Origin of the sequence: Paraburkholderia sp. CNPSo 3272, assembly GCF_024206495.1 — a bacterium.
Lineage (GTDB): Bacteria > Pseudomonadota > Gammaproteobacteria > Burkholderiales > Burkholderiaceae > Paraburkholderia.
Genome location: NZ_JAMBPQ010000001.1, coordinates 225,857 through 336,322, shown reverse-complemented (window position 1 = coordinate 336,322; position 110,466 = coordinate 225,857). Strand labels below are relative to the sequence as shown.

General features: G+C 63.9%; 116 protein-coding genes, 3 tRNA genes and 2 pseudogenes (2 of these 121 only partly in view). 83 read left to right on the top strand and 38 right to left on the bottom strand.

The features are described from left to right. Positions 1-232: pseudogene (locus tag M3I53_RS01660) on the bottom strand (transposase); its annotated part reaches 164 nt to the left of the window's first position; the annotation flags it as partial. Between the two features lie 424 nt (positions 233-656). Here M3I53_RS01660 and M3I53_RS01655 point away from each other — a divergent pair. The 9 genes from M3I53_RS01655 (at position 657) to truB (ending at position 13,150) form a co-directional block, all read left to right on the top strand. Further along, positions 657-1,559, top strand: coding sequence for a LysR family transcriptional regulator (locus M3I53_RS01655; protein ID WP_254314237.1), 903 nt, complete (start codon positions 657-659; stop codon positions 1,557-1,559). Between the two features lie 97 nt (positions 1,560-1,656). Then, positions 1,657-2,856 (top strand): pyridoxal phosphate-dependent aminotransferase, encoded by a 1,200-nt coding sequence (locus tag M3I53_RS01650; RefSeq protein WP_254314236.1) that lies wholly within the window; start codon positions 1,657-1,659, stop codon positions 2,854-2,856. 337 nt (positions 2,857-3,193) lie between these two features. Continuing rightward, a complete protein-coding gene (scpB, locus tag M3I53_RS01645; protein WP_254314235.1) occupies positions 3,194-4,213 on the top strand; it encodes an SMC-Scp complex subunit ScpB in 1,020 nt (339 codons plus the stop codon). Between the two features lie 62 nt (positions 4,214-4,275). After that, positions 4,276-6,069: a 23S rRNA pseudouridine(2605) synthase RluB gene (gene rluB / locus M3I53_RS01640; protein ID WP_254314234.1), complete on the top strand. Its 1,794-nt coding sequence runs from the start codon at positions 4,276-4,278 to the stop codon at positions 6,067-6,069. A gap of 495 nt (positions 6,070-6,564) precedes the next feature. Continuing rightward, positions 6,565-7,023 carry a ribosome maturation factor RimP gene (gene rimP, locus M3I53_RS01635; protein WP_254314233.1) on the top strand — a complete coding sequence of 153 codons (459 nt, stop codon included), beginning with the start codon at positions 6,565-6,567 and terminating at the stop codon, positions 7,021-7,023. Continuing rightward, the gene (nusA, locus tag M3I53_RS01630; RefSeq protein ID WP_069267875.1) at positions 7,020-8,495 is read left to right on the top strand and encodes a transcription termination factor NusA; all 1,476 of its coding nucleotides are present in this window, start codon (positions 7,020-7,022) and stop codon (positions 8,493-8,495) included. The genes rimP and nusA overlap by 4 nt, the downstream gene beginning before the upstream one ends. Positions 8,496-8,650: 155 nt before the next feature. After that, a complete protein-coding gene (gene infB / locus M3I53_RS01625; protein WP_254314232.1) occupies positions 8,651-11,608 on the top strand; it encodes a translation initiation factor IF-2 in 2,958 nt (985 codons plus the stop codon). A 184-nt stretch (positions 11,609-11,792) separates the two neighbouring features. Next, complete coding sequence (rbfA, locus tag M3I53_RS01620; protein WP_042272510.1) at positions 11,793-12,158, top strand: 30S ribosome-binding factor RbfA; 366 nt, start codon at positions 11,793-11,795, stop codon at positions 12,156-12,158. 8 nt (positions 12,159-12,166) lie between these two features. Further along, the gene (truB, locus tag M3I53_RS01615; RefSeq protein ID WP_254314231.1) at positions 12,167-13,150 is read left to right on the top strand and encodes a tRNA pseudouridine(55) synthase TruB; all 984 of its coding nucleotides are present in this window, start codon (positions 12,167-12,169) and stop codon (positions 13,148-13,150) included. A 105-nt stretch (positions 13,151-13,255) separates the two neighbouring features. On the opposite strand, the gene M3I53_RS01610 is transcribed toward truB, so the two are convergent. From M3I53_RS01610 to M3I53_RS01595, 4 genes are all read right to left on the bottom strand, one after another. Then, on the bottom strand, positions 13,256-14,821 hold the full coding sequence (locus tag M3I53_RS01610) for a DHA2 family efflux MFS transporter permease subunit (RefSeq protein ID WP_254314230.1): 1,566 nt from the start codon (positions 14,819-14,821) through the stop codon (positions 13,256-13,258). Positions 14,822-14,925: 104 nt separating this feature from the next. Beyond that, the gene (locus tag M3I53_RS01605) at positions 14,926-16,206 is read right to left on the bottom strand and encodes an EmrA/EmrK family multidrug efflux transporter periplasmic adaptor subunit (protein WP_254314229.1); all 1,281 of its coding nucleotides are present in this window, start codon (positions 16,204-16,206) and stop codon (positions 14,926-14,928) included. A 77-nt stretch (positions 16,207-16,283) separates the two neighbouring features. Continuing rightward, positions 16,284-17,885, bottom strand: a complete 1,602-nt coding sequence (locus M3I53_RS01600; RefSeq protein WP_254314228.1) for an efflux transporter outer membrane subunit — start codon at positions 17,883-17,885, stop codon at positions 16,284-16,286. An 89-nt stretch (positions 17,886-17,974) separates the two neighbouring features. After that, complete coding sequence (locus M3I53_RS01595) at positions 17,975-18,478, bottom strand: MarR family winged helix-turn-helix transcriptional regulator (protein ID WP_254314227.1); 504 nt, start codon at positions 18,476-18,478, stop codon at positions 17,975-17,977. Between the two features lie 408 nt (positions 18,479-18,886). Here M3I53_RS01595 and typA point away from each other — a divergent pair, with 408 nt between their 5' ends. The 6 genes from typA to M3I53_RS01565 all read left to right on the top strand — a co-directional run bounded on the left by typA (position 18,887) and on the right by M3I53_RS01565 (position 28,643). Continuing rightward, positions 18,887-20,713, top strand: a complete 1,827-nt coding sequence (gene typA, locus M3I53_RS01590) for a translational GTPase TypA (protein WP_254314226.1) — start codon at positions 18,887-18,889, stop codon at positions 20,711-20,713. A 338-nt stretch (positions 20,714-21,051) separates the two neighbouring features. Further along, positions 21,052-23,916: a 2-oxoglutarate dehydrogenase E1 component gene (locus M3I53_RS01585; protein WP_254314225.1), complete on the top strand. Its 2,865-nt coding sequence runs from the start codon at positions 21,052-21,054 to the stop codon at positions 23,914-23,916. A gap of 119 nt (positions 23,917-24,035) precedes the next feature. Continuing rightward, positions 24,036-25,304 (top strand): 2-oxoglutarate dehydrogenase complex dihydrolipoyllysine-residue succinyltransferase, encoded by a 1,269-nt coding sequence (odhB, locus tag M3I53_RS01580; RefSeq protein WP_254314224.1) that lies wholly within the window; start codon positions 24,036-24,038, stop codon positions 25,302-25,304. Positions 25,305-25,405: 101 nt separating this feature from the next. After that, complete coding sequence (lpdA, locus tag M3I53_RS01575; protein WP_254314223.1) at positions 25,406-26,836, top strand: dihydrolipoyl dehydrogenase; 1,431 nt, start codon at positions 25,406-25,408, stop codon at positions 26,834-26,836. Between the two features lie 116 nt (positions 26,837-26,952). Then, a complete protein-coding gene (gene zapE / locus M3I53_RS01570; RefSeq protein ID WP_254314222.1) occupies positions 26,953-28,050 on the top strand; it encodes a cell division protein ZapE in 1,098 nt (365 codons plus the stop codon). A 137-nt stretch (positions 28,051-28,187) separates the two neighbouring features. Continuing rightward, positions 28,188-28,643, top strand: coding sequence for a transposase (locus M3I53_RS01565; RefSeq protein WP_254314221.1), 456 nt, complete (start codon positions 28,188-28,190; stop codon positions 28,641-28,643). Positions 28,644-28,763: 120 nt separating this feature from the next. Here M3I53_RS01565 and M3I53_RS01560 read toward each other — a convergent pair whose 3' ends face one another. Then, complete coding sequence (locus M3I53_RS01560) at positions 28,764-29,228, bottom strand: DUF2147 domain-containing protein (RefSeq protein ID WP_254314220.1); 465 nt, start codon at positions 29,226-29,228, stop codon at positions 28,764-28,766. Between the two features lie 319 nt (positions 29,229-29,547). Here M3I53_RS01560 and M3I53_RS01550 point away from each other — a divergent pair, with 319 nt between their 5' ends. After that, the gene (locus M3I53_RS01550; RefSeq protein WP_254314219.1) at positions 29,548-30,294 is read left to right on the top strand and encodes a DUF2968 domain-containing protein; all 747 of its coding nucleotides are present in this window, start codon (positions 29,548-29,550) and stop codon (positions 30,292-30,294) included. A 177-nt stretch (positions 30,295-30,471) separates the two neighbouring features. On the opposite strand, the gene M3I53_RS01545 is transcribed toward M3I53_RS01550, so the two are convergent. Continuing rightward, a complete protein-coding gene (locus tag M3I53_RS01545) occupies positions 30,472-30,660 on the bottom strand; it encodes a hypothetical protein (protein ID WP_254314218.1) in 189 nt (62 codons plus the stop codon). Between the two features lie 236 nt (positions 30,661-30,896). After that, positions 30,897-31,385: an RNA chaperone Hfq gene (gene hfq, locus M3I53_RS01540; RefSeq protein ID WP_254314217.1), complete on the bottom strand. Its 489-nt coding sequence runs from the start codon at positions 31,383-31,385 to the stop codon at positions 30,897-30,899. A 512-nt stretch (positions 31,386-31,897) separates the two neighbouring features. Between hfq and M3I53_RS01535 the strand changes: the two genes are divergently transcribed. The 5 genes from M3I53_RS01535 to M3I53_RS01515 all read left to right on the top strand — a co-directional run bounded on the left by M3I53_RS01535 (position 31,898) and on the right by M3I53_RS01515 (position 35,636). After that, positions 31,898-32,065 (top strand): hypothetical protein, encoded by a 168-nt coding sequence (locus tag M3I53_RS01535; RefSeq protein ID WP_254314216.1) that lies wholly within the window; start codon positions 31,898-31,900, stop codon positions 32,063-32,065. A 12-nt stretch (positions 32,066-32,077) separates the two neighbouring features. Then, complete coding sequence (locus M3I53_RS01530; protein ID WP_375542444.1) at positions 32,078-32,641, top strand: sigma-70 family RNA polymerase sigma factor; 564 nt, start codon at positions 32,078-32,080, stop codon at positions 32,639-32,641. Next, entirely contained in the window at positions 32,638-33,543 is a 906-nt protein-coding gene (locus tag M3I53_RS01525; RefSeq protein ID WP_375542443.1) for an anti-sigma factor family protein, read from the top strand. Before M3I53_RS01530 ends, M3I53_RS01525 begins: the two co-directional genes overlap by 4 nt. Positions 33,544-33,568: 25 nt before the next feature. Then, positions 33,569-35,170, top strand: coding sequence for an FAD-binding oxidoreductase (locus tag M3I53_RS01520; protein ID WP_254314215.1), 1,602 nt, complete (start codon positions 33,569-33,571; stop codon positions 35,168-35,170). A 79-nt stretch (positions 35,171-35,249) separates the two neighbouring features. Then, positions 35,250-35,636: a hypothetical protein gene (locus M3I53_RS01515; protein WP_254314214.1), complete on the top strand. Its 387-nt coding sequence runs from the start codon at positions 35,250-35,252 to the stop codon at positions 35,634-35,636. A 28-nt stretch (positions 35,637-35,664) separates the two neighbouring features. On the opposite strand, the pseudogene M3I53_RS01510 reads toward M3I53_RS01515, so the two are convergent. From M3I53_RS01510 to M3I53_RS01500, 3 genes and pseudogenes are all read right to left on the bottom strand, one after another. Then, positions 35,665-35,961, bottom strand: a pseudogene (locus M3I53_RS01510) (long-chain fatty acid--CoA ligase); the annotation flags it as partial. An 88-nt stretch (positions 35,962-36,049) separates the two neighbouring features. Further along, the gene (locus M3I53_RS01505; protein WP_254314213.1) at positions 36,050-37,291 is read right to left on the bottom strand and encodes an MFS transporter; all 1,242 of its coding nucleotides are present in this window, start codon (positions 37,289-37,291) and stop codon (positions 36,050-36,052) included. Between the two features lie 453 nt (positions 37,292-37,744). Continuing rightward, positions 37,745-38,854, bottom strand: coding sequence for a porin (locus M3I53_RS01500; RefSeq protein WP_254314378.1), 1,110 nt, complete (start codon positions 38,852-38,854; stop codon positions 37,745-37,747). Between the two features lie 367 nt (positions 38,855-39,221). Here M3I53_RS01500 and M3I53_RS01495 point away from each other — a divergent pair, with 367 nt between their 5' ends. Further along, positions 39,222-39,995 carry an SDR family oxidoreductase gene (locus M3I53_RS01495; protein ID WP_254314212.1) on the top strand — a complete coding sequence of 258 codons (774 nt, stop codon included), beginning with the start codon at positions 39,222-39,224 and terminating at the stop codon, positions 39,993-39,995. Between the two features lie 81 nt (positions 39,996-40,076). Continuing rightward, positions 40,077-41,792 carry a long-chain fatty acid--CoA ligase gene (locus M3I53_RS01490; protein WP_254314211.1) on the top strand — a complete coding sequence of 572 codons (1,716 nt, stop codon included), beginning with the start codon at positions 40,077-40,079 and terminating at the stop codon, positions 41,790-41,792. A 122-nt stretch (positions 41,793-41,914) separates the two neighbouring features. Here M3I53_RS01490 and M3I53_RS01485 read toward each other — a convergent pair whose 3' ends face one another. Further along, positions 41,915-42,277 carry a hypothetical protein gene (locus M3I53_RS01485; protein ID WP_254314210.1) on the bottom strand — a complete coding sequence of 121 codons (363 nt, stop codon included), beginning with the start codon at positions 42,275-42,277 and terminating at the stop codon, positions 41,915-41,917. A 243-nt stretch (positions 42,278-42,520) separates the two neighbouring features. On the opposite strand from M3I53_RS01485, the gene M3I53_RS01480 reads away from it, so the two are divergent. The 8 genes from M3I53_RS01480 to oxlT all read left to right on the top strand — a co-directional run bounded on the left by M3I53_RS01480 (position 42,521) and on the right by oxlT (position 52,121). Continuing rightward, complete coding sequence (locus M3I53_RS01480; protein ID WP_254314209.1) at positions 42,521-43,240, top strand: GntR family transcriptional regulator; 720 nt, start codon at positions 42,521-42,523, stop codon at positions 43,238-43,240. 337 nt (positions 43,241-43,577) lie between these two features. Continuing rightward, the gene (gene oxc, locus M3I53_RS01475; protein WP_254314208.1) at positions 43,578-45,326 is read left to right on the top strand and encodes an oxalyl-CoA decarboxylase; all 1,749 of its coding nucleotides are present in this window, start codon (positions 43,578-43,580) and stop codon (positions 45,324-45,326) included. A gap of 36 nt (positions 45,327-45,362) precedes the next feature. Beyond that, positions 45,363-46,613, top strand: coding sequence for a formyl-CoA transferase (gene frc / locus M3I53_RS01470; protein ID WP_254314207.1), 1,251 nt, complete (start codon positions 45,363-45,365; stop codon positions 46,611-46,613). Between the two features lie 168 nt (positions 46,614-46,781). Beyond that, entirely contained in the window at positions 46,782-47,216 is a 435-nt protein-coding gene (locus M3I53_RS01465; RefSeq protein WP_254314206.1) for a PAS domain-containing protein, read from the top strand. An 18-nt stretch (positions 47,217-47,234) separates the two neighbouring features. Beyond that, positions 47,235-47,492: a hypothetical protein gene (locus M3I53_RS01460; RefSeq protein ID WP_254314205.1), complete on the top strand. Its 258-nt coding sequence runs from the start codon at positions 47,235-47,237 to the stop codon at positions 47,490-47,492. 200 nt (positions 47,493-47,692) lie between these two features. Beyond that, positions 47,693-49,261, top strand: a complete 1,569-nt coding sequence (locus M3I53_RS01455) for a Re/Si-specific NAD(P)(+) transhydrogenase subunit alpha (protein ID WP_254314204.1) — start codon at positions 47,693-47,695, stop codon at positions 49,259-49,261. 9 nt (positions 49,262-49,270) lie between these two features. Continuing rightward, a complete protein-coding gene (locus tag M3I53_RS01450) occupies positions 49,271-50,665 on the top strand; it encodes an NAD(P)(+) transhydrogenase (Re/Si-specific) subunit beta (RefSeq protein ID WP_254314203.1) in 1,395 nt (464 codons plus the stop codon). Positions 50,666-50,795: 130 nt separating this feature from the next. Further along, positions 50,796-52,121, top strand: coding sequence for an oxalate/formate MFS antiporter (oxlT, locus tag M3I53_RS01445; protein ID WP_254314202.1), 1,326 nt, complete (start codon positions 50,796-50,798; stop codon positions 52,119-52,121). On the opposite strand, the gene M3I53_RS01440 is transcribed toward oxlT, so the two are convergent. From M3I53_RS01440 to M3I53_RS01430, 3 genes are all read right to left on the bottom strand, one after another. Then, entirely contained in the window at positions 52,104-52,469 is a 366-nt protein-coding gene (locus M3I53_RS01440) for a hypothetical protein (protein ID WP_254314201.1), read from the bottom strand. The genes oxlT and M3I53_RS01440 overlap by 18 nt on opposite strands. Positions 52,470-52,658: 189 nt before the next feature. Next, positions 52,659-52,745, bottom strand: a tRNA-Leu gene (locus tag M3I53_RS01435). A 176-nt stretch (positions 52,746-52,921) separates the two neighbouring features. After that, positions 52,922-53,008: transfer RNA gene (locus tag M3I53_RS01430), tRNA-Leu, on the bottom strand. A 392-nt stretch (positions 53,009-53,400) separates the two neighbouring features. Between M3I53_RS01430 and rnr the strand changes: the two genes are divergently transcribed. From rnr to M3I53_RS01405, 5 genes are all read left to right on the top strand, one after another. Continuing rightward, entirely contained in the window at positions 53,401-55,863 is a 2,463-nt protein-coding gene (rnr, locus tag M3I53_RS01425) for a ribonuclease R (protein WP_254314200.1), read from the top strand. A 217-nt stretch (positions 55,864-56,080) separates the two neighbouring features. Further along, complete coding sequence (gene rlmB / locus M3I53_RS01420) at positions 56,081-56,824, top strand: 23S rRNA (guanosine(2251)-2'-O)-methyltransferase RlmB (RefSeq protein ID WP_254314199.1); 744 nt, start codon at positions 56,081-56,083, stop codon at positions 56,822-56,824. Between the two features lie 112 nt (positions 56,825-56,936). Next, the gene (rpiA, locus tag M3I53_RS01415) at positions 56,937-57,632 is read left to right on the top strand and encodes a ribose-5-phosphate isomerase RpiA (protein WP_254314198.1); all 696 of its coding nucleotides are present in this window, start codon (positions 56,937-56,939) and stop codon (positions 57,630-57,632) included. A gap of 807 nt (positions 57,633-58,439) precedes the next feature. Continuing rightward, a complete protein-coding gene (locus tag M3I53_RS01410; protein WP_254314197.1) occupies positions 58,440-59,033 on the top strand; it encodes a hypothetical protein in 594 nt (197 codons plus the stop codon). Between the two features lie 72 nt (positions 59,034-59,105). Continuing rightward, on the top strand, positions 59,106-59,717 hold the full coding sequence (locus M3I53_RS01405) for a hypothetical protein (protein WP_254314196.1): 612 nt from the start codon (positions 59,106-59,108) through the stop codon (positions 59,715-59,717). A 238-nt stretch (positions 59,718-59,955) separates the two neighbouring features. Here M3I53_RS01405 and M3I53_RS01400 read toward each other — a convergent pair whose 3' ends face one another. Beyond that, a complete protein-coding gene (locus M3I53_RS01400; protein ID WP_254314195.1) occupies positions 59,956-60,690 on the bottom strand; it encodes a Crp/Fnr family transcriptional regulator in 735 nt (244 codons plus the stop codon). A gap of 782 nt (positions 60,691-61,472) precedes the next feature. Here M3I53_RS01400 and M3I53_RS01395 point away from each other — a divergent pair. From M3I53_RS01395 to M3I53_RS01385, 3 genes are all read left to right on the top strand, one after another. After that, positions 61,473-63,032, top strand: a complete 1,560-nt coding sequence (locus M3I53_RS01395; RefSeq protein WP_254314194.1) for a mannose-1-phosphate guanylyltransferase/mannose-6-phosphate isomerase — start codon at positions 61,473-61,475, stop codon at positions 63,030-63,032. A 369-nt stretch (positions 63,033-63,401) separates the two neighbouring features. Continuing rightward, positions 63,402-64,121, top strand: coding sequence for a FadR/GntR family transcriptional regulator (locus M3I53_RS01390; RefSeq protein WP_254314193.1), 720 nt, complete (start codon positions 63,402-63,404; stop codon positions 64,119-64,121). Between the two features lie 178 nt (positions 64,122-64,299). After that, on the top strand, positions 64,300-65,277 hold the full coding sequence (locus M3I53_RS01385) for a Gfo/Idh/MocA family protein (RefSeq protein ID WP_254314192.1): 978 nt from the start codon (positions 64,300-64,302) through the stop codon (positions 65,275-65,277). An 82-nt stretch (positions 65,278-65,359) separates the two neighbouring features. Here the strand turns inward: M3I53_RS01385 and M3I53_RS01380 are convergent, their stop codons facing one another. From M3I53_RS01380 to M3I53_RS01350, 7 genes are all read right to left on the bottom strand, one after another. Further along, complete coding sequence (locus M3I53_RS01380; RefSeq protein WP_254314191.1) at positions 65,360-66,019, bottom strand: amino acid ABC transporter permease; 660 nt, start codon at positions 66,017-66,019, stop codon at positions 65,360-65,362. Between the two features lie 122 nt (positions 66,020-66,141). Beyond that, positions 66,142-66,939: a cystine ABC transporter substrate-binding protein gene (locus M3I53_RS01375; RefSeq protein WP_254314190.1), complete on the bottom strand. Its 798-nt coding sequence runs from the start codon at positions 66,937-66,939 to the stop codon at positions 66,142-66,144. 82 nt (positions 66,940-67,021) lie between these two features. Then, positions 67,022-68,056 carry a quinone-dependent dihydroorotate dehydrogenase gene (locus M3I53_RS01370; RefSeq protein ID WP_254314189.1) on the bottom strand — a complete coding sequence of 345 codons (1,035 nt, stop codon included), beginning with the start codon at positions 68,054-68,056 and terminating at the stop codon, positions 67,022-67,024. Positions 68,057-68,135: 79 nt separating this feature from the next. Continuing rightward, positions 68,136-68,900 carry an arginyltransferase gene (locus M3I53_RS01365; RefSeq protein WP_254314188.1) on the bottom strand — a complete coding sequence of 255 codons (765 nt, stop codon included), beginning with the start codon at positions 68,898-68,900 and terminating at the stop codon, positions 68,136-68,138. A gap of 253 nt (positions 68,901-69,153) precedes the next feature. Continuing rightward, complete coding sequence (aat, locus tag M3I53_RS01360; protein WP_254314187.1) at positions 69,154-69,918, bottom strand: leucyl/phenylalanyl-tRNA--protein transferase; 765 nt, start codon at positions 69,916-69,918, stop codon at positions 69,154-69,156. Between the two features lie 26 nt (positions 69,919-69,944). After that, the gene (locus tag M3I53_RS01355; protein WP_254314186.1) at positions 69,945-70,490 is read right to left on the bottom strand and encodes an NUDIX hydrolase; all 546 of its coding nucleotides are present in this window, start codon (positions 70,488-70,490) and stop codon (positions 69,945-69,947) included. A gap of 146 nt (positions 70,491-70,636) precedes the next feature. Next, positions 70,637-70,713, bottom strand: a tRNA-Met gene (locus M3I53_RS01350). 219 nt (positions 70,714-70,932) lie between these two features. Here M3I53_RS01350 and M3I53_RS01345 point away from each other — a divergent pair. The 5 genes from M3I53_RS01345 (at position 70,933) to M3I53_RS01325 (ending at position 74,251) form a co-directional block, all read left to right on the top strand. Then, on the top strand, positions 70,933-71,430 hold the full coding sequence (locus M3I53_RS01345) for a heme-degrading domain-containing protein (RefSeq protein WP_254314185.1): 498 nt from the start codon (positions 70,933-70,935) through the stop codon (positions 71,428-71,430). A 4-nt stretch (positions 71,431-71,434) separates the two neighbouring features. Further along, complete coding sequence (locus M3I53_RS01340; protein WP_042268604.1) at positions 71,435-71,782, top strand: multidrug efflux SMR transporter; 348 nt, start codon at positions 71,435-71,437, stop codon at positions 71,780-71,782. A gap of 166 nt (positions 71,783-71,948) precedes the next feature. Further along, positions 71,949-72,233 carry a DUF1488 domain-containing protein gene (locus M3I53_RS01335; protein ID WP_254314184.1) on the top strand — a complete coding sequence of 95 codons (285 nt, stop codon included), beginning with the start codon at positions 71,949-71,951 and terminating at the stop codon, positions 72,231-72,233. 74 nt (positions 72,234-72,307) lie between these two features. Next, a complete protein-coding gene (locus M3I53_RS01330; protein WP_254314183.1) occupies positions 72,308-73,021 on the top strand; it encodes a TetR/AcrR family transcriptional regulator in 714 nt (237 codons plus the stop codon). Between the two features lie 72 nt (positions 73,022-73,093). Next, positions 73,094-74,251: an enoyl-CoA hydratase/isomerase family protein gene (locus M3I53_RS01325; RefSeq protein WP_254314182.1), complete on the top strand. Its 1,158-nt coding sequence runs from the start codon at positions 73,094-73,096 to the stop codon at positions 74,249-74,251. A gap of 94 nt (positions 74,252-74,345) precedes the next feature. Here the strand turns inward: M3I53_RS01325 and M3I53_RS01320 are convergent, their stop codons facing one another. After that, the gene (locus M3I53_RS01320; protein WP_069267614.1) at positions 74,346-74,771 is read right to left on the bottom strand and encodes a hypothetical protein; all 426 of its coding nucleotides are present in this window, start codon (positions 74,769-74,771) and stop codon (positions 74,346-74,348) included. A gap of 412 nt (positions 74,772-75,183) precedes the next feature. Between M3I53_RS01320 and ssuD the strand changes: the two genes are divergently transcribed. The 5 genes from ssuD to M3I53_RS01295 all read left to right on the top strand — a co-directional run bounded on the left by ssuD (position 75,184) and on the right by M3I53_RS01295 (position 78,715). Further along, a complete protein-coding gene (ssuD, locus tag M3I53_RS01315; protein WP_254314181.1) occupies positions 75,184-76,341 on the top strand; it encodes an FMNH2-dependent alkanesulfonate monooxygenase in 1,158 nt (385 codons plus the stop codon). A gap of 35 nt (positions 76,342-76,376) precedes the next feature. After that, entirely contained in the window at positions 76,377-77,234 is an 858-nt protein-coding gene (ssuC, locus tag M3I53_RS01310) for an aliphatic sulfonate ABC transporter permease SsuC (RefSeq protein WP_254314180.1), read from the top strand. After that, complete coding sequence (locus tag M3I53_RS01305) at positions 77,231-78,112, top strand: ATP-binding cassette domain-containing protein (protein ID WP_254314179.1); 882 nt, start codon at positions 77,231-77,233, stop codon at positions 78,110-78,112. The genes ssuC and M3I53_RS01305 overlap by 4 nt, the downstream gene beginning before the upstream one ends. A gap of 52 nt (positions 78,113-78,164) precedes the next feature. Then, positions 78,165-78,380: a molybdopterin-binding protein gene (locus M3I53_RS01300; RefSeq protein ID WP_028204871.1), complete on the top strand. Its 216-nt coding sequence runs from the start codon at positions 78,165-78,167 to the stop codon at positions 78,378-78,380. Positions 78,381-78,466: 86 nt separating this feature from the next. Beyond that, positions 78,467-78,715: a DUF6566 family protein gene (locus M3I53_RS01295; RefSeq protein ID WP_254314377.1), complete on the top strand. Its 249-nt coding sequence runs from the start codon at positions 78,467-78,469 to the stop codon at positions 78,713-78,715. Here the strand turns inward: M3I53_RS01295 and M3I53_RS01290 are convergent. Further along, positions 78,712-79,653, bottom strand: a complete 942-nt coding sequence (locus M3I53_RS01290; protein ID WP_254314178.1) for a DnaJ C-terminal domain-containing protein — start codon at positions 79,651-79,653, stop codon at positions 78,712-78,714. The two genes, M3I53_RS01295 and M3I53_RS01290, sit on opposite strands and share 4 nt — an antisense overlap. Before the next feature lie 733 nt (positions 79,654-80,386). Here M3I53_RS01290 and M3I53_RS01285 point away from each other — a divergent pair. Then, positions 80,387-81,100: a hypothetical protein gene (locus M3I53_RS01285; protein ID WP_254314177.1), complete on the top strand. Its 714-nt coding sequence runs from the start codon at positions 80,387-80,389 to the stop codon at positions 81,098-81,100. A gap of 272 nt (positions 81,101-81,372) precedes the next feature. Here M3I53_RS01285 and M3I53_RS01280 read toward each other — a convergent pair whose 3' ends face one another. From M3I53_RS01280 to M3I53_RS01270, 3 genes are read right to left on the bottom strand one after another with little or no spacing between them, the layout of a single operon-like run. After that, a complete protein-coding gene (locus tag M3I53_RS01280) occupies positions 81,373-82,503 on the bottom strand; it encodes a hypothetical protein (protein ID WP_254314176.1) in 1,131 nt (376 codons plus the stop codon). Between the two features lie 37 nt (positions 82,504-82,540). Then, entirely contained in the window at positions 82,541-82,768 is a 228-nt protein-coding gene (locus M3I53_RS01275) for a DUF4224 domain-containing protein (RefSeq protein ID WP_254314175.1), read from the bottom strand. A gap of 15 nt (positions 82,769-82,783) precedes the next feature. Further along, positions 82,784-83,317: a DUF1643 domain-containing protein gene (locus M3I53_RS01270; protein ID WP_254314174.1), complete on the bottom strand. Its 534-nt coding sequence runs from the start codon at positions 83,315-83,317 to the stop codon at positions 82,784-82,786. Between the two features lie 35 nt (positions 83,318-83,352). Here M3I53_RS01270 and M3I53_RS01265 point away from each other — a divergent pair, with 35 nt between their 5' ends. Together M3I53_RS01265 and M3I53_RS01260 are read left to right on the top strand one after the other, a co-directional pair. Further along, positions 83,353-83,625, top strand: coding sequence for a hypothetical protein (locus M3I53_RS01265; RefSeq protein WP_254314173.1), 273 nt, complete (start codon positions 83,353-83,355; stop codon positions 83,623-83,625). Between the two features lie 159 nt (positions 83,626-83,784). After that, positions 83,785-84,045 (top strand): hypothetical protein, encoded by a 261-nt coding sequence (locus M3I53_RS01260; protein WP_254314172.1) that lies wholly within the window; start codon positions 83,785-83,787, stop codon positions 84,043-84,045. Between the two features lie 14 nt (positions 84,046-84,059). On the opposite strand, the gene M3I53_RS01255 is transcribed toward M3I53_RS01260, so the two are convergent. From M3I53_RS01255 to M3I53_RS01220, 8 genes are all read right to left on the bottom strand, one after another. Then, on the bottom strand, positions 84,060-85,085 hold the full coding sequence (locus M3I53_RS01255; RefSeq protein ID WP_254314171.1) for a hypothetical protein: 1,026 nt from the start codon (positions 85,083-85,085) through the stop codon (positions 84,060-84,062). Continuing rightward, positions 85,082-85,813 (bottom strand): hypothetical protein, encoded by a 732-nt coding sequence (locus M3I53_RS38380; protein WP_309249474.1) that lies wholly within the window; start codon positions 85,811-85,813, stop codon positions 85,082-85,084. The genes M3I53_RS01255 and M3I53_RS38380 overlap by 4 nt, the downstream gene beginning before the upstream one ends. Before the next feature lie 90 nt (positions 85,814-85,903). Continuing rightward, on the bottom strand, positions 85,904-86,137 hold the full coding sequence (locus tag M3I53_RS01240; protein ID WP_254314168.1) for a hypothetical protein: 234 nt from the start codon (positions 86,135-86,137) through the stop codon (positions 85,904-85,906). A 62-nt stretch (positions 86,138-86,199) separates the two neighbouring features. Then, positions 86,200-86,367, bottom strand: a complete 168-nt coding sequence (locus M3I53_RS01235) for a hypothetical protein (protein WP_254314167.1) — start codon at positions 86,365-86,367, stop codon at positions 86,200-86,202. An 18-nt stretch (positions 86,368-86,385) separates the two neighbouring features. Further along, entirely contained in the window at positions 86,386-86,520 is a 135-nt protein-coding gene (locus M3I53_RS38120; RefSeq protein WP_302057513.1) for a hypothetical protein, read from the bottom strand. Then, positions 86,520-86,666, bottom strand: coding sequence for a hypothetical protein (locus M3I53_RS01230; protein WP_254314166.1), 147 nt, complete (start codon positions 86,664-86,666; stop codon positions 86,520-86,522). Before M3I53_RS01230 ends, M3I53_RS38120 begins: the two co-directional genes overlap by 1 nt. After that, positions 86,663-87,142 carry a hypothetical protein gene (locus M3I53_RS01225; RefSeq protein ID WP_254314165.1) on the bottom strand — a complete coding sequence of 160 codons (480 nt, stop codon included), beginning with the start codon at positions 87,140-87,142 and terminating at the stop codon, positions 86,663-86,665. The genes M3I53_RS01230 and M3I53_RS01225 overlap by 4 nt, the downstream gene beginning before the upstream one ends. Positions 87,143-87,627: 485 nt before the next feature. After that, positions 87,628-88,092, bottom strand: coding sequence for a helix-turn-helix domain-containing protein (locus tag M3I53_RS01220; RefSeq protein ID WP_254314164.1), 465 nt, complete (start codon positions 88,090-88,092; stop codon positions 87,628-87,630). Positions 88,093-88,160: 68 nt separating this feature from the next. Between M3I53_RS01220 and M3I53_RS01215 the strand changes: the two genes are divergently transcribed. Then, complete coding sequence (locus tag M3I53_RS01215) at positions 88,161-88,385, top strand: Cro/CI family transcriptional regulator (protein WP_254314163.1); 225 nt, start codon at positions 88,161-88,163, stop codon at positions 88,383-88,385. 107 nt (positions 88,386-88,492) lie between these two features. Here M3I53_RS01215 and M3I53_RS01210 read toward each other — a convergent pair whose 3' ends face one another. After that, complete coding sequence (locus M3I53_RS01210) at positions 88,493-88,699, bottom strand: hypothetical protein (protein WP_254314162.1); 207 nt, start codon at positions 88,697-88,699, stop codon at positions 88,493-88,495. 88 nt (positions 88,700-88,787) lie between these two features. Between M3I53_RS01210 and M3I53_RS01205 the strand changes: the two genes are divergently transcribed. From M3I53_RS01205 to M3I53_RS01150, 12 genes are all read left to right on the top strand, one after another. Continuing rightward, positions 88,788-89,096, top strand: coding sequence for a hypothetical protein (locus tag M3I53_RS01205; RefSeq protein ID WP_254314161.1), 309 nt, complete (start codon positions 88,788-88,790; stop codon positions 89,094-89,096). Between the two features lie 197 nt (positions 89,097-89,293). After that, positions 89,294-89,734, top strand: a complete 441-nt coding sequence (locus M3I53_RS01200) for a phage regulatory CII family protein (RefSeq protein ID WP_254314160.1) — start codon at positions 89,294-89,296, stop codon at positions 89,732-89,734. A gap of 5 nt (positions 89,735-89,739) precedes the next feature. Then, positions 89,740-90,012 (top strand): hypothetical protein, encoded by a 273-nt coding sequence (locus tag M3I53_RS01195; protein ID WP_254314159.1) that lies wholly within the window; start codon positions 89,740-89,742, stop codon positions 90,010-90,012. Between the two features lie 7 nt (positions 90,013-90,019). Continuing rightward, positions 90,020-91,120: a helix-turn-helix domain-containing protein gene (locus M3I53_RS01190; protein ID WP_254314158.1), complete on the top strand. Its 1,101-nt coding sequence runs from the start codon at positions 90,020-90,022 to the stop codon at positions 91,118-91,120. 156 nt (positions 91,121-91,276) lie between these two features. After that, positions 91,277-91,864, top strand: coding sequence for a DUF1064 domain-containing protein (locus tag M3I53_RS01185; RefSeq protein ID WP_254314157.1), 588 nt, complete (start codon positions 91,277-91,279; stop codon positions 91,862-91,864). Next, positions 91,864-92,262: a hypothetical protein gene (locus M3I53_RS01180; protein ID WP_254314156.1), complete on the top strand. Its 399-nt coding sequence runs from the start codon at positions 91,864-91,866 to the stop codon at positions 92,260-92,262. Before M3I53_RS01185 ends, M3I53_RS01180 begins: the two co-directional genes overlap by 1 nt. After that, complete coding sequence (locus tag M3I53_RS01175; RefSeq protein WP_254314155.1) at positions 92,259-92,429, top strand: hypothetical protein; 171 nt, start codon at positions 92,259-92,261, stop codon at positions 92,427-92,429. Before M3I53_RS01180 ends, M3I53_RS01175 begins: the two co-directional genes overlap by 4 nt. 14 nt (positions 92,430-92,443) lie before the next feature. Next, a complete protein-coding gene (locus M3I53_RS01170; RefSeq protein WP_375542451.1) occupies positions 92,444-92,866 on the top strand; it encodes a nuclease domain-containing protein in 423 nt (140 codons plus the stop codon). Then, positions 92,863-93,159, top strand: a complete 297-nt coding sequence (locus M3I53_RS01165; protein WP_254314153.1) for a hypothetical protein — start codon at positions 92,863-92,865, stop codon at positions 93,157-93,159. The genes M3I53_RS01170 and M3I53_RS01165 overlap by 4 nt, the downstream gene beginning before the upstream one ends. Then, entirely contained in the window at positions 93,159-93,503 is a 345-nt protein-coding gene (locus M3I53_RS01160) for a hypothetical protein (RefSeq protein ID WP_254314152.1), read from the top strand. The genes M3I53_RS01165 and M3I53_RS01160 overlap by 1 nt, the downstream gene beginning before the upstream one ends. Continuing rightward, a complete protein-coding gene (locus M3I53_RS01155; protein WP_254314151.1) occupies positions 93,500-93,751 on the top strand; it encodes a phage portal protein in 252 nt (83 codons plus the stop codon). Before M3I53_RS01160 ends, M3I53_RS01155 begins: the two co-directional genes overlap by 4 nt. A 116-nt stretch (positions 93,752-93,867) precedes the next feature. Beyond that, positions 93,868-94,347 (top strand): hypothetical protein, encoded by a 480-nt coding sequence (locus M3I53_RS01150; protein ID WP_254314150.1) that lies wholly within the window; start codon positions 93,868-93,870, stop codon positions 94,345-94,347. 67 nt (positions 94,348-94,414) lie between these two features. Here the strand turns inward: M3I53_RS01150 and M3I53_RS01145 are convergent, their stop codons facing one another. Then, positions 94,415-96,256 (bottom strand): carboxypeptidase-like regulatory domain-containing protein, encoded by a 1,842-nt coding sequence (locus tag M3I53_RS01145; protein WP_254314149.1) that lies wholly within the window; start codon positions 96,254-96,256, stop codon positions 94,415-94,417. Positions 96,257-96,715: 459 nt separating this feature from the next. Here M3I53_RS01145 and M3I53_RS01140 point away from each other — a divergent pair, with 459 nt between their 5' ends. From M3I53_RS01140 to M3I53_RS38375, 18 genes are all read left to right on the top strand, one after another. Further along, positions 96,716-97,105, top strand: a complete 390-nt coding sequence (locus M3I53_RS01140) for a hypothetical protein (RefSeq protein WP_254314148.1) — start codon at positions 96,716-96,718, stop codon at positions 97,103-97,105. A gap of 20 nt (positions 97,106-97,125) precedes the next feature. After that, the gene (locus M3I53_RS01135) at positions 97,126-97,443 is read left to right on the top strand and encodes an HNH endonuclease (protein WP_254314147.1); all 318 of its coding nucleotides are present in this window, start codon (positions 97,126-97,128) and stop codon (positions 97,441-97,443) included. Between the two features lie 118 nt (positions 97,444-97,561). Then, entirely contained in the window at positions 97,562-98,032 is a 471-nt protein-coding gene (locus M3I53_RS01125; RefSeq protein ID WP_302057511.1) for a terminase small subunit, read from the top strand. Positions 98,033-98,035: 3 nt separating this feature from the next. Next, complete coding sequence (locus M3I53_RS01120; RefSeq protein ID WP_254314146.1) at positions 98,036-99,691, top strand: terminase large subunit; 1,656 nt, start codon at positions 98,036-98,038, stop codon at positions 99,689-99,691. Continuing rightward, the gene (locus M3I53_RS01115; RefSeq protein WP_254314145.1) at positions 99,688-101,046 is read left to right on the top strand and encodes a phage portal protein; all 1,359 of its coding nucleotides are present in this window, start codon (positions 99,688-99,690) and stop codon (positions 101,044-101,046) included. The genes M3I53_RS01120 and M3I53_RS01115 overlap by 4 nt, the downstream gene beginning before the upstream one ends. Then, positions 101,043-101,792: a head maturation protease, ClpP-related gene (locus M3I53_RS01110; protein WP_254314144.1), complete on the top strand. Its 750-nt coding sequence runs from the start codon at positions 101,043-101,045 to the stop codon at positions 101,790-101,792. Before M3I53_RS01115 ends, M3I53_RS01110 begins: the two co-directional genes overlap by 4 nt. 94 nt (positions 101,793-101,886) lie before the next feature. Next, complete coding sequence (locus M3I53_RS01105) at positions 101,887-103,143, top strand: phage major capsid protein (protein ID WP_254314143.1); 1,257 nt, start codon at positions 101,887-101,889, stop codon at positions 103,141-103,143. Positions 103,144-103,207: 64 nt separating this feature from the next. Further along, positions 103,208-103,483 (top strand): hypothetical protein, encoded by a 276-nt coding sequence (locus tag M3I53_RS01100; RefSeq protein WP_254314142.1) that lies wholly within the window; start codon positions 103,208-103,210, stop codon positions 103,481-103,483. Positions 103,484-103,485: 2 nt separating this feature from the next. Continuing rightward, positions 103,486-104,160: a head-tail connector protein gene (locus tag M3I53_RS01095; RefSeq protein ID WP_254314141.1), complete on the top strand. Its 675-nt coding sequence runs from the start codon at positions 103,486-103,488 to the stop codon at positions 104,158-104,160. Next, positions 104,160-104,489 carry a phage head closure protein gene (locus tag M3I53_RS01090; RefSeq protein WP_254314140.1) on the top strand — a complete coding sequence of 110 codons (330 nt, stop codon included), beginning with the start codon at positions 104,160-104,162 and terminating at the stop codon, positions 104,487-104,489. The genes M3I53_RS01095 and M3I53_RS01090 overlap by 1 nt, the downstream gene beginning before the upstream one ends. Beyond that, positions 104,482-104,838, top strand: coding sequence for a DUF3168 domain-containing protein (locus tag M3I53_RS01085; RefSeq protein WP_254314139.1), 357 nt, complete (start codon positions 104,482-104,484; stop codon positions 104,836-104,838). Before M3I53_RS01090 ends, M3I53_RS01085 begins: the two co-directional genes overlap by 8 nt. Positions 104,839-104,904: 66 nt before the next feature. Continuing rightward, positions 104,905-105,543 (top strand): phage tail protein, encoded by a 639-nt coding sequence (locus M3I53_RS01080; RefSeq protein WP_254314138.1) that lies wholly within the window; start codon positions 104,905-104,907, stop codon positions 105,541-105,543. 42 nt (positions 105,544-105,585) lie between these two features. After that, positions 105,586-106,008, top strand: a complete 423-nt coding sequence (locus M3I53_RS01075) for a phage tail assembly chaperone (protein ID WP_254314137.1) — start codon at positions 105,586-105,588, stop codon at positions 106,006-106,008. 44 nt (positions 106,009-106,052) lie between these two features. After that, the gene (locus tag M3I53_RS01070; RefSeq protein WP_254314136.1) at positions 106,053-106,304 is read left to right on the top strand and encodes a hypothetical protein; all 252 of its coding nucleotides are present in this window, start codon (positions 106,053-106,055) and stop codon (positions 106,302-106,304) included. Then, positions 106,304-106,747: an HK97-gp10 family putative phage morphogenesis protein gene (locus tag M3I53_RS01065; protein ID WP_254314135.1), complete on the top strand. Its 444-nt coding sequence runs from the start codon at positions 106,304-106,306 to the stop codon at positions 106,745-106,747. Before M3I53_RS01070 ends, M3I53_RS01065 begins: the two co-directional genes overlap by 1 nt. Next, a complete protein-coding gene (locus M3I53_RS01060) occupies positions 106,737-109,499 on the top strand; it encodes a phage tail tape measure protein (protein WP_254314134.1) in 2,763 nt (920 codons plus the stop codon). Before M3I53_RS01065 ends, M3I53_RS01060 begins: the two co-directional genes overlap by 11 nt. A 69-nt stretch (positions 109,500-109,568) precedes the next feature. Beyond that, the gene (locus M3I53_RS01055) at positions 109,569-109,910 is read left to right on the top strand and encodes a phage tail protein (protein WP_254314133.1); all 342 of its coding nucleotides are present in this window, start codon (positions 109,569-109,571) and stop codon (positions 109,908-109,910) included. Positions 109,911-109,916: 6 nt separating this feature from the next. Beyond that, positions 109,917-110,466, top strand: partial view of a tail fiber domain-containing protein gene (locus M3I53_RS38375; protein WP_254314132.1) — the 5' end (the start) only. Its footprint extends 782 nt past the window's final position; the window shows 550 of its 1,332 coding nt (coding positions 1-550); its start codon is at positions 109,917-109,919; its stop codon lies beyond the right edge, outside the window.

Here is a 110,466-nt window from a genome sequence, read left to right as displayed (position 1 = left end):
GCGTGCCGTCCGCCTGCCACTCGTCGAAACGACGGCGGCAAGTCGGCGGCGAGGGGTAGCGGCCCGGCAGCTTGGACCAGCCTTCACCCGTCGAAAGCACCCAGAGCACCGCGTTGACCACAGCACGCGCTTCGACGCGAGGCCGTCCGCGCCGTTCGCTCCGTGCCGGTTCAGCACAGAACAACGCCTCGACCAGCGCCCATTCGTTGTCTCTCAAATCGTCGAACAGCATCATGTTTCACCTCAGCGAAGCTATCTCCGGTGCGCTGCCCCGCGCTGCGCACTCTTCATGGACTCCCGGCCGGATGCCGGAGTACCAGGCGGGCCCGACTGGATCGTCCCGGACTGCGTGCTCGCGGGACGTCCATCGAACCTGTGCGTGCCTTAATGCGAAAACCGTGCCAGCACGTACGATTTCGTCTTGAAGCCGCGTGGCGTCAAGCCCGCGCGGGAGATTGCCAGGGGCGTATAAGACTCGAAAACGCTTATCGAGAAAATCGGGAGAATCACCAATCTTGTGCAACCAAGCCCGTCCGACGTGCGTTTGCGCTGTGTTGCTGCACTGCGGCGAACAAGGGGTAGCAATGCTGCGCTAGCCGCAACGATGGTTGTCTGGCATAAAATGCATGAAAACGGACAATTCATGAGGCGAGCGGATGAACGTGACGCTGCGGCAACTGCGGGTGTTCATCGAGGTCGCCCGGCTGCAGAGTTTCAGCCGGGCCGGGGACGAGATCGGGCTCACGCAGTCGGCGGTGAGCCGGTGTGTACGCGAACTCGAAGCCGAGATAGGCGTGAAGCTCGTCGACCGGACCACGCGCGAGGTGCAGCTCACCGATGTGGGCGCGAACCTGATCGCGAGCATTCCGCGCCTGCTCAACGATCTCGACGACGCCTTGCGAGAGATTCGCGAGATCGGCGAGCAGCGGCGCGGCCGCGTCGTCGTGGCGGCCAGTCCGACGGTTGCGTGCCGTTTGATGCCCCAGGTCGTGGCAGCGTGCGGGCGGCAGTTTCCCTACATCACGCTTGGCTTGCGCGACGACGTGCAGAGCGACGTCGTGCGCAGGATCCGCTCGGGAGAAGTGGACTTCGGCGTCATCATCGGACCCTTTGCCGCTGAGGACCTGGAAACCGAATGCCTCACCACGGACTCGTTCTGCGTGGTCGTGCGCGGCGATCATGCGCTCGCGCTGAGCCAGGAAGTCCCGTGGAAGGAGCTGGACGGCGAGCGACTGGTGATGCTGGATTACGCCTCGGGCAGCCGACCGCTCATCGACGCCGTGATGAGCGAACAGGGCGTACGCGCACGCGTGGTGCAGGAGCTGGGCCACCCGGCCACCGTTTTCGGACTCGTGGAGGCGGGCGTGGGCATCAGCGTGTTGCCCTGGCTCGCGCTGCCCGTGCCGGCGGGCGCGCCGCTGCTTGCGCGCCCGCTCGTGCCGCGCGCGGAGCGCACCGTCGAGCTCGTGCGGCGGCGCGACCGCTCGCTTTCGCCGGCCGCCGAGGCGGTCTGGTCGCTGATCCGTCAACTTGCCGGCCAGCCCGAAGCGCGGCACTGAAGCCGCTGCGCTCAGGCTTGCAGGCGCTGACCTCGTCGCGCGGGGGCCGCGCGCTACACTCCATGTTTTCCCACATTCTGTGCCACCCGGAAGCCCGATGAGCGATTTCGAACCGTCGTCCTCCATCTCCCTGCCGCGCGAAGCGGTGCGTGCGTTGCGCTCGTCGCAGATCCGCGAAGTGGCGAACGCCGGGTTCGGCGTTCCCGACGTACTGCCGTTCTGGTTCGGCGAGTCCGACCGCGTGACACCGCCGTTCATCCGCGAGGCGGCGGCGGACGCGCTGGGGCGCGGCGACACGTTCTATACGCACAATCTCGGCATCGCGCCGCTGCGCGAATCGCTCGCGCGCTACGTGAGCGAACTGCACGGCGCAACGTCGGTGGACAACGTGGCGGTCACGAGCGCCGGCGTCAATGCGCTGATGCTGGCGGCGCAGCTCGTCGTCGGCGCGGGCGACAGGGTGGTGGCGGTGACGCCGTTGTGGCCGAACCTCGTCGAAATCCCGAAGATCCTCGGCGCCACAGTCGAAACGGTCTCGCTCAGTTACGGCGAGCGCGGCTGGACGCTCGATCTCGACCGGCTGCTCACGGCGCTCACGCCCGAGACGCGCCTGCTCATGATCAACTCGCCGAACAATCCGACCGGCTGGGTGATGACGCGCGACCAGCAGCGCGTGGTGCTCGAGCATTGCCGGCGCCTCGGCATCTGGATCGTCGCCGACGAGGTCTACGAGCGCCTTTACTACGGCGATGCGAGCGAGCGCACCGCGCCGTCGTTCCTCGATGTTGCGTCGCGTGAAGAGCGCCTGATCTGCGTCAATTCGTTTTCGAAGGCCTGGCTCATGACCGGCTGGCGGCTCGGCTGGATGGTCGTGCCGCGCGGCTTGACCGACGATCTGGGCAAGCTGGTCGAGTACAACACCTCGTGCGCGCCCTCGTTCGTGCAGCAGGCGGGCATTGCGGCAGTCGAGCACGGCGAGCCCTTCACACGCGCGCTGGTGGCCGATCTGCGCGCCTCGCGCGACCATCTCGCCGCGGCGCTGGCGAAGCTGCCCGGCGTCGATGTGAAGGTGCCGCACGGCGCGATGTACCTGTTTTTCCGGCTGGCGGGCGCGCAAAACAGCCTCGAACTGTGCAAGGCGCTGGTGCGCGACGCGGGCCTCGGCCTCGCGCCGGGTAGCGCGTTCGGACCGCAAGGGGAAGGTTTCGTGCGCTGGTGCTATGCGTGCGACCCCGCGCGGCTCGACGCGGGCGTCGAGCGACTCGCGCGCTACCTGGAAACGGTGGGAGCGCACTGAGGCCGCTCTCGCCGCGCCATGCACCGGCGTGGCGAGCGGGCCTAAAGCGATGGCGGGGCCCGCGTTAAAATGAGGCCGCTCATGCGGAATGGCGTCTTTACGCACCCAGCGTTTTTGCGTAATATGGCGCTCAGTCAAGCGATTCCCTGCGGGAACTTCGCGGCTCCCTCCGGCTGGGTCTGGCTCTTTGCCTGAATTTCGGCCCCCCGGTGCGTGCTCCCATCAATATGACCGATCAGAATCGGGCGAGCGCGTCTCCTAGTTCCATATCGTCTTTCGTCTGTCTGATCCGGTTCCTTGAACCTGATTTACCTTACTTAGGGTCTGACCTGGCTGCATGAATACCCAAGAGGCGAAAATCGTCCTCGAGACTGCATTGATCTGCACGCAGGAGCCGTTGAAGATCGGCGAACTGCGCAAACTGTTTGCCGACGACATTTCGGCCGACACGGTCCGCAACCTGCTCGAAGACCTGCGCCACGAATGGTCCGGGCGCGGCGTCGAGCTGGTGGGGCTCGCGTCGGGCTGGCGCTTTCAGAGCAAGCCTGCCATGCGGACGTACCTTGACCGGTTGCACCCCGAAAAGCCGCCGCGCTACTCGCGCGCGGTCCTCGAAACGCTCGCGATCATCGCCTACCGGCAGCCGGTCACGCGCGGCGACATCGAGGAAATTCGCGGGGTCACGGTCAACACGCAGGTCGTCAAACAGCTCGAGGACCGTAACTGGATCGAAGTCATCGGTCATCGTGATGTGCCGGGCCGCCCGGCACTATATGCAACGACAAGGGAGTTTCTCGACGATCTCGGCCTGAAGTCGCTCGACGAATTGCCGCCGCTCGACGATCCGTCGAGCCAGTTCGGCGAGCAACTGCTTGCCCAGCATGCGATCGAGTTTCCCGATAGCGCCGCGGCGCAGCTCGTCGCGGAAGTCCAGCCCGAGGTTGCCACCGATGCCGCGGGCGCGGAAGATGCGCTGGCGCCGGTAGACCAGGGCGAAGCGTCGGGCGATGAAACAGCGGCACACCCCGAAAGCGCAGCGCCCGAGACGCACGCAACGGAAGAAGCGGAACTAGCGGAACTAGCGGAACTAGCGGAACTAGCGGAACTCGCGGAACTCGCGGAACAAGCGCACGAGGCGGCAGGCGCAAACATTGCGTCCGCAGCCGATGCCGCGGATGAAGCGGTACACGACGAAACGATCCGCGCGCAGCACGGGTCGGCCCCCGACGCTCACGCGCTGGATGCCGCGCACGCAGCAGATGCGGCGGGCGAAGAAGAACACGAAGACCGCCGCGACGCGGCGCAGGACGACCCCGTCTCAACGACGGACGACGAAGCCGCACGACGCGGCATCTGAAGCAACAAGCATTTTTGACGTGCCCCGCAAGCGGGCGCGCAACCTGACATTTTGAGGTTGTTTTGACTGATATCCACGACACCGATTCGACCGACGCGTCCGAATCCGCGCGCCGCGCGTCCTCCGCGCGCGACGATGACACGCGTGCTTCGCAGGTCGAAGGCGAAGCACAGGGCGGCGAGGGCGAAGAGCGTCCGCGCCGCGGCCTGCGCCGCGGGCCGCGCAGCCTGATCGCGCGCCGCCGCGCGGGTGCGAAGGCCAAGACCGCCGAAGGCGCGGAGGGCGCCGACGCGTCCGCAGCGCCTGATGCCGCACCGGAAGCGGCGCCTGAGCGCGCTCCCGCGGGGCGCGCCCCGCGCAAGGACGCAGGCGCGAAGAAGCCGGGCCGCCGCCAGAACGCGGGCGCCGCGGCTCAGGGCGAGCGTCAAGGCGAACGCCAGGGCGAACGTCAGGGCGAACGCCCGCAGGGCGAGCGCCAGCAAGGCGCTGGCAAACGCCAGAAGGGCCAGGGCCGAGGCGAAGGCCAGCCGGCAGCGGCCGCGGGCGAGTCCACGCAGGAAGACCTGTTCCTCTACGTCACGTCCCCGGCGTTCGACGCCGACAATGGCGCCGGTTCGGGCGTGCGCGCACCGATGCTGCGGCGCGGCCGTGCCCAGCAACCCAAGCGCGTGCTGAGCCCGGACGACGACGCACCGAAGCTGCACAAGGTGCTGGCGGATGCGGGCATGGGCTCGCGTCGCGACATGGAAGAGCTGATCGTCGCCGGGCGCGTCTCGGTGAACGGCGAGCCCGCGCACATCGGCCAGCGCATCCTGCCGACCGACCAGGTCCGCATCAATGGCAAGCCGATCAAGCGCAAGCTGCAGAACAAGCCGCCGCGCGTGCTGATCTATCACAAGCCGACCGGCGAAATCGTGAGCCACGCCGACCCGGAAGGCCGTCCCTCGGTGTTCGACCGCCTGCCGCCGATGAAAACGGCGAAGTGGCTGGCCGTCGGCCGTCTCGACTTCAACACCGAAGGTCTGCTGATGCTGACCACCTCGGGCGATCTGGCCAACCGATTCATGCATCCGCGCTACAGCGTGGAGCGTGAATATGCCGTGCGCGTGGTGGGCGAGCTCACCGAGGGCAATCGCCAGAAGCTGCTCAAGGGCGTCGAGCTCGAGGACGGCCCCGCGAGCTTCCTGCGCATCCGCGACGGCGGCGGCGAAGGGACGAACCACTGGTATCACGTCGCGCTGGCCGAAGGCCGTAACCGCGAAGTGCGCCGTATGTTCGAGGCGGCGGGCCTGATGGTGAGCCGGCTGATCCGCACGCGCCACGGCCCGATCGCGCTGCCCAAGGGCCTCAAGCGGGGCCGCTGGGAAGAGCTGGAAGACAACCAGGTGCGCGCGCTGATGGCCGCGGTTGGTCTGAAGGCGCCGAGCGAAGAGAAGGGCGGTCGTGGCGGCAAGGAGCAGGAGCGTCGCCAGCCCGATCCGATGCAGACGTCGATGGGCTTCATCAACCGCGAGCCGGTGCTGAGTTCGCACGGTGCGATGGGGCAGCCGCGTCAGGGCCAGGGACGGCGCGGTGCGGCGGGCGGCTTCGGCGGCGGCGCCGGAGCCGGTCACGGCAATTTCGGCGCGGGCTCCGGTTTCGGCGGCCGTGGCGGCAACCGTGCAGGCGGCCGCGAGGTCGATGGCAACCGTGCACCGGGCGCGCAGGGCAAGCGCGCGGGCGGCAATAATGCCGACGGGAATCGCCGCAGCGGTCCCGGCAACGGCGGCAACGCCAACCCCAATGGCAACCGCGCAGGCGGCAACAGCCGTGGCGGCCAGCGTGGCACGCCGCGCAACCGCACTCGCGGGCACTGACTCGCGAAGCGCGCGACGCCCGGCTGCGGCATGCGGCGGGCGTCGCGGCGATGCAACGGCGGCAATGCGCGCGGTTCGCGCGCAAAACACCGGAAAATCACCTTGCGAGCCCATAAATAACGGCAAAAGGCGCCTTGGGCTTGACCGGTGGTTTGCGTTAATGTGCAAAAAAGGCTAGAATCACAAAGTCGCTGGGCGTGCGGCTGTAATTTGCGCCCCAGGTGCGACCACCTGGCTAAGTGAGAAGATGGGCGTTTCGCCCATTTTTTTTTGGTTCGCCCCAAATTGGTTACCAAAATGCCGACGTTTCACGTTCGGCATTGTCAATTTGGGGCGTCCAAAGTCACCAACGAGCCAGGTCGTTCGTCATCGTGGGGCAGGTAGGTGAGAAGCGCGCGCGCTCACCTGGCGCGCGGCCCGCGAATTCCTGGCGAACCAAGAATTAGAGCGAAGGAAGTTGCTGGCCCGCTGCGCAGAACATCTGGAGTGGGCATTGTGCAACTGACGGAACTGATTGAAACCACGGTCACCGGGCTCGGTTACGAGCTGGTCGACCTCGAGCGCACCGGGCGCGGCATGCTGACCATCTTCATCGATCAGCCCGCGGGGATCGCGATCGAGGACTGCGAGAAGGTCACGCGTCAGCTGCAGCACGTTCTGACGGTCGAGAACATCGACTACGAGCGACTCGAGGTTTCGTCGCCGGGTCTCGACCGTCCGCTGAAAAAACTGGCGGACTTCGAACGCTTCGCAGGCTGCGAAGCGGTAATCACGTTGAAAAAGCCATTGGACGGACGGAAATCGTACCGGGGCATCGTGCATGCTCCCGAAGGCGATTCCATCGGTCTGGAATTCGAAGGGAAGGCGGGTCCCGCGATGCTCGATTTCACGCTCGCGGACATCGACAAAGCACGCCTTGTCCCCAAAGTTGACTTTAGGAGCCGCAAACAATGAGTCGCGAAGTGTTGATGCTGGTGGATGCGCTGGCACGCGAGAAGAATGTCGACAAGGACGTGGTGTTCGCCGCCCTTGAAGCGGCGCTTGCGTCGGCCTCCAAGAAACTCTTCGACGAGGATGCGGATATCCGCGTGCATATCGATCGCGAAAGCGGCGAACACGAAACGTTCCGCCGCTGGCGCGTCGTGCCGGACGAGGCGGGCTTGCAGGAGCCGGACCAGGAAATCCTGCTGTTCGAAGCACGCGAGCAGGACCCGGAAGCGCAGATCGACGGTTTCGTCGAGCAGCCGGTGCCGTCGGTCGAGTTCGGCCGTATCGGGGCGCAGGCCGCCAAGCAGGTCATCCTGCAAAAGGTGCGCGACGCCGAGCGCGAGCAGATCCTGAACGACTTCCTCGAGCGTGGCGAAAGCATCATGACCGGTACGGTCAAGCGCATGGACAAGGGCAACTTCATCGTCGAATCCGGCCGTGTGGAAGCGCTGCTGCGCCGCGACCAGCTGATTCCGAAGGAAAACCTGCGCGTGGGCGACCGCGTGCGCGCCTGGATCGGCAAGGTCGACCGCACCGCGCGCGGCCCGCAGATCGAACTCTCGCGCACGGCGCCCGAGTTCCTGATGAAGCTGTTCGAAATGGAAGTGCCCGAAATCGAACAGGGCCTTCTCGAGATCAAGGCGGCGGCGCGCGATCCGGGCGTACGCGCCAAGATCGGCGTGGTGGCTTACGACAAGCGCATCGATCCGATCGGCACCTGCGTCGGCATCCGCGGTTCGCGCGTGCAGGCCGTGCGCAACGAGCTCGGTGGCGAAAACGTCGACATCGTGCTATGGTCGGAAGATCCCGCCCAGTTCGTGATCGGCGCGCTCGCGCCGGCTGCCGTGCAGTCGATTGTCGTCGACGAGGAAAAGCACTCGATGGACGTCGTGGTCGACGAGAGCGAACTCGCGGTCGCGATCGGCCGTAGCGGCCAGAACGTGCGTCTCGCCAGCGAACTGACCGGCTGGCAAATCAATATCATGACGCCGGACGAATCTGCGCAAAAGCAGAATCAGGAGCGCACGGTGCTGCGCGACCTGTTCATGGCGCGTCTCGACGTCGATGAGGAAGTCGCCGACATCCTGATCGACGAAGGCTTCACGAGCCTCGAAGAGATCGCCTACGTGCCGCTCAACGAAATGCTCGAAATCGAGGCGTTCGACGAGGACACCGTGCACGAGCTGCGCAACCGCGCACGCGACGCGCTGCTCACGCAGGCGATCGCGAACGAGGAGAAGGTGGAAAGCGCCGCGCTGGACCTCAAGAGTCTGGACGGTATCGACCCGGACCTGCTCGCGAAACTGGCGCAGCATGAAGTTCACACCCGCGACGAGCTCGCCGAGCTGGCCGTGGACGAGCTGGTCGAAATGACGGGAATGGAAGAGGACGCCGCCAAGGCGTTGATCATGAAGGCACGTGAGCACTGGTTCCAGTAACCCGCCAACGGGAAGCTGCATCAGGGCGCGACGAGCAGGAAGCGACCATGACCCACTGAACTGAACGCGGCGGAGCCTTGCAGAACGCGAGGCACCGAAGGCCGCATGACCCGATGTCAACCGCAAGGAATCGGTCCTTGCATTAAGAGGAATGAATGGCGAGTAACAACGTAGCCCAATTTGCCGCGGAACTGAAAATGCCTGCCGGCGTGCTGCTCGAGCAGCTGCAGGCGGCGGGCGTCACGAAAGCGAGCGAGAGCGATGCCTTGTCGGAGACCGACAAGGCGCGTCTGCTCGATCACTTGCGCAAGTCTCACGGCTCGACTGATGCAGACAAGCGCAAGATCACGCTGACGAAACGGCATACGTCGGAGATCAAGCAGTCCGATTCGACGGGTAAGGCACGCACCATTCAGGTCGAGGTGCGCAAGAAGCGCACGTTCGTCCGCCGCGACGAGTCCGCCGGTGAGGCGGAGGCATCGAATCATGCAGCCGACGCAGCCGCTGCCGCCGAAGAGGCGGAGCTGCAGCGCCGTGAGGAAGAAGCGCGCCGCGAGGCAGAACTGCTCGAGCGTCAGGCCCAGGAGCTCAAGGAGCGCCAGGAACTGCTCGCGCGTGAGGAGTCGGAGCGCCGTGCGCGCGAAGAGGCCGCCGAGGCCGAGCGCCGCCGTGCCGAAGAAGAAGTTGCCAGGAAGAAGGCAGCGGCCGATGCCGTCGCTCACGAGCTGGCCGCTCAGGCCGTGGCCGCGCAGCGCAATGCCGAAGCGGAAGCGAAAGAAGTGAAGCAGGCGCAGGATCAGCAGGAAGAACAGCGCGCCGCAGCCGAGCGCGCCGCGCAGCGCGAAGCGGCCCAGAAGGCCGAAGCCGCCGCACGCGAAGCCGCCGACAAGGCGCAGAAGGAGCAGGACGAGATCGCCCGCCGCCGCGCGGCTGCCGAAGCCGAAGCGCGCGCGATCCGCGAAATGATGAACACGCCGCGCAAGGCGCAGGTGAAGGCGCCCGAGCCGCCCAAGCCCGTTGAGCCGCCGGCCAAGCCTGCCGAAGCCAAGGGCACCCTGCACAAACCGGCCCGTCCGGAAGGTGCTCCGGCCCGTCCGGCCGGCGCAGGCGCCGCGGCGAAGAAGCCGGCCACGACGGCCGCGCCTTCGACTAGCGCGCCGGGTGCCGGCGCGGGCGACCGCAACAAGAAGCCGGGTGCAGGCAAGGGCGGCTGGCAGGACGACGCGGCCAAGCGCCGTGGCATCAAGACGCGCGGCGACTCGTCGGGCGGCGTGGACCGCGGCTGGCGCGGCGGCCCGAAGGGCCGTGGCCGTCACCAGGACGCTTCGACGTTCCAGGCGCCGACCGAGCCGATCGTGCGTGAAGTGCACGTGCCGGAAACCATCACGGTGGCCGACCTCGCGCACAAGATGTCCGTGAAGGCGTCGGAAGTCATCAAGGCGATGATGAAGATGGGCCAGATGGTTACCATCAACCAGATGCTCGACCAGGAAACGGCGATGATCATCGTCGAGGAACTCGGCCACCGTGCGGTTGCCGCGAAGCTCGACGATCCGGAAGCGCTGCTGGTCGAAGGTCAGGGCACGGCTACGGACGCCGAGCAGCTGCCGCGTCCGCCGGTCGTCACGGTCATGGGTCACGTCGACCACGGCAAGACGTCGCTGCTCGACTACATCCGCCGCGCCAAGGTTGCCGCGGGCGAAGCGGGCGGCATTACGCAGCACATCGGCGCTTACCACGTCGAAACGCCGCGTGGCGTCATTACGTTCCTCGACACGCCGGGTCACGAGGCCTTCACGGCCATGCGTGCTCGCGGTGCGAAGGCAACCGACATCGTCATTCTGGTGGTCGCAGCCGACGACGGCGTGATGCCGCAAACCAAGGAAGCGATCGCGCACGCCAAGGCTGCGGGTGTGCCGCTCGTCGTGGCGATCAACAAGATCGACAAGCCGGACGCGAATCTCGAGCGCGTGAAGCAGGAGCTCGTCGCAGAAGGCGTCGTGCCGGAAGAGTACGGCGGCGACTCGCCGTTCGTGCCGGTGTCGGCGAAAACCGGCGCGGGCATCGACGATCTGCTCGAAAACGTGCTGCTGCAGGCCGAAGTGCTGGAACTGACTGCACCGGTCACAGCGCCGGCCAAGGGTCTCGTGATCGAAGCGAAGCTCGACAAGGGCAAGGGTCCGGTTGCAACGATCCTCGTCCAGTCCGGCACGCTGAACCGTGGCGACGTCGTGCTCGCTGGCAGCGCCTACGGCCGCGTGCGCGCGATGCTCGACGAAACCGGCAAGCCGACGAAGGAAGCGGGCCCGTCGATTCCGGTCGAGATCCAGGGTCTTTCGGAAGTGCCGGGCGCGGGCGAAGAAGTCATCGTGCTGCCGGACGATCGCAAGGCGCGTGAAATCGCCATGTTCCGTCAAGGCAAGTTCCGCGACGTCAAGCTGGCGAAGCAGCAGGCCGCGAAGCTCGAAAACATGCTCGAGCAGATGGGCGAAGGCGAAGTGCAGAACCTGCCGCTCATCGTCAAGGCGGACGTGCAGGGTTCGCAGGAAGCGCTGGTGCAATCGCTGCTCAAACTGTCGACCAGCGAAGTGCGCGTGCAGATCGTGCACAGCGCGGTCGGTGCGATCAGCGAGTCGGACGTCAACCTGGCAACGGCTTCGAAGGCGGTCATCATCGGCTTCAATACGCGTGCAGATGCGCAGGCGCGTAAGGTTGCCGAGGCGAATGGCATCGACATCCGCTACTACAACATCATCTATGACGCAGTGGATGAGGTGAAGGCGGCGATGTCGGGCATGCTGGCGCCGGAGAAGCGCGAGACGGTCACGGGCATGGCCGAGGTGCGCCAGGTAATTCGCGTGCCGAAGGTCGGCCTGATTGCGGGTTGTATGGTCACGGACGGCTTCGTCAAGCGTTCGTCGTCGGTGCGCGTGATCCGCAACAACGTCGTCATCCACACCGGCGAACTCGACTCGCTCAAGCGTTTCAAGGACGACGTCAAGGAAGTCAAGCAAGGCTTCGAATGCGGTATGTCGATCAAGAACTTCAACGACATCGTCGAAGGCGATCAGTTCGAAGTGTTCGAGATCACCGAAGTCGCGCGTACGCTGTAACACAGCGGCGCCCGCGGGCAGACCTTCGGGTCGCCCGCCTGGCCGCGGGTTTGCCGCGGGTTTGCCGATAACGGGCGGGGCAGGCGCTGGCCAGCCCCGCCCGTTTTGTTTTTTGCGCGGCCGTATGCGCCTCGATGGACGCAACGCCGCCTGAATGCCTCGCAGATAAAGAGGTGGAACCATCATGCCGAAAAAACGTACTTCCCCGAATCGCAACGTGCAGATCGCGGATCAGATCCAGCGCGATCTGTCTGAGCTGATGCGCGAAGTGAAGGACCCGCGAATCGGGCTCGTGACGATCCAGAGCGTGGAACTCACGCCCGACTACGCGCACGCCAAGGTCTACTTCACGACTCTCACGGGCGACCCGAAGACCACGCAGGAAGCGCTCAATCACGCCGCCGGCCATCTGCACAACCAGCTCTTCAAGCGCCTGCACATTCACACGGTGCCGACGCTGCATTTCCACTATGACCAGTCGGTCGAGAAGGGTGTCGAGATGTCGCGCCTGATCGACGAGGCGAACGCGACGCGCGCGAAAGACGACTGACGCGGGCAATGACTGCATCATCGAAACAGAATCATGGCGGGCAGCGATCTGACGCGCCTCGACCGAAGGTCCCGCGCCGCCTGCTCGACGGCGTGCTGCTGCTCGACAAGCCCGTTGGGCTTTCGAGCAACGACGCGTTGATTCGTGCGAAGCGTCTGTACCGCGTGAAGAAGGCCGGCCACACTGGCACGCTCGACCCGCTCGCGTCGGGTCTGCTGCCGCTGTGCTTTGGCGAGGCGACCAAGTTTTCGCAGGATCTGCTCGAAGCCGACAAGACCTATGAGGCGACCATGCGCCTCGGCATTCGCACGGCTACCGGCGACGCCGAAGGCGAGCCGATCGAAACGCGCGAGGTCTCCTGCGACGAAGCCGCCGTGCGTGAGGCGATGACGCGCTTTCTCGGCGACATCGTGCAGGTACCGCCGATGTATTCCGCGCTCAAGCGCGACGGCAAACCGCTCTATGAGTATGCGCGTGCGGGCCAGACGGTCGAGCGCGAAGGGCGCGAGGTTACGATCCTCGCGCTGGAGATGATCGCCTGCGCGCTTCCCGAGGTTCCCGAAGTGACATTTCGCGTGACGTGCAGCAAGGGCACGTACGTGCGCACGCTGGCTGAAGATATGGGCGAGGCGCTCGGCTGCGGCGCGCATCTCGTGATGCTGCGGCGTACGGGCGTGGGCGCGCTCACGCTCGAACATGCGGTGACGGTCGACGCGCTCACGGCCGCCGACGAGCCCGAGCGCGACACGTGGCTGCGCCCCGTCGATGCGCTGCTCTCCACGTTCCCGGCCGTTAAGCTCAATGCCGAAGCGGCGCGCCGCTTCACGCATGGCCAACGCTTGCCGCTCAACGAGCTGGTGCTCGATCGTGTGGTTTGCGAAGCGGCTGAACGCGTGCGAGTGTATGCAGAAGACGGACGCCTGCTCGGCGTCGCGAAGGCCGCGAACGGCGTGCTTGCGCCGGAGCGGCTGGTGGTCAGCGGCGCAGCCTGAGTACGCTTGCGTCGCGCCTGGCGCGCACCAACAAAAACGGCACGTCGGTGAATTACCGGACGTGCCGTTTTGCTATGGACAGCCGCAAGCACTAGCGCATCGACGTCAATGCGCTGCCGAAGCCGCTGCACCCGCGTCCGCACCGCCCGCACGCTCGGGGCGCGTGATCCAGATGAGGGCGATCAGCACGATGAAGATCATCGAGGAAATCCAGAACAGGTCGTTCACGCCGAGTTGCGCGGCCTGCTGCGAGAGCATCCGGTCGAAGAGCCCGTGCGCTTGGGAAGGATCGAGACCCGCGCCCTGGAACTGCTGCATCGACTGGTTGAAGACGGGGTTTGTGGGCGTAGCCACTTCGTTCAGGCGCGCGTGGTGGAACGTCGTCCTGTGATCCCACGCCGTTTCGAAGATCGAGGTGCCGATACCGCCGCACATGATCCGCACGAAGTTCGACAGGCCCGAGGCCGCGGGAATGCGATGGCCCGGCAGACCCGACAGCGTGATGGACACGAGTGGAATGAACAGACCCGCCATGCCGATGCCCTGGATGAGCGTAGGCAGTGTAAGCGCCCACGTGTCCACGCCCGTCGTGTATTGCGAGCGCATCCAGAAGCACAGCGCGAACACGATGAAGGCTGTCGTCGCGATATAACGCGGGTCGGTGCGCGGCAAGATCTTGCCCGTGATCGGCGACAGCAGGATGGCGAAGAAGCCCACGGGCGCCATCACGAGGCCAGCGTCCGTTGCGGTGTAGCCGAGCGTGGTTTGCAGCCACAGCGGCAGCAGCACGAGATTGCCGAAATACAGCCCGTAGCCCACCGATAGCGCGATCGTGCCGCCTGTGAAATTGCGCCGCGCGAAGAGCGACAGGTCCACAACCGGATGAGCGGCGGTCAGCTCCCACACCACGAAGAACGCGAATGCGATCACGGCGGTGAGCGCGAGCACGACGACCGTGGTGGATGAGAACCAGTCGAGGTCCTTGCCCTTGTCGAGCATCACCTGCAGCGAGCCTACCCAGATGATGAGGAGCGCGAGGCCCACACCGTCGATCGGCGCCTTCCTCACCTCCGAATCGCGATTGCGGAAGATCGCCCACGTGGCGAGCGCCGCGACGATGCCCACCGGAATGTTCACGTAGAAGATCCAGGGCCACGAGATGTTGTCGGATATCCAGCCGCCGAGAATCGGCCCGGCCACCGGCGCGATCAGGGTGGTCATCGACCACATCGAGAGCGCCATGGGCGCTTTCGCCCGCGGATAGCTCGCGAGCAGCAGCGTTTGCGAAAGCGGGATCATCGGGCCGGCCACGGCGCCCTGCAGCACGCGCGAGGCGAGCAGGAAGGGCAGCGTGGGCGCGAGGCCGCACATCCAGGACGAGATCACGAACAGGATGATCGACGCCATGAACAGGCGCACCTGGCCGAAACGCTGCGTGAGCCAGCCGGTGAGCGGCACGGAGATCGCATTCGCCACCGCAAACGAGGTGATGACCCAGGTGCCCTGGTCCGACGACACGCCGAGGTCGCCCGAGATCGACGGGATCGACACGTTCGCGATCGAGGTGTCGAGCACGTTCATGAACACCGCGAGCGACACCGCGATGGTGCCGATCACGAGTTGCGCGCCCTGTAGCGGCGGATGCGCGACGGGTTGTTGTGCTGCTGCCATTGCGTCCTTTCTTGTTGACCTGCTGGAGGCCGCGCGAAACAAAGCGGCGCGGGCTGAGGATCAGCCCGCGCCGGCGTTTGCGAGTGCTTTTATCAGGGCTTCAATCAGCCTTTTGCGCCCGGCTTCGCCGCGTGAGCGGACGACACCTGCGCCTTCGCGGCCGCGTTGCCGGTTGCGCCGCTGGCGTTGTTGCTGGCGCTAGCCGCCTTGTGCGCACTCGGACCGGCGTTTTCGGCGATGATGCGCGCGATTTCCGCGTCGGCTTCCGCGCCGTACTTGGCGAACACATCGGTCTCGTAGACGGTGTTCTGCGCATTGCCGAGCTGCGTGCCCGAATCGTTGCGGATGCTCACGTCCACCTGCATCGAGAGGCCGATACGCAGCGGGTGCTTCTGCAGGTCTTCCGGATCGAGCGAGATACGCACCGGCAGGCGCTGCACCACCTTGATCCAGTTGCCCGTCGCGTTCTGCGCAGGCAGCAGCGAGAAGGCCGAGCCCGTGCCCGCCGAGAAGCCCACCACCTTGCCGTGATAGACGACCGACGAGCCATACACGTCGGCTGTCATTTCGACCGGCTGGCCGATGCGCATGTGCTTGAGCTGCACTTCCTTGAAGTTGGCGTCGACCCACAGCGAGTTCAGCGGCACCACCGACATGAGCGGATTGCCCGGCGAGACGCGCTGGCCCACCTGCACCGAGCGCTTGGCCACGTAGCCGGTAACCGGCGCGGGCAGCGTGTTGCGCGCATTCGCCAGATAGGCGTCGCGCACCTTGGCGGCGGCGGCCTCCACGTTCGGGTGATTGGCGATGGTCGTGTTCGCGGTCAGCGCGCGGTTCGCGGCGAGCTGCTGCTGCGCGGCTTCGAGCGCGGCTTCGGCGCTGCGCACGGCGTCGCGGGCGTGCGAGATCTCTTCCTGCGAGACGGCGCCCGTCTGCGCGACCTGCATGCGGCGGCGCAGGTCGTCCTGCGCACGCGAGAGGTCGGACTGACGCTGGGCGACTTGTGCTTCGTACTGGCTGTCGTCGGCGAAGAGGCCGCGCACCTGGCGCACCGTCTGCGCGAGTTGCGCTTCGGTTTGCTCGAGCGTGACGCGCGCGTCGGCCGGGTCGAGCAGCACGAGCGGGTCGCCGACGTTCACGGTCTGCGTGTCGTCTGCCTTCAGAGCGATCACCGTGCCGGTGACCTGCGGCGTGATCTGCACCACGTTGCCGTTCACGTAGGCGTCGTCCGTGCTTTCGGTAAAGCGCGCGACGAGGAAGTAGTACAGGCCGTAGGCAACGGCTGCAATCACGATCACGAGGACAAGCAGCGTCATCATGCGCTTGCGCTTGCCGCTGTTCGCGTTCGGCTGCGGATTGGCTGCCGGCTGCTGGGGGGTGCTCATGGAAGGATCTCCGGATGCTTGCGTGCTGTTCGTTCAGTTTTTGATGTTCGTGTGCTGCTCGGCGCTCAGGTCGACGCTCAGTTCGACATGGGCGCGGCGTTTGCGGTGTTCGCCGCTGCCGCCGCGTTCTGCGGCGAGCGCGTACCGCGCCACGGTGCGCCGTTCACGTCGCTCTGGCCGCGCGCTTCGCTGCCGACTTCGGCGGGCGGCGTGAGCCCCGCGCCTTGCGCTTCGAAGCCGCCGCCAAGCGACTTGATGAGCGCCATCTGCTGGTCGCGGCGCTGCGCCTTCAGGTTCGACACCGTCTGCTCCGCGGCGAGGCGGTTCTGGTCGGCGGTGAGCACCTGAAGCTGCTCGGAGAGCCCCGCCTTGTAGCGGATCACCGCGAGCTGCCAGGCCTTGGTCGACGCGTCGAGCGCGCGCTCGGCGTCCACCAGCTGCCGGTCGGCCGAGTGGATCGTCGACACGTTTGTCGCCACGTCCTGGAACGCGCCGATGAGCGTCTGGTTGTAGTTCGCCACATCGAGCTCGAAGTCGGCGTAGCGGCCCTTCAGTTGCGCGCGCAACGCGCCCGCGTCGAAGAGCGGCAAATGCACGGCCGGGCCGATGTTCGCCTGGCGGCTCGTGAAGTTCAGGAATTTGCCCCAGCCGAACGCGTCGAAGCCGAAGCCGGCCGCGAGGTTCACGTCGGGATAGAACTCGGCCTTGGCTTCCTTCACGTCGTGCATCGCGGCTTCCACCTGCCAGCGCGCGGCGACGATGTCGGGACGGCGCGCGAGCAGGTCGGCGGGCAGATTGTCGGGCAGAGCGACGTTGGCGACCGGGTTGAGCACCGGTTGCGCGATTTGCAGGCCGCGGTCGGGGCCCTTGCCGAGCAGCGCGCCGAGCTGATAGCGCACCGATTCGATCTGGCCGTCGATCTGCGAGAGGTTCGCCTGGCTCGTCGCAATGTTGCCGTTCGCGGTCTGCTTCTCGACGTTGGTGTCGAGGCCCGCCACCACGCGGCCGTTCGTGATCGTGCCAATGGTCCTGCGGTTGTCGATCTCGTGCACCGCGATGTCGCGCAGTTCGTAGAGCTGGGCGAGCTGGTTGTACGTGCGGGCAACCGAAGAGGCGAGCGTGATGCGCGCCTGCTGCATGTCGGCCTCAGCGGCCCGCTGCGAGGACACGGCTTGTGCGAGGCGCTGACGGTTCTTGCCCCAGAGGTCAAGATCCCACGAGGCGCTCGCGAGGACGTTGTTCTCGCTGTACCAGGTGCCGCCGTACGGGGGCGGGAACAGGGCGTTGGCCGAGTACAGCTCGCGAGTCCACGAATAGCTCAGGTTGGCCTTCGGGAAGAGCGCCGAGCGCGAGGTCTCGATATACGACGACGCCTTGGCAAGGCGCGCCTGCGCCTGAGCGATGCTCGGGCTGCCTTCGAGTGCCTCATCGATCAGCTTGGGCAGCTGCGGGTCGCCGAACTGGTTCGCCCAGTCGAGCGTGGGCCACTGGCCGCCTTGCGCCGGAATGCTCTGCGAGCTTTCGAACTGCTGCGGCTGATCGATGGCCTTGTCGCTCTTGATGCCGATGTAATTCGCGCAACCCGAAAGGGCGAGCGCCGCGACCGCGGCGGCGACCGCCGCCCGGCAGGACAATGCCCGCACGGCCGGAACTGGCGCAAACTCGGTTTGGGATTTCATTGCTCGTCTCGATGCGTGAGAGTGTGTGGTGATACTGGACGATGCAGCTATTTTCTTGGTCGGCGATTTCAAATTTGCTTGCCCCGTCATCAATTCTCCGGCGCGTTCGGGTTCGAGTTCTGGCTAGCTTCGCAGCTATTCGACAGAATCCGCCGCAACATGCTCTTCAGGAAGCCGACTTCCTCCGGCGTGAATCCGGCCGACAAATGCTCCGTCACGCTGCGGAAAATCGCTGGCATGCGCGCGGCGATGGCAAGGCCCTCGGGTGTGAGCGCGAGGCGTACCGCGCGGCGGTCTTCGGAACTGCGCACGCGCTTGAGCAGGCCGCGCTTCTCCAGTCGGTCGACGAGGCGTGTGACGGCGCTCGCGTCGATGCCGTACTCCCGGGCGAGTTCGGCCGCGAGCGTGCATTTTCCGGTCGCCACCATGAAGAGGATGCTGGCCTGCTGGCTCGTCACGCCCAGTTCGGCAACGGCGCGCTGGGTGACCATGTTCGACATGGTCGATTTCACCCGCGAAATCAGGTAGCCGACGCTTTCGCCGAGGTCGTAGTCGCGGACTTCGGTCGGCGGCGTGGGTGTCGGATCCGTCATGATTCTGCTGCGAGTGCAATGGTTGACCAGGCAGGGATTATAGGGGCGGTTAATTGACGCGGCAAGGTTTATTCTGCCTTTGCCGAGAAACCTTTGCAGAGGCGGGGCTTAATCCGGCCCCATGGGCATGGGAAAATGTGGCGTGAACAGCGCGCCGCGGCGCCGTCGCATGTCTGCCCGCGTTGCGCGGTTGCGACGTCCGGCCGGCCGATCCAGGGCGCTCCCTTATATGCGCAAGATCAATTCATTCGCGCATGCTATAATTTTAGGTTCCCAAAGTGCGTCATCGCAGCGATGCTGAATTGACCCGCCGGCAGTAGTCCGGGGCGGATCGAAGCGGCGGCCGCGCGCCCTTGCCGGGCCTGCCAGCAGGGCATGCGCGGCGCACTCAACTGTACCCAGGTTCCTATGTCCCGCGCTCTTCGCAACATCGCCATCATTGCCCACGTCGACCACGGCAAGACCACGCTCGTCGACCAACTGCTGCGCCAGTCCGGCACCTTCCGCGACAACCAGCAGATCGCCGAACGCGTCATGGACTCGAACGACATCGAAAAAGAGCGCGGGATCACGATTCTCGCGAAGAACTGCGCGGTCGAGTACGAAGGCACCCACATCAACATCGTCGACACCCCGGGCCACGCCGACTTCGGCGGCGAAGTGGAGCGCGTGCTCTCGATGGTCGACTCGGTGCTGCTGCTCGTCGACGCCGTGGAAGGTCCGATGCCGCAGACGCGCTTTGTCACGAAGAAGGCGCTCGCGCTAGGCCTGAAGCCGATCGTCGTCGTCAACAAGATCGACCGTCCGGGCGCCCGTATCGACTGGGTGATCAACCAGACCTTCGACCTGTTCGACAAGCTCGGCGCGACCGAAGAGCAGCTCGACTTCCCGGTGGTGTACGCCTCGGGCCTGAACGGCTATGCGTCGCTGTCCGCGGACGCGCGCGAAGGCGACATGCGTCCCCTGTTCGAGGCGATCCTCGAACACGTGCCGGTGCGCGACGCCGATCCGGAAGGCCCGCTGCAGCTGCAGATCACGTCGCTCGACTACTCGACCTACGTCGGCCGTATCGGCGTGGGCCGCATCAAGCGCGGCCGCATCAAGCCGGGTCAGCCGGTGGCGCTGCGCTTCGGTCCGGACGGCGAGGTGATGAACCGCAAGATCAACCAGGTGCTGTCGTTCAGCGGTCTGGAGCGCGTGCAGGTCGAGTCGGCGGAAGCCGGCGATATCGTGCTGATCAACGGCATTGAAGACATCGGCATCGGCGCGACGATCTGCGCGGTCGACACCCCGGAAGCCCTGCCGATGATCACGGTGGACGAGCCCACGCTGACGATGAACTTCCTCGTGAACTCGTCGCCGCTCGCCGGCCGCGAAGGCAAGTTCGTGACGAGCCGCCAGATCCGCGACCGTCTCACGAAGGAACTCAATCACAACGTCGCGCTGCGCGTGAAGGACACCGGCGACGAAACCACGTTCGAAGTGTCGGGCCGTGGCGAACTGCACCTGACGATCCTGATCGAAAACATGCGCCGCGAAGGCTACGAACTGGCCGTGTCGCGTCCGCGCGTGGTGCTGCACGAAGTCGACGGCGTGAAGCAGGAGCCGTACGAAATGCTGACCGTGGACGTCGAAGACGGCCACCAGGGCGGCGTGATGGAAGAGCTGGGTCGCCGCAAGGGCGAAATGCTCGACATGGCTTCGGACAGCCGCGGCCGCACGCGTCTCGAGTACCGCATTCCGGCCCGTGGCCTGATCGGCTTCCAGGGCGAGTTCATGACGCTCACGCGCGGCACGGGTCTCATGAGCCACGTGTTCGACGCCTACGGCCCGGTCAAGGAAGGCACGCTCGGCGAGCGCCGCAACGGCGTGCTGATCTCGCAGGACGACGGCGCCGCTGTCGCCTACGCACTGTGGAAGCTGCAGGACCGCGGCCGCATGTTCGTAAAGCCGGGCGACGCGCTGTACGAAGGCATGATCATCGGCATTCACAGCCGCGACAACGACCTCGTCGTGAACCCGATCAAGGGCAAGCAGCTCACCAACGTGCGCGCCTCGGGCACCGACGAAGCCGTGCGCCTCGTGCCGCCGATCCAGATGTCGCTCGAATACGCCGTGGAGTTCATCGACGACGACGAGCTCGTCGAAGTCACGCCGCAGTCGATCCGTCTGCGCAAGCGTCACCTCAAAGAGCACGAGCGTCGCCGCGCGAGCCGCGAAGGCGCTGCCGAGTAATTTGCAGTCACCGCTTTTTTTCCGCACTGCAATGCAAACAGAAATACAGGAAAGCCGCCGCTTTACGGGCGGCTTTTTTGCGTCTGGCGGGGATTGCATTGCGGTGCAGGAAGAGAGCATTGCGAACGCCGCAAAAGCCCATATAAAAAGAGTTCCCGCGTGGTGTTCGGTCGCATTGCATCCTGTGGCGAGATGCGCATATGCGCTATACTCCGCGGATGCATGATTTAGGTCCTTCCAAGCAGACTTGATTCGCAATCCGCTAAACGGTCAGGCCGTGGCGCGGAAGGTTGAGTAACCCGCTATTTCTCGAGAAACTCGAAGAAAGGTGAGCGTAAATGTCGGAAACGATGAAGCAATTCCAGTCGAACTCCTATTTGTTCGGCGGCAATGCTCCGTATGTCGAAGAGCTATACGAAGCATATCTTGACAACCCTGCGTCCGTTCCGGACAACTGGCGTGAGTACTTCGACGCACTGCAAAACGTGCCGTCGTCGAGTGGCACGGCAGATAACGACATCGCCCACGGGCCGATCGTCGAATCCTTCGCCCAACGCGCGAAGGCCAACGCATTTGTTCAGCGCGGTGGCGGCGAAGATCTCGCCACGGCACGCAAGCAAGTCTACGTTCAGTCCCTGATTGGCGCCTATCGATTCCTCGGCTCGCAATGGGCCAATCTCGATCCGCTCAAGCGCCGCGAACGTCCGAACATCCCCGAACTCGAGCCTGCGTTCTACGACTTCACCGAAGCCGACATGGACCAGACGTTCAGCGCCACGAACCTGTACTTCGGTTTCGAGCGCGCGACGCTGCGCGAGATCGTCAAGGCGCTGCGCGATACGTACTGCGGTACGCTCGGCGCCGAGTACATGTACATCAGCGATCCTGAACAGAAGCGCTGGTGGAAGGAGCGTCTCGAGTCGATCCGCTCGACGCCGAACTTCTCGAACGACAAGAAGAAGCACATCCTGCAGCGCCTGACGGCCTCCGAAGGCCTCGAGCGCTTCCTGCACACCAAGTACGTCGGCCAGAAGCGCTTCTCGCTCGAAGGCGGCGAGTCCTTCATCGCCGCGATGGACGAAGTCGTTCGTCACGCGGGCGCGAAGGGCGTGCAGGAAATCGTCATCGGCATGGCTCACCGCGGCCGTCTGAACGTGCTGGTCAATACGCTCGGCAAGATGCCGGCTGACCTCTTCGCCGAATTCGAAGGCAAGCACGTCGACGACCTGCCGGCAGGCGACGTGAAGTACCACAAGGGCTTCTCGTCGGACGTCGCGACCGAAGGCGGTCCGGTCCACCTGTCGCTCGCGTTCAACCCGTCGCACCTCGAAATCGTCAACCCGGTGGTCGAGGGCTCGGCGAAGGCCCGTATGGATCGCCGCGGCGATGCAGACGGCCTGCAGGTGCTGCCGGTGCAGATCCACGGCGACGCGGCCTTCGCAGGCCAGGGCGTCGTGATGGAAACGCTGAACCTCGCGCAAACGCGCGGTTACGGCACGCACGGCACGCTGCACATCGTCATCAACAACCAGATCGGCTTCACGACCTCGGACCCGCGCGACGCGCGTTCGACGCTCTACTGTACCGACGTGGTCAAGATGATCGAAGCGCCGGTGCTGCACGTGAACGGCGACGATCCGGAAGCGGTCGTGCTGGCGATCCAGCTCGCGGTCGATTTCCGCACGCAGTTCCACAAGGATGTCGTGGTCGACATCATCTGCTTCCGTAAGCTCGGCCACAACGAGCAGGACACCCCGGCGGTCACGCAGCCGCTGATGTACAAGACGATCGCGAAGCACCCGGGCACCCGTGCGCTTTACGCCGAGAAGCTCGTGCAGCAAGGCGTGATCACGGCCGAAGACGCAGACAACTACGTCAAGGCCTACCGCGCCGCGATGGACGAAGGCCACCACACGGTCGACCCCGTGCTCTCGAACTACAAGAGCAAGTACGCGGTGGACTGGGTGCCGTTCCTGAACCGCAAGTGGACCGACGCTGCCGACACGGCCGTGCCGCTCGCCGAACTCAAGCGTCTGGCTGAGCGCATCACCACGGTCCCCGAGAACTTCAAGGTTCACCCGCTGGTCGAGCGCGTCATCAACGACCGCCGCGCGATGGGCAAGGGCGAAGCGAAGCTCGACTGGGGTATGGGTGAGCACCTCGCGTTCGCGTCGCTGGTCGCCTCGGGCTACGCAGTTCGCCTGACGGGCCAGGACTCGGGCCGCGGCACGTTCACGCACCGCCACGCCGTTCTGCACGACCAGAACCGCGAGCGTTGGGACGACGGCACGTACGTGCCGCTGCAGAACATCGGCGAGAACCAGGCGCAGTTCACGGTGATCGACTCGGTGCTCTCGGAAGAGGCAGTGCTGGGCTTCGAATACGGCTACTCGACCGCCGAACCGAACACGCTCGTCGCGTGGGAAGGCCAGTTCGGCGACTTCGTCAACGGTGCGCAGGTCGTGATCGACCAGTTCATCTCGTCGGGCGAAGTGAAGTGGGGCCGCGTTTCGGGTCTCACGATGTTGCTGCCGCATGGCTACGAAGGCCAGGGTCCGGAGCACTCGTCGGCGCGTATCGAGCGTTTCCTGCAGCTGTGCGCCGAGCACAACATGCAGGTCGTTCAGCCGACCACCCCGGCCCAGATCTTCCACGTGCTGCGCCGCCAGATGATCCGCCTGTTCCGCAAGCCGCTCATCATCTTCACGCCGAAGTCGCTGCTGCGTCACAAGGAAGCCGTGTCGGATCTGTCCGAACTCGCGAAGGGCACGTTCCAGCCGGTCATCGGCGAAGTGGACGAAGCCATCGACGCGAAGAAGGTCAAGCGCGTGGTCGCCTGCTCGGGCCGCGTGTACTTCGACCTCGTGGCACACCGCCGCGAAGCGAAGGCGAACGACGTCGCGATCATCCGTATCGAACAGCTCTATCCGTTCGCACACAAGCAGTTCGAAGCCGAGCTGAAGAAGTACGACAACGCGACCGAAGTGGTCTGGGTGCAGGACGAGCCGCAGAATCAAGGCCCGTGGTTCTACATCGAGCATCACCTGAAGGAAGGCATGAAGGAAGGCATGAAGCTCGCGTACAGCGGCCGTCCTGCTTCCGCCTCGCCTGCTGTTGGCTACTACGCGAAGCACTACGAGCAGCAGAAGGCGCTGATCGAAGGTGCATTCGGCCGCCTGAAGGGCGCGCAGGTCGCGAAGTAAGCACTAGAGCAAATCGAACCGGGAAGGCGTGTGAAATCAACGCGCGCTTTCCCGCGCTCAAGTGCGCGACCCGGTTCGTCATACGGGGATGTCCCCGAAAAAGTATTCAGGAAAATCACATGGCTATCGTAGAAGTGAAAGTCCCGCAGTTTTCGGAGTCGGTGTCGGAAGGCACGATGCTGCAGTGGAAGAAGAAGCCGGGCGAAGCAATCGCCCAGGACGAAGTGGTCATCGAGATCGAAACCGATAAGGTCGTGCTCGAAGTGCCCGCGCCGGCTGCCGGCGTGCTCGCCGAGATCATCGTGGGCGACGGCGCAACCGTCACGAGCGAACAGGTGATCGCCAGGATCGATACGGAAGCCAAGGCTGGCGCCGCTGCGGCCCCCGCAGCCGCAGCCGCTCCGGCTGCAGCCGCGGCTCCCGCCGCTGCACCGGCTGCTGCCGCCGCAACGACGGCAAGCAGCACGGTTGCCTCGCCCGCAGCGACGAAGCTGATGGCGGAGAAGGGTCTCGCCGGCGGCGACGTTGCCGGCACGGGCCGTGACGGCCGCATCACGAAGCAGGACGTCCTCGGCGCAGGCGCACCGAAGGCCGCTCCCGCAGCCGCACCGGCCGCGAAGCCGGCTGCCGCCAAGCCGTCGCTGCCGCAAGTCAACGCACCGGCATCGGCTGCGAACTGGCTCAACGACCGTCCGGAACAGCGCGTGCCGATGTCGCGTCTGCGTGCGCGTATCGCCGAGCGTCTGCTCGAGTCGCAGCAAACCAACGCCATCCTCACGACGTTCAACGAAGTGAACATGGCGCCGGTCATGGATCTGCGCAACAAGTACAAGGACAAGTTCGAGAAGGAACACGGCGTGAAGCTCGGCTTCATGTCGTTCTTCGTGAAGGCTGCGGTGCACGCCCTCAAGAAGTTCCCGCTTGTCAACGCGTCGATCGACGGCAACGACATCGTCTACCACGGCTACTTCGACATCGGTATCGCAGTCGGCTCGCCGCGCGGTCTGGTGGTGCCCATTCTGCGCAACGCAGACCAGATGAGCCTCGCCGACATCGAGAAGAAGATCGCCGAATTCGGCCAGAAGGCCAAGGACGGCAAGCTTTCGATCGAAGAAATGACGGGTGGTACGTTCTCGATCTCGAACGGCGGTGTGTTCGGCTCGATGCTCTCGACCCCGATCATCAACCCGCCGCAGTCGGCGATCCTCGGCGTGCACGCGACGAAGGAACGCGCTGTGGTGGAGAACGGCCAGATCGTGATCCGCCCGATGAACTACCTCGCGATGTCTTACGACCACCGCATCATCGACGGCCGCGAAGCCGTCCTGTCGCTGGTCGCGATGAAGGATGCGCTGGAAGATCCGGCTCGTCTGCTGCTCGACCTGTAAAGATCGACCTCATCAAGCATCAAGTCTCACACTGAGCGCCGTGCGCGCGGACTCCGGAAACCGGGCTCCGCGTGCCGCGCTCACGTCTCGAAAGGATGACCATGTCCAAAGAATTTGACGTCGTCGTGATCGGCGCCGGCCCCGGCGGCTATATCGCGGCGATCCGCGCCGCGCAGCTCGGCAAGTCGGTTGCGTGTATTGAAAAGTGGAAGAACCCGGCCGGCGCGCTGAAGCTCGGCGGCACCTGCCTGAACGTCGGCTGCATTCCGTCGAAGGCGCTGCTCGCCTCGTCGGAAGAGTTCGAGAACGCCCAGCATCACCTCGTTGACCACGGCATCAGCGTGGGCGACGTGAAGATCGACGTCGCGAAGATGATCGCCCGCAAGGAAGGCATCGTCGAGAAGATGACGAAGGGTATCGAATTCCTGTTCCGCAAGAACAAGATCACGTGGCTCAAGGGCCACGGCAAGTTCACCGGCAAGAACGAAGCCGGCGTGCAGATCGAAGTGAGCGGCGAAGGCGAAACCGAAGTCGTCACGGCGAAGAACGTGATCATCGCGACGGGCTCGAAGGCACGCCATCTGCCGGGCATTCCGGTCGACAACAAGATCATCTCCGATAACGAAGGCGCGCTCACGTTCGACAGCGTGCCGAAGAAGCTCGCCGTGATCGGCGCAGGCGTGATCGGTCTGGAGCTCGGCTCGGTGTGGCGCCGTCTCGGTGCCGACGTGACGATCCTCGAAGCGCTGCCGGAATTCCTCGGCGCGACTGACCAGGCGCTCGCGAAGGAAGCCGCCAAGCTCTTCAAGAAGCAAGGCCTCGACATTCACGTTGGCGTGAAGGTCGGCGAAGTGACGACGACCGACAAGAGCGTCACGATCAACTACACGGACAAGGACGGCAACGCGCAGAAGCTCGAAGCCGACCGCCTGATCGTGTCGGTTGGCCGCGTGCCGAACACCGACAACCTCGGTCTCGAAGCGATCGGCCTGAAGGCCAACGAGCGCGGCTTCATCGACGTGGACGACCACTGCGCGACGAGCGTGCCGAACGTCTATGCGATCGGCGACGTGGTGCGTGGCCCGATGCTCGCGCACAAGGCCGAAGACGAAGGCGTGCTGGTGGCCGAGATCATCGACGGTCAGAAGCCGCACATCGACTACAACTGCATTCCGTGGGTCATCTACACCGAGCCGGAGATCGCGTGGGTCGGCAAGACGGAGCAGCAGCTCAAGGCGGAAGGCCGCGACATCAAGACGGGCCAGTTTCCGTTCATGGCGAACGGCCGCGCGCTCGGCATCAACAAGGCCGATGGCTTCGTGAAGATGATCGCCGACGCCAAGACCGACGAGCTGCTCGGCGTGCACATCATCTCGGCCAACGCATCGGACCTGATCGCGGAAGCCGTGGTGGCGATGGAATTCAAGGCTGCCGCCGAAGATATCGGCCGCATCTGCCATCCGCACCCGTCGCTGTCCGAAGTCATGCGCGAAGCTGCACTCGCCACTGACAAGCGCGCGCTCAACATGTAAGCGCCAAGGGCAGGGCGGCCGATTTTTTTGGCCGCGCTGCCCCGCAGTACCCAGCATCACGTACGGAGGCGGGTGGGCGTTTGCTCTCCCGCCTTTCCTCATTTGCGGCCCAGAAAATGAACGTCACCGAATACTACGAAAACGAACTGCAGAAGCGGGGATACAAGCCCGATACGGCGCAACGCGCCGCGATCGACCGGCTGCAGCGGTGCTACGACGAGTGGGTCGCATACAAGTCGCGGCGTTCCAACGCGTTCAAGAAGTTCCTCATTCACCCGGACCTGCCGCGCGGCGTGTACATGTGGGGCGGGGTTGGGCGCGGCAAGAGCTTCCTGATGGACAGCTTCTATGCTGTCGTGCCGCTGCAGCGCAAGACGCGTCTGCACTTTCACGAGTTCATGCGCGAGGTGCACCGTGAGCTCGAAGAGCTCAAGGGCCAGGCCGATCCGCTCGACGAACTCGCGCGCCGCATCGCCAGGCGTTATCGGTTGATCTGCTTCGACGAATTCCACGTCTCGGACATCGCCGACGCGATGATCCTCTACCGTCTGCTCGACCGTCTCTTCGAGAACGGCGTGCAGTTCGTGATGACATCCAACTACGATCCCGATCTGCTGTATCCCGACGGGCTGCATCGCGACCGCATGCTGCCTGCGATCGAGTTGATCAAGAGTAAGCTCGACGTGCTCAACGTCGATGCGGGCGTCGACTATCGCCAGCGCACGCTCGCGCAGGTCGAGGTTTATCACACGCCGCTCGGCGCCGCCGCCGACAAGGCGTTGCGCCACTCGTTCGCGGAGCTTGCCGCCGTCCCCGACGAAAGCCCGCTGCTGCGCATCGAAAAGCGCGAACTGAAGGCGCTGCGCAAGGCCGACGGCGTGGTGTGGTTCGATTTCGCGACGCTTTGCGGCGGTCCGCGCTCGCAGAACGACTATCTGGAGCTGGCGAGCCGCTTTCACGCCGTGATCCTCTCCGGCGTGCCGCAGATGACGCCTCGTATGCAGTCCGAAGCACGCCGCTTCACCTGGCTCATCGACGTGTTCTACGACCACAAGGTCAAGCTGCTGATGTCGGCCGCGGTGCCGCCCGAGGAACTCTACGTGGAAGGCCCGATGGCCAACGAGTTCACGCGCACGGTGTCGCGCATCGTCGAAATGCAGTCGAAGGAATATCTCGAAACGCCGCGCCGCATCGTCGATACGGCCCTGACCTGAGCGCGCGGCGCCTGCGCCGCACGGTGCGAGCCGTGAATCGCGCGGGTCACCCTTTTCAAGATTCGGACTCGTCTGATATGGACGGCGAGGGCGAGTGGATATCGTTTGTCAGCACACCCTCTGACAAAGGACCTTCCATGACCCCGCATCGCGATATTACCGACGAAGAATGGCAGCGCGTGATGCTGCTCCTGCCCGAACTGCGCCCGCGCACCGAGTTGCGCGGCCGGCCGCTCGCCAATACGCGCTCGGTGCTCAACGGCGTGCTGTGGGTCCTGTATAGCGGTGCGAACTGGTCGGCCATGCCTCGCCGCTACCCCGCGTATCAAACCTGCCATCGCCGCTTCAAGACCTGGCACTACAACGGGGCGCTCAAGCGTGTGATGGGCGAATTGTTCGGCGAAGACGGCGTGAGGTTGTGCGACACCATCGAAACGCGCATGCGCAAGCACGCGAGCCGTACGGAAAAAGCGGCGCGCAGGCAGGAAGCGGCGCGCAACGCGCCGCGCAATTCGCCGTTCGTGTCGGTGGCGAGCGCGTCCGCGCAGTCGCAGCCTTTCAACTATCGTTCCGTATATCGCCACACGGCGTAATACGGGCGCTTACGAAGTCCGGCCGAAGCGGCTCGTGTGTGCGCTTCGGCCAGTCTCGTCTCTCAGGTCCCCTTGCCGGTTTGTGCGCCGGTCCTCAGGTCGATCCACTCACTCATCCACTTACTGCTGACGCACCCACGTCTGCGAGCGGCCGAGCAGCGAAATGCCCATGTAGCCGCGCACGACTAGCTTCTGGCCGCCGTCTTCCGTATGCATCTTGCAGCGGTACACCTTGCCGTTCTCAGGGTCGAGAATGTGGCCGCCGTCATACCCTTCAGCGGTTTTCTTCATGCTGTCGATGATCGTCATCCCGAGGATCGGCTGGTCCTTGCGCGAGTCGCTGCAGGCCGTGCAGCGCCGGTCGGGCTGATCATTCGCGCCGAGTCCCTTGATGACCTTGCCGCTCAGATCGCCATTGGCGTCGGCGCTGATCTGGACGAGCGCTTTCGGCTGGCCGGTGTGATCGTCGATGGTCTGCCAGACGCCGACGGGCGTGTCGGTTTGAGCGTGCGCGGCGAGGGCGCCGCACAGCAGTGCGCTCGCAAGCGCGACATGGCGCGCCGCGCGTCCGATGACTCGATTCATGTCTTCCTCCACTGATGTTGTTTGTCGTTTCGATGCCGTCCTTGCGCCGTGCCTGGCACGCCGCAAGGTCAGGGCAGGATACTGGAAAGCACCACGCGCGTTTGAGAGAAGGAACTCTAGTTTGGTCGGCCTCTTTGCCGCGCTGGACCAAAACGGCTGGCGATGCAAGGCCACCGCGCAATTCCCAGGAAATTCTTGCTATGTGTTGTGGGAAAAGACACGTAATCGGCAAATTTTCCAGGAGGGTCCCGAAACGCGTGAAAGTGAGTAATAATTGTGCCGATTTGTAAAAATTAGAACTGTTCAAAGCAGGTACTACATGGACTACAAGTGGAGAGTTCGTCGCACCGCCATGGCGGCGCTGGTATTAATCGGGGGAATCGGTACTGGCTGCGCACAGACGCCGCCTGACAATTCAGCAGCAGCGAATGCAGCAGCGGCGCCCGTAGCACAGACCACCGCCGCACCCGCAGTGCAGGACGAGCAGGCCGCGACCCCTGCGCTGCCTTTGGCAGCGAGCCAGGCGAGCGTGCTCACGCCGGATGAAGCGAAGCAGAACGCCGCAGGCAACGTCGCCGAGTTGCAGCAGATGCTGCGAGGCTCGGAGCTCGCCGAGCTGCGCACGACCTACACCGGTTCGTACGGCGCGAGCTTGCTGTTTTACGGCAAGGAAATGACGTACTACGTCACGCTGTTCCAGAACAAGACGTTTTGGCGCGTGATCAAGACGAGCGACGAGACGCGCGCCGAAGCCATCTATCGCGACTTCGCAGTGAAGTCGGGACAGCTCGCCGAAGTCGAAATCCGCCGCACGCGCCTCGAAGCGCAGAAGGCGTTCACGGACCGCATGATCGCGCTCACGCAGGACCACGCGAACCGTCTCCAGGCGGATCTGGCCATCGCGCGCGAGCAGCAGGCGCTCGTCGCGGACCAGCAGAAGCAGGGCCACGATCAGGCGAACGCGTTGCAGGCGCAGAAGACGGCCGCCCAGGCGCAACTGCGCACGGTTCAGCGTCAGGTGCGTGAACTGCAGCAACAAGTGGAAGGCGGTCTGCCGATCCGCTGATCGCCGGTAGGCGGTGCGGCCAGGGCACTCGCCCTACGCCTCGCCGTGCCACGGGTTGCGCGACAGATTGTGCGACGGGTTGTGCGACGGATTGTGCACACACGCAGATGCGGCACGCAAAGGCGGAGCGTCATGGGCGCTCCGCCTTTGTTCATGGTGCGATCGTCGAGGTCGCGCTCAGTGCTTGCCGTGGCGATGCGTGTCGCGGCCCTTGCGGGTTTCGTCTGCGGAATGGGGCTTCGGTTGAGAGCCGGTAGGCGATGGGTGGACGGCGATCGGATCGCTCGCGGGGAAGGTTTCGTCGAGCGCTTCGTCGAGCGGGTCTTGCTGCGAGGGTTGCGGGGCTTTTGGCTTGGATGCGCTCATGGCGGTCTCCGTGGCGATATGCGTCACGCCCAGAATAACGCAAAGCCAGAATCGTGATCGAGAGCCACGGCTGTCGGAGCGAGTCGGAAGACGGTGGAACGAACCCGAACGCGACTGCACCGCAGCTGTAGAAAACGCGCGCGCAAACAAGCGGGCGCGCCAAGGCGCGCCCGTACCGTTACTCGAGATCGGCGTGGCCGGCGTCCCGTCCAGCGCGCACGGCAGCCAGCAGTGGCTTAGCTGTTGCCCGAGCCTTCGCCGCCGTTGCCGCCGTTGTTCACCGCGCCGTAGAGGCGGCGGCGGCGCGTGACGACGACCGGGCCGTCCTGAGAGCCACGGTCATTGCCGGGGGCGCTCGGTGCGCCGGATGGCGCCGACCAGTTCTCGCGCGGCTCGCGCGATTCACGCGGTTCTCGTTGTTCACGCGGGCCATGACCGCCGTGACTGCCGTGCGGGCCGCGGCTCGTATGCTCGCCGTGCGAGCTGCGAGCGCCGCCCGGGCGCGGACCCGGACGGGTGCCGGTGTCGAGCTGGATGGTCGAAATGGCGCGCTTGTAGATGCCTTGCAGGCCGACGGGCGTGCGCAGCATCACCAGGTACTGATCGAACGACTCGATGCATCCGGTCAGGCGAATGCCGTTGACCAGATAGATTTCGACGCGCTTTCTTTCCTTACGCGCGGCGTTCATGAAGTCGTTTTGCGGGTGCGATTCTGCGGAAGGCATGGACTAGATTTGGCCAGGCGGCGCAATGCCGCAATCAGTTGGAAACGTTTGCTCGCCGCGATTCTACCTTGTGTCGGCGAAGCGCGCGTGCGGGAAAGTAAGCTTACTGCAGAACTATACCGGCTCGCGGCCGCGACCGCAGATTGACGAAAAATGCATCGCTGCGTCCCTTGTCGTCGGCTCCCGGGAAGCGGCGCGTCCGGATGACAGGTTGCGATGGGCAGCGACAGCGGTTTTCGGAAAGAGGCACTGCTGACGATCCGCCCGCGGGCTCTCAGACCCGCGCGACCTTTCGACGCGCACGCGCTCACTCACACAGCGTAGTCCATGACGGCGGCCCATGCTCGACCGATTCGAGGCCGGATCACACGCTTACACCATGGTTTTCGATCCGCTTGCGACGATTCTCGCGGTGCCCGGGGGCTTCGTTCCGTGCGGCGGCACACGCAAGGCGAAATCGCCGATTGCGCGGAATAAGCGCGCCGGCTGCAACGTTTAACGCGATATCGGCGATGAACTCATTGGGGGTGATCATGGAGCGGTTTCGCAAAGTTCTCGCGTGTCTCGTTTGTGTGGCGCTGGCAGGCGTCGCGGGCGCGGGCCTTACGGCCTGCAGCGACATGAATTCAGGCGGGGCGTCGTCGACCAGTTCGGGCGGCTCGTCGGGCGGCGGCTACTGAGCGGCGTGCGGCGTGTTGCGTCATCCGTCGCCGGAGTTCGAAACGCAGGTCGTGGCGCAGCTCGGGCCCATGCGCCGCTATGCGCGCGCGTTGACCGGCGACGCCGCATGGGCTGACGACCTCGTGCAGGACGCCGCGGAGCGTGCGCTCTCGCGCTGGACTTCGTTTCGTCCGCAGAGCAATCTGCGCGCGTGGCTGCTCACGATCCTGCGCCATCTGTACATCGATCAGTTGCGCGGCCGGCGCGAAATCGCCGTCGACGACGAAGCTGCGCCGTGGCGCACGCTCGAGGCGCCGCACGGCGAGGTCGACGGCCTCGTGCTGCGCGATTTGCAGCGCGCACTCTATGCGTTGCCGGCGGCGCAGCGCGAGGTGCTGCTGCTCGTGTGCGTGGAGGAATTGAGCTATAGCGAGGCGTCGACGGTGCTTGGGGTGCCGCCCGGCACCGTGATGTCGCGCCTGTCGCGGGCGCGCGAGCACCTGCGAGCGTTGCTCGATACGGGGCCGATGCAGGATCCGGGGCGCGATGCGGCGCAACGCACCACGCCGCTCAGGGTGGTGGGGACGCTACGATGAACGACGACGATCTCGGCCACGAACGCGATGGCGAAGGCGTGCCGCCTGCTTCGCCTGAGCCGGAAGAGGACCTCACGATGCTGGGCGCTTTCGTCGACGGCGAACTGCCAGCGGGCGAGAGCGAGACGCTGCAGGCGCGCCTCGCCGACGACCCGCGCGCGGCGGCCCGCGTCGCGGCGTATCGCGCGCAGAAGGCCGCGCTGCAGGCGTTGTGCGAAGGCGCGCGCGTGGCGGGCGAGGATGCCGCGCCTGGCGTCGCGCAAACCGCAGGCGGCGCGCCCGCCGTGCTCATCCTGCGTCCGGGCGTGCCGTGGTGGTGGCGCGCCGGCATCGCGGCGGCGTGGGTGGCGGTGGGTGCGGGGCTCGCGGTGGCGGCCACGGCGCTCGTGCCGCGGCTCGCGCCGGGCCTGGCTCCCGAACTGGCGTCCGTCTCGGCGCCGGCGGCCGCGCGCAGCGAAACGCCCGAAGCGTTCGCGCGCCGCGCCGACATTGCCTACGCGGTGTATTCGCCGGAGCAGCGCCATCCGGTGGAAGTGGGCGCGGCAGATGAGGCGCATCTCGTCGCGTGGCTCTCCAAGCGGCTCGGCAAGCCGCTCTCGGTGCCGTCGCTGGCCGAGTACGGCTATACGCTCGTGGGCGGGCGTCTCTTGCCCGGCAACACGGGGCCGGCCGCGCAATTCATGTTCGAGAACGATGCGGGCGAGCGCCTCACGCTCTACGTGGGCAGTTCGGCGAGAGAGCGGGAGCCCGTACGCCTCTTGCGCGACGGCAACCGCCGCACGTTCTACTGGAGTACAGAGCGCACGGGCTATGCGCTCTCCGGGCCGCAGACAGAGCCGAAGCTGCGCGAGATCGCGCTGGACGTATGCGGCGCGCTGGGCGGCAAGCCCGGGCAGTGGTGATGCGCGACGCCGGCGCAGCGCTCCCATGAGCGACGCCGCGCGCCATGCCGCGCCCACCTTGCCTCCCGGCATCGACGAGGCCCGTTTCGCGCGCGCGCTCGCCGCGTTCGAAGGCATCGTGGGCGCGCCGAACGTCTGCCGTGGCGGCGCAGCGCTCGAGCCGTATTTCGATCCGTTCGTGCCGCTCGCCGATGCCCATGCCTTCGCCCCTTCCGCTGCGATCCTCCCCGCGAGTGTCGAAGAGATCCGCGCGATCCTGCGCGTCGCGAACGAAACGCGCGTGCCGCTGTGGACCGTGTCCACGGGGCGCAACTTCGCCTACGGCGGCGCCGCGCCGCGTCTGGCGGGCTCGGTCGTGCTCGACCTGCAGCGGCTGAACCGTATCCTCGAGGTGGACGAGCGCCTGGCATGGGCGCGCGTCGAGCCAGGCGTGAGCTACTTCGATTTGCACGCGCATCTGCGCGAGCAGCATCTGCGCCTGTGGGTCGATCCGCCCGCGGCGGGCTGGGGCAGCGTGGTCGGCAACACGCTCGAGCGCGGCTTCGGCACGACTGCTTATGGCGACCACGCCGCGTCGCAGTGCGGCATGGAGGTCGTGCTCGCCAACGGCGACGTGGTGCGCACCGGCATGGGCGCGATCGAAAACGGCACGGCGTGGCAGCTCTACCGGCCGGGCTACGGGCCTTCGTTCGATGCGCTCTTTACGCAGTCGAACTACGGCGTCGTGACGAAGATGGGGCTCTGGCTCATGCCCGAGCCCCAGGCGTTCGTGATCGGCGAGATCCAGTTCGCGCGCGAGGACGATCTCGGCGTGCTCGTCGATACGCTGCGCGCGCTGCAGCTCGGCGGCACGATACGCCAGCACGCCGGGATCGAAGGTGCGATCCGCCGCGCCGCGAGCCTCGCGCCGCGCGCCCGCTGGTACGAAGGCGAGGGCCCGATGCCCGAGTCCGCCGTCGCCGCGATGCAGCGCGATCTGGGCGTGGGCCGCTGGAATATGCATTACGCGCTCTATGGCGCGCCCGAGGTGATCGACATGGAGCGGCGCATCGTCGAACGTGCGTTTGCCGGCGTGCCAGGGGTGCGTTTCTCGGCGCGGCGCTACGGCGCGGGCGACGAACCGCAGGGCGGCGCTGACCGCAATCTCGCCGGCATTCCGGCGATGAGCGCGTTTCGCATGCTCGACTGGCGCGGCGGCGAGGGCGCGCACGTGGACTTCTCGCCGCTGTGTCCCGCCGACGGCCGCGACGCGCTGCGACAGTACGCGCTCGTCAAGGCGCGGGCGGCCGAGTATGGTTTCGATTACTACGGCGGTTTCACGGCGGCGGGGCGCTATCTGCATCACGTATTCGCGGCGATCTTCGCGCGCGGGCGCCGTGACGACGCCGCGCGCGCGGGCGATTTGCTACGCGCGCTGATGAGCGACGCGGGCGCAGCCGGCTACGGCGTGTACCGCTCGCATCTGCTCTACATGGATTACGCCGCGGCGCAGTACGCCTTCAACGACGGCGCGCTGTTGCGTCTCGCGCAAACCGTGAAAGACGCACTCGATCCGCAGGGGGTGCTCTCGCCGGGCAAGCAGGGCATCTGGCCCGCGGCGTGGCGTGCGGAGCGCGGCTATACGTGATCAATTTAATCAAGACTGCGTAGCGTTTGGTAGCAAGGATTCGCAGAACGGATTGACGGGAAGGCGCACGGAGGACTCGATGAACAGGCGGGCTTTTCTCTGCGATGCAGGTGCCGTGGCGCTGTGCGCGGCATGGCAGGCGCATCCGCTCAGCGTTGCACTTGGCGAAAGCGTGCCTCGTGCGGGGGCAGTGTTGGATGCGCCAGGCGCCGTGGTATTCGACCCGGCGCTCGCGCAGGGCCGCGTGCTGGCGCGCGCCGCTGCGCGCGCGGGATGCGTTGTGTGGACCATCGGCGACGGCTGCGCCGACCCGGCCGATAGCGACATCGGCACGCTGTGGCACGCCAAGATCGCCCAGCGCCTCGCGCCCGGCGCGGCCTTGACTGGCGCGTTGCGTTCCTCGGACCGCTTCGTACTCGCGCGGCTCGCCAGCGCGCGCGGGGTGACGCTGTACGATTTCGCCTAGGTCGCCTTGGTGATAGCACATCGACATCTCATGTCTGCGGCTTGTTCGCCGCTTTCGCGATTTCTTCGTCGCGCAACTGGCGGCGCAGGATCTTGCCGATGGCCGATTGCGGCGGGGACGTACGGAACTCCACGATACGCGGCACCGTGTAGCCCGTGAGATGCTGGCGGCAGAACTGGATCAGCGCGGCTTCCGTGAGCGCGGGATCGCGCTTCACGATGAACAACTTCACGCGCTCGCCCTGTACCGGATCGGGCACGCCGATCGCCGCGACCTCGCGCACGCCGGGATGCATCGCCACCACGTCCTCGATCTCGTTCGGATACCGCGCGCCGTGCGGGCGTTCAAATCAGCAAAAAAGGCCGTGCGGGCGAACCCGGCACGGCCTTTCATCGTGTTGCTGCGGTTCGGCGTTACGGGGCCGCCGCGTGCGGCACGTCAGACGCCGACACCTCTTTCGCGCTCTGCGTCATGTCGATGCCTCGACGTTCGCGGCTGAACGGGATCAGCACCGCGATCACGATGGCGACTGTGCCGGCGACGATCGCCATGGCCATCGAGTAGTCCTGGTTGTGCGTTTCGGCGAGCGACGCCTGCAGCGTGGCGTTCACAGAAGCGAACAGGTTACCGAGCTGATAGACGAGTCCCGGGAAGGTCGCGCGCACTTCGTCAGGCGAAATTTCGTTGAGGTGAACCGGAATCACGCCCCAGGCGCCCTGCACCGAAATCTGCATGAGGAACGCGCCGAGCGCGAGCAGCACCGGCCCTTGCGAGAATGCCCACAGCGGCAGCACCGGCAGCGCGATCAGCGCGGCGATGAAGATTGCCTTGCGGCGGCCGATACTTTCGGAGATCCGACCAAAGAAGAGGCCACCCACGATCGCGCCGATATTGAGCACGATGGTGATGATCGAAACCGTGTGCGGATCGAAATGATGCTGTTCGCGCAGGAAGGTCGGATACAGATCCTGCGTGCCGTGCGAGAAGAAGTTGAACGCCGTCATCAGCACGATGGCGTACACGGAAAGCTTCCAGTTGTGCTTGAGCGTAGCGAGCAGGGTCGGACGCGCGCGCTTTTGCAGCTCCTTGAAGGCCGGCGACTCGGGCACGTGCATACGCACATAGACCACGAGCAGCGCGGGCAGCACGCCGACGAAGAACATGCCACGCCAGCCGATGTACTGATACAGCACGCCGAACACGATCGAGGCGAGCAGATAGCCGCTCGGGTAGCCCGCCTGCAGCAGCCCGGAAATGATGCCGCGCGACTTGGGCGGAATGGTTTCCATCGTGAGCGCCGAGCCTACGCCCCATTCGCCGCCCATCGCGACGCCGAAGAGCGCACGCAGGACGATGAAGGTCGCGAGGTTGGGCGAGAAGCCCGTGAGCAGTTCGAGTATCGAGTAGCACGCGATGTTGATCATCAGCGTGGGACGGCGGCCGTATTTGTCGGCGAGGCGGCCGAATATCAGCGCGCCGAGCGGGCGCATGGCCAGTGTCAGCGTAATGGCAAAAGCCACTGCCGGGATTTTGGTGTTGAATTCAGTGGCGATGTCTTTCAGAACGAAAACCATCAGAAAGAAATCGAATGCATCGAGCGTCCATCCGAGGTACGCCGCGATCGTGACGTTCTTCTGTTCACGCGTCCAGCTCATGTTGATTGTTCTCCTGTGATACTGGGGCAATGCCATGTCTCCTGTCGATCGCCAGGGGCGCTTGCGCACCTCGCGCGATCTCATGCATGTCTCGGCATTGCCTTGTGTGGCTTGGTTGTGTGGCTAGAGGCGGCCCCCCGCAACGGGCTACGCGCCAGCAGTGTACGCCCGGCATTAAACATTTGCATGCATCTTGACGGGAACCCGTAGTAATCCCTGGGGAATTCAACTAAAGGCGATAGCTTTTTGTTTTATTCGTAATTTAAATGTAATTGAATCGAAAGTAATGCAGTCGGCAAGTGAGTTAATCGATGCGCATGAACGAATGCAAATGAGCGGGCATTTGCCCGCTCGTTTGCATTGAGAAGTCGCACGTCGACCGTCGTGTGCGCTATCGAACCGCTGCTGCTCCGCCGTTGTGCCGGTCACTACACCCGGCGATGCAACGCGCCATCAGAAGATATTGCGAAAGCCGACGGCGACGCCGGTCTGGTTGTTGCGACCCGGGAAGTCGGCCGTTGCCGAGCCGGTGCCGCGCATGAAGTCGACCGTGCCATACACTTCGGTGCGCTTGGACAGCGAGTATTCGGCCAGCAGTACTGCCGAGTAGCGCACGCCGGTGCTGAGCGTCACGCCGTCTTCATTCAGGCCGTTCTTTGCGTGGTCGTAGTAATACGCTGCGGTCAACTGCAGCGGCGAGCTGACCTGCCACGTTGCGCCGGCATAGAGACCGTTGTCGATACGGTTGGTTTTCGTCACGGGCGTCATGAAGTTGATCGCCGCAGGGGAATTCGCGGCTGCCATGTACTGGTCGACCACGCCCGTATTGTCCTGGCCCCACAGCCAGCCGCCGTACAGGTGGACCGGACCGAGCGCATAGACTGCGCCGAGGTTGGCCACGCGGTACTTGTTGTTGTGTGCGTCGCTATTCTGCTGATAGCCCGCGAGCAGCGAGACCGGGCCCGCTGCGTAAGTAGCCGTGAAGCCGTACATGTTGCTCGCGCCGACGCTGCCCGCAACGCCGCCGAAACTGTACATGCCTTCGACTTCGAGGCCGCCGAACTTGCCGTCGTACTTGACCGAGTTGTTCTCACGCAGACCGTAGCCGAGTGCGCCCGGCAGCCAGCCGTCCTGGTCAAAGTTGCCAACGGTCAGCGGGTCGAAGGTGTTGCCCAGTTGATCGAACAGGGGCGTGTTCTGACGGCCCATCGTGACCGTGCCGTACTTGTTGCTCGATAGCCCCACGTACGCCATCCGGTTGAACAGCGTGTTCGAACTCGCCAGCTGGCCGTTCCAGAGGTTGAACCCGTTCTCGAGGCGGAACACGGCCGAGAGGCCGCCGCCCAGATCCTCGGAACCCTTCAGGCCCCAACGGCTGCCGGTGATCGGGCCTTGCGTCATCTGCAGCTCGTTGTCGTTGTGCGCGTTGGCGTTCGTGAGGTAGCGGATGCTGGTGTCGACGATGCCGTAGAGCGTGACCGAGCTTTGCGCGAAGCTGTGCTGGCAAGCCAGTGCGAGGGCGAGGCCGCCGACGGCCGATGCGATCTGGGTGTGTCTCACGATGGGATCCTTTTCTTCTGCTGCGTGTTGTAAGTTTCTCGGACCGCCGGGGTGCCGTGGCTCGAATTTTTCGTATGCGGGGCCAGTGGATGCTGGCCGGGGGCCGATGATAGACGCTTGGTGAAGGGGTGAAAACGCTGGCTGTCGCGCGATTGCAACGGTTGTGCGCGCAATTAACTCCCCGCATGTTTGTTTTTCAGCCTACCCAACCCGCATATGGCCGGTGGCAAAAGCACAAATACCGTTTAATGAACGGTCGTGCTTTTCCCTATTTTCCTGACTACAGGGCCTCGCTAGAATCGTTGGCATCTCATCGCGTTCCGCAAACCGGAACGTCGGCCGGTCGACAAGACATCAAGGAGACGAAAGCATGCGGGTCAGGGAAATGTTCGAGCTGGGCGGTCAGGTCGCACTCATCACCGGCGGCTCGCGCGGGCTGGGTTTGCAGATGGCGCAGGCGCTCGGCGAGATGGGCTGCCACGTCGTGATCACGGCGCGCAAGGCCGACGAACTGGGTGAAGCGCTGAGGCATCTGCAGGGGCTCGGCATCAAGGCGACCACGATCGTGAGCGACCTGCAGCGCGCCGAGGCCGTGAAGCCGCTCGTGGACGAGACGTTGGCAGCCGGCGGACAGATCGATATTCTCGTGAACAATGCGGGCGCCACGTGGGGCGCCCCCGCGGAGGACTATCCCGACGAGGCGTGGCACAAGGTCATGAACCTGAACGTGACCGCGCCGTTCTTCCTCGCACGGGAAGTGGGCAAGCGCACCATGATCCCCCGCCAGCGCGGCAAGATCATCAACGTGGCTTCCATTGCTGGCCTGAAGGGATCGCTCGGGCCCATGCAGACCATCGCGTACAACACCTCGAAGGCGGCGGCCATCAATTTCACGCGTGCGCTGGCTGCCGAATGGGGCAAGTACAACATCAACGTGAATGCGATCTGCCCGGGCTTCTTTCCCTCGAAGATGTCGGCTGGTCTGCTCGACAAGCTGGGGCAGGTGGTGATCGACCATACGCCGCTGCACCGTCTCGGCGACGACGACGATCTCAAGGGCGCCGTGGTGTTTCTCGCGAGCCAGGCGTCGCGGCATATGACGGGCCAGTATCTCGCCGTGGATGGCGGCGCGAGCATCGTCTGATTGCGCATGGTAAGTGGCGCCAGCCCTCAGCGAGCGGTTGGTGCCTACGTTCTTCACAAGTCTTGCCCGACGGAGCCCGCCATGTCCACGTCCGCCCCGACGCTTTCCGCACCTTCGCCGTCATCACCGCAGCCGGCCTCGCCACACTGGCCCGCGCATCTTTCGCCGCATCTGAGCATTCCGCAAACGAACCTCTTCTATAACGCAGAGGTCTCGGCCGCGCGCTATCCCGACAAGCCGTTCATCGTCTTCTACGACACGCCCGTTACGTTCGCGCAGTTCAAGGACGAGGCCGAGCGTGTAGCCGGCTATCTGCAGCAGGAATGCGGCGTGAAGGCCGGCGACCGCGTGCTGCTCTACATGCAGAACAGTCCGCAGTGGGTCGTCGCTTACTACGGCATCCTGCGCGCGAACGCCGTGGTGGTGCCGGTCAACCCGATGAACCTCACCGAGGAGCTCACGCATTACGTGGAAGACAGCGGCGCGAGCACGGCTTTCGTCGCGCAGGATCTCTACCCGCGTATTGCGCCGCTCGTGCAGGAAGGCGAGGGCTTGAGGCACCTGCTCGTTGCCACGTATAGCGACTATCTGAGGTGCGAACCGTTTTCGCCGCCTCCCGAATTCGTGGGCGCGCCGCGCTCCGTGAGCGGCCCGGGCGTCGCGCACTGGGCCGACGTGCTCGAGGCGCGCTGCGTGCCTGGAGCGCTGACTGCCGGCCCCGACGACCTCTGCGTGATGCCGTACACCTCGGGCACCACGGGCAAGCCCAAAGGCTGCATGCACACGCATCGCAGCGTGATGGCGACGGCCGTGGGCGGCTGCAACTGGTTCGGAAGCAATCAGGACGCCGTACAACTTTCGGTGCTGCCGCTCTTTCACGTAACCGGCATGCAGGGCGGCATGAACAGTCCGATCTACAACGGCTCGACCGTGGTGTTGCTGCCGCGCTGGGATCGCGACGCCGCGGCGCGTGCCATCGAGCATTACCGCATCAACGGCTGGCAGGCGATCTCGACGATGGTGGTGGACTTCATCTCGAACCCGCGCATTCACGAGTACGACCTGTCGAGCCTCGCCTGGATGCGCGGCGGCGGTGCGACGATGCCCGATGCGGTCGTGAAGAAGCTCAAGGATCTCACCGGGCTCGACTTCGTCGAGGGTTACGGCATGTCGGAGACCATGGCGGGCACCCATATCAATCCGCCGCAACGTCCCAAGCCGCAGTGTCTCGGCATTCCGGTATTCGACGTCGACTCGCGTGTGATCGATCCGATCACGCTGGAGGAGGTGCCGCCAGGCGAGTCGGGCGAGCTGATCATGCATGCGCCGCAGGTGATGCAGGGCTATTGGCGCAACCCCAAGGCGACGAGCGAAGCGTTCATCGAACGCGACGGCAAGCGCTTCCTGCGTACGGGCGACCTCGTGCGGCGCGACGAAGAAGGCTATTACTTCATGACCGACCGCCTCAAACGCATGATCAACGCGTCGGGCTACAAGGTCTGGCCGGCCGAGGTGGAGGCGCTGATGTACCGGCATCCGGCGATCAACGAGGTGTGCATTATCGGTACCCAGGACGCGCGCCGCGGCGAGACCGTGAAGGCCGTCGTCGTGCTCGATCCGAAGCAGGTCGGCAGCGTGAACGAAGACGACATCATCGCCTGGGCGCACGACAACATGGCCGCGTACAAGGCGCCGCGCATCGTGCAGTTCGTGGACACGCTGCCGAAGTCGGGCAGCGGCAAAATCCTGTGGCGCAAGCTGCAGGAAGAAGAGGCTGAGGCGCGCGGCAACGCCTGAGCCCGCAAGCCTGCGCGGCTTCCCTTCGTTGTGCTCGAATTTCGAACCCGTCTGGATAGCGTGCTAGCGCGCTATCCAGACGGGTTTCGTCGTCATGGGGTTCGCACTTTCGTGCGTGCGCCTCAGGCGCCGGCAAGCGCGGGCAACCCGCCTTCGCGCCAATCCTGCTCCATCGCGGCTGCCGTGCCCCATTCCTGTGACCCGCGTTGAGCGGGCGCGGTCAGTGGCCATTCACCGGGCGCCTGCGCATTCTTGCGAGCAAGGATCGCCTCGCACAGAAAATCCATGCTGTACGCCTTCAGCAGATGCGGGTGATTCGTCTCGATATAGGCGGCGACGCGCGCATGTTCACCGGCAATCGATGCGAGCGAGTGGAGCGTGCGCGCATCCCAGCGAAAACGCAGGCCTAGTTCGGCAAATGCCGTATTGAATGCGCATAGCTGCGCTTGCAGTTGACGATCGTGGCGGGGGTCCAGGTGGCTCATGGCTGTCTCCTCATGTCGAGTGGCGTGAAGCAAGAGTAGAAGCGCAAATTAATAAACGATAGTTAAAGTTTTTTTCGAAAAACATAAGCAAAGCTGTATGGATTGCGGATGACCTCGCGGACCGAGTGCCCCCCAGTTCGCGTAAACCCCGCTTAGCCACGAGCGTCGCACTGATATATTGTATTGGAAATATGAAATTTCCAGCAGCCTCCAGCTAAGCAGAACATTGGAGACAAACGACCGATGTCCGCCGAAAGAGAACTCGTCACCGCGCCGCCCCCGGTCACCTTGACGCTGGAGCCGATCAACGCAAGCGCTTCGCTGCGCGATCAGGCTTACGCGAAGCTCAAGCAGGCCATTGCCGCAACCGACATCTACCGCTCGCGAGACGAGATCCGGCTAGACGAAAAGGAATTGACCGAGAAGCTCGGCGTGAGCCGAACACCGGTTCGCGAAGCGATGACGCTGCTGGAGCAGGAGGGCTTCCTACGCACGGTGCCGCGCCGCGGCGTTTACATCCTGCGCAAAACGCGCAAGGAGATTGTGGAGATGATCTATATGTGGGCCGCGCTCGAAAGCATCGCGGCGCGCCTCGCGACGCAGCGCGCCTCGGACGGCGACATTGCGGGTCTGCGGCGCATGTTCGCGACCTTCGGCGACTCGACGCCATCGGACCATATAGAGGAATACTCGGAAGCGAACATCATGTTTCACCAGTCGCTGGTGGAGCTATCGAAGTCGCCCATCATCGTCGACACCATCAAGAACATCTTCATGCATGTACGCGCGATCCGGCGCATGACTATCGCGCAGAGCGATCGCGCGTCGCGATCGATCGTCGAGCACATGCGCATTATCGAAGCGCTCGAAGCGCGCGACACCGAGCGCGTCGAGCAGCTCGTGCGGCAGCACTCGATCGAACTCGCACTGTTCGTGGAAGCCAACTGCGATTTTCTGGACTGAAACGCAGGCGCGCCGCGTCGAGCCGCCGGTTCATATCGGCTCGACGCATGAGGTAGCGGCATCGATACGCAGATCGTCTGAATGAGCGTCGCGATGTTGAAAGAAAGTTATGGAGTCCGTAACAAATTCGTCAGGATGCTTGGGCCGATTGAAAGCGCTTGCCCATGGTGCGCCTCATCAAGTTGCCGCTGCGAGCGATCGTACGAGACCGCGACGATGCAGCGAGGCGCGACGCAGTGCAGCAAACGCGCGATGGGCTAAAAAACGCTTGACTAATATTGTGTGTGGAATATTGTATATCACGAATCACACAACGCCCCGCCAAAGAGGAGACGTCATGGCAGAAGCAGGCATCAACGAGGCACAGCAGAACCCTGTGCCCGAAGCGCAGCAAACGACCGATGGTTTCCATCTCGTCATCGACGCGCTGAAACTGAACGATATCGACACGATCTTCGGCCTCGTGGGTATTCCGATCACCGATCTCGCCCGTCTCGCGCAGGCCGAGGGCATGCGCTTCATCGGCTTCCGGCATGAGCAGAACGCCGGCAACGCCGCGGCCGTGGCGGGCTACATGACGAAGAAGCCGGGCATCTGCCTGACCGTCTCCGCGCCGGGTTTCCTGAACGGCCTCACGGCACTGGCCAACGCGACCACGAACTGCTTCCCGATGATCCTCATCAGCGGTTCGAGCGAGCGCGAGATCGTCGACCTGCAGCAGGGCGACTACGAGGAGATGGATCAGCTCAACGCGGCGAAGCCTTATGCCAAGGCGGCGTATCGCGTGCTGCACGCCGAGGACATCGGAGTCGGCGTGGCGCGCGCGATTCGCGCGGCCGTCTCGGGCCGCCCCGGCGGCGTGTATCTCGACCTGCCGGCCAAGCTGCTTGCGCAGACCATCGACGCGGTGAAGGCTCAGCAGTCGCTCATCAAGGTCGTCGACGCGGCGCCGCGCCAGATACCCGCACCCGATGCAGTGCAACGCGCTGTCGGCGTGCTCAGGAATGCGAAGCGTCCGCTGATCCTGCTCGGCAAGGGCGCCGCCTACGCCCAGGCCGACGCGCAAATCCGCGAACTGGTCGAGAAGAGCGGCATTCCGTATCTGCCGATGTCGATGGCCAAGGGTCTCTTGCCGGACACACACGAGCAGTCGGCATCGGCCGCGCGCTCGTTCGTGCTGGCCGAGTCGGACGCCGTGGTGCTGATCGGCGCGCGCCTGAACTGGCTGCTCTCGCACGGCAAGGGCAAGACCTGGGGTGCGGCCGCCGGACCTAAGCAGTTCGTGCAGATCGATATTGCGCCGACGGAAATCGACAGCAACGTCGCCATCGAAGCGCCGGTGATCGGTGACATCGGCTCATGCGTGGAAGCGCTCGTTGCAGCCCTCGGCAATGATTTCCCAAAGCCGCCGGCAGAGTGGCTCGACGCCGTGGCCGAACGCAAGAACACAAACCTCGAAAAGATGGCCGCGACGCTCGCAAAGAACCCGTCGCCGATGAACTTCCACAGCGCGCTGCGCGCCATCCGGGACGTGCTCAAGACGCGGCCGGACATCAACGTGGTCAACGAAGGCGCGAACACGCTCGACTACGCACGCAGCATCATCGACATGTACCAGCCGCGCAAGCGCTTCGACTCGGGCACGTGGGGGATCATGGGCATCGGCATGGGCTTCGCGATCGGCGCAGCGGTGACGAGCGGCACCCAGGTCGTGGCGATCGAGGGTGACAGCGCGTTCGGCTTCTCGGGCATGGAGCTGGAAACGATCTGCCGCTACAACCTGCCGGTCTGCACCATCGTGTTCAACAACAACGGCGTGTATCGCGGCACCGACGTCAACCCGAGCGGCGGCTGCGACGTCGCGCCGACGGTGTTCGTCAAGAACGCGCGCTACGACAAGATGATTGAGGCCTTCGGCGGCGTCGGCCATCAGGCGACGACGCCCGAAGAGCTCACGAGCGCGCTGCTCGAGGCGATCGCGTCGGGCAAGCCCACGTTGATCAACGCAGTCATCGACGAATCGGCCGGGACCGAAAGCGGCCGTCTCACGAATCTGAATCCGCAAAGCGCGGCCATGAAGAAATAAGCCCTCATAGATCAGGTAGACCAGGAGATACGACAAATGAGCAAACCCCTCGACGGTATCAAGATCATCGACTTCACGCACGTGCAGGCTGGTCCCGCCTGCACGCAGATGCTCGCGTGGTTCGGTGCGGACGTGATCAAGGTGGAGCGCCCGGGCGCCGGCGACGTGACGCGCTCGCAGTTGCGCGACATTCCCGAAGTCGATGCGCTGTACTTCACCATGCTCAACAGCAACAAGCGCTCGCTCACGCTCGACACGAAGAAGCCCGAAGGCAAGGAAGTGCTGGAAAAGCTGATTCGCGAATCGGACGTGATGGTCGAAAACTTCGGCCCCGGCGCGCTGGATCGCATGGGCTTCACGTGGGAGCGCATCAAGGAACTCAACCCGAAGATGATCGTCGCTTCGGTGAAGGGGTTCAGCGAAGGCCACCACTACGACGACCTCAAGGTCTATGAGAACGTCGCACAGTGCGCGGGCGGCGCGGCTTCGACCACCGGCTTCTGGGACGGTCCGCCCACGGTGAGCGCCGCTGCGCTCGGCGACAGCAACACGGGCATGCACCTCGCCATCGGCATTCTCACGGCGCTGATCGGCCGCGACAAAACCGGTAAGGGCCAGAAGGTGGCCGTGTCGATGCAGGACAGCGTGGTCAACCTGTGCCGCGTGAAGCTGCGCGACCAGCAGCGTCTGGAGCGCGTGGGCTTCCTCGAGGAATACCCGCAGTACCCGCACGGCACGTTCAGCGACGTCGTGCCGCGCGGCGGCAACGCAGGCGGCGGCGGGCAGCCGGGCTGGGTGCTCAAGTGCAAGGGCTGGGAGACGGACCCGAACGCGTACATCTACTTCACGGTGCAGGGCCACGCGTGGGAGCCGATCTGCCGCGCTCTGGGCAAACCCGAATGGATCGACGACCCGAACTACGCTACGGCGCAGGCGCGTCAGCCGCATATCTTCGACATCTTCGCGACGATCGAAGCGTGGCTCGCCGACAAGACCAAGTTCGAGGCGGTCGACATCCTGCGCAAGTTCGACATTCCGTGCGCGCCGGTGCTCAGCATGAAGGAAATTGCTAATGACCCGTCGCTGCGCGCGAGCGGTACTATCGTCGAAGTGCCGCACAAGGAGCGCGGCTCGTACCTCACGGTGGGCAGCCCGATCAAGTTCTCGGACCTGAAGCCGGAAATCACGGGTTCGCCGCTGCTCGGCGAGCACACCGACCAGGTGCTGGCCGACCTCGGCTACACGGCGCAGCAGATCGCGGCGCTGCATGAGGTGCGTGCGGTTTGAGTTCCGCATCGAGCTCCAGCAGCTGAACGCAGCACGCACGAAGCGGGCGCGGCCGACGCTGCGCCCGCGCAGCACCGCAATACCTGACCGGCAGGCAGGACGCCGCGCGGCATGTGCAATGCGTGCCGCGCGACGACGATAAACGACCCATCCCACATAGTCATCGCCATGCAATCCGCCATCGATTTCGAGCAGCTCGCAAACGCCATCGGGGACGCCATCGTCATCTCGGACGCAGCCGGCGACATCACGTTCTGGAATCCGGCGGCCACGCGCATGTTCGGTTATACGCAGGCAGAAGCGCTCGGCAAGACGCTCGACCTGATCATTCCCGAGCGGCTGCGCGGGCGCCACTGGGAGGGCTATCACAAGACGATGGCGACCGGCCAGACGCGCTATGGCAACGACGTGCTGCGCGTGCCGGCCGTGGACAAGGCGGGCAAGGCGCTTTCCATTGCCTTCACCGTGGCGCTTCTGCACTCGCCGCAGGGCGAACTCGACGGCATCGTCGCCGTGATCCGCGATGAGACGGTGCGCTTCCAGGAGGAGCGCGCGCTCAAGAAACGCATCACCGAACTCGAAGCACAGGCCCAGCAATCCTGAAACCTCGGGAACTCTTCGATGCACACCGAAAGACTCGGACATTTCGAGGTCGAACTCTCGGCCCGGCAAATGATTCATAACGGCGGCTGGGCCGCGTTCGCCGCGATCCACGCGGTCGAGCCCGCCGCCGACTCACCGGCGGCCGCAGTATTGCCCCGTCAATGGGTGGTCGACGAAACCGTATTCGAAAGCGAGGCCGCCGCGATTGCCGGTGCCCGGCAAGCGGCGCTCGCTTTCCTCAAGAGCGGCAATTCGCCCAGCCTGGGCACGTCATAGGGCAAAGCCCTCGTCGAGCCGCGGCACACAGAATTCCAACATGCAGCCGGACTAAGGCGCTCAAGCGCCAACTCCGGCCGACACAGGAGACGTTTCATGAAGTCGTGGCTACGCTTTGGGCGCGCCAGATGCATTGGCGCGCCGCCGATTGCGTTTGTTCCCGCCGCAGTGCGCTCTGTTGTGATGCAAGGAGGCGGATCATGGCATTGACGATCGCGGTCCCCCGTGAGACACACGAAGGCGAACGACGCGTCGCCGCGACGCCGGAAAGCGTGGCACAACTAATTAAACTCGGGTATGCCGTCGAAGTGGAAACGACGGCGGGCGCGAGCGCTTCCTACCCGGACGACGCCTACCGCGCGGCAGGCGCGCGCGTCGTGGACGACGCGCAAGCGCTCTTGAGCGGCGCGGATATCGTCGTCAAGGTGCGTCCGCCTTCGAGTGAAGAAGTGCAGCGCCTGAAACGCGGCGCGACGCTGATCGGTTTCATCTGGCCCGCGCAAAACGCCGCGCTGCTCGAACAACTCGCGGCGCGCGAGGTCACGGTGCTCGCGATGGACTGCGTGCCGCGCATCTCGCGCGCGCAGAAGCTCGACGCACTCAGCTCGATGGCGAACATGGCCGGCTATCGCGCAGTCGTCGAAGCGGCCCAGCATTTTGGGCGCGTTTTCACGGGGCAGATCACGGCGGCCGGCAAGATGCCGCCCGCCAAGGTGCTCGTGATCGGCGCGGGCGTGGCGGGGCTCGCGGCGATAGGCGCCGCGCGCGGTCTTGGCGCCATCGTGCGCGCGTTCGATACGCGCCCCGAAGTCGGCCAGCAGGTCGAAAGCATGGGCGCGGAGTTCCTGAGCATCGACATCGAGGAGGAGGGCGGCGGCTCGGGCGGGTACGCCAAACAGATGAGCGCGAAGTTCATCGAAGCGGAGATGACGCTGTTCGAGGCCCAGGCGCGCGAGGTCGACATCATCATCACGACGGCGCTGATTCCCGGCAAGCCGGCGCCGCGCCTCATCGACGCGCAGACGCTCGCGTGCATGCGAGCGGGCAGCGTGATCGTCGACATGGCGGCCGAGCAGGGCGGCAATTGCGAGCTCACTCGCCCAGGTGAAGTCGTGAATGCGAACGGCGTGACCGTGATCGGTTACACGGATCTGCCGAGCCGCATGGCGAACCAGTCGAGCCAGCTTTACGCGACCAATATCCGCCATCTGCTGACCGATCTCACACCAGCGAAAGACGGCGAGTTGAAGCTCGACATGGACGACGTCGTGCAGCGCGGCACCACCGTCATGCAGCGCGGCCAGGTGTGCTGGCCGCCGCCGCCGGTGCAGGTCTCGGCTACGCCGCAAGCGGCTGCACAGGCGAAGCCCGTTGCCGTCGCGACCGGCAACGCGAAGGATGCCACCGCGCAGGCCCCGCGCCGCAACGGCGTCTGGTCGCTCGCGGCGCTCGTCGTTGCCGCGTTGCTGCTGCTAGCGCTCGGCGCCGTGGCGCCGAGCGCATTCGTCGCGCACTTCACCGTGTTCGTGCTGGCGGTGTTCGTCGGCTATCAGGTGGTCTGGAACGTCACGCCCTCGTTGCATACGCCGCTCATGAGCGTGACGAATGCCATCAGCGGGATCATCGTGATCGGTGCGTTGCTGCATCCAGGCAACGCGGGCACGATCGTGACCCTGCTGGCGGGCATTGCGCTCGTCGTCGCGACGATCAACATCGCGGGCGGCTTTCTCGTCACCCAGCGCATGCTGAAGATGTTCCAACGGACCTGAGGAGACGTCATGCTCAACGGAATCGGCAACATGGCATGGCTCGGCGCGGCGACGCTCTTCATCCTCAGCCTGCGCGGGCTGAGTCATCCCGCCAGTGCGCGGCGCGGCAACCTGTATGGCGTGACCGGCATGGTGATCGCCGTGCTCGCCACACTGCTCGTCACGGGCGGTGCGGGCCTGCAAATCGCACTCATCGCCGCGCTGATGGGCGGCGGGCTGGGCGCGATTCTCGCGCGCCGGGTGGAGATGACGCAGATGCCGCAGCTCGTCGCGGTGCTGCACAGCTTCGTTGGCCTCGCGGCCACGCTGATCGCCTTTGCGAACTTTCTCTCGCCGAAGATCACGATGAACGGCGTCGAGCGCGCGATTCACGACACCGAGATCTATGTCGGCGCTTTCATCGGCACGGTCACGTTCAGTGGTTCGATTGTCGCATTCCTGAAGCTGCAGGGCACGGTGAGCGGCAAGCCGCTCGTGCTGCCCGCGCGACATCTGCTCAACGCGGTCGTGCTGGGCGCGTGCATCGCGCTCGGCTATCGCTTCGTCAGTGCTCCTGACGGTGGCGACGCACTCTACGCGATCATCGTGATGTGCGTGCTGGCGGCGGCGCTCGGCGTGCACCTCGTAATGGCGATCGGCGGCGCGGACATGCCCGTGGTCGTCTCGATGCTCAACAGCTATTCGGGCTGGGCCGCAGCGGCAACGGGCTTCATGCTCGACAACGATCTGCTCGTCACGACGGGGGCGCTGGTTGGATCGAGTGGCGCGATTCTCAGCTACATCATGTGTCGCGCGATGAATCGCAGCTTCGTTTCGGTGATCCTGGGCGGCTTCGGGGCGGTGAGTTCAACGGCCTGCGAGGCGCCGCAAGGCGAGGTCGTGGCGACCAGCGTAGACGAAGTGGGGTCGCTGTTGCGCGACGCGCAGGAGGTCGTGATCGTGCCGGGCTATGGCATGGCCGTCGCGCAGGCGCAAGGCACCATCAGCGAGATCACGCGGCGGCTGCGCGCGCTCGGCATTCGGGTGCGTTTCGGCATTCACCCCGTTGCGGGGCGCTTGCCTGGCCACATGAACGTGCTGCTCGCGGAAGCGAAGGTGCCCTACGACATCGTGCTCGAAATGGACGAAATCAACGACGACTTCACGAGCACCGACGTCGTGCTCGTGATCGGCGCGAACGATATCGTCAATCCGGGTGCGCAGGAGGATGCGGGCAGCCCGATCGCCGGCATGCCGGTGCTGGAGGTGTGGAAGGCGCGCACCGTGGTCGTCTCAAAGCGCAGCATGGCGACGGGCTATGCGGGCGTGGACAATCCGCTCTTCTATAAGGACAACACACGAATGCTGTTCGGCGATGCGAAGGGCAGCATCGATGCGCTGCTGCGGCAACTCGAGGCGGCTTGACGTTTGAGGGAAGGCGCGGCAGAACTCACCTCCGCCGCGCTGGCGGTAACGCGGGAGATGGCGCACGCACCGGCGTCGACGCGATGCGAAACAAGCCCGCGCGCAATCACAACGGACGGAGACAGACAACGTGGCATATACCGATCGTATCGATGGCGGCTATACGGCCCGGCGGCACAACCGCTGGGTGCAGCTCGTCGCCGGCATTCTCTGCATGGGGCTCGTGGCGAACCTGCAGTACGCGTGGACGCTCTTCGTCGTGCCGATGGACGCACGGCATCACTGGGGGCAGGCTGCGATCCAGCTTGCCTTCTCGATTTTCATCGTGACGGAAACCTGGCTCGTTCCCGTGGAGGGCTGGCTGGTCGACCGCTTCGGCCCGCGCCCCGTGGTCATGGGCGGCGCGTGCTGCGTGGCGCTCGGCTGGGTGCTCGATGCGTGGGCGCCCGCGCTGCCGGTGCTCTACGCGGCGGCGGTGATTTCGGGCATCGGCGCGGGGTGCGTGTACGGCACGTGCGTCGGCACCGCGCTCAAATGGTTTCCCGACCGGCGCGGTCTCGCCGCCGGCATGACGGCTGCCGGCTTCGGTGCGGGCGCGGCGCTCACGGTCATCCCCATCTCGAACATGATCCAGCAGTCGGGCTATGAGCGTGCGTTCGTGTTCTTCGGACTCCTGCAGGGTGCCTGCATCATGTTGCTCGCACTCGTGATGGTGCGGCCGAAGCCTCCCGCACACGCGACGGGCATGAAGCGCATCGTGGCGACGAAGACCGACTATACGACGAAGCAAATGGTTCGCGCGCCCGTATTCTGGGTGATGTACGCGATGTTCGTCTGCGTGGCGGCGGGCGGCATCATCGCGACGGCGCAGATCGGCCCGATCGCGAAGAGCTACGGGTTCGCCTCGATGCCGGTCACGCTCGTCGCGGCGACGCTGCCGCTGCTCACCATGACGCTCTCGATCAACAATCTCTGCAACGGCTTTACGCGGCCGCTGTGTGGGCTCATTTCGGATCGCATCGGCCGCGAGAATACGATGTTCATCACGTTTCTCGGCGAGGGACTCGCGCTGCTGGGCTTGCGCGCGTTCGGCCACGACCCGTATCTCTTCATGTTGTTCTCGGGGCTCGTGTTCCTGTTCTACGGCGATATCTTTTCGAACTTTCCGGCGACCTGCGCCGATACGTTCGGAGCGAAGTACGCGGCCGGCAACGCGGGCACCCTCTATACCGCGAAGGGGACCGCGGCGATGCTCGTGCCTGTCGCGACGCTGCTGGCGATTCACGGCGGCTGGAACATGGTGTTCGACATGGTCGCCTGCGTGGCGATGATGGCGGGGGTGAGCGCAAAGGTGATCTTGCAACCGATGCGCCGGCGCTGGATCTTTCAGTCGGGTGAAGAGGCGAGGATTGCCGATTCGGCGTTCGTCCCTTCGCCGCTAGGTTCGCACGAGTGAGCGCGTTCGACGGGTGCCCCCAGGCGCTATGGGCGGGCGGTGCGGTCGTGATCGCGGCGAGCGGTTGCGGGGCGCAACGCTCGCATCATTTGCGCGGCGCCCTGTATTCTTGCGCTCACGCGTGAGCGCCGTACGCGTCGGGCGCCGTACGCGTCGGGTATCGATGCGGGCCTGATCGAGACGCGGGTCCGCGTCGGCGGACCGCTCGTTTTGCAGCCCGAGATGGGCATAACGGCCCTCGCTGGCGCTCTTGTCGAGCCAGCGCTCGGGCAGCCGGGTGGCGAGCAGCCAGGTCGCGGCGGCGCCAAAGCTGACGGCGACGATCGCTGCGACGACAACGAATTCCATTCGGTCTTCCCGATCGACTTGCCATGGGTTTGCACGCCCGCACGCGCCGTGCCTCGCCGTTTGGCAATGTATACCATGAAACATAACGGAGGGACGCGAGCGGATATCGGCCGCAAAACAAAAAAGCCCGCAGATTTGCGGGCTTTTTCGATGAATCCTGTGTGCTGCTAAGTTCTGCTTGATGAGACGTGGTGCCCAAGAGAGGACTCGAACCTCCACAGTGTTGCCACCGCCAGGACCTGAACCTGGTGCGTCTACCAATTCCGCCACCTGGGCACGTCTTCAAGCTAGACGAAAATTATGACGCGATTTCGCATCCCTGTCAATAGAACTTTTCAAAAAATCTTCATCCCGGGAACGCGGCTCCTGCGTTCTACGCGATTGGAGGGCAGTTGTACCCGCTGCTGCCGCCGGAAATGAAAAAGGCCGGCATGAAGCCGGCCTTCTGAATCTGGTGCCCAAGAGAGGACTCGAACCTCCACAGTGTTGCCACCGCCAGGACCTGAACCTGGTGCGTCTACCAATTCCGCCACCTGGGCAAGGTGTCGATTGCTGCTCAACGTGAGCCGCCGCAAAGACCGAAATTATAGCGGCGCCACAAGGGCTGTCAAGCGTTTTGTGGAGGGAGAGAAAACGCGGTTGCCGAAGCGTCGCACGGCGCGTGGAGTGGCCCTCTCGTCGCGCCGCGAGGCCGCTCCCACGGCTCGTAGGGTGCGATGCGGGTGTTAGAATGCCTCGCAGAAGTTCCGCCGGCAAAGTCCGTGATTCAGGTGCTGCGTGCAGCGTGGCGCACGCGGTGCGAGCGGTCAGGATCCACGTTACGGGCCGGCAGATTGCAGCACTCGAAGACCGGGCGCCGCCCGCATGTATCGCACATTCAGGCCGCGCAAAATCCGACGTCCACGCAACGAGAACAACCATCGATAAGCCCTTGAGCAAATATCCGTATCCGATTCCCAGCCGCGAAGAGATTCTCGGCGTGCTGCGGACCAGCGACTCGCCGTGCACCGCGAACGATATCGCCGAGGCGCTCTCTATCAAGCGCCAGGAGCGTGAAGGGTTCTTCAGGCGGCTCGCCGCCATGGAGCGCGACGGGCAGATCCGGCTCGACTCGCGCGGCCACTACCAGCTCGCCCATCCTTCGAATTTCGTCGCCGGCCGCGTGCAGGGGCATCGCGACGGCTATGGCTTCCTGGTGCGCGACGACGGGCAGGACGATCTATTCCTGCCGCAAGGCGAAATGCAGAAGGTCATGCACAACGACCGCGTGCTCGCGCGCATCGTCGGCTATGACCGGCGTGGGCGGCCGGAAGGACATATCGTCGAAGTCACCGACCGGGCGAACCGCAGTGTCATCGGGCGCCTCCTCAACGAGAACGGCGCGCTGATCGTCGCGCCGGAAGACAAGCGCATCGGCCACGATATCCTCGTCACGCAGAATCCCAAGAAGGCCAAGGTCGGCCAGGTCGTGGTCGTCGAGCTCACCGATTTCCCCAGCCGCCACTCGCAGCCGCTCGGCCGCGTGATGGAAGTGCTCGGCGACATCGACGATCCGGGCATGGAGATCGAGATCGCCGTGCGCAAGTACGGCGTGCCGCACGAGTTCAGCAAGAGCGCGCTCGACGAAGCCGCGAAGCTGCCCGACGCCGTGCGTCCCACCGACATTCGTTATCGCGTGGACTTGCGCGACGTGCCGCTCGTCACCATCGACGGCGAAGATGCGCGCGACTTCGACGACGCCGTGTATTGCGAGCCGATGCAGGTCGGCCGCGGCGAGGGCTTTCGCCTGATCGTCGCCATCGCCGACGTTTCGCACTACGTGCTGCCGGGCAGCGGACTCGATGTGGATGCGATCGAGCGCAGCACCTCGGTGTACTTTCCCCGCCGCGTGATTCCGATGTTGCCCGAGAAGCTCTCGAACGGGCTCTGTTCGCTCAATCCGCACGTCGACCGCTGTGTGCTGGTTTGCGACATGGTGATCACCGCGCGCGGCGAGATCAAGGGTTACCAGTTCTATCCGGGCGTCATGCACTCGGCGGCGCGGCTCACCTATACCGAAGTCGCCGCGGTCCTGACTAACACCAAGGGCCCCGAGGCGACGCGCCGTGCGGCGCTGCTGCCGCAACTGCAGAATCTCTATGGCGTGTACAAGTCGCTGTTCGCCGCGCGCCAGAAGCGCGGCGCCATCGATTTCGACACGACAGAGACGTATATCGTCTGCAATGCGCAAGGCAAGATCGAGCAGATCGTGCCGCGCCAGCGCAACGATGCGCACAAGCTGATCGAAGAGTGCATGCTCGCGGCCAACGTGTGTGCGGCGGACTTCATGAAGCGCCACAAGCACCCGGGCCTCTACCGCGTACACGCGGGACCGACTGCCGAAAAGCTCGAAAACCTGCGCACCTTCCTGCGCGGCATGGGCCTGTCGCTCGGCGGCGGCGACACGCCGCACGCGAGCGACTACGCCGCGCTGATGGCGCACATCCGTGACCGGCCCGACGCGCAGATGCTGCAGACCATGCTGCTGCGCTCGATGCAGCAGGCCGTGTACAGCCCGGACAATATCGGTCACTTCGGTCTTGCCTACGAGGCTTACGCGCACTTCACGAGCCCGATTCGCCGCTATCCCGACCTGCTCACGCACCGCGCGATCTACGCGATCCTGCAAGGCAAGAAGTACCAGCCGCAGGCGCCCGAGGGCGTCGAGCTCAATACCGCGCTCTCGCCGCGCGCCCGCGCGCTGCAGGCCGAGGACGAGGAGAAGCGCGGCAAGCGCGCCCGGGGCGCCAACACGGCGATCTGGGAAGAACTGGGCCTGCACTGCTCGGCGAACGAGCGTCGCGCCGACGAAGCCTCGCGCGACGTCGAAGCCTGGCTCAAGTGCTACTTCATGCGCGACAAGCTCGGCGAAGAGTACGGCGGGATGGTGAGCGGCGTGACGTCGTTCGGCATTTTCGTACAACTCGACGCGCTCTTCATCGAAGGTCTCGTGCACGTGACGGAGCTGGGCTCGGATTACTTCCAGTACGACGAGATCAAGAACGAACTGCGTGGCGAGCGCACTGGGATTCGCTATCGCCTCTCGGACCGCGTGCGCGTGCAGGTGAGTCGCGTGGATCTCGACGCGCGCAAGATCGACTTTCGCCTCGTGCGCGATACGCCCGTGAAGCCGGGCGGCAACCGGCCGATGCCGCTCGACAAGGGCGGCATGGAAGGTGGACCGCGTGTGCGCGCGCTGCCGGGCGGCGACATGGCGCGCCAGAAGAAGGCCGCGCCGGTGCCGAGCGTCGCGGTGAAGGAGGCGCGCGCGGCGCGCGGCGCCGCCAAGACCGCGAAGAAGCGCTCGGCCGTGAAGCCGACGCCCAAAAAGCAGGCGCCGCGCAAGAAACGCTGAGCGCCATGCATGCGGAGCGCCAAACGCGCTCCGCAGCCGTTTCCTATCCGGGCCGCGCCACTGTGCGCGTGCCCGGTTTTTTCACTTGCGTGCCGCGTCGGGTTTTGCCACATGGGCGCGGCTTGCATACGCCGGACCGCACGACGCGGCCGGCGACCATCGTTGTTGGCGGCGCTGTGTCTGCGCCGCAAAACGTTCATCAGGGGTTGTCTCAGTCATGTCACGTCTCAAGGTTCTTTACGGGTTTCATGCGGTGATCGCACGCTTGCGGCACGACGCGTCCACGGTCGAGGATGTCTACTACGATCCGACGCGCCGCGACCGCCGCATGCAGGACTTCCTGCACACCGCGAAGGAAGCCGGTGCGCGCGTGATCGCAGCCGACGAAACGCGCCTCTGGGGTCTCGCGCACACGGAGCGCCACCAGGGCGTGGTGGCCCGCGTGCACGATCTGGCGCTCGCGCAGAATCTCGCGGAGCTGCTCGACGGCATCCAGGGCTCGCCGCTCCTGCTTGTGCTCGACGGCGTGACCGATCCGCACAATCTCGGCGCGTGCCTGCGCGTGGCCGACGCGGCCGGCGCACACGCGGTGATCGCCCCGCGCGACCGCGCCGTGGGTCTGAACGCGACGGCCGCAAAGGTGGCGAGCGGCGCGGCGGACACCGTGCCCTACATCACCGTAACGAATCTCGCGCGTGCGCTGCGCGAGCTCAAGGAGGCGGGCGTGTGGGTGGTCGGCACCGCCGGCGACGCGAGCGCGAGCCTGTACGAGACGAAGCTCGACGGTCCGGTCGCGCTCGTGCTGGGCGCCGAAGGCGAGGGCATGCGCCGCCTCACGCGCGAAACCTGCGACGAAGTCATGCAGATTCCGATGGCGGGCACGGTCGAGAGCCTGAATGTATCCGTCGCTTCGGGCGTCTGCCTGTTCGAAGCGGTGCGCCAACGCTCGGCTGCTCGCTGATCGTCCGCAGGATCCCCCGTTTCGCGATCCTGCGAGATGCGGGCAGCCCGTGCCCGCATCTCCGGTAAACTATGCGGATTCCGCGTTTTTCTCCTCCTCGGGCTGTACTCCCATGACTCAAGACGAACTCAAGCAACTGGTCGGCCAGGCAGCCGCCGACTATGTCAATGCGAACGTGCCGGAAGGCGCCGTAATTGGCGTCGGCACGGGCTCCACCGCGAACTGCTTCATCGACGCGCTGGCGGCGAGCAAGGGCCGCTACCGCGGCGCCGTGTCGAGCTCGGTCGCGACCACCGCGCGCCTCGAAGCGCACGGCTTCAAGATTTTCGACCTCAACGAGATCGAATCGCTGCCCGTGTACGTGGACGGCGCCGATGAAATCGACGGCGCCGGCGCCATGATCAAGGGCGGCGGCGGCGCGCTCACGCGCGAGAAGATCGTCGCGTCGGTGTCGGACGTGTTCGTCTGCATCGCCGATGCGAGCAAGCGCGTCGACGTGCTCGGCCAGTTCCCGCTGCCCATCGAAGTCGTGCCGATGGCGCGCACGGCTATTGGCCGCCGCGTGACGGCGCTCGGCGGCGTGCCGGTGCTGCGCGTGCAAAAGGACGGCTCGCCCTTTATTACCGACAACGGCAACGAGATCCTCGACGTGAAGGGCCTGCGCATCAACGATCCGCGCACGCTCGAGGCGCATGTCAACGCATGGCCGGGCGTGGTGACGGTGGGTCTGTTCGCCGCCCGCGGCGCGGACTTCTGCCTGCTCGGCGGCGAAACCGGCGTCGAGCGCATCGAATACGGCAAGGCCTGAGCGGCCTCGCGCGAGCGGCGCGTGCAACAGGCTCCTCCCTGATTTTGCCTGTGCGCTGCCGCTCTTTATTTTGGCAGGCCTGCGTGGCCTGCCGAACCGAACATCGCGATTAATCATTAAAAGAATGCGATTTTCCGATCTGGTTGTCTGCGCATCCATCTAAAACATCAATTCGCCTTTCGATTATTATTGAAAGGAAATCCCCTAATTCAAGGTGTGCGCAATTCACTACGTTGAGAACCGCACACAAAAATGCGAATGACGTAGCAATGGTCTGACTGTCTGAGTTATAAATTCACCGTCCGGCAACGTTATGCAAACGGTTCGCTAAAAGAGACGTCGAAACGACCGGACAGGGGAAGAGCGGCGCGCAAAATGCGCAGCGGCTCGAGGGTTTCTGTCAGGCTGTGCGTGAGCGTTCGTGGCGTACGCCGTGCGGTACACGGGGAAAAAAATGACAACAGCGGGTATGCGAAGAACTGCATCGGACTACTATTCAATGTGGTCCGCCAAACCCAAAGAGTTTTGCGGGCCATTCCTTTGTTCTCCGGGATTTTCAATTCTGCATGATCGCCTGATTTACGCGAATGCGTAAAGCTTAATGGCGTTCTGCACGCGAATCTAATCTGGTAACTCCATTAAACGGTCTTCCTATATCGGGCGGGTCCGCGGGGATATTCGCGCGTTTTAAATGCAGTGATTTTATCGGCATTGCAATTGAAGTCGTGTTAAATGCGCCCGCGCTATCAGGGGGAGTGCGCGCGCATTCATCCAACGTTCCCCTGCTTTATCAGGAAGACCACAATCATGAAGAAGATTCAGGCCATTTCGCTCGCCGCCATGCTCTCTTTCGGTTCGGCTGCCGCATTCGCAGGCGGTGCCGGCGGTATGGGCGCGCCGTCGTCCTCCACCACGTCGGCGGTGGGCGCAGCGGGCGTCGGCTTTGGCGCAACGGCACTCACGTCGAACTCGACCTCCTCGGTCAATGGCAGCTTCACGTCGGCACTGACGGTGCCGGGCCATATCGACGCTACGGTGTCGCAAGGCAACCAGTCGTTCTCGAACGCGAGCCTCACGTTCGGTTCGAGCTACACGACGCAAAACGGCAACTCGCAGACCTACGGCCAGACGGCTAACGGCTACGTCGGGCAGACCGGCACGACGAGCACGAACCAGAATTCGTCGACGCTCGGCTTCACGAGCGCCACGCAGTCGGGTTCGCAGAACTTCAACTCGTCGGTGATCAACACGTCGTTCAACGGTTCGAGCGGCAGCTACGGCGGCTCGGGCTTCACGTCGAACGCAACCGCGAACGGCGCAGGCACCGCCAATGCGGACGGCGGCGTCGGCATCGTCGCAGCGGGCGGTTCGGGTTCGCTCACGGGCGGCATGCACTGGTAATCCGAACGGGTCAGCCGTTCACTAGCGCGTCGGAGAGGGGGCGCTGCCCCCTTTCCGTTCACGGAGAGAAGAATGAGCAAGCTGAAACAAAAAATTGCCGTTGCCGGGGTGTTGCTGTTTGCAGGCGCCGCGTGGGCGCAAACCACGCCGACCATGACGTCGGGGACCACGTCCACGTCGAGCCAGATGAGCACCGTCTCCAATACCGTCGTATTGCCGAGCGGCGGTACGTCGGACGTCACGTATCACGGCGGCTACGATGTGCGCACGACGCCCACGGTCTACGCGCCGGCCTTGACGGCGTCGGTGACTGAGACCTGCTGGGGCAGCATTTCCGCCGCGGTGTCGGTGGTGGGCGTGGGCGCGACGGCCGCGGGCACGATCAAGGACATGGACTGCAACAAGCGCCTGAATGCGGCCGTGGCATGGCGCATGGACCGCAAGGACATTGCGTTCAACATCATGTGTCAGGAAGACGACTTCCGCGAGGCTGCCGCGCAGACCGATCATCCTTGCGGCGACAATCGCAAGGTCGCGAAGAACGACGGCACGCCCCTGCAATTGCGCAATGCCGACACGAGCCCGGACTCGAAGCTTCAGGAGCCGACCGACCCGTTCGTGCGCGAACGCGAGCACTTGCCCGCCTTGCCGCTTGCGCAGGCGCTCGTGCCTTCGGCCCATTGAGACCCGCAAGGCTGAAGAGAAGAGGGCGTGCTCCTGTTCTCTCCAGCTAGCGCGGAGCGATCCAATCGATTCGGAATCCTCTATGTTTCGCTTGCGCTCGACCTTGCGTGTCTGGCCGCGCGACGGTGCAGGAAAAGCGAGCGGGCGCGCAAAAGCGTGCCGCCGCGGGCACGCCTGGTCAGGGGAGGAGACGCGAATGAACTGGCGGCGCGCAGCGCACGCGCGGCAGACCAGGCGCTCACTCGACCGTTTCCGCCTGGTGCAGGCGCGGCAGCAGCCGGTCGAATTCGCGGCGCACGATGCCGTAGCACTCGCAGGCGCGGGCTTCGAGGCCCTCGCGATCGAGCACGCGGATATGGCCGCGGCTGTGGTGGATCAGGCCTTCGTCGTGCAGCTTGCCGGCGGCTTCGGTAATGCCTTCGCGGCGCACGCCGAGCATGTCGGCGATCAGCTGCTGCGTGACGCTGAGATCGTTGGAAGCCACGCGGTCCACTTCGATCAGCAGCCAGCGGCACAGCTGCTTGCTCAGCGAGTGGTGACGATTGCACGCAGCGGTCTGGGCAACCTGCGTGAGCAGCGCGTGCATATAGAGCAGCATGAGGCGGCGCAGGAAGTCCGAGCGCGCGAATTGCTGCTTGAGGGCCTGCGCGCTCATGCGATAGGCGAAGCCCGCGCATTGCACCTGCACGCGGTTGGGCATCGTTTCGCCGCCCGTGAGCACAGGCACGCCCGTCATGCCTTCGCGGCCGACAGCCGCGATTTCGACCGAGCTGCCGTCTTCCATCGTCGAAAGCAGCGAGACGATCGCGGTGGTCGGAAAGTACACGTGATGAATGCGCTGGCCGGAATCGCAAATCAACTGTTCGGTGCGCAGATGAACGAGTTCGAGGTGCGGGGCGAGAGCCTGCCATTCATGCGACGGGAGGGCGCCCAGCAAATGGTTGCCGTGAAGATCGGATTGGAGGGTTAACATGACTGGTCCTCGTGCGAAGCGGCGCGTGCCGCCTCCTGTTTTTTGATTCCGTTCGCCGAACTCGTTGTTGTCTGCCGTTTCCCGTGCGGCTTTTGTGTTCGTCGTGCCGGCCCGCTAGTCCCGCTGTTCGTGCTCATTCCTGCTTGTTCTTGCCTCGTCGCACTCTCGCGTTTGTGTGCGCGGTATCGCTCGTGCGCATGCGCGTTCGTGTGGCGATCTCTCTTTAGCAGGGTATGTGCCAGTCAGTGCGAAAGCACGCATTGGAGCGGCTGAGCACGAGTCGGCCATGCGGCAGCGCGGCGAAATGCCGCGTTTTTGTTTCAGTTTTGTACGGCGACTTCGCGGCTGGCCGCGCTGCGCATTGCCCTTTTGGACGTAGCAAGTCGATGATTTATTGAGCTATTTGTCGCGGCGACCGGGGGAATCAGAAATGGCTCCTCGTTGAAACATGCATCCTCGGCGATTCGGGCGGCGACGCTCAAAAACAGCGGTTTTGATTCAGTTTTGTTGCAACGCAGAGGTAGCCGGCGAAAAGATGTTCGGCGCTGAAACATCCCGCGTGGGCGGCCGGGGGGCGCGGCCGCCGGGTGCGCACGCGGTCAGTGTGGGTATGCGTACAGATTGGCATGCCGAGGTTTGCTCCAATGGGGTCCGTAAAAAGCCTCGAGGCGTTGCGAGGCTTGAAAGGTTCGGGAAGCGCGTGACGCTTCGGGCGAGCCTGTCGGCAGGCAGGCGCGGCGTTCGTCGACGTGACCCGACGTATTCCAAAGGGAGCTCACTGCATGAATCAGCTCGTGACGCCTGCCGGCTTGCTCGCGGCAGCCAATGAACCCGAAGTCGCGCTCGTCGTTCAACCCGTGGTGCTGGCCGGGGGCTCGGGCACGCGGCTCTGGCCGCTCTCGCGCGAGCATTGCCCGAAACAGCTGATCGATCTGCTCGACGGCGAGTCGCTGCTCGAAGCCACTGTGCGGCGGCTCGACGGGCTGTATGCCCAGGCGGGCGCGGCGATCCGCAAGGCCGCGCCTGTCGTCGTGAGCAGCGAGGAACTGCGGCTCATGACCGTCGACCGGCTCCATCGCAGCGGCACGCCCGCTCGCGTAGTGCTCGAACCGGTGGCGCGCAACACGGCGCCGGCGCTCACTGTCGCGGCGCTGGCCGCACGCGCCGGGCACGAAGCGGCGCTCGCCCGCGATGGCGCGCTTGCCGTATGCGACAGCGACCCTGTGCTCATCGCCATGCCGGCGGACCACCTGATCGCGGATCGCGCGGCGTTTGCCGCCGCGCTCGAAGAAGCGGTGGGGTACGCGGCGCGCGGCGCGATCGTCACGCTGGGCGTGCCGCCGCAGCGCGCGGAGACCGGCTACGGGTACATCGGCGCGGGGACGGCGCTCGGGGCGAGCGGCGCACGCGTGATCGAACGTTTCGTGGAAAAGCCCGGCGCCGAACGCGCGGCAAGTTACGTGGCCTCTGGCGATTACCTCTGGAATAGCGGCATTTTCGTGGTGCGTGCATCCGTGTGGCTCGCCGCGATCGCGCACTGCCGGCCGGCGATTGCGGCGCAATGCGCGGCGGCTTTCGAGGCGGCCGCCATCGACGCCGACGGCACGGTGCATCTCGATGCCGCGGCGCTCGCCGCGTGCCCGTCCGATTCCATCGATTACGCGGTGATGGAGTCGCTGGGCGCCAACGCGCGGCTCACGGGCGTGGTCGTGCCGCTCGTGGCCGGCTGGTCCGACGTGGGCGCGTGGGATGCGGTGTGGCAGGTGTCGAACAAGGACGAAAGCGGCAACGTGGCCCGCGGGCGCGTGATGTTCGAAGACGTGACCGACACCTTCGCGCACTCGGACGGTCGGCTCGTGGCTTGCGTGGGCGTGCATGGCGTAGTGGTGGTCGAAACGGCTGACGCCGTCCTCGTCGCGGCGAGGGATCGCGTGCAGGACGTCAAGGCGATCGTGGGCAAGCTCAGGCAGGAGCGCAGCGCGGTGGCGCAGCATCACCGGCGCGTGGAGCGGCCGTGGGGCTGCTACGACTCGCTCGATCAGGGAGAACGCTTCCAGGTCAAGCGCATCGTCGTGAAGCCGGGCGGGCGGCTGTCGCTGCAGATGCATCATCACCGCGCGGAGCACTGGACCGTGGTGCGTGGCACGGCGCGCGTCACGCGCGGCGAGGAGGTCTTCCTGCTGTCGGAAAACGAATCGACCTACATACCGCTGGGCGTGAAGCACCGGCTGGAGAATCCGGGCAAGACGCCGCTCGAGATCATCGAGGTGCAGTCGGGCGGTTATCTGGGCGAAGACGACATCGTGCGCTTCGACGATGAGTACGGGCGGATACAACGTTGAATAAACGCAACGCCGAAAAGCACAACGTTGGGCCGCGCGCGAAAAGCGTGCGCAGAAGAAACATGCACGCCGACGTCCCTGCATATGCACAGCCAGGGACTGCCGATTGATTGAAGCCGATTGAAAGCGTGCGATTGAAGTAAGCGGGCGATTCATACGATCGCCTTACAAAAACAGCAGCGCAAGGGCAGACGCAACACGCGTAAATACGAACAAGATGCATGCCGCAAGCATCATGTCAGGAGATATCCTGGCTGGCGAATTATGCGATGCGCATGGCAACGTAACACCTAAGTTCGACGACGCACGAGGGCCCGCGCAGTATCCGCAAACATGGGCGATAACGCCCACATCGGGGGGGGTAGGGTCATGGAACTGGGGAACAAGGAACGCTCGCTCGTCAGCAAGGTGATGGACGGGCTGATTTCAGGCATCGTCGAGGAGCGGTATGGCGCCGTGCTGCCGCCGCAGGACATCCTCTCGAAGGAGTTCGACGTGAGCCGCACGGTGATGCGCGAGGCGCTCTCCATGCTGCTCGCGCGTCACATGCTCGACGTGCGGCCGAAAATAGGCACGCGCATCCGGCCCATGCGCGACTGGCGCATGATCGACGAGGACGTCGTGAGCTGGCGTTTCCGTTCGAAACCGGACAAGACGTTTTTGCGCGACGTGATCGAATTTCGCGGCCTGATCGAACCGGCGGCGTGCGCCCTCGCGGCCGCGCGCGCGAGTGCGGCGGACATTGCCGGCATTCGCGAGGCGTTCGAGGCGCTGCGCCAGACGAGCACCGACGATCCGAATTTCCAGACCGCCGACGCGCTTTTGCACACGCGCATCCTCGCGGCGAGCGGGAATCAGTTTTATCAGCAGATGGCGGCGATCATTCGCGGCGCGCTCTCGCTTGTGAATCCGATTCTCAGCACGCGTGACGGCGGCTGGAACAACGTCGTGGCGGCGCATGGGCGCATCGTCGAAGCGATCGAGCGGCGTGCGCCGAAAGAGGCCGAAGCGGCCGCGCTCGCGATGATCGAATACACCGCCGACGAACTCACTCGCGCGCTCGCGCCCGAGGCGCTGGAGCAGCGCTAAGGGCGGTCGTCGCGTCGCTCGCGTCCGTCCGCTCGCTGCGAGCGCATCGAGGCGGACGCATCGAGGCGGACGCATTGCGGCGCGCTGCGTGTGCCGGTATCGTGCATGTCTTTGGGTGCGCCGCGCGTGACATACGTTGTGCGGCGGCCCTGGACCTCACAGCCGGAGCACGCAGCACATGAGCGAAAAACAAACGATACGTTGGGGCATCGTCGGCGCGGGCCGCATTGCGCATCGCTTCGCGCAGGGCGTCGCGCACGTCCCGCATGCACGCGTCGAAGCGGTCTGGTCGCGGCGCGCGGCGACTGCGCAAGCGCTTGCCGACAGCTGCGGCGCAAAGGCGGCCGAGAGCGTGGATGCGCTCTTTGCGAGCGGCATCGACGCCGTCTACATCGCCACGATGCAGGACAGCCACGCGCAGTTCGCCATTGCCGCGCTCGAAGCCGGCCTGCCCGTGCTGTGCGAAAAACCCGCCACCGTGAACGGCACGCAGCTCGAACGCGTGCTCGACGCGTCGCGCCGCGCGCGGCGCCTCTTCATGGAGGCGATGAAGCCGCCGTTTTATCCCCTCTATCGAAAATTGCGCGCGCAACTAGATGCCGATTCCATCGGGCCGGTCGGGCTCGTGCGCGCGGGCTGTTCGGTGGCAAGCGTCCCTGCCGACCATCCCTCGCTTTCATTCGAGCAAGCGGGCGGTGCGCTGCTCGACATCGGCGTGTACGAAATGTTTCTCGCTGTCGACTGGCTCGGCGCGCCGCGCGAGGTGCAGACCGTCGGGCGCCTCGGCTCGACTGGCGTGGATACCTTCGCGAGTCTGAACTGTCAGCATGAGCGCGGCATTGCGCAGCTGTTCTGCGGGCTGGATCTGCACGGCTATGGCGACGCGCTGCTGGCGGGGCCGCTCGGCAACGTGACGATACACGCGAACTGGTGGAACCCGGCGCGCGCAACGGTGCGCTATGTGGATGGCCGCGTCGTCGAACTCGACGAGCCGTTCGAGGGCGGCGGCCTCAACTACGAGACCGCGCACTTCTGCGAGCTGCTGCGCGCCGGCGCGCTCGAAAGCCCGGTGATGACGCACGACACGTCGCGCCGCATGCTCGCCATGGCCGACGCCGCGCGAGCGGCGCTCGGACTGCGTTTCCCCTGCGAGTGACAAGCCGAATAGCGGCCCAAAAGCGACACGGCCCGCATGCGGGCCGCGTACGAAAAAACGCGCGTGAGGTCAGGGACGTAAATCAGTGGCGCGTAGGCAGTGCGAGGCGCCTTTCGTACCAGTGCTGCACCCATTCGAGCACCTGGCAAAGCACCCAGTACACGGCGGCGGCCGCGAGATAGAGAGGCAGCGGCTGATACGTCGAAGCGATGATTTCCTGCGCGCTGCGCAGCAGCTCCGTCACGGTGATGACCGAAACGAGCGACGTGTCCTTGATGAGGCTGATGAGGCTGTTCGAGAGACTCGGCACGGCAATGCGCAACGCTTGCGGCGCGACCACGTAGCGCAGCGTCTGGCTGCGCGAGAGGCCGAGGCTATAGGCCGCGAGCCACTGTCCGCTATGTATGCCGAGAATCGCGCCACGCATGCTCTCCGAGAGATACGCCGCCACGTTCGCGGAAAGCGCGATCACGCCTGCGGGCGTCGGGTCGAGCGAGATGCCGATGCTCGGCAATCCGTAATAAATCACGAAGATCTGCACGAGCAGCGGCGTGCCGCGCATCAGGCTCACATACACACGCGCGATGAACACGAGCGTGCGGTTCGAGCTGATGCCCATGAGCGCGAGCACGGCACCGCCGATGAGCCCGAAGATCATCGAAAGCACGGCGAACTTGACCGTCAGCACCGCGCCCTGTGCGAGCACCGGCAGCGACTGGATGATGAGCGTATAGATGGGCATGGGCGTAGGTAACCAATGGAAGTGGCGCGGTTTGCAATGGATGCATATGTGCGAAGGGCGGCATCGTGCGATGCCGCCCTTCGCGTCAGCCGGACTGTGCGGCGTTCTCGATCATTGCCGGATCATTGCGAGATCGGCTTCGTCACGTCGATGCCGAACCACTTGTCGGAGATCTTCATGAAGGTGCCATCGGCTTCGAGCTGCGTCATCGCGTCGTCGATCGCCTTGGCGAACTTCGGATTGCCCTTCTTGAACGGGATCGCCGACGGGTTGCCGGCGCCGACCGTCGCGCCCGTGCGCAGCGGCAGCTGCGAGTTCTTCATCAGGTAGGCGAGCATCAGGCGGTCGTTGAGCGCCGCGTCGAGGCGGCCCGCTGCGAGGTCGCGCAGATATTCAGGGGCGCCCGGATAGGTCTTCACGTCGATGCCCGGCACCGACTTGGCCATGTCCATGTAATTGGTGCCGAGGCCGACGCCGAGCTTCTTGCCCTTGAGGTCTTCGAGCGTCTTGAACTGGCGCGTGTCGTCCTTGCGCTGGATGAGCTGCGCGGCCGAGTACGTGTACGCCGGCGAGAAGTCGAGCACGGCCTTGCGCTGGTCGGTCACGCCGACCTGATTCACGATCACGTCGAACTTGCCTGCCTGCAGGCCGGCGATGATGCCGCTCCATTCGGTCGTGACGAATTCGGGCTTGAGGCCCATTTTCGCGGCCACGGCTTTGGCGATGTCGACGTCGTAGCCGACCAGCTCGCCGTTGGGCGCCTTCGAGTTGAACGGGGGGAACGTACCTTCGAGACCGATGCGCAGCGTGCCGCGCGCCTTGACCTGGTCGAGCAGGTCATCGGCGTGGGCGCTGGCCGCGACGCACGATGCGCCGACGATTGCGAGTGCAAGGAGTTTTTTCAGCAAACCGGATTTCATGTTTTCCTCTTGTTCTGCTGCTGCGATTCTGGTGCCAGGCATAGCGCCTCCGATGCGCCATGACTAGCCTGCCACTATAGCTTTACGCGCGGCCCGAGGCCAGCGCCCGCGCACATTCGGCGACGAGCGCCGGGCCGCGGTAGATGAAGCCCGTATAGACCTGCACGAGCGAGGCGCCGGCCGCGATCTTCGCGCGCGCGTCGTCGCCCGAAAAAATGCCACCCACGCCGATGATGGGCACGTCGCCGCCCAACTCGGCGCGCAGCTTGCGGATCACGTTGTTCGAGGCGTCGAATACCGGGCGCCCCGAGAGACCGCCCGTTTCGTTCGCATTTGGCATGCCTTCGACCGCCGCGCGCGAGAGCGTGGTGTTGGTCGCGATCACGCCTTCGATCTTGTGGCGCAGGAGCGTGTCGGCGATTTCCTTGACCTGCTCGTCGTCGAGGTCGGGCGCGATCTTGAGCGCGAGCGGCACGAGCTTGCCGTGCATGTCTGCGAGGCGCTGCTGCTTGTCCTTGAGCGCGGCGAGCAGGGCATCGAGTTCGCCGCCGCCTTGCAGCTGACGCAGATTCTTCGTGTTCGGCGACGAGATGTTGATCGTCACGTAGCTCGCGAACGGATAGACGCGCTCGAGGCAGAACAGATAGTCGTCGGCGGCGCGCTCGATCGGCGTGTCGGCGTTCTTGCCGATGTTCAGGCCGAGAATGCCGCGATAGCGCGCGGCCTGCACGTTCTTCACGAACTGCTCGACGCCGTGGTTATTGAACCCCATGCGGTTGATGATGCCGCCCGCCTGCGGCAGCCGGAAAATGCGCGGGCGCGGATTGCCCGGCTGCGGGCGCGGCGTCACGGTGCCCACCTCGATGAAGCCGAAGCCGAGTGCGGCGAAACCGTCGATCGCGGCGCCTTCCTTGTCGAGGCCCGCGGCGAGCCCCACCGGGTTGCGGAAGGTGAGGCCCATGACAGTGCGCGGCGAATCGGGCACGCGCGGGGCGAGCAGGCCCGCCATGCCGGTGCGCCCGGCGGCGCCGATCATGCGCAGCGAGAGGTGATGGGCGTCTTCGGCGTCCATGCGAAAGAGCTGGTCGCGGACGAACGGATAAAGGGTGCTGAACACGGGGAGAAGGCGCGTGCGCCGGAAAATGGGAACCCGCTATTTTAGCGGCAACGCGGGCCCGGGGCGATGCGCCGCGGGCTCAGGCTTCGGGCGTGAGTGCGGCCCATGCGCCATCGAAGAGGCCTTCGAGCGGCTGGAAGTGCGCCTTGTAGGCCATTTTCGGGCTCTCGCGGATCCAGTAGCCGAGATAGACGTAAGGCAGCTGAAGGCTGCGGGCCTGCTCGATCTGCCAGAGGATGTTGTAGGTGCCGTAACTCGTGTGCAGCGTGTCCGGGTCGAAGAACGTATAGACCGAGGAGAGCCCGTCGCCGAGGATGTCGATCATGCTCACCATGCGCAACGCGCCGGGCTCGTCCGGATGCGCGGGGTCCGGCTCGCGGAATTCGACCAGCCGTGAGTTGATCCGGCTTTGCAGCAGGAACTGCTCGTACTGGTCGCGGCTGTCGCGATCCATGCCGCCGCCCGCGTGGCGCGCGGACTGATAGCGCATGTAGAGCGCGTAGTGGGCCTCGTCGTAGTGCAGCGGCGCGACCGTGGCGACGAGCGCGCCATGCCGCTTCCACGCGCGGCGCTGCGTGCGGCTCGGCGTGAAGCGCTCGACCGGCACGCGCACCGGCACGCACGCGCGGCAGCCGTCGCAGTAGGGACGATAGGTGAACACGCCCGAGCGCCGGAAGCCGGCCTTCACGAGATCGGTATAGACGTCGGAATTGATGAGATGACTGGGCGTCGCCACCTGCGAGCGCGCGATGCGCCCCTCCAGGTAGCTGCAGGGGTAAGGCGCCGTTGCATAGAATTGCAGCGCGGAAAGCGGTGAAAGCGGCAGCTCGTTTGGATGCGTCACGTTGGCAGCTCTCGTAGCAGTTCGGATCGTCGCGTGGCGCGCGCGTCGCGCACCCAGCCTCGCGCGCAAGCCCTGCAGACCCCTCGGCGCGCCGCACATGGCGTGCCAGGGAAGGCCGGGCGGCGGCAGGTTCGCTATTGAGTCTAACATTGACGCCGAACATGTATCCATCGAATTGCGCGGGCTGTCGCAAGCGCGCACGCGAGCGATCATGCGTCGCTCATGTGCCACTCATTTGCCGCTCGCCGGCCATTCACGCAGCGGGCAAGAACTCGTCGGGCGCGCCCGACCCGCCGAGCAGATCGGCGAGCACGGCTTTGTCGAATTTCCAGGGAATGGGCGCGGCGTTCACGTGCGTGCGCACATGGGCGATGAACGCCTTGCGCGAGATTTCGCGCCCGCCGAGCGAGGCGAGATGCGCGGTGTTCTGCTGGCAATCGATCAACTCGACGCCGTGGCGGCGCAGATGCGCGACGAGCGCCGCGAGCGCGATCTTCGAGGCGTCGGTCATGGAGGCGAACATCGACTCGCCGAAGAACATCGTGCCGAGCGCCACGCCGTAGAGGCCGCCCACACGCTCGCCGCCGAACCAGGCCTCGACGCTGTGCGCATCGCCCACGCGGTGCAGGGTGGAGTAGGCGTCGATCACATCGCCGGTGATCCAGGTGCCGCGCTGGCCGTGCCGCGGCGCGTTCGCGCACGCGCGCATCACGGCGGCGAAATTGTTGTCGACGCGAACTTCCCACGCGTCCTCGCGCAGCACGCGCTTGAGCGTCTTCCTGAACGAAGGCGAGACCTTGAATTCGTCGGGACGCAGGATCATGCGCGGGTCGGGGCTCCACCAGAGCACCGGCTGGCCGTCGGAGTACCACGGGAAAATGCCGCGCCGGTAGGCATCGATGAGGCGCGAGGGGAGCAGGTCCGCGCTGGCGGCGAGCAGGCCTGGCGCGCCGCTCGACGCGCCGAGTGCGCGCTCGACGGCGGGAAACGGTTCGTCGGGCGAAAGCCAGGGGACCATCGTCGCGGGCGCAGTCAGAAGGGCGATCAGCCGTCGCGCAGCGAGCGCAGAACGTCGCCGGTGTGCAGTCCGAAACTGCCCGACTGGCGATCGGCGAAGAAACAGCGCAGGGTCTGCCCGACCGTAGGGAACGCAATGTCGTCCCAGGGAATCTCGTGCTCGTCGAAAAGCCGCACTTCGAGGCTTTCCTCGCCCGCTGCGATCTCGATGTCGAGAAGGCGCGCGAGATAGAACAGATGCACCTGGTGCACGCGCGGTACGTTCAGAAGCGAAAAGAGGTTCTGCACCTCGACGCGCGCGCCGGCTTCCTCGAGCGTCTCGCGCGCCGCGGCTTCGGCGGTCGTCTCACCCATCTCCATGAAGCCCGCGGGCAGCGTCCAGTAGCCGTAACGCGGCTCGATCGCGCGGCGGCACAACAGCACCTTGTCTTCCCAGACCGGAACCGTGCCGACCACGTTGCGCGGATTCTGATAGTGGATGGTGCCGCAGTGCGAGCAGACGTAGCGTTCGCGATTGTCGCCGGGCGGAATGAGCAGGCTGACCGCCTGACCGCAAGTCGAGCAGAATTTCATGGGCACGATAGGGGGATGGGTGATGCGAGTTTATCACCGCTCAGTGGCTTCGCTCATGTGCCCAAAGACGGGAAGGCCGCGCCTTGAAGAAGCGTAAACGGAAAAAGGGTTACAGGCCAATGACCTGTAACCCTTTCGAATTCTGCTGGTTGCGGGGGTAGGATTTGAACCTACGACCTTCGGGTTATGAGCCCGACGAGCTGCCAGACTGCTCCACCCCGCGTCCGTCGAAGAAAAGATTATATGACAGTTCGCGCCGCGTTGCAACAACTAATGACGAGTGCCTTTCCATGCGTTTGCAAAATGTTTGCGGGACGCGTGCGCAAAGGCTTTTGAACCGTCAGGATAGAATCGGGGCTCGGTCGGCGCCATGCACGCTCTTCGCAACGTTCACGCTGCGCCTTTGCCTTTCACAGCGCACCGCGCTTCATTTGCCTCTTCCATGGACATTCCCCTCGATCTGCAATCGATAGCCGCTCAGGAGCACGCGCTGGTGTTTCCCCGTTTCGACGCCGATCGCGCCTGGCAGATCGGCGCGCATCTGCATGAGCTCGCGCGCGCTCGGGCACTGCCCGTCGCCATCGATGTGCGCACCTTCGGCCAGCAGCTCTTCTTTTGCGCGCTGGACGGCGCCACACCCGACAACGCCGACTGGGTGCGCCGCAAGTCGCGCGTGGTCGAGCACTTCCGGCGCAGCTCCTACGCGATCGGCTTGCGCATGCAGCAAACCGGCTCGACGCTCGCCGACAAGCACGGCCTGCCCATCAGCGATTTCGCGCCGCATGGCGGTTCGTTTCCGCTCACGGTGGAGGGAGCGGGCGTGATCGGCTCGATCACGGTGTCGGGTCTGCCGCAGCGCGCCGATCACGAACTGGTGGTCGAAGCCCTCTGCGCGCAACTCAGCGCCGACTACGCACAGCTCGCGCTCGCGAAGGTCTGAGACGATGCGCATTCCTCCGTTCTCGGCCTGGACCTGGCTCGTCATCGCGATCGTCGCGGAAGTTATTGCCACTTCTGCGTTGCGCGCGTCGGATGGCTTCACGCGGCTCGTGCCGTCGGCGATCGTCGTGGTGGGGTATGGCATCGCGTTCTACGGGCTCTCGCTCACGTTGCGCAGTTTGCCGGTGGGTATCGTCTATGCGGTGTGGTCGGGCGTAGGCATCGTGCTCATCACGCTCGTGGCGATGGCGCTCTATCGGCAGGTGCCCGATCTGCCGGCCGTGCTCGGGCTCGGCCTCATCGTGGCCGGCGTGGTCGTGCTGAACCTGTTCTCCAAGATGCAGGCGCATTGAAAGACGGCGGCTGCACCGGCCCGCGGTGGGCGCCGCGTCGGCGTCCGCAGTGGCCACGTTCGCGCCAGACATTGCGCCACGCGCGTAACATGGCCGGTTACCGCCGTGCGCCGCGTCGTCCTCCGGCGGCAGTGTTTTCTGCTGATTTTCTGCATTGGGGCTGGACATGATCATTCGTTTTCCCGCCGACGCGCCGCTTTATCGCGACGCCAATCTGACCGTGGTCTTCCCCGCACTCGTCGACGGCACACGCGTCCCCTGTGCAATTTCCGTCGAGGCGCTCGAGGACCATTTCGGCGCGCTGCCCGCGAACCGCGACGCGTGGATGCAGGCGTTCGACGCCGGGCGTGAGCGCATCGAGGCTGTGGCGCGCGCCCATCTCGAACTCAGCAACGGCACGCCGGTGCTGCTCAAGAGCGGTCACTTTCCGCCCGGACGCCTCGACTCGTAGGCTTGTACTCGCAGTCATGCACGCCCGCTCGGGCGTCACGGGAATTTCGGTTGCCATAGCCGTCTGACGTCATCATGGGCATCGTCGAACGTAAGGACCGCCAACTGCAGGCAAGACACGCAGCGCGCGCGCACGACCAGCGCGAGCGCATCCTCGGCGCTGCGCGCCGCATCGTCATGCGCGAAGGCCTCGCCGCGCTCTCCATGCGCAAGATCGCCGACGCGATCGGTTATTCGCCCGCGTCCCTCTATCTTTATTTCGCCGGTCGCGACGGGATCGCCGAGGCGCTCGGCCGCGAAGGTTACGCACAACTGCTCGCACAGCTCGAACCGCTCGCGTTGATCGCCGATGCGCGCGAGCGGCTTCATGCGCTCGCACATGCATACGTGGCGTACGGCTGCGATCATCGGCAGACGTACGAACTCATCTTCATGGCGCACAAGACGCCCTTGGAACACGTGGGCCCGGCTGCCCGCCGTCAGCGCGACGCGATGGCCGATGCGCCTCGCGCGCCTGAAGCGGTCGCCGCGCCGGCCAGCGGTGCGCAGTTCTTTGCCGCCACGCTGTCCGAGCTGACGCCCGCGAGCGGGGCGCATGTCGATGGCAGCCTGCTCGCGCAGTCGCTTTGGGCCACGCTGCACGGTGTGGTGATGCTCACGCTCGCGCGCGCTGGCTTTCAGCATGCGGCGCCCGGTCCGTTGATCGACGCCACGCTCGATGCCTGGTTCGGCGCGCGCGCCGCTGCGGCCACATTGCCGCCCTGGCAAGCGCGCGGGGTGGCGTCGTGATAGCCTCAGAAAGCCTGTGATCGCGCCTCGGCCGATGCAGGCGCCGCTCATCGTTCTGCCTTGCCAATCGCCATGTCACACGAAGCCAACGCAAGCCCGACCGCAGCCGATGCCGACTCCCACGTGCTGACGCGCGTCGCGAACCGCATCGGCTATATCGAACTCGAGCGCCCGCAGGCGCTTAATGCGCTCACCACCGCCATGGTCCGCACGATGCACGCGGCGCTCGATCGCTGGCGCGACGACCCGGGCGTGCTCGCGGTGATCGTGCGTACGCGCCACGCGCGCGCGTTCTGCGCGGGCGGCGATGTTCGCTTTCTGTACGAGTCGTACCGCGCGGGCGATCAGACGCCGCTCGACACGTTCTTCGCCGACGAATATCGCCTCAACCACGCCATCTTCACCTTTCCGAAGCCGTACATCGCGATGCTCAACGGCGTGGTCATGGGCGGCGGCATGGGCATCTCGCAAGGCGCGCGTCGCACGGGCGGGCTGCGGCTCGTGGGTCCGACCACGCGCATGGCGATGCCGGAGACGCGCATCGGCCTCTTTCCCGATGTCGGCATGGGCTGGTTCCTTGCGCGCACGCCTGGCGCGATCGGCCGGTATCTCGCGGTGACAGGCGAGACGCTCGATCAGGCCAGCGCCGTGTATGCGGGCCTGGCCGATGCGTCGCTCGACGAGTCCGCGTGGCCGGCGCTGCTCGATGCGCTGGAGAGCGAGCCGTTTGCGAGCGGCGCGGAAGTGGTCGCGCGCATGCGCCAGGCGGCGCTACCCGCGCCCGAGTTGAAGCGCCTCGCCGAAGGTTCGTCGCTGGCGACGGTTCGTGGCTGGATCGACCGGCATTTCTCGCGCGCCGATGTGCCGGCCATGCTGGCTTCCCTCGAAGCTGCTCGCCATGCGGGCGCGGGCGACCAGGCGCAATGGGCCGGGCAGATGGTGGACGTCCTGCGCGAGCGTTCGCCGCTTTCCATGGCGGTGTCGCTCGAGGTGGTCTCCCGCGCCGAAGGCACAATGGCCGACTGCCTGCGCCGCGATCTCGACCTCACGCGCTCGAGCTTCGCGATTGGCGATGTGATGGAGGGCATACGCGCGCGCATCATCGACAAGGACAATCATCCGCACTGGCGCTTTGCGAATATCGAGGACGTGCGCCGGGAAGACGTCGAGCGCATGTTCGAGAGTCCCTGGCGCTCGATGGAGCACCCGCTGCGCGAACTCACCGGTTGAGCTCGCTGGCGTGAGGCAAGGGCGGGAGAAGTGTGAGAGAAAGGCGCGGCGGGAAAGCTCGGGCCGCGCAGGGCGCACAGCCCTACAGGCGGGGTCAGTCTTCGGCAGTTTCGCTCATGAACGCGCGCATGAAAACCAGCGCGCCCCAGCCCCACATCGCATTCGAAGCAAAGCCCGTGGCAAGCCGCGGCAGCATGTTGCCGGTCGGCCAGATGCCGCGCAGCGGATCGACGACGAATACCATCGCCGCGGTGAGCACGATGCCGCCGAACACGAAGGCCTGCACCCACGGCGCGGGACGCGAAGGCGACACACGCAGCAGCCACGCCATCAGCACGGCCCAGATGGCGCTCCAGATCGCATTCACGAGGAACTCGGGCAGCCCGAGCGGCTGAAATGGGTTCGTCGAAAATCCGGCCGCGTCGATGACCTGCGCGGCATGCAGGAGTGCGAGCGTCGCCTCGCGAAAGAAGAGCGACGCCAGAAAGCCGGATACGAACGGCAGAATCAGTTTTTGCATGGAATCTTGCGAGAGCTTGCTTGGCCTCGCTGCGCAATGCGCTTTGTGGAGCGTCGTGCGCGCGGCGTGCCGGTGTTTTTGTGGGTGCGTGCGCCATTATATCGGCGCGCGGTGCGCCCGAGGCGCCCCGTACGCTAAAGCGTCGGGTAAAGCACGAAAGTGGAAAACCTAAGCTCAAAAAAATCGTTCTAAAGGGTGCGAGCCGTCCCTAGACTGGTTCCCCATGAAGACGGCGTCGCCGTCGCTGGGCGCTACCGCGAGGCGCACGGCGAATGCGCGGCGCATTCCGTCTGTTGTCGAATCCTTTCAATCGAGCCACGAGCGGCGCGTTCGTTTGCGCGGCATGCCCGCGCTCGCTCGCTGGCCGGCAGTCACCCGATTCGTGTTTCGAATTTCCAGGCAGGAGCAACGCATGAATGTGTTCTGGTTTATCCCGACCCACGGCGACAGCCGCTATCTGGGCACGACCCAAGGCGCGCGCGCGGCCGATCTCGCGTATTTCCAGCAGATCGCCGTCGCCGCCGATACGCTCGGCTACGAAGGCGTCCTGCTGCCTACGGGCCGCTCGTGCGAGGACGCGTGGGTCGTGGCGTCGAGCCTCATTGCCGCGACGCGGCGCCTGAAGTTTCTCGTGGCGATCCGCCCGGGCCTCTCGTCGCCGGCGCTCTCCGCGCGTATGGCCGCCACGTTCGACCGGCTCTCCAATGGCCGTCTGCTCATCAACGTCGTGACGGGCGGCGATACGGCCGAGCTCGAAGGCGATGGCCTCTTCGTCGATCACGACACGCGCTACGAAATCACCGACGAGTTCCTGCATATCTGGCGCAAGCTGCTCGAGGCATCGCACGCGAACGAGGCGATCGACTTCGAGGGGAACCATCTGCGCTCGGTGGGCGGCAAAGTGCTGTATCCGCCGACGCAACATCCGCATCCGCCGTTGTGGTTCGGCGGCTCGTCGCCGGCCGCGCACGCCATGGCGGGCGAGCATATTGACACCTATCTGACGTGGGGCGAGCCGCCCGAAGCCGTCGCGCGCAAGATCGCCGACATTCGCGCGCGGGCCGCCGAGCACGGACGCACGATCCGCTTTGGCATTCGCCTGCACGTGATCGTGCGCGAGACCGAAGACGAAGCGTGGGCCGCCGCCGACAAGCTCATCAGCCACCTCGACGACGAGACCGTTGCGCGCGCCCAGGCCGCATTCGCGAAGATGGACTCGGAAGGCCAGCGCCGGATGGCCGCGCTGCACGGCGGCAAGCGCGGCACGCGCAAGGATCTCGAGGTGTATCCGCACCTTTGGGCGGGTGTGGGCCTCGTGCGTGGCGGCGCGGGCACGGCGCTCGTCGGCAATCCTGAACAGGTGGCTGCGCTCATGAAGGAATATGCGCAGCTTGGCATCGAGACGTTCATTTTGTCCGGCTATCCCCATCTCGAGGAATCCTACCGGTTCGCGGAACTCGTATTTCCGCTGCTGCCGGGGCGCACGGCGAAGGGCGCCACTGGCCCGCTTTCGGGGCCGTTCGGCGAAGTGGTCGGCAATCACTATTTGCCGAAAGTGAGCCAGAGCTGAGGCGCTCAAGACAGGCAATCGGCGAGGACGCAACGATGACGCAATCCATAGTAACGGCCGCAAGCGCGCGCGATTGCGCGGGCCAAGGCGGCGCGCTGCGCGCCGCGCGGGCATTCGTGCGGGCGAGCCGGCGGCGGCTTGCTCCCTGGCTCGTGCCGCTGGCGGTGCTGGTGATCTGGGAGGTCGCCGCAAAGAGCGGCGCGCTCTCGACACGCGTGCTGCCCGAGCCGCTCGCCGTTGTGCGGGCGGCCTGGTCGTTGATCGAGTCGGGCGAAATGTGGGCGGACGTGCGCGTGAGCACGTGGCGGGCACTTTCGGGATTCGCGATCGGCGGCGGTATTGGGCTCCTGCTCGGGCTGGCCACTGGCCTCTTCAAGCCCGCTGAGACCGCGCTCGATTCGACCGTGCAGATGGTCCGCAATATCCCGGCGCTCGCCATGATCCCGCTCGTGATTCTCTGGTTCGGCATCGGCGAGGAGGCGAAAGTCTTTCTCGTCGCGCTGGGGGTGTTCTTTCCCGTGTATGTGAACACGTTTCACGGCATCCGCTCGGTGGACGCCAATCTCGTAGAGATGGCGCGCAGCTACGGGCTCAAGGGTTTCGGGCTCTATCGCGAGGTGATATTGCCGGGGGCGTTGCCTTCGATTCTCGTGGGCGTGCGCTTTGCGCTCGGCCTGATGTGGGTGACGCTGATCGTGGCCGAAACGATCTCCGCGCAGTCGGGCATTGGCTACATGACGATGAACGCGCGCGAGTTCCTGCAAACCGATGTGGTGGTGGTCGGCATCCTGCTCTATGCGGCGCTCGGCAAGCTCGCCGACTGGCTCGCGAAGGCGCTCGAGCGCGTGGCGCTGCGCTGGCACCCCGCTTATCAACAGGAGAGCGAAGCATGAGCGCGAGTCGACTGGCGCCGAACTACGGCGTGGGGTGGGATGATGCCGGGCGCGTGCTGGCGCGTGAGCGCAGCGACAGGGCGCAAGCGGCGCGCGAGGGCGTGGCGCCGCGTACGCCTACACCTGAAACGGACGCTGCCGTTGCCCTTCGCGGTGTGGGCAAACGCTACGGCGAGCGCGCCGTGCTCGCGGGCTTCGACCTCGCGATCGAACGCGGCAGTTTCGTGTCGATCGTCGGACGCAGCGGTTGCGGCAAGTCCACCTTGCTGCGCCTGATCGCCGGCCTCGAAACGCCGGACGAGGGCGCAGTGGAGCGGCGCGGCGCAAATGGCTCGCCGCTCGATACGCGCATCATGTTTCAGGACGCGCGCCTCCTGCCGTGGAAGACCGTCTTGCAGAACGTGATGTTAGGACTCGGGCGCGGCGCGCGTGACGACGCCCGCGCGGTGCTCGACGAGGTGGGCCTGCTCGCGCGCGCCGACGAGTGGCCCGCGCGTCTCTCGGGCGGCCAGCGCCAGCGCGTGGCGCTCGCCCGCGCGCTCGTGCATCGTCCGAGCCTGTTGCTGCTCGACGAACCGCTCGGCGCACTCGACGCGCTGACGCGTCTCGAGATGCATGCGCTGATCGAGCGCCTGTGGCGCGAGCATCGCTTCACCGCGCTGCTCGTGACGCACGACGTGCACGAAGCCGTCGCACTGGGCGACCGTATTTTGCTCGTCGAGGCGGGTCGCATCGCGCTCGATCAGCGTGTGCCGCTAGAGCGCCCTCGGGCGCGCGTCGACGCACGCTTCGCGGCGCTCGAGGAGCGCGTGCTGCAGCGCGTGCTCGGCCACGGCCCGCAGGCAGCCGCCGGGCGGCCATCGGGCACAGCGGCTTGAACCATTTATCAGGAATCCTCTTGTTTACACTCGAACTCACGGAGCCGAACTTATGAGCATTACCGCCATCAACGTACGTAACCAGTTTCGCGGCAAGATCAAGGAGATCATTCGCGGGCCCGTCGTTTCGGAAGTCGATGTCGACACGGCATTCGGCATCGTCACCTCGGTCATCACCACGCGCTCGATCGACGAACTCGAGTTGAAGGTGGGCTCGGAAGTGGTCGCGCTGGTGAAGTCGACGGAGGTATCGATCGCGCGCCTCTGAAGCGTGCCCGCGCGTGGGCGCCGCACGCGAGTCGGACGCCCGGTAGTGCTAGCATGAACCGTCAGCGGAAGGCGAAAGAGGCGAGCATGGAGCCGAAGGGCATCGACATGGGCGACTACCAGGAGCGCTATAAGGACTACGACATCGAAGTCGCGGTCGAGCAGGTGCTCACGGGCGTGAAGGCGCACTATCGCGTGCTGAAGGGCGATACGGTTGTGGAGGACTGGCAACTCGTGCATATCACGCGTCTGTGGTCCACCGAGCACGCTGCGGCCGAGGCGGGCCTCGAAGCGGCGCGCACGTGGATCGATGCGCGCGGCACGCAGCCGCGCTAGCGTTTGCCCGAGCCCGAGCCCGAGCCCGAGCCCGAGCCAGGCGACTGGCTTGCCCGGCGCTCTGCATCGGCGAATATATCGCGTAGCTGCTGGCGCTCGGCGCCGGTCAAATGTGCGGCGCCGGCCGGCATGGTGAGCACCAGTTGCAGCGTGAGGTTGCCGCGCTCGCCGTTGCGGCCCGCGAGTCCAAGACCGGACAGGCGGATTGGCGTGCGCGCATTCGCGTTCGCCGGAATTTTCACTTCCAGCGTGCGGCCGAGCACCTTCGCCCGAACGCCGCCGCCCAGCATGGCCGTCACGAAGTCGATTGGAAGCTCGCAGGCGATATCGAGCCCGTTGCGGGTGAAGCCCGGGCCGCAAACGATGGAGACGGAGAAAGTCGCGTCTCCCGACGGGCCGCCGCTCACGCCGGGATGGCCGCCGCAGGCCACCACGAGACGCTGACCGTCCCATGCCCCGCCAGGAATTCCGACCACTTCCGACTTGCGCCACGTCTTGACGCCGGTGCCGTGGCACTGTTCGCAAAGCGCGCCGCGATCTTCGTGTTCGCACGCGGGACACGGACCTTTGACAGGGTAGTGGACCTGAACGCCGCCGCCATTGATCGCGACTTCGAGCGGCACGAATAGCTCGACGAGGCAGTTGGCGCCGCGCATGGGCGGCGCCGCGCGGCGTCGGCGCGGTTGCGCTTCGCCGTTGTGGGTCTTGCTGGCCGAATCGGCGGCGCCCGGTGTCCCGGCCGTTGGCGCGACGCGCCTGCCGCTTAGAATCTCGAAGGCTTCCTGAATGAGCTTGAACGCCGGCTCGACTGCCGCTTCGTGACCCTTGTTGCGGTCGGGGTGGTACTTCGCGCGCAGTTGACGATAGGCGCGCTTGATCTCTGCCGGCGACGCGCTCTCCGGCAGTTGCAGCCGCCTGTAGTATTGCTCGAAGCTCAAAGGCGTCCCCGGGTGTCCCTCGTGCACAGACGCAAAAAAGCCCGCAACCAGTGCGGGCTCATTTGTTCACTGCTGAATTCTTTGGGGTGGCTGATGGGACTCGAACCCACGACGACAGGAATCACAATCGAGTCGTCGAACAGCAAATTCGCGTTCAAAAACAAGGCCCTGTAGTTTCGATTTCGGAACGTGCCTCACTTTATCGACCCAGCACTGGCGCGCGTTTGCGACGAGGCCTTCCGAAATTTTGGGCCATTTTAACTGGTCCCGCCGCGCTCACCATACTGTCTATCTATACAGTATATTTGCCGTCGCTGGAATGGTGGGCCACGGCAACCAAGGACCGGATCGCCTCGATGAGAACAAAGCGCAAACGAAACGAAAAAAACGACGGGTACATGACCGGCGGGTACGATCCGTGGCGGAGCTCGGTCAAGTTCATTCTGTGTGGTCCCGTTTGGAGGTGCTCGCAGTTGGACTTCAATCGGCCGTCTGCTCTGCTTAGGAGCTATTGATGACCATCTCAGATGCTGTCGCAGGCTAAAGGTTTCTACCCTATTGCCGTTTACCTTGCCTAATGACGCTTTGTAGCAAGGTAGCCAAGAAGATTTCGCCGGGTGCTGAAGCGAGTGAGTTTGTTGTATGTTTCGCAGAGGCGCAGCGGAGAAACCTGATCGCACTAAAGCTGTTCTGCTTCGATCTTTAAGCTCTTTATAAGAATTGATGTGCAATTATGGACAATCAAAGAATCAATCCCGAAAAGGTCACGAAGCCGATACAGTTACTCGCTGCATGGCTTGTCGGATTAATTGTTGTTAATGCCTCATTTCTACTCGCGGCGCAGCAAATATCACACCCAACATGGGCAGCTTCATTGTTGGTAATAAGCTCCGTAGTAAATGTCCCTATTTTCATTGGCGCACTGTTTCTTCTTCAAACGAAGTTCAGGCCGCAAATGCAGGAGGATTCTTACTACTCGCAATATCTAAAAGAGAGCTTTGGCTTTAAATCGGTTTCACCAGCGAGCTCGGCAAAAGCCGTTGAAAAGGAAATTTCTGAAGCCGCCGATAAAATCGTAAAAAAGCTGGGGGTTTCGGGGGAAAATCAGAAGCAACCGATCGCCGAAATTCTTCGAGAGTCTCAGGTGGAACTGCTCGTAGCCAAATTTGGTGGCTCTCGGAGCCTATCAGAGCTGTACAAGTCGCCTAAAACGTGGGGCCAGCTCATCAGCAATTGGGGGCGCAGCGATCAATTCAGAATGGATGTTGATCTTCTAATATCTGAAGGTCTTGTCGAGAATAAGTATAGCGGCTATCGTCGCTGCAAATTGACCGCCCAGGGGCACAGCGTTGCAAAAAAAGCGGAGGAGGAAGGGATAATGTGGTATCAGAAGAACAGCGATTATTGGGAGGCGGAGCACGCACAAATGGAAAATTCGCAAACGTAGGAATTCCATTTTCCCGATTGGCTTTGCAAGCCAACGCGCGCCACACGGAGTGGAACACAAGCAAAGATCTGGACGACATAGAGTCTAATGCTGGCCGCGACGGACTGAAGATCTTGCGGCGTCGAGACGGGGACCGTCCGTCGCCAATCTTATTCCATTGGGTGGCCCTCTCGTCAACGTTGCGGCAATTGTGTCGAGTGGCATCTTCATAAGCGCGCCGATATTGCCTCTGGATAGCACGCGAACTAAATGCCTGCGGTAGAGCCAATGAATTACTCCGTCGCGCTCGCCCGCTTGACCTTGCGCCGGTCATAGTGTTTGTGTGTCGTGCTCGGGTTCGCGTGAGCGGCGAAGTCGTATGCATCCGCGTCACGCGCCTCGAGCTTCGCGGTGATGGCGGCCGGGCGCACGTCCGACAGGGCGAAGTACGCCGGATGCTCGACCAGCTTCAGCTCGACGTCATCCGCTTTCTCGCCACGTCGCTGCGCGGCCTCGCGCTTACACTTCGCGTCGAATTCGCGCGCGATCGCCGGATCGAATTCACCGATGTATGCATACATGGCGTCCTGCCAGACCGAGGTCCAACCGCTTTTCGAATATGCCTGGCCGCGCCGGTTTGGGAACAGGTAGATGCTAGCGACCTTGCGGTCACGTTTCGCGCGCTCGACGACAGTGCGAAGGCGGATAGACCACTCGCGCAGCTTGACCGTTTGCGTCTCGCCTTTCTTCCGCTTCGCCGAGATGACGCGCACGCCGGCTTCGGTAAGGCCCGACATATGGAACGGCCGCACTTCCGCTGCGCGAAAGCCTGTGAGGTACGTGAACATCGCCGCGACGCCCATCGTGCGGTATGCCTGCTGCTGACGCACGGCCCACAGGTAGAACGGGACGATCTCCGCTTTTGTGACGGTGCGCACGTCTGGGTCGCCCTTGTTGAGCATCATGCCGACGAACGGGTTGACTTTGATCAGCCCCCAGCGGATCCAGTAGTTGCACATGGTCTGCATGAGCGCCAGTTCTTTGTTGGCGCCCATCGGCGCGCCGGCGGCGGCGCGCGCGTCGAGATACTGGTATCCGTGGATCGTCTCCAGGCGCGCGGGCGCCATCTTGCCGAAGAAGCGAGTCAGCTTCTCGTAGTAAGACTCGCGCACGTACTTGCCGTCGCGCGACTGATCCCTGAAATGGTTCACGTCGTATTCGGTTTTGAAGCGGTCGATCGCGTCTGCAACCGAGCCCGCGATGATGTGACCTTCCTGCACGTCGACGGCGCGGCGCTTTGCGCGGCGCTCCGCTTCGTGGATCGCAGTTCGATCGCCACGCGCCGCGGTTTCGAACGTCTCGCTGCGGCCGTCGGGGAACTTGTACCAGAACGACACCTTGCGCACGCCGGTGCGCTTGTACAACCTGTCGATTCCGGTCGGTTCGTTCTTGCCGGCGGTTTTAGGCGAATGCCTGGAGGTTCGGACCATTGTCATATTTCGTTGCTTTGGTATCGGCGCTGAGTCCAAGCTTCAGATCGCGGAACGCGCGTGCGACCTTGGGAATGCCGTTGCGGTCGATGACATACTTCCAGCGGTTGTCGGCGAGCCAATTGATCATCCGCGTGCGCTGGTTCGGCTTGCAGCCGATGAGGTCGGCGAGTTCGGTCGAGGTCAGGTAGTCGCTCATCGTTTGCTCCATCTGCTACTTGCCTTGAGTGTTTCGGTCCCCGTCTATGGGAGGGCGGTTACCTTCTGCGTTCCAGTTGGTAAGTGGCGTTTCGTAGCTGAGCATCAGCGGGTGTTTCGGATCGCCGCCCTTCGTGAGGCCGAAAACCATTAAGGGCTTTGCCGATACGCGGAGCATTTCAGCGACCGCGTCAAGGCGCGGGCGCAACACGTGCGGCAGCTTCTTGCGGTCGCTCCAGCACGGCACGAGCAAGTCAGCGTCGGCGATTATCTGCGCGAGGTGGGCGTCGTTTTCAGGCCCGACCGGATCAACAACGGCGACAAGATCCTCGACATAAGGCGTACGGAACGCAAACGGGTTGCCAGCGACGTATTTGCGGGCGCCCCAGCGGTGTGAGAAGGCGGTCCACTTCCAGTCCGTCTGGTCGCGTACGCTCGCGTCGGCGCGCGATGGATTGACGCCGAAGAAGGCGACAACGATGCCGGTGGAGCGTACTTCGCGCTCAAGTCGGTAGCGATAAGAGCAGCAGCGGCTGATGATTGCGCTCATACTTGGTTCCTTGGACAGGCGGTTTGGGAGGGACGATGTGGACCCGCATTGAGTCGTTCGAAGGCTTCAGGATTGAGGTGGCGACCGTGTGGCTTGCCGACGGACATACGGGAGTGCGCTGGAGTGTTTCCCCCGATTCCGATCTGGCGCGGCGCCAACTCGCACCGGCGACTTGTTTTTCGCGGGAAGCCGATAAAAATGAGGCCCTTGCGGAGCGGAAATATGCAGACAGCTGCTTCGAATGCGCGAAGCAATATCTTCGTCGGACGATAGCTTCGGCAAAGATGCGTGGTATCCGTTTGCCGTGAGGTGCAAGGCACCCCAAGCGGTCTGAGTGTGCATTTTCGGCTCATGCTCGTCTCACGATTGGTTAGGGTTGGTCGATTCGTGCGGTAGCGCACAAATGTGGTGGTCCCGCGCTGCGATCTGCGTGCTACGCTGTGCGCTGGGCTTGCTAGGAGACCGCCATGCCAAGCCAAATTTCTGAGTTCAAGCCGGGAATTGAGATACACGCGAACGTCTCGAATGATCCGGACGAAGCGAGCTTTACTGGCTGGATCGTAATCACCGATAAGACCAAGAGCGATCACGTCAGGGATTCCCGGGTTACGCCGCGATGGGCAGCGCCTGCAAAGACCCACGATGAGGCATGCCGCATCCTGATCCAGTTCGGCAGAGACGTGCTCGAAGGTCGGGCCACTGGCGGCGATTTCGTCAACAATGGCTGAAGTCATAGCTGGTTTCACGCAAACACCTCGTCGCGCGCTGGATCGCCATTTTGATCGGCGACCGTCGCGTGCATCGATTGAATGCTTGCAGGCTCAAGTTGTTTGCGGACTCTCGCGGCGCGCGCCTGCGAGCAACCTAGAAACTTACGGATCTCTGTCACGGTCGGACGCAACTGGCCTGCGGCTACTGCGGTCATGACTCGCGTCACGTCGTCGTGCTGCTCGACTACTGGCAGGCGCAGCACCGGGGCGGACTCGACGACGACCGGCTCCGCGACTGGTGCGGCGGCGTTACTTTCGGGCGTGACTGCCGTTACTGCGACGGCGTGACTGACTTGTGTGGCGGGCGTTACCGCAATTTCAGTCACGGCAGCCGGGCGCAGCGCGAGCAGCCAGCAGAAGCAGGCGACGGCTTCGAGCACGGCGGCAAAGGCGAGGGCGGTCACGAGTTCGGCGCGCGGTGCGGCCACACCGAAGGCGGTGAGGGCGCCGGTCACCGGATCAGCCAGGGCTGCTGCGCGCGCTGCGCTGGCTCGGTCCTGTGCTGACTCGGCGCGGAGCGCTTCTGCCTTCTCGACATCGAGCGCTTCGACCTTGGCTGCGAGTGACGTACGCTCGGCGCGCAGACTCGGGCACGGCTCGACGCAGCGGCGCGCCGTGGCGCGGGCCAGTCGCGTTACTGCGTCTGCCCGGTCACGTGCGATCACGCTCAAGTCACTACCATGCGCAGTCACGACCGGCACCGCGGCGGCGCGCAGTTCACCCGCATGCTTCTGCGCCATCAGAAAGAAGACGGCATGGCCGTAGCAGGTCGCGGCGATGCAGCCGCCCCAGAGCAGGGCGCCGACCGCGCGCACGCGCCAACCGTGCGGCCGGCATAGGGCGGGCAGCAGATGCGCCGCGACGACGAGCACGACGCCGACAGCGATCCAGAGCACGCGCTCGGCGAGGAACCCGCCACGCTGCCATCCAGCCATGATCGACAGACACGCTGCAGTCACGGTAGCCGTGACTGCGAGTAATACGGAGGGCGCTCTCATTGAAGCACTCCGGCCCTTTGACCATGCCAAAGTGATTTAGCTTGCCGAAGGTAGTAATAGAGCGCAGCATGAGCGCGGGAAACGAACTTTCGATCGTACGACGGTCTTCCCGAATCAAAACGGGAGGATCTATGGAAACGCGCCTTGACACATTCAATGGCTGGCACATGAGAGCAACAGTCGAAGGCAGGCCTTGTTCTAGTGGTGGCTTCGAGTACTACATTGTTGAGCCGATCACATACAAGGAATTTACGAGCGTCGCCGGCGTTCAGGCGGATCCACGTGGCTCGTACGGACCGTTTGGTAGTTCGGACGCAGCTTTCGAGGCTGCGTTCAAGAGTTGTCAATTCGCCATCAGCAGCGAGATCAAATTGCGCGGCTTCCAGAATCTTCGCTAGGTCGTCACCGTTTTCTGAATCTCTCAAAGCGTGGCTATGGATCGAGTTATCCCCTATCGAGGTTTCGAAATTCGCGTCACGCTTCGCCTCGTCGAAGAGGACATGTATAACGTCACGTTTCAGATAACCGGACATAACGTAGGCCGCACGAGTGTGGACGGAGCAATCGTTGACGTGCGCCGTGGACCCTTCAGCCAAAGATGGGCTTACCTCATTGGAGAGATTGCCGGTCAGGCTGCAATCGATTTGATCCTCGGCCCTGAGAGCTGATTTCAAGGTCGGCTGCCATGCTGGATGAGGCGACCTGAACGGCAAACCGTGAATGTCCACTTGCTGTTGTCCTTCAAAAGGGACCGGCCCGTACGGGCGCCGGCCAAACACGCCACAACGCAGGAGCCTCCCTGCGCCATGGAAACTGTTCTATGCGGCTGCGAGGCCGTCGTAATTGCGGTCGGCGAAGTCGGGATCGCCGGGGTATCGCTGCGTGCCGTCGGCACGGCTCCAGCAGAACAGCGAGCCTTGCCGATGCGGGAACCAGTAGCCCGCGCAAGTGCACGTCATGCGCGTCGTGTTACGGCGATTCATCCAGCGGTCGACGCGGTAATCGCGCTTTCCGCAGACTTCGCACGCGGGCACGCGCAAGTACTCGGACAACTTTCGCTTCAGGCAGCGACGCGTTGCACAGTGGCGGCAGCGGACATGGCAGCGCATCTTGCTCACTCCCATGCGCGCGGGTAGGGCTCCGCGTCGTAGGCGATCGCCGGGCCGGCGTACGGAAGCGACTGACGCTCACGTTTCAGCAGCTTCGCCACGCCGAGTGCAACGCCAGTGCCGATAATAAAACCGATAAGGACTGCGATACAAACTGCTTCTACGATGTCCATTGGTGAGCCTTTTCGGGATCAGGTGCAGCGATGCTTGCTGCAGTGGGCCTCGAATGCCGTTTCACGCTCATGCATCTGAGCCTGAAACGCCAGAAGGCCGATTACGACGACGCCAGCGATGCAGAGACGGCCGGCGAGTTTGATCGTTTCCATCAGGCACCTACGCGCAGGCCGACCAGCACATACCAGGTCACGCCGACAGCGACGCCGAGCAGGCCGACAGCCGCGGCGCGTGCCAGCTTGCCGTACAGTTCATCGCACGCGGCGAGCAGAGCGTTATCGCAAGCAGCGCGGTTCATGCTTCGACTCGCGCACGCAGAACTTCGCCTTCGATCGCGGTCGGCGCTTCTTCGAAGCCACCATTGAAGCCGCGCAGAACGGCCTTCGCGATGCCACCGTTTTCGACCATCGTGCAGTCGTCGTCGCGTTCGCTGAACAACCAGTTTTGCGGCTCGCCGCTGACCGTGTCGAACTGCTGATGATCGTCGTCGATGCTGAAGTGGTCGCCGCTCGCATAGAAGCGCAGGGCGTTGAGCACCGTGAGCGGGACCGTATTTGCCTGCGCGACGAGCGCGCACTGCACTGCGTCAGCGATTGCCGGCGCGATTGCTTCGTCGATCAGCAGATCGATGTTGCGCGAATCGGTGTAGTCGAACGCGCGAATGATCCGGCCATCGTCCGATTGCTTTCCGCCGTCGGAATCGAGTTTGCCAAACCACTCGCTGATCAGCGAGCCGAGAGCCGTTCGGCGCTCGTCGGTCAGAATTGTTGCCATGTCCTCAAGCTCCAATTAATTCGCAGCACTGAGCGGGAGCGCCTCGTTCACACAACCTGAAGGAGACCATACGGGCTATTTTTGGGAAGTCGCCGCGACGACTGGTGCTTCAGGCGCTCCCGCTCAGTGCTTCGGTGAGTGCGTGAAGCGAATTTAAGCACACTTAATATAGAGGCGCAACAAAATTTAAGCTGACTTAAATTGACGAATGGCTTTCGCATCGCCATACTGTACATCCATACAGTATTTTGAGAACAGAAGGCGAGAGAACGGGGAAGTAGCGATGAGAGCGCTAGCGAGTGGGGTGGGCGGAGCGGTAAAACCAGGAGGGATGGCGATCGTCAGTCGATGCATGAACCCGGACCATATAGGCATGATTGTCCGTGTCATCGGGCGGCATGAATCGCCCGATTTCGACTGGGATGTTGAGTTGCTCGGCGCGCCGGTGAGGGGTTATGCGGCCCGCACAGGGGATGTCGGAGTGTTCAGGTACGCCGCGGTTTTCGACTGGAATCTGAGCCCCCTGGAGGGGTCGGCGCATTCATGTCGAGCAGCTGGGCACGAGATTGCTCATTCAACTTAAGAACGGCATCTAATGCGCCCTGCATAGCTGGTATTGCTATCTCGGCAACGCCTTGTGCTGACGCTCTCTTGAGGTCATTGAGTAGTCCTTTTGCGGAATCGGGCAACTCGTCCAATGCGTCTCGCATAGATCCGCGTCTGTCCCATAGCCAGTCGGGCCTCACACGCAGAAACCGGGCTACGCGAAATACATGCGCAGCCTTGAGGTTCTCCGTGTTCACGTTGCCATGCATCCACTGAGAGATCGCAGAAGGCGAAACCTCCGCCTTGGAGGCAATCTCCTTGTTGCCGATGGATGCGCCAAGCTCTGCCTCACGAATTTTCTTCGCGTGCAGAAGGCGCCCTACAAAGGTATCTAGCTCATTCATTTCAGTAGGCTAAACTTTCCAAGTTAAGTGCACTTCACTTTTGGTGTTAAGTGTGCTTAAATTTCACCATGGACAAGTCAACAGTCGCTCTGGAAGCGGATCGAATCATCGATAGCCTCGGTGGCACGGGCGAGGTTGCGCGTATTTTTGATGTCGACCCCGCCGCAGTTTCGCAATGGCGGCGCAATGGGATTCCGCGCGCGCGCCTGCACACGCTTCGCCTGACGCAGCCGGAGGTGTTCTCCGATGTCGCTCAGCATGCTGAACAGACCGCAAAAAGGGAGGCAGTCTGAAATGAAGGACCTGTATGCGCGCTTCGTGCTTTGGCTGATTCGCCCGGCGGTGCAGCGCGCCCTGCGTGAAGAAACTCGACAGGGCGGCGCGATGTGGCGCATTACGGTCAGGTAATCGCGCGGGCGCGGGCGATCGCAAGTTCCTCGATCTCGCCCAGCGTTGCGGTTTTCACATCCGCTGGCTCGATCCACACGCTGATTGTTCCTTCGTCGCGCGCATCTTCTTCGCCGCGCAGCACGATCGCCAGATCGACGCGCAACTGCGTTGGGGCGACCGCGTACGGATGGTAGACGGACAACAGTTTGAAGTTCATGAGGATCCCCGTAGAGATTGGTTGTTGGAGAGCCACCAATTCTACAGACGAAAGTCGGGATCCTCGCCCATATAACCACGGAGCATAAATGCACCTTCCGCACCACCAAGAAATGCTGCGCAACGCGGCGAAGCACGGCGGCATCGACGCTGTGATGCACATCATCCGCGAAGAGAATTCGGCGGCGCTGCACATCGAAACGGGTGAGCGCGAAACGTTGTCGCAGCGGGTGTTCCTGAACCAACCCGCTCGCAACCTTCCGATGAAGGGTTTCGTAAATCACGTCGATTGGGCGATGGTCGCTGAAGCGACGCGAATCGCTCATCTGCACAGCAGCGGCACCAGGGCCGCGAGCAGCAACAACGAGGCAACCAATGCGGCTTCTGCGTTGGCTTGAGACGGTAATAGAGTTCGCCCGACTCCATAGAGCGGAGCGGGCGAACGAGAGGCGAAGCGAATCCCCGCGCTTCGGCCCGATGCGGTTCCGGCAGTAACCGGCAGCAACGTCTTCATGTTTATCCTTCCCCGTTTCTTGTTGTTGAGTTGCACTTTAGTAGTCCTCAACGCAGCGAACAACGTTCAATTGGAGCCAACGTGCACATCACCGACGCAGCCTACGCAGTAGCGCATGACTATCCGGGCGGCACGGAATCGCTCGCACCGCGCCTCGGGATGTCGGGCGCTGTGTTGCGCAACAAGGTCAACCCGAACAACACCACTCATCACCTGACGCTTGCGGAAGCTGTGCGTATGTCGCAGATCACCGGCGATGTGCGTATCGCGGAGGCCATCGCGAACGAGCTCGGCTTCGCGCTCGTGAAAACGCCGTCGATGGAAGAGTGCAACGACGCAGCGATTGTCGAGTTGATGGGCGCGGCATGGGCGACGCACGGCGAAGTCGGCAAAGAGATCTGTAAGACGCTCGAGGATGGTCGCGTTGAATTCGGCGAAGTTGATCGCATCGAGCAGCGCATCTACACGCACGCGCAGGTCCTGTTCAACATTTCCGCGCGCCTGCGCGGCATGGCGGAGTAACCCATATGCGAACCACCGCAACCCAACTGGCGGCATTCGATGCGCTCGACCCCGAGACGCGCCGCACGCAGAAGCAAATGATCGTCGACCTGTTCACGGCGCCCGATACGCGGCTGACGCGTCAGGACATCGCAGACCGCACGAACATGCGCCTGTCGAGCGTCTGTGGCCGTGTTCGCGCGCTGATCGACGCCGGAAAGCTCGCGGTATTCGGCACGCGCAAGTGCGACGCTACGGGCCACGAGAACGAGACGCTCGGCTTGCCGGCGGCGAACTGAGGCCGTCATGAGCGGATACGCGCACCAGTGGGCCAAGCGTCAGCGAGTCGGCGATTCGTCGGCCAAGACGCTGCTGAAGACCTACGCGAACTGGGCCAGCGAGGACTATTCGACGTGGGTCACCAACGAAGAGCTTGAGCTCGACACCGAGTTGAACATCCAGACGATTCGTCGCGCGCGCAACAAGCTGATCGAGCTTGGCTACCTGCTGGAAACGGACAAGCGCATCGGCCGCACGCAGAGCATCGTCGTCTATCAAATGCTGGCGCCAGCTGGCGCATCGATCGTGCAGAGCGTCGACCAGCGCACGGGCGAAACGATCTCACTGAGCCCGCCGACGCTCGAAGAGTTCATGGCGAAGAGGGGTGGAAAACGAAGCCCCTCGAAATCTCAACCCTCTAAGGGTGATGAAATCTCAAGCCCCTCCAAAATTCAAGCGGCTACAGATTCCACTTCAAGCCCCTCCAAATCCCACGTTGAAGGGGGTGAAATTTCACCTGAAGCCCCTCCAAATTTCGACACCAAGATGGCTTTAGTGGTGCAAGAGAAAGCAGGAGATCAGCAACCTGCGCGGCGTGCGCCGCGAGTTGCGTTGCATGGCCAGATTCTGAACCTCGAACTGCCCGACTGGCTGCCGTTCGATTCGTGGGATGCATGGTGTGAGCACCGCGAGGCAAAGGCGAAAGACGCTCCCTGGACTCTGGCGGCGGCGAAGGTGTCGATCAAGCGCATCAAGAAGCTGCTCGATGTGGGCCAGTCGGTTGAGACGACGATCGACGAGGCGGTGCTGCGTGGTTGGACGGGCCTGTTCCCAGTGCGCGATGCGCAGCAACAGGGCGGCGCCACCGGCGCGGCGGCAGCGCCCGCCGATTGGTGGAAGTCGGAGAGCGGCTATCTGGCGCGTGGCCAGCAGCTCGGCGTCGATCGCTCGAAGTTCCAGTTCTTCGAGCAGTTCAAGGCGAAGGTCTGCAAGCTGGCCGGCCCGGGCGAATGGATGGAAGAGCTTCTGCGCACGGTGAGCCGCGAGAGCGAAGAGCGCTACGAAGCCCTGTATGCGTATTTCAACGAGATCCCGCGCGATAAGCCCGCGCTTGCGGCGGCTGCATGAGTGCCTGCCCGACTGCAAGCACGCAACGACGAAGCCCGGCCACAAAAAGATGTATCGGCTCGGCTATCGCAACTGCGCGCTGAAGCCGGATTACGTGTTCGTGCCCGGCCACCAAGCATGCACGATGAAGCCGCAACGTTGGGAGGCAAAGCAGCAATGACGAAGCGCACCACACCATGGCCGATGGTCGTGCCGCTCGGTACGAAGACGGTTGGCACCGCGCGCGTGCGCGACAAAGCAGCGTCGATGGGCTTCGCGCAAAAGAAGTTAGCGGAGAAGTTCGGCACGCAGCCCGCACACGGTTTCGACGAGATCGCCGACGGCGACGGCGCGCGCGATGCGCTGACGCCCGCGTATCGCCGCGACGCCACGCAGTCGCTTGGCATGGCGAAGCCGAAGAAGGGACCGAAGTACGGCAACCGGAAGTGCGAGCACCAGGGCATCAAGTTCGACAGCGAGAAGGAGCGTTCGCGCTGGTTTCACCTGATCCAGTTGCAGGCGGCCGGTGCGATCCGCGATCTGCAACTGCAGGTGCCGTTCGTCCTGACGCCGCGCAAGCAGCGCGACGATGGCACATGGGAGCGCGCCTCGAAGTACGTCGCTGATTTCGTCTACGTCGACGCCGTGACGGGCAAACAGGTCGTCGAGGACGTGAAATCCGAGGCGACGCGCAAAAACACAACGTATGTGCAGAAGCGCAAGCAAATGCTGGCCGTGCACGACATCACCATCAAGGAAATCTGATGCCGCAAACGAACTGCAAGGCGCAAGCCGAAACACTGCGTGAATCGACCGCTTCCCGCGTGGCCGCGCTGATTGAAGACGGCGTCGAGCGCACGCGGAAGCAGATTGCCGACGTGATCCTGCGTTCGAGCAAGACGGTTCAGACAGCGCTCAACGAACTCTCGCGCGAAGGCTCGATGCAGATGATCCACGTTTGCCGCCGCGACGGCAACACGTTCGTCTACGTCAACGGGCCGGGGAAGAACGTTGCGACCAAGACGTGGCGCGACCCTGCGCGTGCAGCTCGCCGCGCACGTAGCCGGAATGTCAGCGAGGCGGCCGGCGCATGGTGGAAGGCGGCTGATCCGGTGCTCACCGAATCGATGCGTCGCATGGTGAGCATGGGGAGAGCGGCTTGACCGAGCGCGAAGAGTACGACGCATGGGTCGCGTGCCGGTTTTCGGATCTGGACTTGCCCGAGTGGTTTCTGGCCGTCGGCTTCGAGTTCTGGAGGCATGGTCGTCTATCGCTGATCGAGGCGGCCGGCGCGCCGGTCGAAATTCGCGTCGTGCGGGTGGATCGATGAAGCGTTCGGCGCCGATGAAGCGCACCGGTTTCGCGCGCAAGCCGGGCTCGCCATTCAGCAGTCTAGCGAATCGCGGCACGGCGCTGCGCCGGACGGCGATGAAGAAGCGCGCGAAGAAGCCGACGGTGGCAGAAGGATCGAAGTATCTGGCGGCATGCCGCGGCGAACCGTGCTTTCTGCGCGTGTCGGGCGTCTGCCGTCGAAACCCGAACGACGAAACGGTCGTGCCGTGCCACGAGAACAGCCTGGCGGCCGGTAAGGGAATGGGATTGAAGTCGGAACACGCACGCACGGTGCCGGGCTGCTTCTGGTGCCATAGCTGGCTGGATCAAGGGAGCGCGCCGCGCGAGAAAAAGCAGGTGACGTTCAGTCAGGCGTTTCTGGAATGGGCGCCAGTGCGCGCCCGAAAGATGGGATTGCAGGAGGTGATGGCTTGAGGCTGCTGATTGATGTGGAAGTCGAGACGAGGCGCGGCACGCAGGTTCAGTCATTCGAGACGACGGTGTTCGTGGTGCGGCGCTCGGTCACGAAGGGCGTCGCCAGGGAAGACGTCGTCCTCGTCGATGCCTATATCCCGCCGCACTACCGCAAAGGGATCTCGGGGAGGCTGCACACGTGGAGATCCGGAGGCGTGCTGCAGTGCACGGCGCGCGTCGCGACGAACAAGAGGTCGCTGGCCGAATTCATGGAGAGTGGCGAGCAGAAATGGACGTGCAAGGAGGCGGCTTAGTGATTCTCGAAGTGCAACTGAGCCTGCCGGCGGACCACTCGAAACACGTCGGCCGCATGGGTGGCAGCGGGCCGCCGTCGTACTTCTTCGGCGCCACGGTGCGCGCAGTGCGGCGCATCACGTCGCGGTATCAGCCGAACTGGCTCAATCCGTGGGCTGTATCGGCGCTCGTGCTTTTGCCTGAGCACCTGAGTCGCTTTCTAGGGGAGGCGGACAAGCGATGGGCAGGTGATGGTTGCGCATGGCTGCCTGCGGACATCAACCGGCACGAAGGAAATAAGGCGGCGCTTGGCGAGTTCATCGTTAGCGGCGCGCTCGAATTGACACTGGAGGAAGCAACATGAGCGCGCACGCATATATCCAATACGCCGACGTGCCCGAGCAGCTGATCGACTCGGCGCTGCGCCACCACGACACGGTCACCGGCGCTCAGCTCATCGCGTTCGACGACTGCCCGTTCAGCGGCGAGATCAGCGAAACGTCGGGCGGCGTCAAACAGATCGAATACTCGTGGCCGAACAGCCTCGACTTGCGGCACGCGTTGGGCGATTGGTTCACGCACCACGGCATTGCGTTCGTGGTCGTCCCCTAAACAAAAACTCCAACAAGGTGAACATGGAAGCACCCAAAAAGGGTATTTTCAAGAGTGCGCAAGAGGCGATCATGTTCGCTTGCAACTTTTCGAGCCAGCAATACGCAATGTCGCCAATGACGAAGCTGCTGCAGGGTCCGTCGCGCGGCAGCGGTCGCGGTCTGGTTGGGCTCGATGGCGCCGGTCAGGCTGGGATGGTGTTCGCCGAGCTGCAGCGCATTGACTACTGGCAGCTCGCCGCGCTCGTCACTGGCAAGCTCGCGCGCAGCGAGCGGTGCGATTGTCGCCGCTCTTGCTGCCGCGGCTGGAAGTTGAATCCGATTTTCGAAGAGGCAGTGAACCAACTTGCGGACTATGTTGCGCTCACGCTGACGCCTGTGCCGCCGGTCAAGGAATTCCGCGTCGCCGTGATCATGAAGTATTTCGGCGAGAAGACCGACCCGCTCGAGGTGGCCAAGCACCTTGAGATCAAGAAGAGCGCTGCTGAGCGTCACATCACGGCGATCCGCAAGTGCATTCGCGATTTGGAGAAAAACGGCCTTACCGCGTTCAGCGCGCGCCTCGACGAAATAGGGATGTTGATTTGCAGCGGCTAATTTTCCCGCGGCGCCGCGCTGGGCGGAAGATGAGCCCACCGCTGGTGGGCTCTCAACCTTAGTCGCTTTACGGATTGCCGTTCTGCCAGGTGTTGACGTAGTACTCGCCGTCCGTTTGCCAGCCGAGCTGGATCTGAACGGCTTGCTCAGCTAGGGAAAGTGCCGTAGCCGTCAGATTGTCGACGAACTGCGCGTTAAACGTGAACGGCGAAGCTGTGCTCCCGCTTGTCGATCCCCACACGGTTGCGTCGTAAGTCGTTGCCGGAATGCCGGTCTGAGCGACACCGAGTGAATTGATGGACGCCCAGAAGTTCGGATAGAACGCGCCAGCCGGAGCTGTCCAGTCAAGCGTAGCTGACGTGCCTGGGGTGCTATTTGCACCTGCGCCGCCTGCCGTCAGGTATTTGGCAATCACATCGGTGCCAAGCGTCTGCCACGCCACCGTGCCGCCTGCTGCTGGCGCGTAGTTGCGCGCGATGTTTTGGACCTGCTCGGTGCGGATTTTGGCGCCAGTCGTGTCATACATCGTGACCGTATAGACGCCAAAGTTCTGGATCTTCGAGACATCTTGCGACGAGGCGGCATATTCCGGCAGCCCGTTGGGCGAGAACGAGGTCGTGTTGCCAGACACTGGCGCCCATGCCCACTTATAGCTCGTAGACATACCACCGTCGACGCGGTTACCGATGCTCGTGGGTGCAGCGGTGAGCGTGCCGGTCGGGATTTGCAGCAAGCCAGCACCTGTTCCGTTACCCGCTGCCTGCAACCAGAGGCCGCTCGCAGGCAGGCCGGGCCCTGTGACGACGGCGGAGCCCACAGACGTCAACGACCCGTTGACCCGCACTGCACTAAGGATCTGGACATCGAGGCCGGATTCGTAGTGCGCATTAGCCGCGTTGGCCGAATCCGTGTACTGGACGCGGCCGACGAACGACGCAATGTAGTTGTCATCCTGCAACTGATTGCCAACGATGTTCCACGTCCCGTTCGGGAGTTGCTGAACGTACTCCGTGCCGAAGTCTGCTGTGCCATCTGGGTCGGTCATCAACAGGTAGACCAGCGCAGCAGGATTGGTGAGGCCACCGAGCGTGCCGGCAGGTACGAAGGCCACCGTCTTGATGCCGGTCAGCACGGTACCCTTGAGAAAGAGCGTATGACGCTTCGCGAACCCAGCGACGCCTGTGCCAAACCCGTCCATCAGGTAGTTTGCGTCGATCGCGGTCGTGCAATTGCTGTCGGAGGCGGCAGTGGCACCGCCCTGAACATCTGACGCGCACGCGCTCAGCGCGGCTTGCAGGTTCGCCAGGTAATTCGCCGGTTGCGCGGGTGCTGACAGTGCCGCCGACACAGACGTGGAGGTATTTAGCTGGATGGCCGTATCAGGATCAGCAAGACTTGTGATCTGAAGGCCAGCACCGGAGGCGGAGGGCGTGACGGCAACGGAATCGATCACTGCATCCGCACCGGTCTGGTTCGGCGTGAACGCTGAGCCGATGGGATCGAAGTTAGCGGGAACGCCGTTAAGCGAGAGGATTGGCGCAATTGCACTATTGAGCGTCGCCTCTGCCGCGGCGATCGCTGACGACGTAATGGTCGATGCATTCCCCGTCAGGCTGGCCGGATTCCCCGACTGCGTCATTAGGGCGACGACGGCGGTCGTCAGCGGAGTGACGTTCGCGATCACGGGCGCGCCGTTGGCCGTATTCGCATTGGCCACCACCGAATAGAGCGTGCCTGATAAACCGGACGGTACTGATGCAGCGACCAAGAATGGTGCGGCAAGACCCGAAAGCGAAACGCTATACGCGCCGTTGGCGGTCGAGGTCGCCGATGTTGTTTTACCACTGGCGTCCGTCACAGTGACCGTCGCGCCGGCAAGCGCGGCGCCGATGGCAACGGTACCTGTCATTGATGAGGCAGTCGACGTTGCCGGCTGACTCGACGCACTTGAACTGCCACCGCCACCGCCACCGCCGCATGCGGCGAGGGCGCTTATAGATGCGTATACAGCTAATTGTGCGATTGCTTTTCCAGCTTTCATTTGTTATCCGCTTTGGTGGTTGAGTGCGGGAAGGCCCGCATAGATTTCCGGGACCTTCCGATTACGACACTGGTATTTCGCGTGGGCGCTTGCCTTTCCTTCGTGAAAGTGCCTGCAAGATCTTGTTATCGGCAGAAAGGAGTAAATGCTTAATGCGAAATGCATAGACATCATGTTTCTGGTGGAAGGACAATAGGTGGAACGAGTTGACGTGCGGGAAACGCTCGCATAGAATGCGTTTTCATATACCGTAGCGTAGGTGTGACCAGCGAACCCGCAAGGCGAAAGCCAAGCGGGTTTTTTCATTTCTGCGTCGAGATCGCACACATGTTCAAAGTCTTCTTTCAGAAGATCGCATCGTGGTTCGGTATTGAGGTCAAAACGATCGACCACGATGATGCCCGGATTGCTAGTTACGGTTGGGCGCTCACAGAGAATGGCGTGCTCCAAGACGAAAAGACGCTCGGCGAGCTGACTAGCAAGCTCGTTCCCGCCAATCTCAGCGCGATCATTGACTCCATTTCTGACAATCCCTTCGAGGGAATGACCATGAGCACGCCCGAAGCAACGCCCGCCCCACCGGCCACCACGAACACAAACGTCGACAACGCCATCAAGATCGCTCTGTTCCTGAAGTCGTTCGACGCGAACCTGACCGATGCAGCAGTGCAGGCCGGCACGAACGCCGCGCTCGCAACGCTGTATCCGGCTGACTGATCGGCGCGCCTGCACTTCGCATGAGTCGCAAGCTAACGACGCTCAAGCCGCGCGTGCAGTCGCTGACAGCCACGCGCGTGCCGATCCTCGAAGCGAAGGCAAGCACGACACAGCGCATTCGCGGCAGTCGCTGGGTCAAGACACGCAAGCGCATCGCGGTCGAACAGCAGTTCAAGTGCCAGCGCTGCGGTTGTGTGTGGCTGCCGTGGCGAGATCAGGTCGACCACGACGTGCCGCTCGAGCAAGGCGGAAGCAACGACGACAGCAACCTCAGGCTGCTGTGCGACGACTGCCACAAGCTGAAGACTGCCGACGAGGCTAGCGCCCGCGCGCGGTGACAGTCAAGCGCGAACGATTCGCATTGGCGGGTGGGGTGCAAAAGTCTGGCGTTTCGCATGCCGGGACACCGCGCGTTCCCGCACGCGGAGAATTTTTTCCCTTTTGGAGTTTTTGTTAATGGCTTTAACAGCTAAAAAGCGGCTCTTTGCCGAGGCTGTTTTGGCCGGCACGTCCAATAGGGACGCGGCAGTCGCCGCCGGCTACAGCGAAAAAACGGCCTCACAGTCCGGGGCGCGCCTTGTTAAAGACAAGGATGTCGCGCTGTACATGGCCGCGCAGCGAATCGAGAGCGAGTCGAAGGCCGCGCCCGCGAAAAAAGCTGCCGCTGATCGCTCGCCGCCGCCGGATTTCGATCCGTATGCAATGACGAGCTTCATGGACCCGAAGGCATTCCTGATTGCCGCCATGAACGACGGTCGGACGGAGCCGAAGCTGCGCGTCGACGCCGCGAAAGCGCTGATGCCGTTCGTTCATGCCAAGGTGGGCGAGACCGGCAAGAAGGATGCAAAGGGCGCGGCGGCGGAGAAGGCTGCGAACAAGTTCGCGGCGCTCGCGGCGCCGAAGCTCATCGTCAACAACAGGAAGTAGCGTATGGAATGGTCGACCGCGTGCCCGGATTGGTCTGAGCGCTTGCGGTCCGGGCGCTCGATCATCCCGCCGCCGATCTTTCCGGAGCAGGCCGAGCTGGCGCTGAACGTTTTCAAGCAGTTGAAGATCGTCGATGCTCCAGGCAGCCCGACGTTCGGCGAATCGTCGTCCCAATGGGTCTTCGATCTCGTTGCGTCGATCTTCGGTGCATATGACGCGGAGAGCGGGCGGCGGTTGATCACAGAATGGTTCGTCTGCATCCCCAAGAAGAACAGCAAATCGACGCTGGCCGCCGGGATCATGATGACGGCCATGATCCTGAATTGGCGGATGTCGGCTGAATACGCGATTCTCGCGCCGACGATCGAGGTTGCGAACAACAGCTTCGCGCCAAGTCGCGACATGGTGAAGCACGAGGAAGATCTCGACGATCTGTTCCAGGTGCAGGCACACATTAAGACCATTACGCACCGCACAAGCGGCGCGACGCTTAAGGTCGTGGCGGCCGATTCGAACACGGTCAGCGGCAAGAAGAGCGTTGGGACGCTGATCGATGAGCTCTGGCTGTTCGGCAAGCAGCCGGACGCCGAGGACATGCTGCGAGAAGCGACGGGCGGCCTCGCGTCGCGGCCTGAAGGCTTCGTGATCTACCTGACGACGCAGTCGAACGACCCGCCGGCGGGCGTGTTCCTGCAGAAGCTGCGCTACGCGCGCGACGTGCGCGACGGCAAGGTACACGATCCGTGCTTTGTGCCGGTGATCTTCGAGCATCCGCCCGAAATGGTCGCGCGCAAGGAGCACCTGCTGGCCGAGAACCTCGGTATGGTGAATCCGAATCTCGGCTACTCGGTTGACCAGGCGTTTCTAGAACGCGAATTCAGGAAAGCAAAGGAAGGCGGCGAAGAGTCGTTCCGGGGCTTCCTAGCAAAGCACGCGAACGTCGAGATCGGGCTAGCGCTGCGTAGCGATCGATGGGCGGGTGCGGAGTTTTGGGAGCAACAGGCCGTCGATCGCCTCTCGCTGGACGACCTGATAGCCCGATCTGAGGTGATCGACGTCGGTATCGACGGTGGTGGCCTCGACGACTTGCTCGGGTTCGCGGTAACCGGCCGAGAGGCTGGCACTGGAAAGTGGTTGTTGTGGACGCACGCGTGGGCTCATCCGTCTGTGCTCGAGCGGCGCAAGGCCGAAGCGGCGCGCTTTGAGGATTTCGCGCGCGACGGGCATTTGACGTTGGTCGAGGCGATCGGTGATGACGTCGACGAACTCGCTGGCTACGTCGCGCAGTGCGAGCAGTCTGGCAAGCTCGATCGCATTGGCGTCGACCCTGCCGGTATTGGTGCAATTCTCGACGCGCTAGTCGATGGTGGCGTGCCCGAAGAGAAGGTGATCGCGATTTCGCAGGGCTGGAAGCTCGGCGGCGCGATCAAGACGACCGAGCGGAAGCTTGCTGAAGGCGTGCTCGTGCATGGCGGCCAGCGCCTGATGGCGTGGTGCGTAGGGAATGCGCGCGTTGAGCCTCGCGGCAATGCGATCCTGATCACGAAACAGGCGAGCGGCTCCGCAAAGATCGACCCGCTGATGGCAACGTTTAATGCGGTGTCGCTGATCAGCCTGAACCCGCAGTCTGCTGCACAACCCGGAATCTACATCCTATGAGCGAAGAGGCATTCAAGGCGGCACAGGCGAAAGCTCGGACGCCGGGCTCGTCGGTGCTGAATGCCTGGCGCGCGCACCATGGGCCCGAGACGACGGGGCGAATCAACAATATCAATGAGACGCGACAGAGCCTGACTGTTCAGGAACTCGCAAACATTATCGGCGGCGGCGCGATTAGCAACGCCGGTCCCGTCGTCAATGAGACGACTGCGACGAAGGTGTCGGCGGTCTACGCGTGTGTTGCACTGATCGCTGGTGCGATCTCGACGCTGCCGATGCCTGTCTACGAGCGCACGCCGACCGGTCGATCGCGCATCGAGCACCCGTACTGGTGGTTATTGAACGAGCAGCCCGAACCAGACGTGTCGGCGGCCGTATTCTGGGAATACATGGTCGCGGCGCGGCTCTTTTACGGAGACTGCTTCGCCGAGATCGTGCGCCCGTCGTTCCGTAGCAACGGGGTCACTGCGTTCAAGGCGCATCATCCGCTGCGCGTATTCCCATTTCGCGACAGCGAGGGCAGTCTCTGGTATCGAGTGCAGCCGCTAGTCGGTGCCGAATACGTGCTGCATCCGGCGGACATGATCCATGTGCCGAGCTTGGGCTATGACGGGATTCGCAGCCCGAGCCCGATCACATACGCAGCTCGGCAGGCAGTTGGAACGTCGCTTGCAGCTGGCGAGTACAGCGCGCGCTTTTTCTCGAACGGCGCGCGGCCCGACTTCGCGCTGACGACCGACGGCAACATGACAGAAGAGCAGGCGCGGCTTCTGCGTGCGACGTGGGGCGAGCGTCATAGCGGCGTTGCGAATTCGCACTTGCCTGCGATTCTGACTGGCGGCTTGCAGGTGAAGGAACTGACCATGACGCCCGTCGACGCTCAAATACTTGAGACGTCGAAGTGGAATCTGGAGGAAATCTGCCGCATTCTCGGCGTCCCGCCGTTTATGGTTGGCTCGACAGAGAAGACGACGTCGTGGGGCAGCGGCGTCGAGAACATGAGCCGCGGCTTCGTGAAGTTCACGTTGCTTCGTGATCTCGTCAAGTTCAACCAGGAGTTCAACCGGAAGCTTTGGCCTAGCCGTCAGCGACTCTTTGTCGAATTTGACGTTTCCGGCATGGAACGCGGCGATCTGAAGAGCGAGAACGAGGCGCTGCGGATCGCGCTCGGCAGAGCCGGCGAGCCGGGCTGGATGACAAAGAACGAGGTGCGGCATATCAAACTGCTGCCACCCGTCGAGGGCGGCGACACCCTGAACGATGGCGTTACACAGACCGCTAATGTGGTCGAGCCGGCGCCGAAACCGGACGCGGCACCAGCGCCAGATGGACAACCAGACCAAGGGGCAACATGAGCAAGCTGATTAAGCTGCTGGCAAGCAATCGTCGGCCTACGGCGCGTCCGCGCGCGCTGGAAATGAGCGCCGACGATGCGACGCTATACATCTATGACGCGATCGTGGCGGATGACGACACCGCATACTGGTGCGGCGGTGTTTCCGCGCAGTCGCTCGTGCCGGAGATTCGCAACATCAAGGGCGGAACGCTCAACCTGCGTATCAATTCGCCGGGCGGCGACGTGTTCGCCGCGCAGTCGATCGTTGCGGCAATCCGCGACACGGGTGCGAAGGTAGTCGCGCACATCGACGGCTTCGCGGCCAGTGCGGCCACGGTGATCGCCTCGGCGGCCGACGAAGTCATCATGTCCGATGGCGCGATGTACATGATCCACTGCGGCTGGACGATGGCAATCGGTAACTCAAAAGATATGACCGATACCGCGGCGCTGCTCGACAAGGTCGACGGCGTGATCGCAGGGCAGTATGCGAAGCGCAGCGGCAAGAGCGCCGATGAAATGAAGGCGTTCATGGAGGCCGAAACGTGGTTCACCGCGCAGGAGGCCGTCGATGTTGGCCTCGCTGACAGCATCGCTGAAAGCGCAACGCAGGCACAGGCGTCGTGGGATCTGAGTGCCTACGCCAACGCACCGAAGATCGCGGCATCGGCCCCTGCGCCCGAGCCGATCGACGCCATCACCGCCGAACACCGCGAACGTCAGCATCAGCGCCTGCGCATGCTGAACCGCATCAATCATCAGTGACGCGCCTCGCGCAACTGAGAACTGCCGCCGAAAGGCGGTTTTTTTTCGTCCAAACGACCTGCGCGAGCGGTCAACTCTTAACGGAGAGAGTCACATGAAGCTGCAACAACTGCGCGAGCTGCGCAACTCGAAGGCGCGCGAAGCCAACGAGCTGAACAACAAGTATCCGGCGGACCAGCGCATGCCGGCGGCCGAAGCCGAGCGCATGGACGCGATACTCGCTGAAATCGAGGCGATCGACGCTGACATCGCGCGCGAAAATCGCCGCGCTCAACTCGCCGCCGAAGATCCGGCTGCGCAGCACGCCGCAGCGATGAACGCCGCGACGCGTACGCCCGGTGCGCACGGCGATGAATCGCGCGCGCTGCGCGCATTCATGGCCGGCGGCCTTCTGAACATGGCGGACGAAGACCGCGCCCGCATGCTCGCGCGTCAAACGCCGGACATTCGCAACGCGATGTCGACGACGACCTCGACGGAAGGCGGCTTCACGGTGGCGACCGAATACCAGCGCTCGCTGGAAATCGCGATGCGGGCGTTCGGCGGTATGCGCGCCGTCGCTCACGCGATTCGTACCGCGACGGGCGCCACGATGAACTTCCCGACGACCGATCCGACCTCTGAAGTCGGTGAAATCGTCGGCCAGAACGCGCCCGTCACCGGCCAGGACACCACGTTCAACAACATCGCGATGGACGTGTACAAGTACAGCTCGAAGAAGATCGCGCTGCCGTTCGAACTGGTGCAAGACAGCTTCATCGACATCGAGGCATACATTCAGGCGCTGCTCGCGATGCGCCTCGGTCGTATCCAGAACACCCACTTCACGGTGGGCTCGGGCGTTGGCCAGCCGCGCGGCCTTGTCACCGCGGCGGCCTCGGGCAAGATCGGTGCGACCGGCCAGACGGTTACGGTCACGTACGACGACTTCGTCGACCTCGAGCACTCGGTCGACCCGGCGTACCGCAACCAGCCGGGCGTCGGCTACATGATGCACGACTCGTCGGTGCAGGCCGTTCGCAAGATCAAGGATAGCCAGAACCGTCCGATTTTCGTGCCGGGCTACGAAGCTGACGCCATGGTGAACGGCGGCGCTCCGGACCGCCTGATGGGTCGACCGATCACCGTCAATCAGGACGTTCCGGTGATGGCGGCGAACGCGAAGTCGATCCTGTTCGGCCAGCTCTCGAAGTACACCATCCGCGACGTAATGGACCTCACGATTTTCCGTATGACCGATTCGGCATTCACGCTGAACGGCCAGATCGGCTTCGTGGGTTTCCTGCGCACTGGCGGCAACCTCATCGACGCCGGCGGCGCCGTGAAGGCATACGTCAACTCGGCGACGTAAGCGCAAGGCATTTGGGCGCGGCGGACTTCAGTTCGCCGCCTCTCAGTTCTCACCGGAGTAGATCATGGCAAAGGTTCAAACCGCGCAGGCACGCGCGCTCGCAACGAACGTCGGGCTCGGCATCAAATGCGGTCAGCTCGTGACGGGGCCCGATACGGTCATCAAGGCGCTCGCCGCTGCGGGTGTGGTGGATAACCACGACGATGCGGTCGCATACGCAACGAAGCAGGGTGCCGAGCAGGTGACGCTCGCGGACCCGGATGCTGCCGCGGAAGTCGCCGCTGCTGTGTCCGAGTCGAAGCAGGCCGACGGCGCGCCGACCGATCCGGCGGCGCAGTAAGCATGGGGATCAGGCTCACTAAGGCTCCCGCCGAAGAGCCGGTCACGCTCGACGAGGCGAAGCTGCACCTGCGCGTCATCGACTCCAGCGAGGACACGCTGATCTCGATGCTGATCACCGCGGCGCGCATCCATGCGGAGAACGTCTGCCGGCGCGTGTTCGTCACGCAAAAGTGGGACCTGTTCCTCGACGCGTTTCCGTTCTACACGTACTACGGCGTGATCCCTGGCTACGTGCCGGTCGATCAGTTGCCGTCGGCGTGGATGACGATGCGCAACTACTCGGTTCGCTTTCGCGGCAGCAAGATCGAGATCCCGTTTCCGCGCCTGCAGTCGGTCGATGCGGTGCAGTACACCGACGCGCTCGGCAATCAGCAGACGCTCGATCCGTCGCTCTACGTGGTCGACAACGTGAGCGAGCCGGGCGTGCTCACGCCGAAGACTGGCACGTACTGGCCCGACACGCTGAACACCACGAACGCCGTGCAGATCAGTTTCACGGCGGGCTACGGTGAGGCTGCCGACGTGCCGGCGGGCATCAAGTCGTGGATTCTCATCCGGCTTGCGACGCTCTATGAGAACCGCGAAGAGGTAGCGGTGCTGGGTCGCGGACAGGTTCATGACCTTCCGTATGTCGACCAGTTGCTCGATCCGTACCGGGTCATGGGGTATGCCTAATGCGGTCTGGAGACTTCAATCGGCGCATCACGATCCAGGCGAAGCAGGACGGTGAGGACGAACTCGGGCAGCCGCTGACCACGTGGGTTGACGTCGCCGTCGGCGTCCCGGCAAACCTGCTCGCCACGACCGGCAAGGAATATGTCGCCTCGAGCGAAGAGGTGAGCGAAGCCCCGGTCAGCATGCGCATTCGCTGGCGCACCGACGTCACGGCGGCCATGCGTGTGCTTTACGACGGTGCGGTCTTCAATATCGAGGCAGTGCTGCCGGACTACGCCAGCCGCCGATTCGTCGACCTGGCGTGCAGTGTGGGGGCGAACAATGGCTAATTCAGCCGAAGCGATCGTCTATGGCGCGATCAAGGGGCTGGTTGGCGGTCGCTGCTTTCCGGACGTCGCGCCTGCCGGTACGGTGCGGCCATATGCGACATACCAGGCAGTCGGCGGCCAGTCGCCGAACTATCTTTCGAACAGCGTCGCGCTGCAGAACGCGCGTATGCAGGTCAACGTGTGGGCGGACTCGCGCGCCTCGGCGGTTGCCACTATGCAGAGCGTGATCGCAGCACTATCTGGCGATCCGGTGAAGGCGACAACGATTGGCGCGCCGGTCAGCAATTACGAGACCGACACGAAGCTGTTCGGTTCGCGCGAAGATTTCTCGATCTGGTTCACGCCATAACCGTTTGCGTTTCACTTTCAACCGTGTGCCCGCCCTGAGCGGGCTTCTTTATTTGAGGGGTTTGATATGACGTCGACTGCGATTTCCGCTCAGGGCTCGAAGCTGGAAGTTTCCGGCGGCTCGGGCGCCGCAAAGAACATCACCGGGCTTGCACTCGGATTTCCAACGATTTTGAAGGCCATCGCTCACGGCATGGCCAACGGCGACATCGTGTCGTTCGCCGCGCTTACCGGCAACACCACGCTGAACGGCGTGACCGCTGTCGTGAAGAACGTCACGGCGGACACGTTTGCTGTCGAGGTCGATACGACCGGCGGCACCGCTTACGTCAACGGCGGCACGGCGACACCCGCGCAATGGACGTCGATCGCCAACCTGAAGACATTCAAGGGCTTCGACGGCCAGGCAAATGAAATCGACAAGACGAACCTGTCGAGCACCGCGAAGGAATACATGCTCGGCTTGCAGGACTTCGGGCACTTCACCTTCGACGTCGACAAGGATTTCGCGGATCCGGGGCAACTCGCATGCAGCGCGGCGAAGCGCGCGGGCACCCTCAAGAACTTCCGTCTGACGCTGCCGAACGGCACGACCGCGACGTGGGCCGCCTACGTCAAGAACGACCCGCTCGACGGTGGCGTCGATCAGCTGCTCGCCACGACCGGCGTTTCGCTTCGCATCAGTGGCGACGTCACGTTCGCGTAACGCGAGCCGGGCAGCGACCCTCCAACAGATCAAGGATAGAACGTGCAGATCTTCTCGAAGGAAACCAAGGCGGCTATTCTCGCCGCCGCTCGCCTCAAGACCGAGAGCGTGCCCGTGCCCGAATGGGGCGACGGCGTTGTCGTGATCGTCACCGAAATGTCGGGCGTCGCGCGCGACGCGTATTACGCCAAGCACAAGGGCGAGAAGGACGTGCCGATCAGCATCGTGCAGGCAGACCTGCTGATTTCGACGGTCGTCGATGAATCGGGCGCTACGGTGTTCGACGAAAGCGACGTCGAGACGCTGCGTGCCCAGGGTAGCGCGGCGCTCGATCGCGTCGCCGACGCTGCGATGCGTCTCAACGGCATGCGCCAGAATGCTGTGGAGGAAGCCGCAAAAAACTCCGCAGCCGCCCCGAGCGGCGATTCTGGCTCCAGCTCTCCTGCGACTTCGGAATCCCAGTAAGAGAGCTGCAGGACCGCGTCACGAGTTCGGAGTTCGTCGAGTACATGGCGCTCTACGAAATCGACGGGCGCGGTCCGCACTATGACGATTTGCGCGCCGGCGCGATCGCGTCAGTGATCGCCAACGTGCACCGCAATACGAAAGTGCGAGACAAGCCGTTCAGCCCGTTGGACTTTATGTCGTGGAACGAGCACTCGCAAGCTGGCGCGGCTGCGCCTGCACCGGTGCTGCTCGACGATCCTGAAGCCCAATCGAAGCTCATGCTCACGATGCTGTTTCCGAACAAGGTGGCCTGATGGCGTTCAAGCTGGCGATCGACAATCCGGATTGCTTGACCGGCGCGATAGAAGCGCTCACGCAGGTCGCGAGCGAGTCTGTATTGCGGCAGGCGACCGTTGCTGGCGCGCGCGTGATCTTCGAAGAGGTGAAGCTGCGCACGCCAGTTGGCATCGCCTCGTGGGAGAGCCGGGACGGCAAGCAAAAGCGCAATCCCGGCTTCCTGCGCGACAACATTCTGCTGGCGTTCGACAAAGAGCGCTCTGCGGAGGGCATTCGCGCGACCTATCTCGTGACGTGGAGCAAAGAGGCGTTCTATGGGCGCTGGGTTGAGTACGGCAACTCGAAGATGGCCGCGCAAGCTTTTTTGCGACCAGCCTACGAGGCGACGCGCGAGGCGGCCGCACAGAAGTTCAGCGATGTGATTGACGAGAAGGTGAGGGAGTTGACGAGTGTCCAATGAAACCGTCGTACGATTGACCGGTGACGCCTCGGGCTATGTGTCCGAGATGGACCGGGCGCGCAAGAGCGCTGCCGATTTCGTGACGAGCCAGGACACGCTTCGCCAGCGCCTCACGAACTCAGCCAGTGCGATCGACGCATCGCGTAAAGCGCTCCAGGATCAAGGGCAGGCCGCAGTCGACGCGTTCAATAAGTCGGCACGCTCTGCGGAAACGTGGCTCACGTCGCTTCAGAAGCAGGCCGATCAGGCTGGCAAATCCCGCGCGCAATTGATGGAGCTGCGTGCTGCAGAGCTGGGCGTATCCGACGCGGCGCAGCCCTATATCGACAAGATCAAAGCCGCAGAGGCCGCGCTGAATAGCGGCGGGCACGCTGCGCACGGCTTCAACGTTGAAACAGCAGCAGCGCGCCGGGAATTGCTGGTGCTGGCGCACGAGGCCTCGCAAGGTAGCTGGAAAAATTTCGGCGGTTCGCTTCTCGTGCTCGGTGAGCGCACCGACGCGCTCAGCGCCGCGTTGAGCGCCGCAGGTCTGTCGGTCGGGCTGGTTCTCGCCGGATTTGCCGCGCTCGGCTATGCCGCCGTGAAGGGAGCCGAGGACGTCAAGCGCTTCAATGCTGCGTTGGTGCTGACCAGCAACTATGCTGGACTGACGCGCGATGCGCTCGACCAGATGGCTGCGCGGGTATCCGATTCGTCGGGCGCCTCGCTGAGCAAGTCGACAGACGTCTTGCTAGGGCTCGCGAGCAGCGGCAAATACACGTCGCAAGAGATGAGCGGGCTCGCCGACGTGATCGTGCGCACAGCGCAGATTTCTGGCCAAGCGCTCGAAGACGTGAGCAAGGAATATGCAAAGCTCGCGGACGATCCGGTGAAGTGGGCCACCGAGCACAATGCGTCGATGCATTTCATGGACGTCGCGACGTACGAGCATATTCGAGCGTTGCAGGAGGCTGGCGACAAGCATCAGGCGATTCAGGCGGTAATTGAGGCGACGGCAGCGCAGGTCGAGCAGTCGTCGCAAACGCACCTGTCAGCAGCCGCGCAAGCGTGGCGCAGCCTATCGCAGGAAATTGACACGTTCTGGGCAAAGCTGAAGCAGGGGGCCAGCTCTGGGCCCAGCCTGCAGGATCAGATCGATACGCTGTCGCGTGAGCGCGAAGAGATCTCCAGCGCCCCGATGCTTCCATTCGGCACGAGCCGAGAAGACGTCGCGGGCCGCATTGCTGAGATAAATCGGCAAATCGAGGCCCTCGGCGCCAAGCAAAAGGCCGAGAACGACGCGGCAGATGCAGCAGGAAAGGCAGCGCAGCAACAGCAAGCGGCAATCGACGCTGAAACCCGCATCGACAAGATGCGCGATCAGATCATGTCGAATACGCAGAAGCGGCAGAAGGAACTAATGCAGCTCGCCGCGGATCGCGCGTCGATCCTCGGCGCCGGCGGCAAGTTTTCGGACACCGACTATGCCAGCATGGTCGCTGACATCAACGACAAATATAAGGATCCGAAGGAGGCCAAGCCGAAGGCCTATGCGGACGATGCGGCAACGCGGTTCCTGCAGCAGCTTCGCGATCAGTCTGCCGAGTTGCAGTCTCAGCTTTCGACGACGGAAAAGCTGACGAACTCCCAAAAGGAGCTTGCCAAGTTCAACCAGCAGGTCAACGACTGGCAGGGCAAGACGCTTACGGCGGACCAGAAGAGCCTGTTGGCGTATCAGGACCAGATCCGCGCGCAGTTGCAGACGAACGTCGAGCTTGAGAAGGAGGTTGCGCATCGTCAGGATGTGCAGAAGCTGCTCGAGCGCTCGCAGCAGATCAGCGCATCGATCGCGAGCTACCAGACGGGCCAAACGGAGCAATACACGCGCCAGCTCGACGCGTTCGGTATCGGCTCCGATGCGGTAAAGAATGCGCAGGCAGTCAAGTCGATCTATGCGGAGTACCAGCACCTTCAGGAGCAGCTCGATAAGGCAACGCCGAAGGATCTGATCGGCGGCGATGAGTACCAGAAGGCGACGGCGAACATAAAGGCCGGGCTTGTTCAGTCGCTGAAGGACTACGACGCCTATTACGATGCCTTGAAGGCGAAGCAGGGCGACTGGGTCAACGGCTTCACTGCGGGCGTGGCGAACTACCTCGATTCTGCTCACAACATGGCGGCGCAGACCGAAACGGCGTTCACCGACGTGATGAAGGGCATGGAGGATTCACTCACCTCATTTGTGACGACTGGCAAGTTCAACTTCGGCAGCTTCGCGACGAGCATCATCGCCGACATTGCACGTATTCAGGCGCGCGCCGCGATCTCCGGGCTGCTTGGAACGGCGATCAGCTCCCTTGGGAGCATGTTCGGCAATACGGGCGCGACGGTCTCCGCGAATGTTTCAGGCACTGGCCTCGACGGTCTGATCAACGCGACGGGCGGATGGGGAACCGTGCCAGCGCGTGCGACTGGCGGCCCTGTCAATGGCGGGTCGGCATACCTCATCGGCGAGAAGGGCCCCGAGCTGTTCGTGCCTGGTGCGTCAGGTGCTGTGGTGCCGAATCATGCGCTGTCGTCAATTGCTGACAGCGGCGGAGGCAGCACGAACCAGTTCAACATCACGCTCGGCGATTCTGGCGGCGGTGGCTGGAGTCAGCAGGACCTCGCGTCACTTCAACAGGTGCTAGGCGGCTGGATGGATCAGCGGATGGACAAGCGGATGAAGGGCCAGGGCGGCTACGCCTGGCAGATCAGGAACCGTAGCGTCTAGCCTGACAGCGTACCGAGATGGCCACCACGCCCCGAGATGTATTCGGGGCGTTTTTTATTGAGTCCATGAATGGCTGACACCTTCAACTGGAACCCGACGACTGCTCAGTCGACGGGGACGGCGACACAGCGCGTGCGCAAGGCGCAATTCGGCGACGGATACACGCAGCGCACGGCGGACGGCATCAATAGCCGGGTGTCGTCGTTTCAGCTTCAATTCGTCGACGACGCGGCGACGATTTCGGCAATTGAGGCGTTCCTCGACGCGCACGCGGGCGCTACAGCCTTCCTGTGGACGCCACCGCTGCGCACGCAGGCTTTGCTTTTCACATGCGAGACGTACACGGAGCCGACGAAAGACGGCCCCGCATACACGATCTCGGCGACATTCGAACAAACCTTTGCACCGTAACGCACCATGACGGCACTTCAAAAAGTAAATCTCGGCACGCCGCCGACGGGCGCTGACGGCGACACCGTTCGGACTGCAAACACGAAGGCGAATGCGAATATCGATGTGCTCAGCACGCAGGCTACGCTGACCAGTTTGTCGCCTAATGCCGTGCGCGACCTCACGGCGGCCGACATGGGGAAGCGCATCAACTTCACGCCGACGGCTGACGCAACGGTGCATTTTGCGGCTGCAAATACGACGGGCGTGGACCAGATTGTTTCGGTGCACAACCTGTCGCCTACCTACGATATTACGATGTCTGTAGCGGCAAGCAGCGGTGACACGGCGCCGACGATCGCCGTGATAAAGCCCGGCGAGTTACTCACCTACGAGACGGACGGCGTGTCGATATGGCGCACAATTGGCCGAAAAAAAGCACTCGATGAGGTGGTGCAGGGAAAGCTCTCCGTGGTGGGCGCGCTTACTGCCTCAGGTGCTGTCGCTGCCTCGGGCGCGCTTTCTGGGCAGTCGCTCGGCATTGGCGCTGTGGCGTCGATCTCTGCCACCGGAGCAT

Coding starts and splice junctions, on each gene's coding strand:
- M3I53_RS01185 (WP_254314157.1), top strand. CDS start 91,277: ATGACGAAGCGCACCACACCATGGCCGATGGTCGTGCCGCTCGGTACG.
- M3I53_RS01465 (WP_254314206.1), top strand. CDS start 46,782: ATGCAATCCGCCATCGATTTCGAGCAGCTCGCAAACGCCATCGGGGAC.
- M3I53_RS01650 (WP_254314236.1), top strand. CDS start 1,657: ATGAGCGATTTCGAACCGTCGTCCTCCATCTCCCTGCCGCGCGAAGCG.
- M3I53_RS01550 (WP_254314219.1), top strand. CDS start 29,548: ATGGACTACAAGTGGAGAGTTCGTCGCACCGCCATGGCGGCGCTGGTA.
- lpdA (WP_254314223.1), top strand. CDS start 25,406: ATGTCCAAAGAATTTGACGTCGTCGTGATCGGCGCCGGCCCCGGCGGC.
- M3I53_RS01340 (WP_042268604.1), top strand. CDS start 71,435: ATGCGCATTCCTCCGTTCTCGGCCTGGACCTGGCTCGTCATCGCGATC.
- M3I53_RS01375 (WP_254314190.1), bottom strand. CDS start 66,939: ATGAAATCCGGTTTGCTGAAAAAACTCCTTGCACTCGCAATCGTCGGC.
- M3I53_RS01320 (WP_069267614.1), bottom strand. CDS start 74,771: ATGCAAAAACTGATTCTGCCGTTCGTATCCGGCTTTCTGGCGTCGCTC.
- M3I53_RS01455 (WP_254314204.1), top strand. CDS start 47,693: ATGGCATTGACGATCGCGGTCCCCCGTGAGACACACGAAGGCGAACGA.
- M3I53_RS01460 (WP_254314205.1), top strand. CDS start 47,235: ATGCACACCGAAAGACTCGGACATTTCGAGGTCGAACTCTCGGCCCGG.
- hfq (WP_254314217.1), bottom strand. CDS start 31,385: ATGCCTTCCGCAGAATCGCACCCGCAAAACGACTTCATGAACGCCGCG.
- M3I53_RS01490 (WP_254314211.1), top strand. CDS start 40,077: ATGTCCACGTCCGCCCCGACGCTTTCCGCACCTTCGCCGTCATCACCG.
- M3I53_RS38120 (WP_302057513.1), bottom strand. CDS start 86,520: ATGGAAACGATCAAACTCGCCGGCCGTCTCTGCATCGCTGGCGTCGTC.
- M3I53_RS01305 (WP_254314179.1), top strand. CDS start 77,231: ATGAGCGCGAGTCGACTGGCGCCGAACTACGGCGTGGGGTGGGATGAT.
- M3I53_RS01520 (WP_254314215.1), top strand. CDS start 33,569: ATGAGCGACGCCGCGCGCCATGCCGCGCCCACCTTGCCTCCCGGCATC.
- M3I53_RS01545 (WP_254314218.1), bottom strand. CDS start 30,660: ATGAGCGCATCCAAGCCAAAAGCCCCGCAACCCTCGCAGCAAGACCCG.
- M3I53_RS01610 (WP_254314230.1), bottom strand. CDS start 14,821: ATGGCAGCAGCACAACAACCCGTCGCGCATCCGCCGCTACAGGGCGCG.
- M3I53_RS01190 (WP_254314158.1), top strand. CDS start 90,020: ATGAGCGGATACGCGCACCAGTGGGCCAAGCGTCAGCGAGTCGGCGAT.
- M3I53_RS01210 (WP_254314162.1), bottom strand. CDS start 88,699: ATGAACTTCAAACTGTTGTCCGTCTACCATCCGTACGCGGTCGCCCCA.
- aat (WP_254314187.1), bottom strand. CDS start 69,918: ATGGTCCCCTGGCTTTCGCCCGACGAACCGTTTCCCGCCGTCGAGCGC.
- M3I53_RS01275 (WP_254314175.1), bottom strand. CDS start 82,768: ATGAGCGACTACCTGACCTCGACCGAACTCGCCGACCTCATCGGCTGC.
- M3I53_RS01115 (WP_254314145.1), top strand. CDS start 99,688: ATGAGCGAAGAGGCATTCAAGGCGGCACAGGCGAAAGCTCGGACGCCG.
- M3I53_RS01325 (WP_254314182.1), top strand. CDS start 73,094: ATGTCACACGAAGCCAACGCAAGCCCGACCGCAGCCGATGCCGACTCC.
- M3I53_RS01070 (WP_254314136.1), top strand. CDS start 106,053: ATGGCGCTCTACGAAATCGACGGGCGCGGTCCGCACTATGACGATTTG.
- M3I53_RS01525 (WP_375542443.1), top strand. CDS start 32,638: ATGAACGACGACGATCTCGGCCACGAACGCGATGGCGAAGGCGTGCCG.
- M3I53_RS01495 (WP_254314212.1), top strand. CDS start 39,222: ATGCGGGTCAGGGAAATGTTCGAGCTGGGCGGTCAGGTCGCACTCATC.
- scpB (WP_254314235.1), top strand. CDS start 3,194: ATGAATACCCAAGAGGCGAAAATCGTCCTCGAGACTGCATTGATCTGC.
- truB (WP_254314231.1), top strand. CDS start 12,167: ATGACTGCATCATCGAAACAGAATCATGGCGGGCAGCGATCTGACGCG.
- M3I53_RS01055 (WP_254314133.1), top strand. CDS start 109,569: ATGGCTGACACCTTCAACTGGAACCCGACGACTGCTCAGTCGACGGGG.
- M3I53_RS01345 (WP_254314185.1), top strand. CDS start 70,933: ATGGACATTCCCCTCGATCTGCAATCGATAGCCGCTCAGGAGCACGCG.
- M3I53_RS01395 (WP_254314194.1), top strand. CDS start 61,473: ATGAATCAGCTCGTGACGCCTGCCGGCTTGCTCGCGGCAGCCAATGAA.
- M3I53_RS01285 (WP_254314177.1), top strand. CDS start 80,387: ATGGACAATCAAAGAATCAATCCCGAAAAGGTCACGAAGCCGATACAG.
- M3I53_RS01330 (WP_254314183.1), top strand. CDS start 72,308: ATGGGCATCGTCGAACGTAAGGACCGCCAACTGCAGGCAAGACACGCA.
- nusA (WP_069267875.1), top strand. CDS start 7,020: ATGAGTCGCGAAGTGTTGATGCTGGTGGATGCGCTGGCACGCGAGAAG.
- M3I53_RS01485 (WP_254314210.1), bottom strand. CDS start 42,277: ATGAGCCACCTGGACCCCCGCCACGATCGTCAACTGCAAGCGCAGCTA.
- frc (WP_254314207.1), top strand. CDS start 45,363: ATGAGCAAACCCCTCGACGGTATCAAGATCATCGACTTCACGCACGTG.
- M3I53_RS01655 (WP_254314237.1), top strand. CDS start 657: ATGAACGTGACGCTGCGGCAACTGCGGGTGTTCATCGAGGTCGCCCGG.
- M3I53_RS01195 (WP_254314159.1), top strand. CDS start 89,740: ATGCGAACCACCGCAACCCAACTGGCGGCATTCGATGCGCTCGACCCC.
- M3I53_RS01295 (WP_254314377.1), top strand. CDS start 78,467: ATGGAGCCGAAGGGCATCGACATGGGCGACTACCAGGAGCGCTATAAG.
- M3I53_RS01265 (WP_254314173.1), top strand. CDS start 83,353: ATGTGGACCCGCATTGAGTCGTTCGAAGGCTTCAGGATTGAGGTGGCG.
- M3I53_RS01405 (WP_254314196.1), top strand. CDS start 59,106: ATGAGCAAGCTGAAACAAAAAATTGCCGTTGCCGGGGTGTTGCTGTTT.
- M3I53_RS01595 (WP_254314227.1), bottom strand. CDS start 18,478: ATGACGGATCCGACACCCACGCCGCCGACCGAAGTCCGCGACTACGAC.
- M3I53_RS01225 (WP_254314165.1), bottom strand. CDS start 87,142: ATGGCAACAATTCTGACCGACGAGCGCCGAACGGCTCTCGGCTCGCTG.
- M3I53_RS01535 (WP_254314216.1), top strand. CDS start 31,898: ATGAACTCATTGGGGGTGATCATGGAGCGGTTTCGCAAAGTTCTCGCG.
- M3I53_RS01450 (WP_254314203.1), top strand. CDS start 49,271: ATGCTCAACGGAATCGGCAACATGGCATGGCTCGGCGCGGCGACGCTC.
- rpiA (WP_254314198.1), top strand. CDS start 56,937: ATGACTCAAGACGAACTCAAGCAACTGGTCGGCCAGGCAGCCGCCGAC.
- zapE (WP_254314222.1), top strand. CDS start 26,953: ATGAACGTCACCGAATACTACGAAAACGAACTGCAGAAGCGGGGATAC.
- ssuC (WP_254314180.1), top strand. CDS start 76,377: ATGACGCAATCCATAGTAACGGCCGCAAGCGCGCGCGATTGCGCGGGC.
- M3I53_RS01220 (WP_254314164.1), bottom strand. CDS start 88,092: ATGAATGAGCTAGATACCTTTGTAGGGCGCCTTCTGCACGCGAAGAAA.
- M3I53_RS01300 (WP_028204871.1), top strand. CDS start 78,165: ATGAGCATTACCGCCATCAACGTACGTAACCAGTTTCGCGGCAAGATC.
- infB (WP_254314232.1), top strand. CDS start 8,651: ATGGCGAGTAACAACGTAGCCCAATTTGCCGCGGAACTGAAAATGCCT.
- M3I53_RS01565 (WP_254314221.1), top strand. CDS start 28,188: ATGACCCCGCATCGCGATATTACCGACGAAGAATGGCAGCGCGTGATG.
- M3I53_RS01140 (WP_254314148.1), top strand. CDS start 96,716: ATGTTCAAAGTCTTCTTTCAGAAGATCGCATCGTGGTTCGGTATTGAG.
- oxc (WP_254314208.1), top strand. CDS start 43,578: ATGGCAGAAGCAGGCATCAACGAGGCACAGCAGAACCCTGTGCCCGAA.
- rlmB (WP_254314199.1), top strand. CDS start 56,081: ATGTCACGTCTCAAGGTTCTTTACGGGTTTCATGCGGTGATCGCACGC.
- M3I53_RS01515 (WP_254314214.1), top strand. CDS start 35,250: ATGAACAGGCGGGCTTTTCTCTGCGATGCAGGTGCCGTGGCGCTGTGC.
- M3I53_RS01100 (WP_254314142.1), top strand. CDS start 103,208: ATGGCAAAGGTTCAAACCGCGCAGGCACGCGCGCTCGCAACGAACGTC.
- M3I53_RS01145 (WP_254314149.1), bottom strand. CDS start 96,256: ATGACAGGTACCGTTGCCATCGGCGCCGCGCTTGCCGGCGCGACGGTC.
- M3I53_RS01505 (WP_254314213.1), bottom strand. CDS start 37,291: ATGAGCTGGACGCGTGAACAGAAGAACGTCACGATCGCGGCGTACCTC.
- M3I53_RS01400 (WP_254314195.1), bottom strand. CDS start 60,690: ATGTTAACCCTCCAATCCGATCTTCACGGCAACCATTTGCTGGGCGCC.
- M3I53_RS01205 (WP_254314161.1), top strand. CDS start 88,788: ATGCACCTTCCGCACCACCAAGAAATGCTGCGCAACGCGGCGAAGCAC.
- M3I53_RS01480 (WP_254314209.1), top strand. CDS start 42,521: ATGTCCGCCGAAAGAGAACTCGTCACCGCGCCGCCCCCGGTCACCTTG.
- M3I53_RS01080 (WP_254314138.1), top strand. CDS start 104,905: ATGACGTCGACTGCGATTTCCGCTCAGGGCTCGAAGCTGGAAGTTTCC.
- M3I53_RS01085 (WP_254314139.1), top strand. CDS start 104,482: ATGGCTAATTCAGCCGAAGCGATCGTCTATGGCGCGATCAAGGGGCTG.
- M3I53_RS01410 (WP_254314197.1), top strand. CDS start 58,440: ATGAAGAAGATTCAGGCCATTTCGCTCGCCGCCATGCTCTCTTTCGGT.
- M3I53_RS01180 (WP_254314156.1), top strand. CDS start 91,864: ATGCCGCAAACGAACTGCAAGGCGCAAGCCGAAACACTGCGTGAATCG.
- M3I53_RS01380 (WP_254314191.1), bottom strand. CDS start 66,019: ATGCCCATCTATACGCTCATCATCCAGTCGCTGCCGGTGCTCGCACAG.
- M3I53_RS01255 (WP_254314171.1), bottom strand. CDS start 85,085: ATGAGAGCGCCCTCCGTATTACTCGCAGTCACGGCTACCGTGACTGCA.
- M3I53_RS01385 (WP_254314192.1), top strand. CDS start 64,300: ATGAGCGAAAAACAAACGATACGTTGGGGCATCGTCGGCGCGGGCCGC.
- M3I53_RS01090 (WP_254314140.1), top strand. CDS start 104,160: ATGCGGTCTGGAGACTTCAATCGGCGCATCACGATCCAGGCGAAGCAG.
- M3I53_RS01095 (WP_254314141.1), top strand. CDS start 103,486: ATGGGGATCAGGCTCACTAAGGCTCCCGCCGAAGAGCCGGTCACGCTC.
- M3I53_RS01355 (WP_254314186.1), bottom strand. CDS start 70,490: ATGAAATTCTGCTCGACTTGCGGTCAGGCGGTCAGCCTGCTCATTCCG.
- ssuD (WP_254314181.1), top strand. CDS start 75,184: ATGAATGTGTTCTGGTTTATCCCGACCCACGGCGACAGCCGCTATCTG.
- M3I53_RS01105 (WP_254314143.1), top strand. CDS start 101,887: ATGAAGCTGCAACAACTGCGCGAGCTGCGCAACTCGAAGGCGCGCGAA.
- M3I53_RS01605 (WP_254314229.1), bottom strand. CDS start 16,206: ATGAGCACCCCCCAGCAGCCGGCAGCCAATCCGCAGCCGAACGCGAAC.
- M3I53_RS01135 (WP_254314147.1), top strand. CDS start 97,126: ATGAGTCGCAAGCTAACGACGCTCAAGCCGCGCGTGCAGTCGCTGACA.
- M3I53_RS01215 (WP_254314163.1), top strand. CDS start 88,161: ATGGACAAGTCAACAGTCGCTCTGGAAGCGGATCGAATCATCGATAGC.
- M3I53_RS01440 (WP_254314201.1), bottom strand. CDS start 52,469: ATGGAATTCGTTGTCGTCGCAGCGATCGTCGCCGTCAGCTTTGGCGCC.
- M3I53_RS01600 (WP_254314228.1), bottom strand. CDS start 17,885: ATGAAATCCCAAACCGAGTTTGCGCCAGTTCCGGCCGTGCGGGCATTG.
- M3I53_RS01110 (WP_254314144.1), top strand. CDS start 101,043: ATGAGCAAGCTGATTAAGCTGCTGGCAAGCAATCGTCGGCCTACGGCG.
- M3I53_RS01585 (WP_254314225.1), top strand. CDS start 21,052: ATGTCGGAAACGATGAAGCAATTCCAGTCGAACTCCTATTTGTTCGGC.
- M3I53_RS01125 (WP_302057511.1), top strand. CDS start 97,562: ATGGCTTTAACAGCTAAAAAGCGGCTCTTTGCCGAGGCTGTTTTGGCC.
- M3I53_RS01335 (WP_254314184.1), top strand. CDS start 71,949: ATGATCATTCGTTTTCCCGCCGACGCGCCGCTTTATCGCGACGCCAAT.
- M3I53_RS01230 (WP_254314166.1), bottom strand. CDS start 86,666: ATGAACCGCGCTGCTTGCGATAACGCTCTGCTCGCCGCGTGCGATGAA.
- M3I53_RS01260 (WP_254314172.1), top strand. CDS start 83,785: ATGCCAAGCCAAATTTCTGAGTTCAAGCCGGGAATTGAGATACACGCG.
- M3I53_RS01065 (WP_254314135.1), top strand. CDS start 106,304: ATGGCGTTCAAGCTGGCGATCGACAATCCGGATTGCTTGACCGGCGCG.
- M3I53_RS01390 (WP_254314193.1), top strand. CDS start 63,402: ATGGAACTGGGGAACAAGGAACGCTCGCTCGTCAGCAAGGTGATGGAC.
- M3I53_RS01120 (WP_254314146.1), top strand. CDS start 98,036: ATGGAATGGTCGACCGCGTGCCCGGATTGGTCTGAGCGCTTGCGGTCC.
- M3I53_RS01235 (WP_254314167.1), bottom strand. CDS start 86,367: ATGGACATCGTAGAAGCAGTTTGTATCGCAGTCCTTATCGGTTTTATT.
- M3I53_RS01170 (WP_375542451.1), top strand. CDS start 92,444: ATGAAGCGCACCGGTTTCGCGCGCAAGCCGGGCTCGCCATTCAGCAGT.
- typA (WP_254314226.1), top strand. CDS start 18,887: ATGTCCCGCGCTCTTCGCAACATCGCCATCATTGCCCACGTCGACCAC.
- M3I53_RS01150 (WP_254314150.1), top strand. CDS start 93,868: ATGACGAAGCTGCTGCAGGGTCCGTCGCGCGGCAGCGGTCGCGGTCTG.
- odhB (WP_254314224.1), top strand. CDS start 24,036: ATGGCTATCGTAGAAGTGAAAGTCCCGCAGTTTTCGGAGTCGGTGTCG.
- rbfA (WP_042272510.1), top strand. CDS start 11,793: ATGCCGAAAAAACGTACTTCCCCGAATCGCAACGTGCAGATCGCGGAT.
- M3I53_RS01560 (WP_254314220.1), bottom strand. CDS start 29,228: ATGAATCGAGTCATCGGACGCGCGGCGCGCCATGTCGCGCTTGCGAGC.
- M3I53_RS01270 (WP_254314174.1), bottom strand. CDS start 83,317: ATGAGCGCAATCATCAGCCGCTGCTGCTCTTATCGCTACCGACTTGAG.
- M3I53_RS01155 (WP_254314151.1), top strand. CDS start 93,500: ATGAGCGCGCACGCATATATCCAATACGCCGACGTGCCCGAGCAGCTG.